At 66.9% G+C, this 112,224-nt stretch carries 112 protein-coding genes and 3 tRNA genes (2 of these 115 running past the window's edge); 59 read left to right on the plus strand and 56 right to left on the minus strand.

The annotated features are described in order from the left end of the window. The 4 genes in view from VF651_04900 to VF651_04915 are tightly spaced (at most 30 nt apart) and all read left to right on the plus strand, a layout consistent with a single transcriptional unit that may run on beyond the window. Positions 1-232, plus strand: the 3' portion of a protein-coding gene (locus VF651_04900; protein HEX7965036.1) for an NfeD family protein. 197 nt of this gene lie to the left of the window's left edge; the window shows 232 of its 429 coding nt (coding positions 198-429); its start codon lies beyond the left edge, outside the window; its stop codon occupies positions 230-232. A gap of 30 nt (positions 233-262) precedes the next feature. Next, on the plus strand, positions 263-1,192 hold the full coding sequence (locus VF651_04905) for an SPFH domain-containing protein (GenBank protein ID HEX7965037.1): 930 nt from the start codon (positions 263-265) through the stop codon (positions 1,190-1,192). 10 nt (positions 1,193-1,202) lie between these two features. Continuing rightward, the gene (locus VF651_04910) at positions 1,203-2,423 is read left to right on the plus strand and encodes a TIGR03862 family flavoprotein (protein HEX7965038.1); all 1,221 of its coding nucleotides are present in this window, start codon (positions 1,203-1,205) and stop codon (positions 2,421-2,423) included. Then, the gene (locus VF651_04915; GenBank protein HEX7965039.1) at positions 2,420-2,869 is read left to right on the plus strand and encodes a YaiI/YqxD family protein; all 450 of its coding nucleotides are present in this window, start codon (positions 2,420-2,422) and stop codon (positions 2,867-2,869) included. The genes VF651_04910 and VF651_04915 overlap by 4 nt, the downstream gene beginning before the upstream one ends. Here VF651_04915 and VF651_04920 read toward each other — a convergent pair. Then, the gene (locus VF651_04920) at positions 2,866-3,354 is read right to left on the minus strand and encodes a hypothetical protein (GenBank protein HEX7965040.1); all 489 of its coding nucleotides are present in this window, start codon (positions 3,352-3,354) and stop codon (positions 2,866-2,868) included. The genes VF651_04915 and VF651_04920 overlap by 4 nt on opposite strands. 81 nt (positions 3,355-3,435) lie before the next feature. Here VF651_04920 and VF651_04925 point away from each other — a divergent pair, with 81 nt between their 5' ends. From VF651_04925 to VF651_04965, 9 genes are all read left to right on the plus strand, one after another. Next, positions 3,436-3,963, plus strand: coding sequence for a DUF1993 domain-containing protein (locus VF651_04925; protein ID HEX7965041.1), 528 nt, complete (start codon positions 3,436-3,438; stop codon positions 3,961-3,963). Between the two features lie 173 nt (positions 3,964-4,136). After that, the gene (otsB, locus tag VF651_04930; GenBank protein ID HEX7965042.1) at positions 4,137-4,880 is read left to right on the plus strand and encodes a trehalose-phosphatase; all 744 of its coding nucleotides are present in this window, start codon (positions 4,137-4,139) and stop codon (positions 4,878-4,880) included. Beyond that, the gene (locus VF651_04935) at positions 4,867-6,648 is read left to right on the plus strand and encodes a glycoside hydrolase family 15 protein (protein HEX7965043.1); all 1,782 of its coding nucleotides are present in this window, start codon (positions 4,867-4,869) and stop codon (positions 6,646-6,648) included. Before otsB ends, VF651_04935 begins: the two co-directional genes overlap by 14 nt. Next, positions 6,645-8,063: a trehalose-6-phosphate synthase gene (locus VF651_04940; GenBank protein HEX7965044.1), complete on the plus strand. Its 1,419-nt coding sequence runs from the start codon at positions 6,645-6,647 to the stop codon at positions 8,061-8,063. Before VF651_04935 ends, VF651_04940 begins: the two co-directional genes overlap by 4 nt. After that, entirely contained in the window at positions 8,060-9,136 is a 1,077-nt protein-coding gene (locus tag VF651_04945) for a mechanosensitive ion channel domain-containing protein (protein HEX7965045.1), read from the plus strand. Before VF651_04940 ends, VF651_04945 begins: the two co-directional genes overlap by 4 nt. A 21-nt stretch (positions 9,137-9,157) precedes the next feature. Beyond that, on the plus strand, positions 9,158-9,976 hold the full coding sequence (locus VF651_04950) for a M48 family metallopeptidase (protein ID HEX7965046.1): 819 nt from the start codon (positions 9,158-9,160) through the stop codon (positions 9,974-9,976). Between the two features lie 106 nt (positions 9,977-10,082). Further along, entirely contained in the window at positions 10,083-13,607 is a 3,525-nt protein-coding gene (locus VF651_04955) for a diguanylate cyclase (GenBank protein ID HEX7965047.1), read from the plus strand. Between the two features lie 22 nt (positions 13,608-13,629). Next, the gene (locus VF651_04960; protein ID HEX7965048.1) at positions 13,630-13,863 is read left to right on the plus strand and encodes a hypothetical protein; all 234 of its coding nucleotides are present in this window, start codon (positions 13,630-13,632) and stop codon (positions 13,861-13,863) included. Then, on the plus strand, positions 13,860-15,329 hold the full coding sequence (locus tag VF651_04965; GenBank protein ID HEX7965049.1) for a sodium:solute symporter family protein: 1,470 nt from the start codon (positions 13,860-13,862) through the stop codon (positions 15,327-15,329). Before VF651_04960 ends, VF651_04965 begins: the two co-directional genes overlap by 4 nt. A gap of 3 nt (positions 15,330-15,332) precedes the next feature. Here VF651_04965 and VF651_04970 read toward each other — a convergent pair whose 3' ends face one another. The 9 genes from VF651_04970 to gspG all read right to left on the minus strand — a co-directional run bounded on the left by VF651_04970 (position 15,333) and on the right by gspG (position 24,296). After that, positions 15,333-18,632 carry an EAL domain-containing protein gene (locus VF651_04970; GenBank protein HEX7965050.1) on the minus strand — a complete coding sequence of 1,100 codons (3,300 nt, stop codon included), beginning with the start codon at positions 18,630-18,632 and terminating at the stop codon, positions 15,333-15,335. Between the two features lie 181 nt (positions 18,633-18,813). Further along, positions 18,814-19,566 (minus strand): type II secretion system protein N, encoded by a 753-nt coding sequence (locus VF651_04975; protein ID HEX7965051.1) that lies wholly within the window; start codon positions 19,564-19,566, stop codon positions 18,814-18,816. After that, positions 19,563-20,063, minus strand: a complete 501-nt coding sequence (locus VF651_04980) for a type II secretion system protein M (protein ID HEX7965052.1) — start codon at positions 20,061-20,063, stop codon at positions 19,563-19,565. The genes VF651_04975 and VF651_04980 overlap by 4 nt, the downstream gene beginning before the upstream one ends. Next, positions 20,060-21,283 carry a type II secretion system protein GspL gene (gene gspL, locus VF651_04985; GenBank protein ID HEX7965053.1) on the minus strand — a complete coding sequence of 408 codons (1,224 nt, stop codon included), beginning with the start codon at positions 21,281-21,283 and terminating at the stop codon, positions 20,060-20,062. The genes VF651_04980 and gspL overlap by 4 nt, the downstream gene beginning before the upstream one ends. 2 nt (positions 21,284-21,285) lie before the next feature. Continuing rightward, positions 21,286-22,215, minus strand: a complete 930-nt coding sequence (gene gspK, locus VF651_04990; protein HEX7965054.1) for a type II secretion system minor pseudopilin GspK — start codon at positions 22,213-22,215, stop codon at positions 21,286-21,288. A 1-nt stretch (position 22,216) separates the two neighbouring features. Next, positions 22,217-22,858 carry a type II secretion system minor pseudopilin GspJ gene (gene gspJ, locus VF651_04995; protein ID HEX7965055.1) on the minus strand — a complete coding sequence of 214 codons (642 nt, stop codon included), beginning with the start codon at positions 22,856-22,858 and terminating at the stop codon, positions 22,217-22,219. Positions 22,859-22,860: 2 nt separating this feature from the next. Continuing rightward, positions 22,861-23,235 (minus strand): type II secretion system minor pseudopilin GspI, encoded by a 375-nt coding sequence (gspI, locus tag VF651_05000; protein ID HEX7965056.1) that lies wholly within the window; start codon positions 23,233-23,235, stop codon positions 22,861-22,863. Beyond that, positions 23,232-23,822 (minus strand): type II secretion system minor pseudopilin GspH, encoded by a 591-nt coding sequence (gene gspH / locus VF651_05005; protein HEX7965057.1) that lies wholly within the window; start codon positions 23,820-23,822, stop codon positions 23,232-23,234. The genes gspI and gspH overlap by 4 nt, the downstream gene beginning before the upstream one ends. A gap of 18 nt (positions 23,823-23,840) precedes the next feature. After that, entirely contained in the window at positions 23,841-24,296 is a 456-nt protein-coding gene (gspG, locus tag VF651_05010) for a type II secretion system major pseudopilin GspG (GenBank protein ID HEX7965058.1), read from the minus strand. Between the two features lie 70 nt (positions 24,297-24,366). Here gspG and rrtA point away from each other — a divergent pair, with 70 nt between their 5' ends. The 12 genes from rrtA to VF651_05070 all read left to right on the plus strand — a co-directional run bounded on the left by rrtA (position 24,367) and on the right by VF651_05070 (position 35,163). Continuing rightward, on the plus strand, positions 24,367-24,996 hold the full coding sequence (rrtA, locus tag VF651_05015) for a rhombosortase (protein ID HEX7965059.1): 630 nt from the start codon (positions 24,367-24,369) through the stop codon (positions 24,994-24,996). Then, complete coding sequence (gene fabD, locus VF651_05020; GenBank protein ID HEX7965060.1) at positions 24,993-25,928, plus strand: ACP S-malonyltransferase; 936 nt, start codon at positions 24,993-24,995, stop codon at positions 25,926-25,928. The genes rrtA and fabD overlap by 4 nt, the downstream gene beginning before the upstream one ends. Positions 25,929-25,930: 2 nt before the next feature. Next, positions 25,931-26,671, plus strand: a complete 741-nt coding sequence (gene fabG, locus VF651_05025; GenBank protein HEX7965061.1) for a 3-oxoacyl-ACP reductase FabG — start codon at positions 25,931-25,933, stop codon at positions 26,669-26,671. 294 nt (positions 26,672-26,965) lie between these two features. After that, on the plus strand, positions 26,966-27,208 hold the full coding sequence (gene acpP / locus VF651_05030; GenBank protein ID HEX7965062.1) for an acyl carrier protein: 243 nt from the start codon (positions 26,966-26,968) through the stop codon (positions 27,206-27,208). Between the two features lie 125 nt (positions 27,209-27,333). Then, entirely contained in the window at positions 27,334-28,575 is a 1,242-nt protein-coding gene (gene fabF / locus VF651_05035; protein HEX7965063.1) for a beta-ketoacyl-ACP synthase II, read from the plus strand. A gap of 23 nt (positions 28,576-28,598) precedes the next feature. Then, positions 28,599-29,948 carry an aminodeoxychorismate synthase component I gene (locus VF651_05040; protein HEX7965064.1) on the plus strand — a complete coding sequence of 450 codons (1,350 nt, stop codon included), beginning with the start codon at positions 28,599-28,601 and terminating at the stop codon, positions 29,946-29,948. Beyond that, a complete protein-coding gene (gene pabC, locus VF651_05045) occupies positions 29,945-30,760 on the plus strand; it encodes an aminodeoxychorismate lyase (protein HEX7965065.1) in 816 nt (271 codons plus the stop codon). The genes VF651_05040 and pabC overlap by 4 nt, the downstream gene beginning before the upstream one ends. 4 nt (positions 30,761-30,764) lie before the next feature. Beyond that, positions 30,765-31,760 carry an endolytic transglycosylase MltG gene (gene mltG / locus VF651_05050; GenBank protein HEX7965066.1) on the plus strand — a complete coding sequence of 332 codons (996 nt, stop codon included), beginning with the start codon at positions 30,765-30,767 and terminating at the stop codon, positions 31,758-31,760. After that, on the plus strand, positions 31,757-32,404 hold the full coding sequence (tmk, locus tag VF651_05055; protein HEX7965067.1) for a dTMP kinase: 648 nt from the start codon (positions 31,757-31,759) through the stop codon (positions 32,402-32,404). Before mltG ends, tmk begins: the two co-directional genes overlap by 4 nt. 2 nt (positions 32,405-32,406) lie before the next feature. Beyond that, a complete protein-coding gene (gene holB / locus VF651_05060; protein ID HEX7965068.1) occupies positions 32,407-33,465 on the plus strand; it encodes a DNA polymerase III subunit delta' in 1,059 nt (352 codons plus the stop codon). Then, entirely contained in the window at positions 33,462-33,809 is a 348-nt protein-coding gene (locus tag VF651_05065; protein ID HEX7965069.1) for a PilZ domain-containing protein, read from the plus strand. Before holB ends, VF651_05065 begins: the two co-directional genes overlap by 4 nt. Positions 33,810-33,858: 49 nt before the next feature. After that, the gene (locus VF651_05070; GenBank protein ID HEX7965070.1) at positions 33,859-35,163 is read left to right on the plus strand and encodes an aspartyl/asparaginyl beta-hydroxylase domain-containing protein; all 1,305 of its coding nucleotides are present in this window, start codon (positions 33,859-33,861) and stop codon (positions 35,161-35,163) included. A gap of 71 nt (positions 35,164-35,234) precedes the next feature. Here VF651_05070 and VF651_05075 read toward each other — a convergent pair whose 3' ends face one another. The 5 genes from VF651_05075 to VF651_05095 all read right to left on the minus strand — a co-directional run bounded on the left by VF651_05075 (position 35,235) and on the right by VF651_05095 (position 40,346). Next, positions 35,235-36,272: a cyclic nucleotide-binding domain-containing protein gene (locus tag VF651_05075; GenBank protein HEX7965071.1), complete on the minus strand. Its 1,038-nt coding sequence runs from the start codon at positions 36,270-36,272 to the stop codon at positions 35,235-35,237. Positions 36,273-36,389: 117 nt separating this feature from the next. Beyond that, positions 36,390-36,788 carry an acyl-CoA thioesterase gene (locus VF651_05080; protein ID HEX7965072.1) on the minus strand — a complete coding sequence of 133 codons (399 nt, stop codon included), beginning with the start codon at positions 36,786-36,788 and terminating at the stop codon, positions 36,390-36,392. Next, entirely contained in the window at positions 36,785-38,827 is a 2,043-nt protein-coding gene (locus VF651_05085) for a 3-hydroxyacyl-CoA dehydrogenase NAD-binding domain-containing protein (protein ID HEX7965073.1), read from the minus strand. Before VF651_05085 ends, VF651_05080 begins: the two co-directional genes overlap by 4 nt. Before the next feature lie 95 nt (positions 38,828-38,922). Then, the gene (locus tag VF651_05090) at positions 38,923-39,603 is read right to left on the minus strand and encodes a hypothetical protein (GenBank protein ID HEX7965074.1); all 681 of its coding nucleotides are present in this window, start codon (positions 39,601-39,603) and stop codon (positions 38,923-38,925) included. Beyond that, positions 39,603-40,346, minus strand: a complete 744-nt coding sequence (locus VF651_05095) for an endonuclease/exonuclease/phosphatase family protein (GenBank protein HEX7965075.1) — start codon at positions 40,344-40,346, stop codon at positions 39,603-39,605. The genes VF651_05090 and VF651_05095 overlap by 1 nt, the downstream gene beginning before the upstream one ends. Before the next feature lie 82 nt (positions 40,347-40,428). On the opposite strand from VF651_05095, the gene VF651_05100 reads away from it, so the two are divergent. The 3 genes from VF651_05100 (at position 40,429) to VF651_05110 (ending at position 44,964) form a co-directional block, all read left to right on the plus strand. Beyond that, a complete protein-coding gene (locus VF651_05100; GenBank protein ID HEX7965076.1) occupies positions 40,429-41,505 on the plus strand; it encodes a phospholipase D-like domain-containing protein in 1,077 nt (358 codons plus the stop codon). 63 nt (positions 41,506-41,568) lie between these two features. Further along, entirely contained in the window at positions 41,569-43,692 is a 2,124-nt protein-coding gene (locus VF651_05105; GenBank protein HEX7965077.1) for an LpqB family beta-propeller domain-containing protein, read from the plus strand. A 9-nt stretch (positions 43,693-43,701) separates the two neighbouring features. After that, entirely contained in the window at positions 43,702-44,964 is a 1,263-nt protein-coding gene (locus VF651_05110; GenBank protein ID HEX7965078.1) for a D-amino acid dehydrogenase, read from the plus strand. 3 nt (positions 44,965-44,967) lie between these two features. Here VF651_05110 and VF651_05115 read toward each other — a convergent pair whose 3' ends face one another. Continuing rightward, positions 44,968-46,500: a serine hydrolase gene (locus VF651_05115; protein HEX7965079.1), complete on the minus strand. Its 1,533-nt coding sequence runs from the start codon at positions 46,498-46,500 to the stop codon at positions 44,968-44,970. A gap of 269 nt (positions 46,501-46,769) precedes the next feature. Here VF651_05115 and VF651_05120 point away from each other — a divergent pair, with 269 nt between their 5' ends. From VF651_05120 to VF651_05155, 8 genes are all read left to right on the plus strand, one after another. After that, complete coding sequence (locus VF651_05120; GenBank protein ID HEX7965080.1) at positions 46,770-47,804, plus strand: HD domain-containing phosphohydrolase; 1,035 nt, start codon at positions 46,770-46,772, stop codon at positions 47,802-47,804. A gap of 168 nt (positions 47,805-47,972) precedes the next feature. Then, positions 47,973-49,196 carry an HD-GYP domain-containing protein gene (locus VF651_05125; GenBank protein ID HEX7965081.1) on the plus strand — a complete coding sequence of 408 codons (1,224 nt, stop codon included), beginning with the start codon at positions 47,973-47,975 and terminating at the stop codon, positions 49,194-49,196. A 170-nt stretch (positions 49,197-49,366) separates the two neighbouring features. Further along, positions 49,367-49,543: a DUF1328 domain-containing protein gene (locus VF651_05130; protein HEX7965082.1), complete on the plus strand. Its 177-nt coding sequence runs from the start codon at positions 49,367-49,369 to the stop codon at positions 49,541-49,543. 55 nt (positions 49,544-49,598) lie between these two features. Further along, positions 49,599-49,934: a DUF883 family protein gene (locus VF651_05135; protein HEX7965083.1), complete on the plus strand. Its 336-nt coding sequence runs from the start codon at positions 49,599-49,601 to the stop codon at positions 49,932-49,934. 2 nt (positions 49,935-49,936) lie between these two features. Next, positions 49,937-50,338, plus strand: coding sequence for a phage holin family protein (locus tag VF651_05140; GenBank protein ID HEX7965084.1), 402 nt, complete (start codon positions 49,937-49,939; stop codon positions 50,336-50,338). Continuing rightward, positions 50,335-50,661: a hypothetical protein gene (locus tag VF651_05145; GenBank protein HEX7965085.1), complete on the plus strand. Its 327-nt coding sequence runs from the start codon at positions 50,335-50,337 to the stop codon at positions 50,659-50,661. Before VF651_05140 ends, VF651_05145 begins: the two co-directional genes overlap by 4 nt. A 179-nt stretch (positions 50,662-50,840) precedes the next feature. Beyond that, positions 50,841-51,266 (plus strand): BON domain-containing protein, encoded by a 426-nt coding sequence (locus tag VF651_05150; GenBank protein ID HEX7965086.1) that lies wholly within the window; start codon positions 50,841-50,843, stop codon positions 51,264-51,266. 144 nt (positions 51,267-51,410) lie between these two features. Next, positions 51,411-51,764, plus strand: coding sequence for a BON domain-containing protein (locus tag VF651_05155; protein ID HEX7965087.1), 354 nt, complete (start codon positions 51,411-51,413; stop codon positions 51,762-51,764). A 69-nt stretch (positions 51,765-51,833) separates the two neighbouring features. On the opposite strand, the gene cfa is transcribed toward VF651_05155, so the two are convergent. Then, the gene (cfa, locus tag VF651_05160; protein HEX7965088.1) at positions 51,834-52,988 is read right to left on the minus strand and encodes a cyclopropane fatty acyl phospholipid synthase; all 1,155 of its coding nucleotides are present in this window, start codon (positions 52,986-52,988) and stop codon (positions 51,834-51,836) included. Between the two features lie 619 nt (positions 52,989-53,607). On the opposite strand from cfa, the gene VF651_05165 reads away from it, so the two are divergent. Together VF651_05165 and VF651_05170 are read left to right on the plus strand one after the other, a co-directional pair. Continuing rightward, positions 53,608-53,982, plus strand: a complete 375-nt coding sequence (locus VF651_05165) for a PilZ domain-containing protein (protein HEX7965089.1) — start codon at positions 53,608-53,610, stop codon at positions 53,980-53,982. Between the two features lie 203 nt (positions 53,983-54,185). After that, positions 54,186-55,853, plus strand: coding sequence for a Zn-dependent hydrolase (locus VF651_05170; GenBank protein HEX7965090.1), 1,668 nt, complete (start codon positions 54,186-54,188; stop codon positions 55,851-55,853). Here VF651_05170 and ccmI read toward each other — a convergent pair whose 3' ends face one another. From ccmI to aceB, 20 genes are all read right to left on the minus strand, one after another. After that, positions 55,854-57,023, minus strand: a complete 1,170-nt coding sequence (gene ccmI / locus VF651_05175; GenBank protein HEX7965091.1) for a c-type cytochrome biogenesis protein CcmI — start codon at positions 57,021-57,023, stop codon at positions 55,854-55,856. Then, complete coding sequence (locus VF651_05180) at positions 57,023-57,427, minus strand: cytochrome c-type biogenesis protein (protein HEX7965092.1); 405 nt, start codon at positions 57,425-57,427, stop codon at positions 57,023-57,025. Before VF651_05180 ends, ccmI begins: the two co-directional genes overlap by 1 nt. Next, positions 57,424-57,972, minus strand: a complete 549-nt coding sequence (locus VF651_05185) for a DsbE family thiol:disulfide interchange protein (protein HEX7965093.1) — start codon at positions 57,970-57,972, stop codon at positions 57,424-57,426. Before VF651_05185 ends, VF651_05180 begins: the two co-directional genes overlap by 4 nt. Beyond that, the gene (locus VF651_05190) at positions 57,969-59,915 is read right to left on the minus strand and encodes a heme lyase CcmF/NrfE family subunit (protein ID HEX7965094.1); all 1,947 of its coding nucleotides are present in this window, start codon (positions 59,913-59,915) and stop codon (positions 57,969-57,971) included. The genes VF651_05185 and VF651_05190 overlap by 4 nt, the downstream gene beginning before the upstream one ends. 71 nt (positions 59,916-59,986) lie before the next feature. Continuing rightward, a complete protein-coding gene (locus VF651_05195; GenBank protein ID HEX7965095.1) occupies positions 59,987-60,328 on the minus strand; it encodes a c-type cytochrome in 342 nt (113 codons plus the stop codon). A gap of 33 nt (positions 60,329-60,361) precedes the next feature. Continuing rightward, a complete protein-coding gene (ccmE, locus tag VF651_05200) occupies positions 60,362-60,820 on the minus strand; it encodes a cytochrome c maturation protein CcmE (GenBank protein ID HEX7965096.1) in 459 nt (152 codons plus the stop codon). Then, positions 60,817-60,978 carry a heme exporter protein CcmD gene (ccmD, locus tag VF651_05205; protein ID HEX7965097.1) on the minus strand — a complete coding sequence of 54 codons (162 nt, stop codon included), beginning with the start codon at positions 60,976-60,978 and terminating at the stop codon, positions 60,817-60,819. The genes ccmE and ccmD overlap by 4 nt, the downstream gene beginning before the upstream one ends. Next, entirely contained in the window at positions 60,975-61,727 is a 753-nt protein-coding gene (locus VF651_05210; GenBank protein HEX7965098.1) for a heme ABC transporter permease, read from the minus strand. Before VF651_05210 ends, ccmD begins: the two co-directional genes overlap by 4 nt. Beyond that, positions 61,727-62,398, minus strand: a complete 672-nt coding sequence (gene ccmB / locus VF651_05215) for a heme exporter protein CcmB (GenBank protein ID HEX7965099.1) — start codon at positions 62,396-62,398, stop codon at positions 61,727-61,729. Before ccmB ends, VF651_05210 begins: the two co-directional genes overlap by 1 nt. Next, positions 62,395-63,024 carry a cytochrome c biogenesis heme-transporting ATPase CcmA gene (gene ccmA / locus VF651_05220; protein HEX7965100.1) on the minus strand — a complete coding sequence of 210 codons (630 nt, stop codon included), beginning with the start codon at positions 63,022-63,024 and terminating at the stop codon, positions 62,395-62,397. The genes ccmB and ccmA overlap by 4 nt, the downstream gene beginning before the upstream one ends. Positions 63,025-63,031: 7 nt before the next feature. After that, positions 63,032-63,115 (minus strand) — tRNA-Leu (locus VF651_05225). Positions 63,116-63,147: 32 nt separating this feature from the next. Beyond that, a tRNA-Cys gene (locus VF651_05230) sits at positions 63,148-63,221 on the minus strand. A gap of 134 nt (positions 63,222-63,355) precedes the next feature. Further along, positions 63,356-63,431, minus strand: a tRNA-Gly gene (locus VF651_05235). Between the two features lie 56 nt (positions 63,432-63,487). After that, entirely contained in the window at positions 63,488-64,045 is a 558-nt protein-coding gene (gene pgsA / locus VF651_05240) for a CDP-diacylglycerol--glycerol-3-phosphate 3-phosphatidyltransferase (GenBank protein ID HEX7965101.1), read from the minus strand. A gap of 9 nt (positions 64,046-64,054) precedes the next feature. After that, positions 64,055-65,836, minus strand: coding sequence for an excinuclease ABC subunit UvrC (uvrC, locus tag VF651_05245; GenBank protein ID HEX7965102.1), 1,782 nt, complete (start codon positions 65,834-65,836; stop codon positions 64,055-64,057). Positions 65,837-65,874: 38 nt separating this feature from the next. After that, positions 65,875-66,516, minus strand: a complete 642-nt coding sequence (locus tag VF651_05250; GenBank protein HEX7965103.1) for a uracil-DNA glycosylase — start codon at positions 66,514-66,516, stop codon at positions 65,875-65,877. Positions 66,517-66,557: 41 nt separating this feature from the next. Continuing rightward, a complete protein-coding gene (uvrY, locus tag VF651_05255) occupies positions 66,558-67,223 on the minus strand; it encodes a UvrY/SirA/GacA family response regulator transcription factor (GenBank protein ID HEX7965104.1) in 666 nt (221 codons plus the stop codon). Between the two features lie 93 nt (positions 67,224-67,316). Then, complete coding sequence (gene icd, locus VF651_05260; GenBank protein ID HEX7965105.1) at positions 67,317-68,648, minus strand: NADP-dependent isocitrate dehydrogenase; 1,332 nt, start codon at positions 68,646-68,648, stop codon at positions 67,317-67,319. A gap of 237 nt (positions 68,649-68,885) precedes the next feature. Beyond that, a complete protein-coding gene (gene aceA / locus VF651_05265) occupies positions 68,886-70,175 on the minus strand; it encodes an isocitrate lyase (protein HEX7965106.1) in 1,290 nt (429 codons plus the stop codon). A gap of 17 nt (positions 70,176-70,192) precedes the next feature. Then, the gene (gene aceB / locus VF651_05270) at positions 70,193-71,782 is read right to left on the minus strand and encodes a malate synthase A (protein HEX7965107.1); all 1,590 of its coding nucleotides are present in this window, start codon (positions 71,780-71,782) and stop codon (positions 70,193-70,195) included. Positions 71,783-71,906: 124 nt separating this feature from the next. Here aceB and VF651_05275 point away from each other — a divergent pair, with 124 nt between their 5' ends. Continuing rightward, positions 71,907-72,827, plus strand: a complete 921-nt coding sequence (locus VF651_05275) for a LysR family transcriptional regulator (GenBank protein ID HEX7965108.1) — start codon at positions 71,907-71,909, stop codon at positions 72,825-72,827. After that, positions 72,824-73,357: a pseudouridine synthase gene (locus tag VF651_05280; GenBank protein HEX7965109.1), complete on the plus strand. Its 534-nt coding sequence runs from the start codon at positions 72,824-72,826 to the stop codon at positions 73,355-73,357. The genes VF651_05275 and VF651_05280 overlap by 4 nt, the downstream gene beginning before the upstream one ends. Positions 73,358-73,495: 138 nt before the next feature. On the opposite strand, the gene VF651_05285 is transcribed toward VF651_05280, so the two are convergent. Further along, entirely contained in the window at positions 73,496-74,848 is a 1,353-nt protein-coding gene (locus VF651_05285; protein ID HEX7965110.1) for a 3-deoxy-7-phosphoheptulonate synthase class II, read from the minus strand. A 194-nt stretch (positions 74,849-75,042) separates the two neighbouring features. On the opposite strand from VF651_05285, the gene VF651_05290 reads away from it, so the two are divergent. The 3 genes from VF651_05290 to VF651_05300 all read left to right on the plus strand — a co-directional run bounded on the left by VF651_05290 (position 75,043) and on the right by VF651_05300 (position 78,669). Further along, positions 75,043-76,206 carry a saccharopine dehydrogenase C-terminal domain-containing protein gene (locus VF651_05290; protein ID HEX7965111.1) on the plus strand — a complete coding sequence of 388 codons (1,164 nt, stop codon included), beginning with the start codon at positions 75,043-75,045 and terminating at the stop codon, positions 76,204-76,206. 18 nt (positions 76,207-76,224) lie between these two features. Continuing rightward, positions 76,225-77,757, plus strand: coding sequence for an aldehyde dehydrogenase family protein (locus VF651_05295; GenBank protein ID HEX7965112.1), 1,533 nt, complete (start codon positions 76,225-76,227; stop codon positions 77,755-77,757). 75 nt (positions 77,758-77,832) lie between these two features. After that, complete coding sequence (locus tag VF651_05300; GenBank protein ID HEX7965113.1) at positions 77,833-78,669, plus strand: undecaprenyl-diphosphate phosphatase; 837 nt, start codon at positions 77,833-77,835, stop codon at positions 78,667-78,669. Positions 78,670-78,803: 134 nt separating this feature from the next. On the opposite strand, the gene VF651_05305 is transcribed toward VF651_05300, so the two are convergent. The 7 genes from VF651_05305 to VF651_05335 form a co-directional block, all read right to left on the minus strand. Continuing rightward, positions 78,804-79,298 carry a DinB family protein gene (locus VF651_05305; GenBank protein HEX7965114.1) on the minus strand — a complete coding sequence of 165 codons (495 nt, stop codon included), beginning with the start codon at positions 79,296-79,298 and terminating at the stop codon, positions 78,804-78,806. After that, on the minus strand, positions 79,298-79,783 hold the full coding sequence (locus VF651_05310) for an asparaginase domain-containing protein (protein HEX7965115.1): 486 nt from the start codon (positions 79,781-79,783) through the stop codon (positions 79,298-79,300). Before VF651_05310 ends, VF651_05305 begins: the two co-directional genes overlap by 1 nt. A gap of 7 nt (positions 79,784-79,790) precedes the next feature. Then, on the minus strand, positions 79,791-82,046 hold the full coding sequence (locus VF651_05315; protein ID HEX7965116.1) for a patatin-like phospholipase family protein: 2,256 nt from the start codon (positions 82,044-82,046) through the stop codon (positions 79,791-79,793). A gap of 122 nt (positions 82,047-82,168) precedes the next feature. Then, positions 82,169-83,110 (minus strand): DegV family protein, encoded by a 942-nt coding sequence (locus tag VF651_05320; protein ID HEX7965117.1) that lies wholly within the window; start codon positions 83,108-83,110, stop codon positions 82,169-82,171. Between the two features lie 146 nt (positions 83,111-83,256). After that, positions 83,257-84,039 carry a nucleoside triphosphate pyrophosphohydrolase gene (mazG, locus tag VF651_05325; protein HEX7965118.1) on the minus strand — a complete coding sequence of 261 codons (783 nt, stop codon included), beginning with the start codon at positions 84,037-84,039 and terminating at the stop codon, positions 83,257-83,259. Beyond that, positions 84,036-84,665 carry a CoA pyrophosphatase gene (locus VF651_05330; GenBank protein ID HEX7965119.1) on the minus strand — a complete coding sequence of 210 codons (630 nt, stop codon included), beginning with the start codon at positions 84,663-84,665 and terminating at the stop codon, positions 84,036-84,038. Before VF651_05330 ends, mazG begins: the two co-directional genes overlap by 4 nt. Positions 84,666-84,703: 38 nt before the next feature. Continuing rightward, positions 84,704-86,098 (minus strand): class II fumarate hydratase, encoded by a 1,395-nt coding sequence (locus tag VF651_05335; GenBank protein HEX7965120.1) that lies wholly within the window; start codon positions 86,096-86,098, stop codon positions 84,704-84,706. A gap of 154 nt (positions 86,099-86,252) precedes the next feature. Here VF651_05335 and purB point away from each other — a divergent pair, with 154 nt between their 5' ends. The 8 genes from purB (at position 86,253) to acnA (ending at position 94,488) form a co-directional block, all read left to right on the plus strand. Continuing rightward, entirely contained in the window at positions 86,253-87,620 is a 1,368-nt protein-coding gene (purB, locus tag VF651_05340) for an adenylosuccinate lyase (GenBank protein HEX7965121.1), read from the plus strand. Positions 87,621-87,622: 2 nt separating this feature from the next. Next, positions 87,623-87,982 (plus strand): hypothetical protein, encoded by a 360-nt coding sequence (locus tag VF651_05345; GenBank protein HEX7965122.1) that lies wholly within the window; start codon positions 87,623-87,625, stop codon positions 87,980-87,982. A 16-nt stretch (positions 87,983-87,998) separates the two neighbouring features. Beyond that, positions 87,999-89,162, plus strand: a complete 1,164-nt coding sequence (locus tag VF651_05350) for a cupin domain-containing protein (GenBank protein HEX7965123.1) — start codon at positions 87,999-88,001, stop codon at positions 89,160-89,162. Then, positions 89,159-89,587 carry a GNAT family N-acetyltransferase gene (locus VF651_05355; GenBank protein ID HEX7965124.1) on the plus strand — a complete coding sequence of 143 codons (429 nt, stop codon included), beginning with the start codon at positions 89,159-89,161 and terminating at the stop codon, positions 89,585-89,587. The genes VF651_05350 and VF651_05355 overlap by 4 nt, the downstream gene beginning before the upstream one ends. 1 nt (position 89,588) lies before the next feature. After that, positions 89,589-90,083, plus strand: coding sequence for an acyltransferase (locus tag VF651_05360; protein ID HEX7965125.1), 495 nt, complete (start codon positions 89,589-89,591; stop codon positions 90,081-90,083). Positions 90,084-90,089: 6 nt separating this feature from the next. Next, a complete protein-coding gene (locus VF651_05365) occupies positions 90,090-90,563 on the plus strand; it encodes an NUDIX hydrolase (protein HEX7965126.1) in 474 nt (157 codons plus the stop codon). Between the two features lie 25 nt (positions 90,564-90,588). Further along, entirely contained in the window at positions 90,589-91,731 is a 1,143-nt protein-coding gene (gene mnmA / locus VF651_05370) for a tRNA 2-thiouridine(34) synthase MnmA (protein HEX7965127.1), read from the plus strand. A gap of 105 nt (positions 91,732-91,836) precedes the next feature. After that, the gene (acnA, locus tag VF651_05375) at positions 91,837-94,488 is read left to right on the plus strand and encodes an aconitate hydratase AcnA (GenBank protein ID HEX7965128.1); all 2,652 of its coding nucleotides are present in this window, start codon (positions 91,837-91,839) and stop codon (positions 94,486-94,488) included. Between the two features lie 65 nt (positions 94,489-94,553). Here acnA and VF651_05380 read toward each other — a convergent pair whose 3' ends face one another. The 5 genes from VF651_05380 to VF651_05400 form a co-directional block, all read right to left on the minus strand. After that, the gene (locus tag VF651_05380) at positions 94,554-95,168 is read right to left on the minus strand and encodes an outer membrane beta-barrel protein (protein ID HEX7965129.1); all 615 of its coding nucleotides are present in this window, start codon (positions 95,166-95,168) and stop codon (positions 94,554-94,556) included. An 88-nt stretch (positions 95,169-95,256) separates the two neighbouring features. Continuing rightward, the gene (locus VF651_05385; protein HEX7965130.1) at positions 95,257-95,694 is read right to left on the minus strand and encodes a hypothetical protein; all 438 of its coding nucleotides are present in this window, start codon (positions 95,692-95,694) and stop codon (positions 95,257-95,259) included. A 153-nt stretch (positions 95,695-95,847) separates the two neighbouring features. Further along, positions 95,848-96,705: a sulfurtransferase gene (locus VF651_05390; GenBank protein HEX7965131.1), complete on the minus strand. Its 858-nt coding sequence runs from the start codon at positions 96,703-96,705 to the stop codon at positions 95,848-95,850. Positions 96,706-96,772: 67 nt separating this feature from the next. Next, on the minus strand, positions 96,773-97,480 hold the full coding sequence (locus VF651_05395; protein HEX7965132.1) for a SprT family zinc-dependent metalloprotease: 708 nt from the start codon (positions 97,478-97,480) through the stop codon (positions 96,773-96,775). A 24-nt stretch (positions 97,481-97,504) separates the two neighbouring features. After that, a complete protein-coding gene (locus VF651_05400) occupies positions 97,505-98,794 on the minus strand; it encodes a VWA domain-containing protein (GenBank protein ID HEX7965133.1) in 1,290 nt (429 codons plus the stop codon). A gap of 308 nt (positions 98,795-99,102) precedes the next feature. Here VF651_05400 and VF651_05405 point away from each other — a divergent pair, with 308 nt between their 5' ends. From VF651_05405 to VF651_05415, 3 genes are read left to right on the plus strand one after another with little or no spacing between them, the layout of a single operon-like run. Next, entirely contained in the window at positions 99,103-99,987 is an 885-nt protein-coding gene (locus tag VF651_05405; GenBank protein ID HEX7965134.1) for an ABC transporter ATP-binding protein, read from the plus strand. Further along, a complete protein-coding gene (locus VF651_05410) occupies positions 99,984-101,006 on the plus strand; it encodes an ABC transporter permease (GenBank protein ID HEX7965135.1) in 1,023 nt (340 codons plus the stop codon). The genes VF651_05405 and VF651_05410 overlap by 4 nt, the downstream gene beginning before the upstream one ends. 42 nt (positions 101,007-101,048) lie before the next feature. After that, a complete protein-coding gene (locus tag VF651_05415) occupies positions 101,049-101,810 on the plus strand; it encodes a M90 family metallopeptidase (GenBank protein HEX7965136.1) in 762 nt (253 codons plus the stop codon). A gap of 1 nt (position 101,811) precedes the next feature. Here VF651_05415 and VF651_05420 read toward each other — a convergent pair whose 3' ends face one another. The 4 genes from VF651_05420 to VF651_05435 are packed head-to-tail and all read right to left on the minus strand — an operon-like array spanning position 101,812 to position 106,126. Next, positions 101,812-102,993, minus strand: coding sequence for an ABC transporter permease (locus VF651_05420; GenBank protein HEX7965137.1), 1,182 nt, complete (start codon positions 102,991-102,993; stop codon positions 101,812-101,814). Between the two features lies 1 nt (position 102,994). After that, entirely contained in the window at positions 102,995-104,137 is a 1,143-nt protein-coding gene (locus VF651_05425; protein ID HEX7965138.1) for an ABC transporter permease, read from the minus strand. After that, positions 104,134-104,856 carry an ABC transporter ATP-binding protein gene (locus VF651_05430; protein HEX7965139.1) on the minus strand — a complete coding sequence of 241 codons (723 nt, stop codon included), beginning with the start codon at positions 104,854-104,856 and terminating at the stop codon, positions 104,134-104,136. Before VF651_05430 ends, VF651_05425 begins: the two co-directional genes overlap by 4 nt. Positions 104,857-104,881: 25 nt before the next feature. After that, a complete protein-coding gene (locus VF651_05435; protein ID HEX7965140.1) occupies positions 104,882-106,126 on the minus strand; it encodes an efflux RND transporter periplasmic adaptor subunit in 1,245 nt (414 codons plus the stop codon). A 135-nt stretch (positions 106,127-106,261) separates the two neighbouring features. On the opposite strand from VF651_05435, the gene VF651_05440 reads away from it, so the two are divergent. From VF651_05440 to cydB, 4 genes are read left to right on the plus strand one after another with little or no spacing between them, the layout of a single operon-like run. Beyond that, complete coding sequence (locus tag VF651_05440) at positions 106,262-107,068, plus strand: TatD family hydrolase (protein HEX7965141.1); 807 nt, start codon at positions 106,262-106,264, stop codon at positions 107,066-107,068. Positions 107,069-107,115: 47 nt separating this feature from the next. Then, positions 107,116-108,525 carry a M20 family metallopeptidase gene (locus tag VF651_05445; protein HEX7965142.1) on the plus strand — a complete coding sequence of 470 codons (1,410 nt, stop codon included), beginning with the start codon at positions 107,116-107,118 and terminating at the stop codon, positions 108,523-108,525. Between the two features lie 15 nt (positions 108,526-108,540). Further along, a complete protein-coding gene (locus tag VF651_05450) occupies positions 108,541-109,917 on the plus strand; it encodes a cytochrome ubiquinol oxidase subunit I (protein HEX7965143.1) in 1,377 nt (458 codons plus the stop codon). After that, positions 109,917-110,918 carry a cytochrome d ubiquinol oxidase subunit II gene (gene cydB, locus VF651_05455; GenBank protein ID HEX7965144.1) on the plus strand — a complete coding sequence of 334 codons (1,002 nt, stop codon included), beginning with the start codon at positions 109,917-109,919 and terminating at the stop codon, positions 110,916-110,918. The genes VF651_05450 and cydB overlap by 1 nt, the downstream gene beginning before the upstream one ends. Positions 110,919-111,020: 102 nt before the next feature. Here the strand turns inward: cydB and VF651_05460 are convergent, their stop codons facing one another. Both VF651_05460 and VF651_05465 read right to left on the minus strand, forming a co-directional pair. After that, positions 111,021-111,635 carry a nuclease-related domain-containing protein gene (locus tag VF651_05460; protein HEX7965145.1) on the minus strand — a complete coding sequence of 205 codons (615 nt, stop codon included), beginning with the start codon at positions 111,633-111,635 and terminating at the stop codon, positions 111,021-111,023. A gap of 86 nt (positions 111,636-111,721) precedes the next feature. Then, positions 111,722-112,027: a DUF962 domain-containing protein gene (locus VF651_05465; protein HEX7965146.1), complete on the minus strand. Its 306-nt coding sequence runs from the start codon at positions 112,025-112,027 to the stop codon at positions 111,722-111,724. A gap of 80 nt (positions 112,028-112,107) precedes the next feature. Here VF651_05465 and VF651_05470 point away from each other — a divergent pair, with 80 nt between their 5' ends. After that, positions 112,108-112,224, plus strand: the 5' end (the start) of a protein-coding gene (locus tag VF651_05470; GenBank protein HEX7965147.1) for an SUF system Fe-S cluster assembly regulator. Its footprint extends 348 nt past the window's final position; only the first 117 of its 465 coding nucleotides appear in the window; it begins with the start codon at positions 112,108-112,110; the stop codon falls past the right edge of the window.

A 112,224-nucleotide genomic window follows, 5' to 3' on the forward strand; every position in this document is an offset into this window, starting at 1 on the left:
GGCGCACCTGCTGCGCCGCCGCCTGCACGGCGACAAGACCGACCCGCTGGAGGACATGGACAAGGGCAACCTGGTCACGGTCGCCCAGGCGGACGGCCACGACATCAAAGTGAAGTACCGCGACTCGCTGTGGGAGGCTGCCTGGGAGGGCAGCGGCCACCCCAGCGTGGGGCAGCGCGCCAAGGTGGTGGCCCGCGACGGCTCGCGCCTGCGCGTGAAGCCGGTCCACTGACAAAACGAACATACCAAAGGGAGCATCTCCATGCAGTTGTCATCCATCATCGGCCTGCTGATCCTGGTCTGGGCCGCGTTCACCATCGTCCGCGCGGTGCGCATCGTGCCGCAGCAGCAGGCCTGGGTCGTCGAGCGCCTGGGGCGCTTCCACGCAGTGCTGGGCTCGGGCATGCAGCTCATCGTGCCGATCCTGGACCGGGTGGCCTACCGCTTCGACATGCGTGAGATCCCGATGGACGTGCCGGAGCAGATCTGCATCACCAAGGACAACACGCGCCTGTCGGTGGACGGCGTGCTCTACTACCAGATCACCAACGCCCAGAACGCCGCCTACGGCACCAACAACGTGATCACCGCCGTGGTACAGCTGGTGCAGACCACCATGCGTGCCGAGGTAGGCAAGCTGGCGCTGGACGAGTGCCTGTCGCAGCGCGAGACCCTCAACCGCGGCGTGGTGGACGTGCTCACCGAGGCCGCCGCAGGCTGGGGCGTAAAGGTGCTGCGCTACGAGATCCGCAACCTCACCCCGCCCGACGAGATCCAGCGCGCCATGGAGCTGCAGCTCACCGCCGAGCGGCAGAAGCGCGCCGCCATCGCCAAGTCCGAGGGCGACCGCCAGCAGGCCATCAACCAGTCGGAAGGCCAGAAGCAGAGCCAGATCAACAATGCCGAGGGCGAACGCCAGTCCGCCATCCTGCGCGCCGACGGCCAGGCCCAGGCAATCGCCGCGGTGGCCAACGCCACCGCCAAGGCCATCGAGACCATCGGCAAGGCCACCGCGGGCCAGGGCGGCGCGGACGCGCTGCACTACCAGCTCGGCCAGCAGTGGGTGCAGCAATGGGGCGAGATCGCCAAGACCTCCACCGTGACCGTGGTGCCCGCGAACATGGGCGACCTCTCAGCCATGGTGGGCACGCTGCTGTCCCAGTCCGGCAACGCCAAGCCAGCGGCCCGCTGACGGGCCGCTAATGAGCCCGCGCACCGCCGCGGTGATCGGCGGCGGTCCCGCGGGTCTCATGGCCGCGGAGACGCTGGCGCAAGCCGGCGTCTCCGTCGCTCTCTACGACGCCATGCCCTCCGTGGGGCGCAAGTTCCTGCAGGCGGGCGTCGGCGGCCTCAACCTGACCCATTCCGAACCGGAAGCGGCCTTCCTCGCGCGCTACGGCGTACGGCGCGAGAGGCTGCGCCCGTGGCTGGAGCGTTTCGGCCCGGATGCACTGCGCACCTGGGCGGCGTCGCTGGGCGTCGAGACCTTCGTCGGCAGCTCAGGCCGCGTGTTTCCCAGGGAGATGAAGGCCGCGCCACTCCTGCGTGCCTGGCTGCGGCGCCTGAAAGAGGATGGCGTGCGCATCCACGTGCGGCATCGCTGGCGTGGCTGGGACGGGCAGGGCGCGCTACTGTTCGACACGCCGGACGGAAGCAGGACCTCCAAGCCGGATATCACCGTGCTCGCCGTGGGCGGCGGCAGCTGGGCGCGCCTCGGGTCCGATGGTGCCTGGGTGGGACTGCTGGAGGCGAAAGGCGTCGAGATACACCCCCTCAAGCCTGCCAACTGCGGCTTCGAGGCCGCCTGGAGCGGACATCTCCGCGAACGCTTCGCCGGCCAGCCGGTGAAGCCCGTGACCGCCTGGCTGGAAGACGGCACGCCGAGACAAGGCGAGTTCATCGTCACCCATCATGGTGTCGAGGGCGGACTCATCTACGCCTTGTCTACATCCCTGCGCGAGGCCATCGAGCGAGACGGCAGTGTGACCTTGCATATCGACCTCGTGCCGAACCGGGATGTGCCGCATCTGGCGCAAGCTCTCGCCAAACCACGCGGCTCCCAGTCCATGGCCAACCATCTGCGCAAGCAGACGGGGCTCGAAGGCGTGAAGGCAGGGCTGCTGCGGGAGGTGGCGGGTGCCGGGGAGCTGCCGGCGCCTGGCGAGCTCGCGGCGCTCATCAAGGATCTTCCCATCAAGCTCACGGCGATGCGTCCGCTGGACGAAGCCATCAGCACAGCCGGCGGTATCGCCTTCGAGACTATGGACGAACACTCGATGTTGCGGGCGCTGCCGGGAGTCTTCTGCGCCGGTGAGATGCTGGACTGGGAAGCGCCCACCGGCGGCTACCTGCTCACGGCCTGTTTCGCCAGCGGCAAGGCCGCGGGCGAGGGCGCACTGCGCAGGCTGGAAGGCAAGCCATGAGGATCTGGGTGGACGCGGATGCCTGCCCCAAGGCCATCAAGGAGATCCTGTTCCGCGCCGCCAAACGCGCCGGCGTGCAGCTCACGCTGGTAGCCAACCAGTCGCTGCGCACTCCGCCTTCGCAGCACATCAAGTCCATGCAGGTGGCATCAGGCTTCGACGTGGCGGACAACGAGATCGTGAGGCAGGTGGCGGCAGGCGATCTGGTGGTCACGGCGGACATACCGCTGGCGGCGCAGGTGGTGGAGAAGGGCGCCCACGCCCTCAACCCACGTGGCGAGCTCTACACGCCCGAGAACATCAAGGCTCGCCTGAGCCTGCGGGACTTCATGGCCAACCTGCGAGACAGCGGCGTACAGACCGGCGGCCCCGCGCCCCTGAGCCAGGCCGACCGGCAGGCCTTCGCCAACCATCTGGACCGTCTGCTGGCGAAGCGGGGTGCCTAAGGTTTGATGCGTTTGACCTGCACCGTGTCGCGCACGCCTTCCACGGACATGTAATAGGAATTGAACAGGCCACGGCTGATGGTGACCTTGGGGTGCATGAGCGCACCCAGCGTCAGTACGGCGTCGTCCATCTGCTCCCAGACCTGGCCGTTGTCGAGATGGAAGGTGGTGCCACCACTCCAGCCGCGGAACTCACCGCTGATGTAGGAACTGATGCTGTCGTCCGCGGCAGGCGCCTGCTCCGCTACCGCCGGAGCCGCGGCCGCCCGCCCTGCCGCGGGATCGCAGCCATGCTGTTTCTGGTAACCGGCAAACCAGGCATCCAGCGCCTTGATCTGGGCGTCCGAGAGCTTGTCCAGGCCGCTGGCGCGAAAATCCGCCACCGACATTGCCCTGAGTACGTCGAAATCCTGCTGGTCTGCCGATGCGATGCCGGTTACACACAGCAGCGCCGCCGCCAGCATCACATGGGTTAACATCTTCATCCGCGGTCCTCCGGTTCAGCCGATTGTCGCACGCCCGCCGTGACCGCATCCATCGCATCACCCGAGACAGGAGTGGAGATCATGCAGTTCTCGATGTATCAGGCGACGGCGCCGGGCTTCATCCACATACTCACTCAGCTGAAGCTCGTCCTGAAGAAGGGCGAGGATCACGCCGCCGCGCACAAGATCGACCCGCTGGTGCTGACCGGCGCGCGCCTGTTCCCGGACATGTTCCCGCTGAATCGCCAGATTCACATCGCCACCGACCAGGTTAAGTTCTGCATGGCGCGCCTCTCCGGCACCGACGCGCCGAAGTTCGACGACACCGAGAAGACTTTCGATGAGCTGCAGGCGCGCCTCGACAAGACCATCGCCTACATCCAGGGTTTCAAACCCGCACAGATCGACGGCAGCGAGAACAAGACCATCGAGGTCAAGCCGGCGAACGGCAACCCGCGCAAGTACCAGGGCACGAACTACGTGTTCGATTCCGTATACCCGAACTTCTTCTTCCATGTGACCACGGCCTACGCGATCCTGCGCCACAACGGTGTCGCGGTGGGCAAGACGGATTTCCTCGGCGACACCGAGCACGTCAAGCGCTCCTAGGCGCGTCCCGCCTACACCCGCTACCCGCGGATGTCCATTCTTCGGGCATCCGCGGGTTTTGCCGGCCGTCCCTTCCCGCCGAAAATGCAGTCCTCGTCACGGTCGCGCGCGCCGTGGACATATAACATCGAACAAAAGCCGGATTTATGTCGCGCCCTGTAGAAAAACCTGCAATGGAGCAGGGCATACCCGAAGCATTTTTCCTGGATGTGGACGGCACCTTGCTCCCGATCGCGGACTCGCCCGAGACGGTGGTCCCGACCGCGGCCGTGTGCGGCCTGCTCAACCGCCTCTCGGCGGCCTGCGATGGAGCGCTCGCGCTGGTAAGCGGCCGTCCCCTGCGGCAGGTGGACCTCATGTTCGCACCCAACCGCTTCGTCGCCGCCGCCCAGCACGGCGCGGAACGGCGTGATCCCGGCGGCATGGTGGTCTGGTCCGAAGCGCACCTGCCGGCGTTGCAGGCAGTGGGGCCGAGGCTGCGCCGGCTCGCGGACTCCGATCCGCACCTCAGGCTCGAGGACAAGGGCCTCGCCATTGCGCTGCACTACCGTCGCGCTCCCCACCTCGGTGACCAGCTTGCCATACGCATGATGACGCTGCTGGCGCCGTATTCGGTGCTGCGCCTGCAGCCCGGCAAGATGGTGCTGGAAGTGTGCGGTGCCGAGACCGGCAAGGGCCGGGCGGTCGAGGCATACCTCAGGCAGCCGCCCTTCGCGGGCCGCCGCCCCATCTACATCGGAGACGACCTCACCGACGAGAGCGCTTTCGAAGCGGTCAACGCGCGCGGCGGCCTCAGCATCAAGGTGGGTCCGGGGCCGAGCGTGGCGCAGGAGCGGCTCACTGATCCCGCCGCGGTGCTCGCCTGGCTCAAATCACGTCTCCAGGGAACGGAGAGTGGGGACCTTGCGCGACCTTGAACTGGGCCTCATCGGCAACTGCGCGTTCGGAGCGCTGGTGGATGCCCGCGCCGAGATCGTGTGGGCCTGCCTGCCGCGCTTCGATGCCGATCCGGTGTTCTGCTCGTTGCTGGAGCCCGCGGAGGAAGGCCGCGGCAGCTTCAGCATCGACCTTGCCGGGTTCGCGAGCTCCAGCCAGCGTTATGAGCGCAACACCGCCATATTGGTGACCACGCTCAATGACGCCCAGGGCGGCGTGGTGGAGGTCGTGGATTTCGCTCCACGCTTCAAGAACTTCGGCCGCATGTTCCGCCCGGCCACGTTGGTGCGCTGCATCCGCCCGCTCAAGGGCCGGCCGCGCATCACGCTGAGGCTGCGGCCAGCGGGGGACTACGGCGCACAGAAGCCAGCCACCACGGCTGGCAGCAACCATGTGCGCTACCTGCTGCCCGGAATGGTGCTGAGACTCACCACCAACGCGCCTGTGACGGCTGTATTGGACGAGACGCCGTTCCAGCTCGACCACGAGGTGGTGATGCTGCTGGGGCCGGACGAAGTGGTGAACGTCTCGTTGGAGGAGATGGTGCGGGAATTCCACCTTGAGACCGCGGCCTATTGGCGCGAGTGGGTGCGCTACCTGGCGCTACCCCTGGAATGGCAGGACGAGGTGATCCGCGCAGCCATCACCCTCAAGCTCTGCACCTTCGAGGACACCGGTGCGGTGATCGCGGCCGTCACCACTTCCATCCCCGAAAGCACCGGCTCCTCCCGCAACTGGGATTACCGCCACTGCTGGTTGCGGGACAGCTACTTCGTAGTGAACGCGCTCAACCGTCTGGGTGCGACCCGTACCATGGAGGACTACATACGGTACGTGGTCAACGTCGGCGCCGACGCTGTGGATGGGCGCCTCAAACCCGTGTACCGCATCAATGGCCGTAGCGACCTGGAAGAGCGGGAAGTCGGGAGCCTAAAGGGGTACCGGAGCTTCGGGCCCGTACGGGTGGGCAACGACGCGCACCGCCAGGAGCAGAACGACGTGTACGGCGCAGTGGTGCTGTCCGCCGCCCACGCCTTCTTCGATGCGCGGCTGGACTCGCCCGGCGACGCGGCGTTGTTCGCCCAGCTGGAGGGGCTGGGAGAGACCGCCCTCGAGCTGCACGACAAACCGGACGCAGGCCTGTGGGAGCTGCGCGGCAACAGCCGCGTGCATACGTTCTCCAGCGTGATGTGCTGGACCGCCTGCGACCGCCTGGCTCGCATCGCCCGGCGCCTGGGCCTCAAGGAGCGCACCTTATATTGGAGCGGGGCGGCGGAACGCGTCCGCACCACCATCCTGGAACGGGCCTGGAGCGCCAAGCTCGGCAGCTTCACCGCCAGCTTCGGTGGTGAGTCGCTTGATGCAGCGCTGCTGCTGCTGGCGGAGCTCGGCATCGTGGAGCCGAAGGACCCGCGTTTCGTCGCGACGGTCGAGGCGATCGGGCGCGAGCTCAAGCGCGGCGACTACGTATTCCGCTACGTGGAGGCAGATGACTTCGGCACGCCTCACAACGCCTTCACTCTCTGCACATTCTGGTACATCGATGCGCTCGCCAAGATAGGCCGGCGCGAGGAGGCACGCACCCTGTTCGAGCACATGCTGGCGCGGCGCACTGCCACCGGCCTCCTGTCGGAACACCTGGATCCCGCCACCGGCGAGTTGTGGGGCAATTTCCCCCAGACCTACAGCATGGTGGGTATCATCCATTCCGCCATGCGCCTCAGCGACCCCTGGGAGGTCGCGTTTTGACACGGCTGGTGGCGGTCTCCAACCGGGTGGCCCTGCCGGACCGGCGCGGGAGCGCCCAAGGCGGCCTCGCCACGGGCCTGCTGGCAGCGATGCGCAAGCAAGGCGGCCTCTGGTTCGGCTGGAACGGCAAGCTCGTCGAGCGGCACGCCGAGAAGCCGGAGGTGATGGAGGAGGAGGGCGTGAGCTTCGCCACGGTGCCGCTGACAGGGCGTGAGTTCGAACGCTACTACGTGGGCTTCGCCAACAGCATGCTGTGGCCGCTGTGCCACTCACGTCTCAACCTGCTGCGCTACCGCGACGCCGACTACCGATGCTACCTGGACGTGAACCGCATGTTCGCGACGCGACTCGCGCCGTTGCTGCAGGAAGACGACTTGGTATGGGTGCACGACTACCACTTCCTGCCCATGGGCCGCATGCTGAGGGAGGCCGGTGTGGGCCAGCCCATCGGTTTCTTCCTGCACATCCCATTTCCCTTCCCCGACACGCTGCGCACGCTGCCGGACTACAAGAACTTGCTGCGGGCGATGCTCGACTACGACGTGCTGGGTTTCCAGACCCCGCTGGACGTGGAGGCGTTCCTGGCGGGGATACGCCACTGCTGCCCGGGTGCCAAGGTGCGCGGTGACTATGTCGAACTGGAGGGCAGGCACGTGAAGGTACAGGCCTTCCCCATCGGTATCGACGTGGACGGCGTGGCGCGCATGGCGCGCAAGGGCCGGCAGGGCAACCACGGCCAGCGCCTCGAAGCCAGCCTCACGGGCCGGCGTCTCATCATCGGCGTGGACCGGCTCGACTACAGCAAGGGCCTGCCGGAACGCTTCCGCGCCTATGGCCGCATGCTGGAGCTCAGTCCCGAGTACCGCCGCCAGGTAGTGCTGCTGCAGATCGCTCCGCTCTCGCGCACCGAGGTGGCCGAGTACGAGGACCTGCGTCAGGAGATCAACGCAATCGCCGGCGACATCCACGCCCGCTTCGCCGAATACGACTGGCTGCCGCTGCGCTACATGACACGCGGCTTCCCGCGCCCAACGGTCATGGGTTTCCTATCCATGGCGCGCATCGGCCTGGTCACACCCATGCGTGACGGCATGAACCTCGTCGCCAAGGAATACTGCGCGGCCCAGCCGCAGGATGATCCAGGCGTGCTGGTGCTATCATCTCTGGCAGGAGCGGCAGATCAGCTCAAGGATGCACTCATAGTGAACCCCTACGACGTGGACGGCATGGCCGCCGCCATTGCCCGCGGGCTCAGCATGCCGGTGGAGGAGAGGCGCGCACGCCACACGCGGCTGCTGGCGGCGCTGCGCGAGAAGGACGTTCACCGCTGGGTGGCGGACTTCACTGACGCGCTGCGGGAGGCCGGCTCAGTCCGCGCGCACGCCGGTGGGCGGCGGGCCGGGGGCAGCGCATGAGCGGCATCACCGAAGACCTCCTGTCCGCGGCGCTATTCGCCGTGCTGCTCTGCGCATCCCTGGCCGTGACTTATCTCGTGCTCTGGCTGCTGCGGCCGGTGGCGCGGCGCATACCCGGTGGCATCGCAGAATGCGTGCTGAAGCGCCTGCGCGAACCGGTGCTGGTGCTGGTGCCGCTCCTGGTGATGCTGGCAGCGCAGCCGCTGGCACGCTTCAGGCCGCGGGTGGACAACTGGGTCTATCACGCGGTCACCATGCTGCTGATCGCCGCCACCGGCTGGGGCTGCATCCGCCTGTTCGATGCCTGGCGCGACAGCCTCACGCTGCACCACCGTCTGGACGTGGCGGATAACCTGCGCGCACGCCAGGTCATCACCCAGGTACTGATCATCCGCCGCATCGCGGTGGTGCTGGTGGTGATCATCACGCTGGCTGCCATGCTGATGACCTTCCCGCAGGTGCGGGCCCTCGGCACGACGCTGTTCGCCTCCGCCGGCGCCGCAGGCCTTCTGATCGGCCTCGCCGCCAAGCCTACTGCCACCAACATCCTGGCGGGTCTGCAGGTGGCCCTGACCGAGCCGATCCGTATCGACGACGTGGTGGTGGTGGAGGGGGAGTGGGGCTGGATCGAGGAGATCCGCACCACCTACGTGGTGGTGCGGGTGTGGGACCAGCGCCGCCTGCTGCTGCCGCTCTCATACTTCATCGAGAAGCCGTTCCAGAACTGGACCCGCCGCACTGCGGACTTGCTCGCCACCGTGACTCTATACGTGGACTACGTGACGCCGGTGGCGGAGGTGCGGGAACGCCTGCACGAGATACTCAAGTCCAGTCGGCTGTGGGACGGCAAGGCCTGGGCGTTGCAGGTGACCGATGCTACCTCTCATACCCTGGAGCTGCGCGCGCTCATGAGCGTGGCCAACAGTGGCAGTGCCTGGGATCTGCGCTGCCTGGTGCGGGAAGAGTTGGTTAGATACCTGCAGGAACGGCGTCCCGACTGCCTGCCGCACACCCGCATCGCCCTCAGCAAGGCCCCCGAGGCTCAGGGCGATACCGATCTCGGAGTGTCCTAATGTCATCTTGAGGAGCCGCCCATGCGCACAAATAAAAACATCTTGCTCATCCCCTTACTGCTCGCCTGCCTCGCTTCGTGCGCCACGTCGCCCACCGGTCGCAAGCAACTCAGCCTGATCTCTGACCAGGATGCCGCCCAGATGGGCACCCAGTCGTTCAGGCAGATCCAGAAGCAAACCCCCTTGGACAAGGACAAGGATGACAACGCCTACGCCGAGTGCATCGTGCATGCGCTGGCAGGTGCCACCGGCAAGCCGCGCGGCGGCGGCAAGTGGGACGTGGCGGTGTTCAAGCAGGACAAGACCGTGAATGCCTTCGCGCTTCCCGGCGGCCATGTCTCGGTGTACACGGGTATCTTCCCCGTCGCCAAGACCCCGGGTGAGCTCGCCGCGGTGCTGGGTCACGAGATGGGCCACGTGCAAGCGGGTCACGGCGCCGAGCGCATCTCCGACCAGACCGCAGCGCAGGTGGGGGTCGGCCTCGCGGCCATCCTCGCCGGCATCGACCAGAGCAGCGGCAAGGGCCAGGCCGCCATGGCAGCGCTCGGCCTCGGGACCCAGGTCGGCGTGCTGCTCCCGTTCAGCCGCGCCCAGGAGAGCGAGGCGGACGTACTAGGCATGCAGTACATGGCCGAGGCGGGCTTCGATCCCCATGAGGCGCTGGATCTCTGGCGCAACATGATGAAGGCCAACACCGGCGCGCCGCCGGAGATCCTTTCCGACCACCCTTCGGATGAGAACCGGCTGCAGGACCTGCAGGCCAGGCTGCCCGAGAACATGCAGCGCTACCAAGCGGCAAAACGCAGGGGACGCACGCCGAACTGTATCCCGCCGGGCTGACCGGCCCCAAGCTTTTTTGGGAGAATTGCTACATAATCCGGGATAGGGAAGCCGCCCGGAGAGGCGGTCTTTTACACCAAAAATAGAGAACAGGGCCTCGCCCCACATGTTCCATCGCCCACGCAAGCAGCGCGACGAGAGAGGCAAGGCCCGCTGGGCCGGGCTCGCGCTCGCGTGTCTCGCCTGCGGTGCAGCCGCGGCCGCCGATATGCCATTTCCGCCCGGCTCGAGCCTGCGCTTCCGTCACATCGGCATCGAGGACGGGCTCGCCCAGAGTTCCGTGCAGGCCATCATCCAGGACGGCCAGGGCTACATGTGGTTCGGCACGCAGGATGGGCTGCAGCGCTACGACGGCTACGAGTTCCTGACGCTGCGCCATGATCCGGCTGACCCGGACTCCCTGGCGGACAACAACGTGAACGTACTGGCGCTGGGCGAGGGCGGTGCGCTCTGGGTAGGCACCACGCTCTCGGGCCTGGACCGGCTTGAGCCGGGCACGCGCCGCTTCACCCACTTCCATCACGATCCCAAGGATCCGGCCAGCATCGCCGACGACCAGATCTCGTCGCTGCTGGTGGACCGCAAGCACCGCATGTGGGTCGGCCATGCCGCCGGTCTCGACCGTTTCGACGGCCACGCCTTCCATCATTACCGACTGCCGTCCAAGACCGCCGACGGCGTGCTCAGCCTCTATGAGGATGCGGGCGGGCGCCTGTGGGTGGGCAGCAACCACGGGGTGTTCTATTTCGACGCCGCGGGTGACCGGCTGCAGCCTCTCGTGCCGCCCGGTATCCGCGATGCGAACGAGCGCGGCCTGTTCACCGAGTCTCCGATCCACGGCTTCATGGAGGCCGGGGGTTTCCTGCTGATCGCGAGCGGGCGAGGCATCGCGGCACTGGACGCGGCCCACGACGAGAAGCACTTCTACAGCCACGCCGCCGCCGCCGACTCCCTCTCCAACGACCACGCACTGGCACTGCTGAAGGACCCAGCTGGCGACGTGTGGGTCGGCACCTACGGCGGCGGCCTCAACCGCTTCGAGGTGGACAGTGGGCGGTTCGAATCCTACCAGCACGACGCCACCGACCCGGGGAGCCTTGGCAGCGACAACATCGATATGCTGTACCAGGACCGCTCGGGACTGGTGTGGATCGGCACCAACGAGAGCGGCGTGGACGTGTACAACCCGCGCACGCGCGCCTTCGGTTACTACCGGCACCGCCAGGGTGATGCCAACAGCCTCGCCAGCAACATGGTGTGGAGCGTATACAAGGATGCCCACGGCGAACTGTGGGTCGGCACCGACCAGGGGCTGACGCGGCTTGATGCGTCGCGGCGGCGCTACCGCCAGTACCACATGGGCAACCGGCCTGCGAACCGGCCCGACGACGACCAGATCAACGCCGTGACCGGCGACGCCCAGGGCGGCATCTGGACCGGCACCGACTACGGGTTGTTCCGCCGCGCCGCCGGCAGCGAGGAGTTCAGGCACTACGACCTCATCGCCCATGACGACGATTCCGAAGGCGACATCGTGAACCTCGTGTACGTGGACGGCCGCGGCCGCATCTGGGCCGGCACCGGCCTCGGACTGGCGCGGGTCGATCCCGCCACCGGCAAGGTGTGGCGCTACCAGCACGACGACCGCCGGCCAGGCAGCCTGCCCGACAACAGCGTGGTGACGATGTGCGAGACCAGCGACGGCAAGCTGTGGCTCGGCACCGGCGGCGGACTCGCCTCCTTCGACGGCGAACACGACCTGTTCACTGCCTACCATAGCGACCCGCGCGATCCCGCGAGCCTGAGCTACGACAGCATCCAGAGCTGCCAGCCGGACGGCGAGGGCGGACTGTGGATCGGCACGGCGGTGGGGTTGGATCACCTCAAGGCCGGCGGGCACGCATTCAAGCGTTACTTCGCCGCCGACGGCCTGCCCAGCGATACCATCTATGCCGTGCTGCGCGACGCCAGCGGCGGCATCTGGTCCAGCACCGGGCATGGCCTGTCCCGACTGGACCCGGCCACCGGTGCGTTCCGCAACTACGTCAAGAGCGACGGCCTGCAGAGCGACGAGTTCAACGGCGGTGCCGCATTCGCGGCGCCGGACGGCGAACTCCTGTTCGGCGGCGTGGACGGCGTCAACGCGTTCTATCCCGAGCAGCTCAGCCGCGACACCGAGCCGCCGGCGGTGGCGATCACCCGTTTCGTGCGCCACGGCGACGATGTTTCACTGGACACGCCGGACGGCCCGCTCAGGCAGGCGGAGGTGCAGTACCGGCAGAACATCCTCAGCTTCGAGTTCACCGCCTTCGACTACGCAGAGCCGGACCTCAACACCTTCAGTTACCGGCTGGACGGCTTCGACAGCGACTGGCATACGCTGCGCGGCCGCCACGCGGCCACCTACACCAACCTGGACCCCGGCAGCTACGTGCTGCGGGTACGCGGCGCCAACAGCGACGGGGTGTGGAACGAGCGCGAGGCCTCCCTGGACATCGAGGTGCTGCCGCCCGCCTGGCGCACCGGCTGGGCCTATCTGCTGTACGTGGCTGCGGCGTTCGTCTCCCTGATGCTGGGACTCGGCCTCTATAAGCGCTTCATCACCCGTGAGCACCAGCTCGAGAACGAACAGCAGCGACGCCAGTGGGCGGAATCGCTGCACAACCTCATCCACTCGGTCACCGCCCAGCGCGACGAGCGCGCCATCGCCGAACAGCTCATCGACACCCTCACTAACTTCATCACCTATGAGCAGGCCCTGTTCTACGTGGAGCGGGACGGGGCACTGCAGCTCGTCGCGTCGCGCGGCATCGGCGCCGGCGAGCAGGATTACCTCGAGCACTGGCCGCAGCAGCAGCCGCGCATCGTGGCACGTCTCAGGCAAGCCAGCCAGGCGCTGCTGCTCGCGCCCGAGGATGCCGCCACCCTGGCGGGCGGCGGCGCGCGGCCCGGCCGCCACCATTACCTGGCGGTGCCGCTGCATTCCGGCAGCGGCGCATTCCGGCTGCTCCTGGTCGGGCGCCCGAATCGGCCGCTGGACCTGCAGCAGATGGAGGTGGCTTCGGCCATGGCCAAGCAGGTGAGCGTGGCGCTGGACAATGCCCAGCTCATCAAGGACCTGGAGAACCTCGCCACCACCGACGGCCTGACCCGTCTCTATAACCGGCGCCACTTCATGGAACGGGCCGAGAGCGAGTTCGAGCGCAGCCATCGCTACCGGCGCGAACTGTCGGTGTTCCTGATCGACGCCGACCACTTCAAGGCCATCAACGACACCCATGGCCACGATGCCGGGGACCGGGTGCTGCGGTTACTGGCCGCCACCTGCCGCCAGGGGCTGCGCCAGCTCGACGTGCTCGGCCGCTACGGCGGCGAAGAACTGGTGGTGTTGCTGCCGGAGACCCCGGCTGGGCTCGCGCTCGAGACCGCCGAACGGCTGCGGCGCAGCATCGAGCAGCTGCGCGTACCGGCCCTGGACGGCGAGATCCACCTCAGCGTGAGCATCGGCGTCGCCACCGCGACCCCGGATACCGAGAGCGTGGCCGCACTCATCAACCAGGCGGACCGCGCCCTGTACGAGGCGAAGCGCGGCGGGCGCAACCGCGTCGTGGCGTCCGGCGTGAAGACTTGACCCGCGCTTGAGAAGGGGGCGTATGGACGGGAAGCGGGGCGCACCCAGGCGCCACAAGCGGCTGCTCGGCGTGGTGCTGGCGGTGCTCGCTGCCAGCATCTGGCCCGGCTATCTCGTGGCCGCGCGCATCGAGCCCTACGTGCTGGGCCTGCCATTCAGCATGGCCTGGCTGGTGGGCGGCATCCTGCTGGTGTTCATCGCGCTTCTGCTGACCTTCCGCGCCGACATGCGCGCGGGCAGGGGAGGCGGGCGATGACCGTCGAACTGGTCCCGTGCCTCGTGTACCTCGGCATCGCGCTGCTGCTCGGCATGCTGCCGGCCAGGTTCAGCTCCCGGAGCGTGGCGGGCTACGTCGCCGGCGACCGCAGCCTCAACACGGTGCTCCTGTACTTCGTGCTGGGCGCGGCGGTGTTCTCCTCGTTCGCGTTCCTGGGCGGGCCCGGCTGGGCCTACTCACGCGGCGCCGCGGCGTTCTACATCCTGTCCTACGGCGCCTTCGGCATGATCCCGTTCTACTTCCTGGGGCCGCGGGCGCGCCGCATCGGCGCCAGGCTCGGCTTCTTCACCCAGGCGGAGATCATCGGCCACCGTTTCGATAGCCGCGCCCTGCAGGTGGCAGTGGCGCTCTTGAGCATCGCAGCGCTGGTGCCCTACCTCACGCTGCAGATCAAGGGTGTCGGTCTCATCCTAGCGGTGGCGAGCCATGGTGAGCTGCCGGAGTGGGCCGGCGCGCTCATCGCCTACGGCATCGTGACGGTATATGTGCTCTACAGCGGCATGCTGGGGGTGAGCTGGACCAGCGTGTTCATGGGCATCGCCATGATGAGCATCGGCTGGTTGTTCGGCCTGTACCTGCCCTGGAAGTTCTACGGCGGAGTGGAAGGCATGTTCCATGCCCTCGCGTCCGGACCCCATGCGGCGATGCTGGTGCCGCCGGGTCTCGCCGCTGACGGCGCGGCCTGGGACTGGTGGGGCTACAGCTCGGCGATCGTGGTCTCGGTGCTGGGCTTCTGCTGCTGGCCGCATTTCTTCATGCGCAGCATGGCGGCGAAGGACGACCGCAGCCTCAAGCTCATGGTGGTGATGTACCCGACCATGCAGGTGTTCATGGTGCCGGTGCTGATCATCGGCTTCTCGGCGGTGCTGATGTTCCCGGGCATCCAGCCTGCCGACACGGTGCTTCCGTTCATGCTGCAGCACGCCGGGCTCTCGCCCTGGCTGGTGGGGCTGGCCTCGGCCGGCACGCTGGCGGCCTCCATGCACACCGGGGATGCCATCATGCATGCCGCCGCCACGGTGGGCGTGCGTGACGGCATCGTGCCGCTCCTCGGTAAGCCGCTGAGCGACAAGCGCGAGCGCCGGCTCATCCAGGTGCTGGTGCTGGTGATCACGGCGGTGGCGTACTACTACGCGATGATGTCCAAGGCCTCGCTGGTGTCGCTGCTGCTGGGTTCCTACGGCGGTGTGGCGCAGATCTTCCCGGTCCTCATCGCCGCGTTCTACTGGCCGCGCGCCACCGCCGCCGGCGTCACCGCCGGCTTGCTCACGGGCATCGGTGTGAACATGCTGTTACTGCTGATGCCGGCCCTGAAGCCGGTACCGCTGCACGAAGGCATCTACGGCCTGCTGGCGAACGTGATCGTGCTGGTGGGCGTGAGCCTGCTGACACGTCCGGCAGACGCCGAACGGCTCAAATACTATGCGGAACCAGGTTGGGATTGAGGCTTATTTGGGCGGGGCGAGGGCAGCCAGATATTTCTCCACTTCGGTTATGGCCATGGGCTTGGAGAAGAAGTAACCCTGGCCTTTGCGGCAGCCCAGGGCGCGGAGCAGTTCCACCTGGCGCGCGTCCTCGATGCCTTCCGCCACCACGTCCATGCCCAGGTCCGCCGCCAGCACCGTGATGGTGCGCACGATGGCGCGGTCGGCACGCGCCTTCTCGATGCCGGTGATGAAGGAACGGTCGATCTTGAGGGTGTCGATCTTGAACCGGCGCAGCGCCGAGAGCGACGAGTAGCCGGTGCCGAAGTCATCCATCTGCAGGTTCACGCCCACCGTGCGCAGGCGCGCGATGGTCTCCACGGCCAGCGCCGGGTTGTCCATGAACACCGTCTCGGTGATCTCCAGGCACAGGTTCTTGGGCTTGAGGCCGGTGATGTCCAGCACCCGCGCCACGCGCTGCGGCAGAACCCAGTGGGCGAACTGGCGGTTGGCGATGTTCACGCTCATGGTGATCTCGTCGCCGAGGTGCTTGTACTTCTTCTTCCAGGCGGCGAACTGGGCGCAGGCGGTCTCCATCACCCACCAGCCGATGGGGATGATGAGGCCGGTCTCCTCGGCCACCGCCAGGAAGTGCTCGGGACCCAGCAGTCCCTGGTTCGGGTGTTCCCAGCGCACCAGCGCCTCGAAGCCCGAGAGCTTGTTGGCCGACAGGTCCATCACCGGCTGGTAGAACACGCGGAACTCGCTGCGCTGCAGGGCCTGGCGCAGGTCCGTCTCGAGCTTGAGGTTGGCCTTGGCGCTCTCGTGCATGGCATCGTCGAACACCACGTAGCCGGCTTTGCCGGCGGCCTTGGCGCGGTACATGGCGGTGTCGGCGTCGCGCAGGATCTCGTCCGGGTGCTTGTAGTGGGGCGCGTTGATGACGATGCCGATGCTGGCGTTGGTGAACACCTCGTGGCCGTCCACGGTGATGGCGCGGGCCAGCTCCTCGTGCACCCTGTCCGCCACCGCGGTGGCGTCATCCAGTCCGGTGATGTTCTCCACCAGGATGGTGAACTCGTCACCGCCGTAGCGGGCGATGAGGTCGGCGGGCCGCAGGCACGTGCGCAGCCGGCGCGCGATCGCCGCCAGCACCCGGTCGCCGAAGGAATGGCCGAGGCCGTCGTTGATGAGCTTGAAGCGGTCGAGGTCGAGGAACAGCACCGCGAAGCGGTCGGAGCTGCGCTTCCCGACGTGCTCGAGGGTCTGCTGCAGCTTCTCCATGAAGAAGCTGCGGTTCGGCAGGTCGGTGAGCGCGTCATGGTAGGCGCCGCGCAGCAGTTCCTGCTCGGAACGCTTCTGGGCGGTCACGTCGCGCACCGTGCCGGTGACAGCGGGAGACCCGCGGTAGGGCACGTGTGCCACTGTCACCGCTGCCACGACACGGGTCTTCTCGTCCCTGTGCATGAAGCGCAGCTCGTGGAGCTCGTGGCTGGCGTGCAGCACGTACTCCTCCTCGAAGGCGCTGCTGGAGTGCCGGTCCTCCGGCGCCAGCAGCGAACTGAACGAAAGGCCGGTCATCTCCTCGGGCTCGTAGCCGAGCATGGTGGCGAAGGCGCGGTTCACGTACACCAAGCCCCCGTGCGAGCTCAGGAACACGCCGTCCTGGCTCATGTCCACCAGCGTGCGGTACTTCTCCTCGGATTGGGCCAAGGCCTCCTCGGCCTGCTTGCGCGCGGTGATGTCGTGCAGCGTACCTTCGTAGTACTCCACCTTGCCGGACTTGTCCCGCACCACCCGTGAGTTGTCCGAGACCCAGATGACGCTGCCGTCCCGGCGCGTGACCTGGATCTCCTCGTCGGTGTACTGGCCATCCTTCTCCAGGCGCGCGAGCAGCTCGGCGCGCTGCTCCGGGTGCAGGTAGGTGCGCTCGGCCACGCTCGGGCCGGCGGCCATCAGTTCCTTGGCGTCGGCGAAGCCCAGGATGCGGGCCAGCGCCTTGTTGGCGCGCAAGATGCGCCCGTCGGCAGTACTCTGGTAGATGCCCTCGACCGCGTTCTGGAAAATGCTGCTGTAGCGCTTCTCCACGTCCTGTAGGGCTTCGCCGCTGCCTGAGTCGGTGCCGACGCTCTGGTCGCGGCGGTCGTGGCAGACCGCCAGCACGGTGTGCATGCCGTCCAGTACCTGGAGGCGCGCGTGCACCCGCACCGGCACGGCGCTCCCGTCCTTGGCGCGCAGGCTGGTGTCGAACAGCAGCGCCTGGTCGGCGAGCAGCGCGGTATTGGTCTCGCGCAGCTTTTCCGCGTCCATGAGGCTGGAGAGGCTGATCTCCAGCAGCTCGTCGCGCGCGTAGCCGAGCAGGGTACAGGCAGTGTCGTTGGCCTCGATGAAGGGACCGCCGATGCGGCCGTCGGTGCCGATGGGGTATACCAGTATCGCGTCGCCGCCGGTGTTGAACAGGGTGCGGTAGCTCACGTCGCGGCGGTGCAGGGCATCCAGGGTGGAGCGGTAGTCGGTGACATCCAGCACCGCGGTCAACACGTAGGGCTTGCCCTCGATCTCCACCATCTCGGCAGAGGTGAGGCCGCGGCGCCTCTCGCCGTCACGGGTCAGGAAGTGGGCCTCACGGTTGGTGAGGCGGCCGCTGAGGCGCAGCTCCTGCAGGAATTCCTCGCGTTCCTCCGGGTACTCCCAGATGCCGAGTTCCACGGCGGTACGGCCGATGATCTCGGCTGGGCTGTGGCCAAGCATGCGCTCGACTGCGGCGTTCACGTCGGTGAACTTCCCGGTGTCGAGCTCGGAGATGGCGATGATGCCTGGCGCGGCGCGGAAGGCGGTGGCGAACTTGGCGGCGGCGAGGCGCTGCACCTCGTCGAAGCGGCGGCGGCGCAACTCCGCTGAACAGCGCGCGGCGAGGAGCCGCAGTGCGTCGAACAGCTCGTCGTTGGCCTGGAACGGCTGCCGCGACATGATGCCGAGGTGGCCGATGGACTGGCCGTCGGGGCCGGCGATGGCCACCGCGCAATAGGCACGTACGCCGTGCTTGCGCAGCCAGCGGTCCTCCGGGAAGGCGGTGGCGGCCTCGTCCTCGATCCACAACCGGCCTTCCGACATCACCCGTTCGGCGGGCGTGCCCGGCACATCGATCTCGCCCATGCCGCCAGCGGCATGGTTCACGTGCCAGCCGGCCACCACCCGCAGGCGGTTGGCGTCCTCTGGCAGGCGGCTGGTGACGAAGGCGTATTCGGTGTCGAGCGCCTCCGCCAGGCTGCGTACCAGCTGGCGGAAGAAGTCCTGCCCGGCGAAGCCCGCAGTCTGTTCCATCAGACTGTAGAGGATCCCCGCTGGCGCGGCGTGGAGGACGCTTTCCGGCTTCATCTTGGGCAGGTTACCTTAGTCAGGCGGGTGCGTGCGGTCCTCTCCCGGAGCCGCAGCGAACGTAAATAATGCTTAAGGAGACGGTTCTAAGTCAATGAAAAACCAAGGGAAGACTAGGTGATTTCGGTCACCATTGTCCTTTGAAGTCGAAGGGATATTGCCCGGTACTGTCGGGGTTACCCAGGCCCGCCAGCAGGGAGCGGGTGGCACTGTCGCCGGGATCCTTGGCCGCCAGGGTACCGGCCAGGTGGTAGGCGCCCCCGGAACTCAAGCTGAGCTTGGCGTTCAGCCGCAGGGGGCTCGCCACGTCGGATACCTCGGCATCCACCCCGTCGGCGGCCGGCGTCAGCAGCATGCGGAAACTGCCCAGGGTGGCGGTGGCGGGCCAACTCAGCACTGCCTCATCCAAGTCCACCTCGCCCTGGGCGGAATGCAGGCTGCCGTCCTTGAAGCTCAGCTGGTCCAGGTGCAGCGTCAATGAGCCGGCCAGCGCGCGGGGCGGCAACGGCAGCCAAGCCACCACAGTCGCGACGGGCAGGCGCCCGTCCATGCCGCGCAGGTAGATGCGGTGACCCAGCCCAACGTCCACACGCGTCGCCAGCTCCTGCGATTCGCCCTCCAGTCGCACGCGATAACCGAAGCTGGCGGAGAACGGCGCGAGCCAGTCGAAATGCCAAGCCAAGCCGCCGAGGGACGCGCCTTGCCAGCGCACGTCAACCGCGGCGCCGGAGAAGACGGAGCCCGTGACGCCGTGGAGCTCGAGCCCGGGCAACTGCTGCATGGCGCGATCGGCGAGATACCGGGCGGGCAGGGTGGCGCCCAGGAACACGAGGTAGGAGACCGCACCCAGCAGCCACCAGCGCAGGACACGCCAGCTCATGAACCAGCGGTCAGGGTGAGGGTGGTGTCCACCGTGCCGGTGCCGCTCGCGCGTTGCGCGGTCATGTCGCGAACGGAGATGCCGTACTGGCGGCGCAGGGTGCCGATCCAGCGGATCACGCTGTCGAAGCCTACCGCCTGCATCTGCACGCGCACGGAGCCATCGGGGTTGGTCTGGGCCTGCTTCACGGCGGCACCGAAGCCGGAATCGTTGGCGCTGCGGCTCACCACCGCGAGCAGCGACTGACCGGCGGGGATGCCGGAGGGCTGCTGCCCGCGCAGGGACTGCAGCCGCGCCGCCATGGGCTGCATCTCGGCGAGCTCGGCCTGGCGCGAGGCGATGTCCGCCGTGAGCCGCGCGCGGCTCGCGAAGTAGGGATGCAGCAAGGCAAGGTAGACGAACATCCCCACCAGGAACGCAGCACCCACCATCAATATGCGCTGTTCGCGCTGCTGCAGGGACAGGTACCAGGCCTTGAACTCGGCGAACTGCTTCATGCACCGCCTCCGCTGAGCACGAGGCGTCCGGTCACCTGGCTGCCGGCGGCGTTCACAGAATCCAGGTCGGCGCGCACGCCGGCCTGCTGGTTGAGTGCGCCCTTGAGTGCGTCCAGGGCGCCGATGTCGCCGGCCTGGACCTGCACCTGCAGGTTGCCGCCCTGGTAGTTGAAGCCGGTGACCTGGATGGAGGCGTTGCCGCCGATGGAGTCGCCGAGGGCGGCCAGCAGCGCCAGCAGGGAGCCGGCGGAACTGCCGCCCTGCAGCGCTCCGAGCTTGCTCTTCATCGCCGTGAGCGCATCGGTGCCTTCCGGCACCGGGCTTCCGGTGGCCTGGGTGTAGAACTCGGCCACCTGGGAATCCAGCGCCGTCGCCTGGTGACGCAGGCGCACGTAGGAGGTGATCTGCTCGGCGAAACCGAGCAACAGGCAGAGCGCGAGCAATATCGCCGCGACGCGCCACGTGTGCCAGTGCTCCTGCAGCGGCGTCTGCAGGCGGAAGTCACCCTGCAGCAGGTCGAGCCCGCGTTGGCTGCGCAGCGCCGCCGCGAGGGCCGGCAGCGCGCCGTCCGCGTTCGGGTGCTTCACGCGCTCCAGCGATGCATCGCCCAGTTCGCCGTCGAAAGTCTCTATATCGGATTCGGTGCCGTACAGAGCCACGCGGGTGAGGGAACCGCCGCTCTCCGAGGCGCGGCGCTTGAGCAGCGGCGCGCCCAGCGTGCGGTCGGTGGCGAAGCCGCCGCCCTCGGCGAAGCGTACCAGCGCGGCATCGCCGTCCAGCGCGACGGCGGCAGTGCCGGGTTCCGGCGCCAGGGCGCAGACGTCCGGTATCAGCTGGCGCGGCGCGATGCCGGCCGCGGCGAGCGTGTCGAGACAGGATTGCATGCGAGCGCGGCTCACCACCGCCACCAGCTGGCCGGCCTCGGTACGGGCGCCGAGCGCGAAGTGCAGTGACTCCACGTCCTCAGCCAGCTTGTCCTCGAGCATGAAGGGCACGGCCTGCAGCACTTTCTGCGGATTGCGGCTCGGCACTTCCACGTGCAGCAGCGTGACCTGCTCGCCGGGCATGAGCACGGTGACACGCCGGCCCTTGGCGAACGGCAAGGCATCCTCGAGGGGGCCCTGCTGCACGTGGCCGATGCGGTTGCCCAGGCCGTCCACCAGCAGCCAGCGGGCGGGCCCGGCGGCGCGCGGCAGGTGCAGGTAGAGGGATTCGGCCATGCTCAAAGGGTCCCGAGGGTTCGGCGCACGGTGGTCACGTTGACGCCGTTGCGCAGCAGCAGACTGTACAGGGTGACGTGGGTGGTGCCAATCTCCGCGTCCACCGTCACCAGGAAGTACTGGCTGTCGTAGCCGATGCCCTTGGGCGCGAGGTTCCCCGCGGTGAACGCCTGAGGCGGGTTGCCGGTGTTGAACACCACGCTGCCACGCTCGCCGATCACCTGGGAGGCTACGTCGGGTGTGATGTGCGGGTCCAGGGATTCCAGCACCGGCCCCGAGGCGGTGTTCACGTTCACGGTCGTGGCGCCGCCGCCCAGGGACGGAGGCAGTGCCGAGAGGTAGGGCGCGAGCCGGGCATACACCTGCGGCGTCACGCCCTTGACCAGCAGCATCTCGCTGATGCTGCTCATGGGCACGCCGGAGGTGAGGTAGGCTGGCTGCAGGCGCGAGTAGTAGTCGTCCTTGGCGCCGCCCTGGCTCGCGCCGGTGCCGGGGCTCATCCAGTCGGCGGCGGCGTCGGCGATGGCGGGGTCGAGTTCGAGCGCCTGCAAGAGGCGGCGGAACTGCTCCACCACCGGCGCCTGGATCACGCCCTGGGCATTCACCAGGTTGTTGACGTTGAAGCGGCCCTGCAGATCCTCGATGCGGCCCTGGATCTGGCCGCCGTCCACCGGCAGCGGCGGCAGCTGCTGCGCCCAGTCCTGGCTCAAGGCGGTGACGCCCTGGTTCTTGCGCGCGGCGCGCGAGAGGATCTGGCCCGCCCAGGCCTCGGCGCCGAGCGCGTACTCCATGGCCTGGTCGCCCTGCACCAGCGTCGCGGTGCGCCGTTCGTCGAGCCCCGTCTGCCAGATCATGGCGGCGGACATGCCGGCGGCGATGGCCAGCACCACCAGCGCGGTGATGAGCGCGACGCCGCGTTGGCGTGCGCTCACGTCAGGGACCGCAGTTCGAGGCACAGCTCGCCACCTCCACTATGCGGGTCAGCTCCCCCAGGTCCTTGAGCGTGACTGTGATGCTGACGGCGACCGGCAGCACGTCGCCCGCAGGTTTCACGCCGGTGGGCGGACGCACGGCAGTGGCGGTCCACACGTCCTGGAAGCTCTTGGAGACGGGGTCCATGTACTGGAACTTGATGGAGCTCACATCGTCCAGCAGCGGCTGCTTGGCGGGTGTGAGCTGCGCCATGCCGTCCAGCTCCGGCCACCAGGAGCGCATGAGCTTGCCGTCCTCCAGGCTGTAAGCCACGCGCTGCTGGGTGCTGCGCACCGTGCCGAGCGGGTTGCTCCAGCCGCCGCGGGTGAACACGATGGGCGGCACATTGTCGGGACCCGCCACCAAGGCGGGCACGCTGCCGCCCAGGCCGTCGCGCACCGGGCGCGGCTCGAGCTGAGCGAAGTCTCGCGCCATGATGTCCATGGCGAGTTGCACCTGGCGCAGGCGCTTCATGGTGTCGCGGTTGCCTTCCGACTGCTTGGTCACGGCGCCGAGGCCGCCGTAGGCGATGGCCATGATCAGCGCGGTGATGCTCAAGGCCACCAGCAACTCGATCAGCGTGAAGCCGCGCGCGCGATCCACGTTCAACCTCGCTGCAGCGGCCGGCCCATGAAGCCGGTGACGGTGGTGATGACCTCGTCGCTGTCGGGCAGGCTCACGTCGATGTCCACCCGCAGGAGATCCGGATCCGCGGTCTTGGTCATGGTGGCCTTCCAGTGCCACTTCTGGCCGCCCATGTCGGCGTCGCCGTTCAGCGAGTCGTCGCTGGGCCAGCTCTGGGCCACCCGCAGCATGGTGAGCTCGTTCATGCCCACCCAGCCGGCGAAGGTCTTGTCCCGCAGGTGCGCGCCCAGGCGCGAACTGGAGCCGGCGGTGCCGATCACCGCCAGCATGCCGAGCGCCAGCACCGCGAGCGCGATCAGCACCTCGAGCAGCGTGAAGCCGCGCGCGCGCTTCATGGCCTGGCCTTGCCGGCGTCGGCAGCTGGTTCCACCACCGTGATGCCGTCCGTGAGGGAGCCCTTGACGGTGTATGCCGCGCCGGAGACACCGGCCACCTCGATCTCGAAGGGCAGGAGCTCGCCACTGGACAGGAGCAGCACCTGGGGCAGTTCGGTCTGGTCCGTATCACCTTCATGCCCGGCGGGCGTCGCGCTGGTGGCGGCAGCCGGTTCCTCTACCGTGGCGGGCGGCGGCGCCAACGCCGCAGTGGTGCCGTCCATGTGCAGTGTGAGCGTCACGTCATCGCCAAGGTCGCGGCGATAGAAGAGGTTATCGGCCTGCAGCGGCGCCCACTTGCGGCCATCGTAGGTATAGAAGGAGTAGCCGTGGGCCTCGATGCGCAGGCCGTACACACGACCCTGCATCACCGCCTGCTCGGAAGCGAGGCCCGCGAGGTCCGCCAGTTCATGCGCGGCTTTCTGCGCCGGCGGGTCGCGGCCGAGGGCGCCGGTGGATATAACGGCGACGCTGGCGATCACCGCGATGATCACCATCACCACCAGGAGTTCGAGGAGCGTGAAGCCCTTTGTCCGTTGCGGGCTCACCGTGGGCGTCCTTGCCGGTCAGTGTCCGCCGTTCGCGGCGTTCCCGTTCATGTTCCAGTTGCCCATGTCGCCGTTCACCCCCTCGCCGCCGGGCGTGCCGTCGGCGCCGTTGGACCAGATGTCCACCGCAGTGCCATGGGTGCCCGGGTTCAGGTACTGGTAGGGGTGGCCCCAGGGGTCCACCGGCAGCTGGTCCAGGTACTGCTTCCAGTGGGCCGGCTCAGGGTTGGCCGAGGGCTTCTGCACCAGCGCTTGCAGGCCCTGCTCGGTGCTCGGGTAGACATAGTTGTCGAGGCGGTACATCTCCAGGGTGGACTGGATCTGCTGGATATCGGCCTTGACCTTCACCAGGCGGGCCTCGTCGGGCTTGTCCATGATCTTGGGGACGATGACCGCGGCCAGGATGCCGAGGATGACCACCACCACCATCACTTCGATGAGGGTGAAACCGGATTGCTGCTTGCGGGTCTGCATGGCTGTTTTGGCTGATAAAATCAGGGTTGGCGCGCATCCTCGCGCAGGCCCAATCATACACTAGCCTCCCATGCCCCCGGTGTCCCAACGCATCCTCGGCCTCGCGCGGCGTCACTGGCCGCTGCTCGCGCTGCTGCTGCCGTGCCTGCTCCTTGCGCTGGGCGGCGAACCCGTGCGCGTGGCCCTGCGCTACGAGCGCGCCGCCATCCTGCACGGGGAAGCGTGGCGGCTCTTCACCGGAAACTTCGTGCACCTCGGCTTGGGGCATCTGCTCGAGGACATGGCGGGCCTCCTGCTGCTGTGGCTCCTGTTCGAGGATGCGCTGCCGGGCTGGCGGACGCCGGCAGTGGTCTGCGCCGGTGCGCTGGCCGTAGGCCTCGGCCTGCTGGCGGGCGACCCGCAGGTGGACTGGTATGTGGGCATCTCCGGTGCCCTCGACACCCTGTGGGCCGCCGGCAGCCTCGGGCTGATCCGGCGCCGCGACCGCTTCGGCTGGGTGCTGGCGGCACTGCTGGTGGCGAAGCTCGCCTACGAACAGTGTTTCGGCGCGCTGCCGTTCTCCAGCGTGTCCACCGGCGGCGCCGTGATCGTGGACGCACACCTCTACGGCGCCTTCGCCGGCGCGCTCATCGGCTTTGGCGGCGGCCTGCCATGGCACCGTATAATGCGCGGTCCTAAACGGAGTGGAGACGGAGCATGAGTTTCGCCGCGGTGTTCCCGGGACAGGGTTCCCAGTCGCTCGGCATGCTGGGCACGCTCGCGGCCGAGCGGCCCGAGGTGCAGCAGACCTTCGCCGAGGCTTCCGCGGCGCTCGGCTACGACCTGTGGGCACTCTGCCAGCAGGGGCCCGAGGAGCGGCTCAACGCCACCCAGCAGACCCAGCCTGCGCTTCTCGCCGCCGGCGTCGCCGCCTGGCGCACGTGGAAGGCCGCGGGCGGCGCCGATCCTTCCGCCATGGCGGGCCATAGCCTGGGTGAGTACACGGCACTGGTCTGTGCGGGCGCTCTCGACTTCAAGGACGCCATCAAGCTCGTGGAGTTCCGCGGACAGGCCATGCAGGAGGCCGTGCCTGCCGGTACCGGCGCCATGTTCGTCATCATCGGCCTGGATGACGGCGCGGTGCGTGCTGCCTGCGCCGAGGCGGCGCAGAGCGAAGTGGTGGAGGCCGTGAACTTCAACGCGCCTGGCCAGGTGGTCATAGCCGGTTCCAAGGCCGCGGTGGAGCGCGCCGGCGAGCTGTGCAAGGCCAAGGGCGCCAAGCGCGCGCTGCCCTTGCCGGTGAGTGCGCCCTCCCACTGCGCGCTGATGAAGCCCGCCGCCGAGCGGCTCGCGCAGAAGCTCGCCGCCCTCGACATCAAGCCGCCGCGCATCCCCGTGATCCACAACGTGGACGTGAGCAGGCATCCCGATGCGGATGAGATCCGTGCGGCGCTCAAGGCGCAGCTCCACAGCCCGGTGCGCTGGGTCGAGACGGTGCAGAAGCTCGCGCACGACGGCATGGCGAAGCAGGTGGAGTTCGGCCCCGGCAAGGTGCTGGCCGGCCTCGGCAAGCGCATCGACAAGGCCGTGGAGACCCACCCCGTGTACGACCCCTCGACGCTGCAGGCCGCCCTGGCCGCGGCAGGAGCCTGAACATGCTGAACCAGGACATCGCCCTCGTCACCGGCGCCACCCGCGGCATCGGCAAGGCCATCGCGGTCGCGCTCGGCAAGGCCGGCGCCACCGTGGTGGGTACCGCCACCAAGCCCGAGGGCGCTCAGCAGATCAGCGGCTACCTCAAGGCCGAGGGCATCAAGGGCAAGGGCGTGGTGCTCGACGTCTCGGATTCCGCCCAGGTGGACGGGACGCTCAAGGCGCTGGTGGCTGAGTTCGGCGATCCCACGGTGCTCGTGAACAACGCCGGCATCACCCGCGACACGCTGCTCCTGCGCATGAAGGAGGAGGACTGGAACGCGGTGCTCGACACCGACCTCACCTCGGTGTTCCGCCTGTCCAAGGCCTGCCTGCGAGGCATGATGAAGGCGCGGCGTGGCCGCATCATCAGCATCGCCTCGGTGGTGGGCGCATCCGGCAACCCTGGCCAGGCCAACTATTGTGCCGCCAAGGCCGGCATCATGGGCTTCACACGCTCACTGGCCCAGGAAGTGGGTTCGCGCAACGTCACCGTGAACACGGTGGCACCGGGCTTCATCGACACCGACATGACCCGCGCGCTCACCGATGAGCAGCGGGCCGCGCTCATGCAGAAGATCCCGCTGGAGCGCCTCGGCGCGCCGGAGGACATCGCCGCCACGGTGCTGTTCCTCGCCTCGCCGGGCGCAAGCTACATCACCGGTGAGACGATCCACGTCAACGGCGGCATGTATATGGCCTAGCCCAAGCCGCCACGAGGCGGGCTGCGGCTGCGTTGCCCGTCGGCTCGGAACCCTCATGTACTGCTTGTACACTCGGGATTCCTCGCCGCCGGGCGCCTTGCCTCGCTCCACCTCATGGCGGCTTTGGCGAGTTTGGCTTGGTTTTTGAGGGGTTTAGAGGGCTTATCGGCCTATTTGGAAAGGGTATAAAGGGCAAGTGGCGCAGACAGGGGGTTTTCTCTACAATACCGCCCCCAGTTTGGTCGGTTATGCCGATGCCGAACTGTTTTGTCACACTGGGAGGTCCCAACAGTCATGAGCAGCATTGAAGAACGCGTCAAGAAGATCGTCGTCGAACAACTGGGCGTGAAGGAAGACCAGGTCTCCCCGCAGGCCTCCTTCGTGGACGATCTGGGCGCTGACTCGCTGGATACCGTGGAGCTCGTGATGGCGCTCGAGGAAGAGTTCGAGTGCGAGATCCCCGACGAAGAGGCCGAGAAGATCACCACCGTCGGCCAGGCCATCAGCTACATCAAGGAACACCTGCCCAACGCCTGAGTGGCGGGATTCCGCAGAACAAGCGCCGTTGTCATCGCGAGGTGACAACGGCCTTGTCATTTATGAGATGACGCGGCTATCCGCGTATACTCGGTGAATATGCGAGCGAGAAGAGGGCAGTCCAAGTGAGCAAGCGTCGGGTCGTCGTCACCGGCATGGGGATAATCTCCCCGGTCGGCAACAGCATCGAGGAATCCTGGGCCAACATCCTCGCCGGCAAGAGCGGCGTAGGGCAGGTGACCCATTTCGACGTCACCAACTACCCGACCAAGATCGCGGCCGAGGTTAAGAACTTCGACCCGGCCCAGTACATCACGCCGAAGGACATCAAGAAGATGGATCCCTTCGTGCACTACGGCATCGCGGCGTCGGTGCAGGCCTTCAAGGACTCCGGCATCCAGGTGACCCCGGAGAACGCGGCGCGCATCGGCGTCGCCGTGGGTGCAGGTATCGGCGGCCTCACCAACATCGAGAAGGCCCATTCCTCCATCATCGACAACAATGGCCCGAAGCGCGTGTCGCCGTTCTTCGTGCCCTCCAGCATCATCAACATGATCTCAGGGCATCTGTCGATCATGTACGGCCTCAAGGGCCCGAACTACGCCGTGGTCACGGCCTGCACCACCGCCAACCACAACATCGGCCTGGCGATGCGCAACATCCAGTACGGCGAGGCCGACGTGATGGTGGCGGGCGGCGCCGAGATGGCGGTGACGCCGCTCGGCCTCGGCGGCTTCTGCGCCGCGCGCGCCCTCTCGGAGCGCAACGATGCGCCGGAGAAGGCCAGCCGTCCCTGGGACAAGGACCGCGACGGCTTCGTGCTGGGCGAGGGCGCCGGGGTGCTGGTGCTGGAGGAGTACGAGCACGCGAAGAAGCGCGGCGCCAAGATCTATTGCGAGCTCATCGGCTTCGGCATGAGCGGCGACGCCTACCACATGACTTCCCCGCCGGACGACGGCGAGGGCGCGCGCCTGTGCATGACGAACTCGCTGAACGATGCCGGCATCAAGCCGGAGCAGGTGGACTACATCAACGCCCACGGGACCTCCACACCGGTGGGCGACAAGGGCGAGACCATCGCCATCAAGCGTGCTTTCGGCGACTACGCGAAGAAGGTCGCCATCAGCTCCACCAAGTCCATGACGGGGCACCTGCTGGGCGCCGCCGGCGGCGTGGAAGCGGTGTTCAGCATCCTGGCGATGCGCGACCAGGTGGCACCGCCCACCATCAACCTGGAGAATCCGGACCCCGAGTGCGATCTCGACTACGTGCCGAACAAGGCGCGCAAGATGAAGATCGACGTGGTGCTGTCCAACTCCTTCGGGTTCGGCGGCACCAACGGCACGCTGGTGTTCCGCCGCATCTGAGCGGCGGAATCCCGCGGCCGGCCATGGGCGCGGCCCACATCTCCTACGACGTAGACTTCCTGGCCGCGTGCCGGCATGCGCCCGATCTTTTCCCGTTCCTGCTGGAGAGCGCTGCCCGTGGCGGCGCCCAGGGCCGTTACGATTTCCTGTTCGCCCGCCCCGATCCCGAGATGCTGGTGCTGCACGCGGACGGCCGTCTCACCGGTCCTCACGCGGAAGAGGCCGGCGGCGACTTCCTGACGGCGCTCGATGGCTGGTGGCGCACGGAACGCACGCGCGCGAAGGGTGCCGAGGGCAGCGCATTCCGCGGCGGCTTCTTCCTGTATCTCGGCTACGAGCTCGTGGGGCAGGTCGAGCAGAACCTCAGGCTTACGCCGGGCCGCGACCTGCCGGTGGCATTCGCCGCGCGCGCACCGGCAGCTCTGGTGCGGGATCACTTGGCCGGCACCGTGAATTGGGTGGCGGAGCCCGGCAGCGAAGCCCTGCTCGAGCGGTTGGCGGTGATCCTGGGGCAGGGGCCGGTGCCGGAGACCGCGGTACTGGCGGGCGGTCTCGCGGAAGAAGAGCCGGGGCGCTACCTGGACCAGGTGACGCGCGCGCGACGATATATATATGAAGGAGACATCTTCCAGGCGAACCTGAGCCGGCACTGGTCAGCGGCGCTGGCGCCGGAAGCGACGCCCACCGGCCTCTACGCCAGGCTGCGCCGCGCCAACCCGGCGCCCTTCGCAGGGCTTGCTCTCTATGGCGACGCGGCCATCATCAGTTCCTCGCCGGAGCGTCTCGTCAGCGTCACCGGACGGCGGGTGGATACCCGGCCCATCGCCGGCACCCGGCCGCGGGGCCCCGATCCGGCGCGTGATGCAGCCCTCATCCGCGAGCTCATCGAGAACCCCAAGGAGCGGGCCGAGCACGTGATGCTCCTGGACATGGAGCGCAACGACTTGGGAAGGCTGGCGGAACCGGGCAGCGTCAGGGTGGATGAGCTCATGGTGGTGGAGTCCTACACCCACGTGCACCACATCGTCTCCAACGTCTGCGCCCGGCTGCGCGAGGGCACCACCCCGGCGCAGGTCATCCGCGCGGTATTTCCGGGCGGCACCATCACCGGCTGTCCCAAGGTGCGTTGCATGCAGATCATCGCCGAACTGGAGCAGGCGAGCCGCGAGGCCTACACCGGCGCCATGGGCTGGCTGAACCTGGACGGCGACATGGACCTCAACATCCTCATCCGCACCTTGGTGCAGAAGGGACGCCGCCTCACGTTCCGCGCCGGCGCCGGCATCGTGGCGGACTCGGTGCCGGAACGGGAGCTGGAGGAGACGCGCGCCAAGGCCCGCGGCCTCGCCCGCGCCCTGGGAGGGGATGCATGAAGCCCGCTGCCTGGATCGACGGCCAGCCGGCCGACGTGCTGCCGCTCACTGACCGGGGCCTGCACTACGGCGATGGCCTGTTCGAGACCATGGCGGTGCGGGACGGCCGTATCCAGAGGCTGGGACTGCACCTGGATCGCCTGCAAGAGGGCTGTAGCAGGCTCAGGCTCGCTGCGCCGGACCGTGCGCCGCTCGAACGGGAGCTGCAGCAGGTCGCCCAGGGACAGGCGCGGGCCGTGCTCAAGCTCATGTTCACCCGCGGCAGCGGCGGACGCGGTTACCGTCCGACCGAAGATGCAGCTGCCCTCCGCATCCTCCTGCGTTATCCCTGGCCCGATTATCCCGCCGCCTGGAGCGAGCAGGGCATCGAGTTGCGTCTGTGCACGACACGTCTAGCCTGCAATCCCGCTCTGGCAGGTTTGAAGCACCTCAACCGCCTGGAGCAGGTGCTGGCGCGGGCGGAATGGAGCGAGGGCGCACCGGAGGGCCTGATGCTGGACACCGGCGGCCGCGCGGTGGAAGGTACAATGACAAACCTGTTCGCATCGCCGGCGGAGGATAGGCTGGTGACGCCGGACCTGAGCCAGGCGGGTGTCGCCGGCGTGACGCGCCGCCATATCCTGGCGCGGGCGGAGCAAGCGGGGATCAAGACCGAAGTGCGGCACATGGGCCTGGATGAACTGCTGGACCAGCGGGAGATATTCGTGTGCAATTCCATCGCCGGGGTGTGGCCGGTGACGCGCATCGGCGCGCGCAGCTACCCGATCGGCTCCCTGACACGGCTGGCCGCGGCCTGGGCCGCGGAAACCTGAACTCATGAGACTGCGCGTCATCCTGCCCCTGTTGCTGCTGCTCCTGGCCGGTGGAGCAAGCTACATCTATTGGAGCTGGAACAACCGGCCGTTGCCGCTGGCCGAGGCGCGGGATGTGGAGATCCGGCCCGGCGAGTCCCTGCGCCAGGTGGCGCAGGAGTTCGCGAAGCAGGGCATCGTCGCGCATGCCTACGACCTCGTCTGGTTCGCACGCCTGCACCGCGCCTCCGGCGGCCTGCGTGCCGGCGAGTACCACGTGGAACCGGGCCTCACCGTGGCGCAGCTGCTCAAGCTCATGCGCAGCGGCAAGGTGGTGATGCATTCCCTCACCCTGGTGGACGGCTGGACCTTCCAGCAGGTGCTGGCGGCGGTGGAGCAGGAACCAAACCTCGCGCACGAGCTCAAGGGCCTGAACGGCACGGCGCTGATGGAGAAGCTCGGCTTCGACGCCGAGAGTCCCGAGGGTCTGGTGATGCCGGACACCTACCAGTTCCCGCGCGGCACCAGCGACGTGGCTTTCCTGCGCCGCGCCCACGAGGCTGAGCAGCAGGAGCTGGCGGCGGCGTGGGATGCGCGCGCGCCGGGACTGCCCTACAAGGATCCCTACGAAGCGCTGATCATGGCCTCCATCGTGGAGAAGGAGACCGGCCAGGCCACCGAGCGGCCTCAGATCGCGGGCGTGTTCGTGCGGCGCCTGCAGAAAGGCATGAAGCTGCAGACAGATCCGACCGTCATCTACGGCTTGGGCGACCGCTATTTCGGCAACATCACTCTCAAGGACCTGCGCACCGACACGCCCTACAACACCTATACCCGCCACGGGTTGCCGCCTACGCCCATCTGCATGCCGGGCCGGCCCGCCATCGACGCGGCGCTGCACCCGGCGGGGGGCAACGCGCTCTACTTCGTGGCGAGGGGTGATGGCACCCACGTGTTCTCCGCCACCCTCAAGGAGCAGAATGCGGCGGTGGCGAAGTATCAATTGAAGCACGGCAAATGAAGAAGACACGGACCAGACGCGGGCGCTTCATCACCCTGGAAGGAGTGGAGGGCGTCGGCAAGTCCACGCACATGCGGTTCGTGTGCAACGAGCTGCGCGCCCGCGGCCTCACGGTGTTGGAGACCCGCGAGCCCGGCGGCACGCCGGAGGCGGACGAGGTACGCGCCACGCTGCTCAAGGTCAGGGGCGACGGCTTCGATCCCACCGCGGAGCTGCTCATGATGTTCGCCGCCCGCGCGCTGCACGTGCACAAGCTCATCCGTCCCGCGCTCGCGGCGGGCACCTGGGTGGTATGCGACCGCTTCACCGACGCGAGCTATGCCTACCAGGGAGGCGGCCGCGGCATCCGCGTGGCGGAGATCGCCAAGCTCGAGCGCATGGTGCTGAAGGGACTCAAGCCTGACCTCACTCTGCTCTTGGACGTGAAGGTGGCGGTGGGCATGGCCCGTGCCCGCGGGCGGGGTGAGCTGGACCGCTTCGAGCGGGAGAAAGACGCTTTCTTCGAGAGGGTGCGGCGTGTGTACCTCGCCCGTGCCCGCAAGGAGCCGCGCCGCATCAAGGTGGTGGACGCGGGACAAGACATACCCAGCGTGCAGCGGGATCTCGCTGCGGTGCTGGACGAGCGCCTGGAGCGCTGGACGTGAGCATGCTGCTGACGCTCGCCGCCGTGCCGCTGCCCTGGCAGCGTGAGCTGTGGGAGATGCTCGCCGCCCGGCTCAAGGAAGGACGGCTCGCCCATGGCCTGCTCATCAGCGGGCAGCCGGGCCTGGGCAAGGGCCTGTTCGCCGCCGCCTTCGCCAAGTTCGCGCTCTGCCGCGAGCCCAAGGGCGGCCATGCCTGCGGCCACTGCAGCTCCTGCAGCCAGTTCGCTGCCGGCGTGCATCCGGACTACAACCATGTGACGTTCGAGGAGCGCGAGGGGAAGGCGGGAGAGGAAGGCGCGCTCAAGATGAACATCAGCATCGAACAGGTCCGAGAGCTCGTCGGGCGTGTGCAGCTCTCGAGCCAATACGGCGGACGCAAGCTGGCGGTCATCGAGCCGGCGGAGGGCATGAGCCACGCCGCCATGAACAGCCTGCTCAAGACCCTGGAGGAACCGCCGGCGGACACGCTGCTGCTGCTGGTGAGCTCGGCGCCGGGACGGCTGCCGGCCACCATCCGCAGCCGCTGCCAGCTGCTGGCGGTGCCGACGCCGGATCCCGCCGTGGCGCGCGGCTGGCTGGAGGCGCGTGAGCGCCGGGAGGACTGGGGCGTGCTGCTCGGCCTCACCGGCGGTGCGCCGCTGGCGGCGCTGGAGCTGGCCGCCTCCGACATCGGCCCGCGCCGCAAGGCGTTCTTCGAAGCCCTGGCCCGTCTGCGCGCCGGCCAGGCCAATCCGGTGATGCTGGCGGCGCACCCGAAGGAACGTTATCCCGAGTTGCTGCGGCTCCTGTGGAGCATGGTCTCGGACCTGATCCTGGTGAAGAGCGGCGCAGCGGACGCCGTGGTGAACCGCGACCAGCTCCCGCTATTGCAAAAGACCGCGGAGGGCATACACTTGCGTAGCCTCCACGCGTTCCTGGACCGCATCCAGGCCGCGATCCAGGCGCTGGATTCCAGCGCGAACCGGGAGCTCGCCTTCACGGTGCTGCTGTCGGACTGGGCGGAGGGACTCAACGACATGAAGGGGTCGCCGCTGGCGGCGAACGAATGGGGTAACCGATGAGCGCACCGCGTCAACAGGGCATCCTGAACCTCGCCATCAAGGACAAGAGCGCGCTCTACAGCGCTTACATGCCGTTCATCAAGAACGGCGGCCTGTTCATCCCCACCGCCAAGCCCTACCAGCTCGGCGACGAGGTCTTCATCCTGCTGCAACTAATGGAATCCGCCGAGCGCCTGCCGGTGGCCGCCAAGGTCATCTGGGTGACGCCGCGCGGAGCCCAAGGCAAGCGCGCGGCCGGCATCGGCGTGCAGTTCAGCGAGCAGGACGGCGGCAACACCTCCAAGAAGATCGAAAGCTACCTCGGCGGCGCCCTCCAGGCCGACCGTCCCACCCACACCATGTAGCATGGCGAGCGGCGGCACACAGGCCGGGCAGTCTGGTCCGGAAGAGCGTGTGCGCCTGCTCGCGGAGCGCGCCAGCCAGCACGCCCAGCGCGGCGAGCTGGCGGCGGCCCGCGGCCTGTACGAGGACATCCTTAGCCTCGAGCCTGCCAACCCCGAGGCGCTGAGCTTCATCGCCATGAGCGTCCTGCAGGCAGGCGACCTGCGCGGCGGCGTGCAGCGCCTGGAGCGGGCGGTGGAGCTCAACCCCGTCAATGCGAACCTGCTCAAGAACCTGGGCATCGCCTACCGCGCCGCCGGCAACCGTGAGGGCGCGCTCAAGGCCTTCGAGCGGGCCGCGGAGCTCAAACCGGACCTGGTGGCGGCGCTGTTCAACCACGGCGCGCTGCTGGAAGAGCTCGGCCGCCGGGACGAGGCGCTGGCCCGGTACATGCGCGGCTTCGAGGCGGCGGAGGCGGGCGGCCTTTTCCTGGACGTGGCGGCGATCCCCGCCGGCATCCGGATGCTGGCTGAGAAGGCCATGTCCGCGCTACGCGACGCGCGCATGGAGGTGTTCCACACCGCGCTGGCGCCGGTGGAACGGGAACATGGACGCGCGGCCCTCAGCCGCGTCTGGCACTGCCTCGAGTCCTACCTGGGGCTGCGCCCGCCCATCCCGCTGCCGGAGCTGCAGCGGCCCACGTTCATGAGCTTCCCGGGGCTGCCGGCCCGCGCCTGGTACGAACGCTCCGAGTTCCCCTGGATGGCGGAGCTGGAAAGCCACACCGGCGAGATCCGCGAGGAGCTCCTGGCGGTGCTGTCGCGGGAGGAAGGCTTCCGCCCGTTCGTGGAGATGCCGCGGGAGCATCCGGGCGCCGCCTACTGGCGGGAGCTCAACCACTCGCCCAACTGGAACGCGTTCTTCTTCTACCGGGACGGCATGGCCTTCACGGACAACCACGCGCGCTGCCCCCGCACCATCGCGGCGCTGGACGCGGCGCCCCTGAACCGGGTGGCGGACCACTCGCCGGAGGCGCTCTATTCGGTGCTGACTCCCGGCGCCCATATCCCGCCCCATACCGGCGTCATCAACGTGCGCCTGGTGGTGCACCTGCCGTTGATCGTGCCATCCGCCACCGAGTGCGGCATCCGCGTGGGGACGGAGACCCGCCACTGGACGGAAGGGCAGTGCATCGCCTTCGACGACACCTTCGAGCATGAGGCCTGGAACCGGAGCGGCAAGACCCGGGTGGTGATGATCTTCGACATCTGGAACCCGGCCCTGACGCCGGCGGAACGTGAAGGCATGCGGGTCGCCATCGAGGAGTTGGGGCGCTTCAACCGCGCCCACGGCGGGAAGCACCAGTCCCTGGCTTGACCGTCGGCATTCAGCGGCGATAAAAAAGCCACCTTCAAGGTGGCTTTTTCATAGGAAGCCGCGCAGGGGCATCAGGCCGGGGCGCCGCCCTTGAGCACGTAAACGTCGAAGCCACGCTCGCTGAGAATGTACGCGCCCGCCGAGCTGCGGCGCCCGGTGTCGCAGTACACCACGTACTTCTTCTTGGGGTCGAGCGTGTCGAGCTTCAGGCGGATGAAGTAGAGCGGGATGTTGATGGCGCCTTCCTGGTGCTTGTTCTCGAACTCGCTGGGCAGGCGCACGTCCAGCCACTGGCCGCCGGCGTCGACGATCTTCTGGGCTTCCTCGATGGGGATCCACTTCTGGCTGGGCTCGTTCAGGAGCTTCTTGAAGTCGTCCTTGGCGAGGCGCACCAGCGAGCCGTCGGTGAGCATGGTGATGGTGGCGTTGCGCTTTGCGTCGGAGATCAAGGCCTCCTCGCCGAAGCCGTCGCCCGTCACCAGCTCGGCCAGCTTGATGCCGGCCTTGTTGGTGGGGGTCTCGCGGGTCACCACGCACTTGCCGGAGGTGACGATGTAGAAGTAGTCGCCCTCATCACCCTGCTTGATGATGACGTCGCCGGCCTTGCGCGCGATGTTCTCCATGCGCATCAACACCGCCTGGATGTTGGCGGGCGGGATGCGGTGGAAGGCCTTGGTCTGGAGGATGGTGGTCATCCAGTCGTCAGCGGGAGCTTCTTCCTGGGCCTGCAACTCGCCGACCTCGAAGGCGCCGGTCTGGTCCCAGGTGAGCATGATGTCCAAGAGGTCACTGTCCACGCCGAACCACTCGACGTTGGTCTTGGCGCGCGCCGAGAGGTGGCGCGGGATCTGAGGGGCGAGGGGATGGCGGGCTTCCTCGCTGCCGCCGGTGATGACGCGCACCACCTTGTCGCCAGCACGCAGTTCCACCTCACCCTTGACCAGGTACACGGTGCGCTTGTCGGCATCGCCCTGGCGGAACACGTAACGCCCGGCCTCGGTGTCCTGCACCTGGCTCTTGCTGGCGAGGTCCGCCTGGTTCTCCGGCTTGAGGCCACTCAGGGGCGAGAATTGCTTGATGAGTTCGCGTTCGAGCGGTCGGGGTGCCATCGCTTCCAGCCCTACAACTTGTTGTTCTGACGGGGAAATCCCCACCCCGGGAACCGGGGAAAGCCATTCTACCATACCCCCATCGGGCGCCGGCCAAGGCCGGACCGGACCCTTCCCTCAGCCCTTGTGTGCCACCGGCACCGGCCTGCGGTTCGCCCCGACCCGCACGTACGTGACTTGGGCGGTGGCGACCCGCACCGTGGCTTCCCGCTCGCCGTCGCTGCGCTGGGAGAACACGGTGACGTCGATGGCGATGGAAGTGTTCCCGACCCGCGCCACGTCGGTATAGAAGCTCACCACGTCGCCCACGTAGACCGGGCTCTCGAATACGAAGTCGTTGACCGCCACCGTGACCACGCGGCCGCCAGCGCGGCGGAACGCGAGGATGGCGCCGGCCACGTCGGCGTGGGACATGATCCAGCCGCCGAAGATGTCGCCCAGGCCGTTGGTGTCCTTCGGCATGGCGAGGGTACGGACCTCGGCTGAACGGTCCGCGGGCAGGCTGTCGAACTTCATGCCTTGGGCTCCCGCAGGGTCGCCGCATTCCAGCCGGTGTCCGGCTTGAAGCGGTCGCCATGGGCCTGGGCGAGCTGCTGCAGGCGCGTCTGCAGCTTGTCGGCGCCGGTGGCGCGGATATAGTTGACCGGGCCGCCGCGGAACGGCGCGAAGCCCGTGCCGAAGATCACTCCGGCGTCCAGGAGCTCCGCATCGGCCACGATGCCCTCGCGCAGCACCGCCACTGCCTCGTTGAGCATGGGCATGATCAGGCGGTCCTGCAGGTCTTGGGTGGCGCCCTCGACGCGCGACTTGTCCTTCACCGGCTTGCCATCCACATATCTGTAGAAGCCCGCGCCGGTCTTGCGGCCGAGCTGCTTGGCCTCGACCCGCTTCACCAGGCTCTCCGGGATCTTCTTGTTGAACTCCTTGGCGAACACCTTCGCCACCGAGAGGCTCACATCCAGGCCCACCGTGTCGGCGAGCTCAGCCGGACCCATGGGCATGCCGAAGTCCAGCGCCGCCTGGTCGATGGCCTCCAGCGCCATGCCGTCGTCCGCCGCCAGCATCGCTTCCATCATGTAGGGCATGAGGATGCGGTTCACCAGGAAGCCCGGCGCGCTCTTCACCGGCACCGCCAGCTTGTCGATGTGGCGGGTGAAGGCGAGCGCTTTCGCCACCACCTCCTTGGGGGTGTCCTCGGCGTGGATCACCTCCACCAACGGCATCTTCGCCACGGGATTGAAGAAGTGCAGGCCCACGAGACGCGTCGGCTCCTTGAGCACGGTGCGCAGGGTCTCGAGCCTGATGCTCGAGGTGTTGGTGGCCAGCACCTCACCGGGCGCCATCACCGCATCGAGCTTCTTATACAACGCCTGCTTGGCGTCAACGTCCTCGAATATGGCCTCTATGGCCACCTGCGCGTCCTTCGCGCCGTCGCCAGCCACGTCCATCTTGAGACGCGCCGTCGCGGCGTCCACCTCGGCGCCCCGGAGCTTCTTCTCGAAGAGCTTGCGGGCGCGGACCAGCGCCGGCTGCACGTATTTCTCCTCCCGGTCCTGCAACGTCACCTCGTAGCCGCGCAGGGCGCACCAGGCGGCGATGTCGCCGCCCATAGTGCCGGCGCCCACCACGTGCACGTGCTTCAAGGCGAGATCGGATTTCTTGCCCAGGGACTTGAGGCGATCCTGCAGCAGGAACACGCGCATGAGGTTATGGGAGACATCCAGCGTCAGCATGTGGCCGAAGGACTGGGCCTCGGCTTCGTACTGGGCCTCGCCGGCAGCGTACTTCTTCCACAGGTCGATCACCGCGTAGGGCGCGGGGTAGTGGTCGCGGCGCACCTTGGCGGCCTTCACCTGCTTCGCCAACACGCTTGCGATGATGGGGCGCAACGGCGTCATGCCTAGCAGCTTCTGCATGAACGGCGGGGCTTTCTTGGGGCCGTTCTTGAGGATGAGGCGCGCAGCCGTCGGCCGCGCCATGTCCTCCGTCACCAGCTTGTCGATGAGGCCGATCTTGAGCGCTTCCTTGCCGCGCACGTTGCGGCCGCTAAGCATGAAGCTCATGGCCGGCAGCACGCCCACCAGGCGCACGGAACGCACGGAACCGCCGAAGCCAGGGTGCACGCCGATCTTCACTTCCGGCAGGCCGAGCGCCAGCTTGTCATCGTCCACAGCCACCCGGTAGGTACAGGCCAGGGACAGCTCCAGGCCGCCGCCCAGGCAGAAGCCGTTGATGAGCGCCACGGAGGGGCAGGGCAGCTTCTCGATCTGCTCGAAGATAAGCTGGCCGCCGCGGGCCATGCGGAAGGCTTCCTCCTGGGCGCGCAGGTCCTTGATCTCCTTGATGTCGGCGCCGGCGATGAAGCCGTTCTTCTTGGCCGAGTAGATGACGAGGCCCTTCGGTCGCATGGCAGCCACCTGCTTCAGGACCTCACTGAGTTCCAGCATCACCGACGTCGAGAGCACGTTGGTGCTGGCCCCGACCTTGTCGAAGCACAGCCAGGCGATGCCGTCCGCGTCCTGCTCGATGCGCCAGTTGGTTTTGCTCTCGGCCATGGGGTGACTCCGGATATTCGTTTAGTTATGGAAGGCGACGGATGCCGCTTGGCGGCCCATCATCATAGGAACCGGACCGGAGGGCCGCAAGGCGGCTATTCGGGGGCGAACTTGCCCTCGTCCAGCCCCGTGAAGCGGGTGCCGGCCGGAACCTTGAGCAGGCGGGTGCGGAGCTCCCGGTCCACCCGGGTCATGCTCTGGTAGCGGGCATCGTCCTCACCGGTCTGGGTGCCGTTCAGGGTGCGCTGGATGAAGTTGCGGGTGCCGCGCCGGCGCAGGCGCGAGGCTCTTTCGTACACGTCGAACCAGTCGCCGGGCACACGGTCGCCGAAGCGCAGGCCGGCATACTCCCGCAGCACCGCCAGGCGGGCCTCGTTGGCGGCGATGTACGTCCGGGCCTCGGCGTCGCTCTGCAGGAGCTCGCTGCTCTGCTCACGGAGCTTCTTCCTCACCTCGGGCGGCAGCTCCAGGATCTCCATGTTGAGGAGCCGCCGGTCCACGCTGTCCATGAGCTCGCGCCGGAGCGCCTGCAGCGGGTCCTCATCCCGCCGCAACGCCGCCTCGAACTCGAGCAGGTTGCCGTGCACGGACTCGCGCACCTCCACTGTGAGTTCGGCCAGCAGCGCATCGCGCAACTCCCGCAGGCGATCGTCACCGGGACCGTCGACCGACCAGCTGCGCCAAGCCTGCTCCATGGTGGCGCGGCGCCGCCGCACCAGCAGCACTGTGGCGCTGGCGAACGCCGCGGCGGTCAGTCCCGCCAGCAGCCAGTGCATCAGCGCGCGCTCCGCACGTGGAAGTCGCACACCAGCGGCAGGTGATCCGAGAGCGTGGTGCGTGGGATGTCGAAGCGCGCGACTTCGATGCCGGGGCCGTGCAGGATGAAATCGAGCTGGCGGAACGGGCGGTTGCTGGGCCAGGACGGGAGGTTGCCGAGGTTGGCGTTGGCGAGCCCGCTGCCGTCGATGAACTTGGCGATCTCATGATCGCCCCACAGGGTGTTGAAGTCGCCGGCGACGATCACCGGCTTGGTGGCGCTGCGCACGAGTGAGGCGAGATGGTGCATCTGCTGGTGCCGGTGGCTGCGCTTGAGGGAGAGGTGCACCAGGAACAGGCAGACCTGGTCCAGCTCCAGCTCCATGATAAGCCGCTTCACCCCCAGTTCAAAGTAGTGCAGGCGCTGCACGGCGTCAGGGTAGTGGGTCAGGAAGGCGTTGCCCTGCTTGTTCAGGATGGGCAGGCGACGGTTGATGGAATTCACGCCGTACTTGTTCTGGAAGTGGGGAGAATGGCCGATGGCGGAAGCGATGGCCTCGGCCTGGTTCACCGCCGCGGCGCGGCGCGAGCCCATGTCCACCTCCACCAGGCCGACGATGTCCGGCGCCTGGTCCCGGATGAACTCGGTGATGCGGGCCAGGTTCTTGCTGGTGTTGCGCAGGTAGCCGGCCCCGGGCAGCGGCAGGTGGAACCCCGGGCCGGTGCCCGTGGCGTACCGCATGTTGTAGAGGAGCAGGCGCAAGTGGCTGGGTGGCAGTTTAGAATCCCAGGGACACTATAGCAGCCGGGCCCCGCAGATGTCGGCGCAAGACAGCAGCCGTAAAATGGCCGAGACCCCCATCCGCGTCTTCACGGAGGGCGACGAGCTCTACGAGGCCATGCTCGACGCGATCCATGGCGCCCGCCGCACCATCAAGTTCGAGAGCTACATATTCGCCGACGACGAGGTCGGCCGGCGCTTCATCGGGGCACTGGTGGAGCGGGCCAGGACCGGCGTGCAGGTACTGGTCTACATAGACGCGGTAGGCTCGCTGTTCTCCGGCAAGACGGTGGAGCAGGTGCTGCGGGAGGGCGGCGTGAAGGTGCGCTGGTTCAGGCGCTGGAGCTGGCGCGATCCGGCCCGCTACAACCGCCGCAATCACCGCAAGCTCCTGGTGGTGGACGGGCACATCGGATTCTTCGGCGGCTTCAATGTGCACCGGGAGAACTCCCGCGGCGTGTTCGGCGAACAGCGCTGGCGCGACACACAGCTGCAGGTGGGCGGCAAGCTGGCGCGAACGCTGCAGCGCTTGTTCGATGCATTCTGGCGCGGACGCATGCTGCCGCACCCGGCGCTGGAGCTGCCTGGCGGGCACCTGTTCGTCACCAACCATTCGCGCGGCGGGCGCCGCTACCTGCACCGGCTGTACCGCCGCAAGTTCGCCGAGGCGAAGCGCAGCATACATCTCACCACGCCGTACTTCGTGCCGGACCGGCGCACCCGCCGTGCGCTGAGGCAGGCCGCGCAGCGAGGCGTGGAGGTGAAGCTCCTGGTGCCGCACCGCATCGATGAGCCCATCGAGCGCGTGGTGCAGTGGGCGGCGCACGCCATGTACGCGAGCCTGCTGGAGGCGGGCGTGCAGATCCACGAGTACCTGCCGCGCATGCTGCACGCCAAGACCCTGGTCATCGACGGGGAGTGGTGCAGCGTCGGTACCGCAAACCTCGACTACCGCAGTTTCTTCCTGAACTATGAGCTCACCCTCACCAGCACCGACGCTGCGCTGGTGCAGCGCCTGGAGGCGGATTTCCAGCAGGACCTCACCCAGTCCGTGCGCATCCAGCCCCGCCGTTGGGCGAACCGCCGCTGGTGGATGCGCACCCTCGAGTCCCTGGGCTGGTCCATCCGCCACTGGCTGTGAACCGGGCCGGGCGGTGCTAGAGTGCCCGCCTGATCCCGTCCGATGCAGCCACCGGAGGTCCGCATGTCCCGTCTGGTCCTGATCCTGAGCGCTTTCGCCGCGAGCTTCGCGGGCACGGCCGCCCACGCCGCCGATTTCACCCTGCAGCAGGCCCTGAGCTATCCGTTCCCCTCCGAGCTCACCGCCGCCCCCAAGGGCAGCGCCGTGGCCTGGGTGCAGGACATCGAGGGCGCGCGCAACGTGTGGATCGCCGAGAGCCCCGGTGCCGCGCCGCGCCAGCTCACGCATTTCGCCGGCGACGAGGGCATCGAGATCAGCCACCTGGATCTGTCGGCGGATGGCCGCTACCTGGTGTTCGTGCGCGGCGGCGATCACGATGCGAACTGGCCCGAGGCGCTGGAGCCGGAGCCGAGTTCCATGCCGGTGCAACCCACCATGCAGGTATGGAGCGTCGCGCTCAAGACCGGGGAGCTGCAGCTCGTAGGCGACGGCGATGCGCCGGCCATCGCGCCGGACGGCTCGCGCGTGGCTTTCATCCACCTGCCCGAGCGTGCGGTATGGTCGGCGGCCCTCGGCGGCGGCAAGGCCGCGCTGCTCTTGTTCGACCGCGGCAAGGCCTCGGACCTGCAGTGGTCGCCGGACGGCAAGGCGCTGGCCTTCGTGTCCGGGCGCGGCGACCACAGCTTCATAGGCGTGTACCGCAACGGTGAGACGCCCATCGAGTACCTGGCGCCGTCCACCGGCAGCGACTTCATGCCGCGCTGGTCGCCGGACAGCACCCGCATCGCCTACGTGCGCGTCCCGGGCCAGGGCGGAGTGCCCAAGCCGATCCTGAAGCAGGTGCCGGATCCCTGGGCGCTGTGGGTGGGCGAGGTCGCGAGCGGCAAAGCCGCGCGCGCCTGGCAGAGTCCCAACACGCTGCGCGGCTCCTATCCGCAGACCCAGGGCGAGGCGAACCTGCACTGGCTCCCGGGCGACCGCCTGCTGTTCCTCGCCGACATGGATAACTGGCCGCATCTCTATGCGGTGCCGGCCAAGGGCGGCGAGCCGAAGCTGCTCACCCCCGGCAAGTTCATGGTGGAGTACGTGAGCGCGAGCGCCGACGGCAGCCGCGTGGTGTACAGCGCCAACGTCGGCGCCACCGTGGGCGACCAGGACCGCCGCCACCTCTACCTCATCAGCACCGACGGCTCGCCCGAGCGCGTACTCACCGCGGGCGATGAGATCGAGTGGACGCCGGCTTTGAGCGGCGACGGCAAGAGCCTGGGGTTCATCCAGGCCGGTGTGCAGCTGCCGCCGCTGGTGGTGGCTGGCGGCGTGGACAAGAGCGACTGGCATACCCTGAACCGCGACAGCATCCCGGCCGCGTTCCCGGCCCAGGGCTTCGTCACGCCGCGCTCCGTGAGCTTCGAGGCCGCCGACGGCACCGAGCTGCACGGCCAGCTCTATGCCACGGACGATGGCATGCGCAAGCCTGCCATCGTGTTCGTGCACGGCGGGCCGCCGCGCCAGATGCTGCTCGGCTGGCACTACATGAACTACTACGCGAACGCCTACGCGGTGGACCAGTACCTGGCCGCCCACGGCTTCGTGGTATTGGCGCTGAACTACCGCCTCGGCATCGGCTACGGACATGATTTCCACCACCCGGCACACTGGGGACCGACAGGTGCGGCCGAGTACCAGGACGTGTTCGCGGCCGCCAAGTTCCTGATGCGGGACGCGCGGGTGGATGCCAAGCGCATCGGCATCTGGGGCGGTTCCTACGGCGGCTATCTCACCGCCATGGCGCTGGCCAGGAACTCCAACATCTTCAAGGCCGGCGTGGATCTCAACGGCGTACACGACTGGTCCTACGACCTCTCGGACTGGTTCAACGGCGGCAAGCCGCGCTACGAGGAGGGTGACCGCAAGCAGGCCATGAAGGTGGCCTGGCAGTCCTCGCCGGTGGCCGCGGTGAAGGGCTGGCGCTCGCCGGTGCTCCTGATCCAGGGCGACGACGACCGCAACGTCTACTTCAACGAGATGATCGACATGGTGAACCGGCTGCAGGACCAGGGCGTGCACTACGAGGAGCTGGTGATCCCCAACGAGATCCACGGCTTCCTGCGCCGCGCCTCTTGGCGCCGGGCCGACGAGGCCACGGTGGAGTTCTTCCAGCGCGAGCTCAAGCCCCAGGGGAAGTGAGCCGGCGCGATGGCACGCACGGCGCTGGTGATCGGCGGCGGGCTGCTGGGCGTGACCAGCGCCTGGTACCTGGCCGAGCGCGGTTTCAAGGTCACTCTGCTGGAGCGGCGGTCCGGAACGGGTCTCGAGACCAGCTACGCGAACGGCGGGTTGGTGACGCCGAGCCAGTCGGATCCCTGGAACGCGCCGGGCACCTTCGGCCACCTGCTGCGGTGGTTGTGGCGGGAGGACTCGCCGCTGTTGTTGCGTCCGCGCGCGCTGCCCGGCATGTGGCGCTGGGGCCTCAAGTTCCTGCTGGCCTCCCGCGCCGCGCCCTGGTGGGCGGCGACGGAGGCGAACGTGCGCCTCGGGCTCTACAGCGCCAACTGCCTGCGGCAACTGCGCGGACAGCTCGGCTTGCAATACCAGGCCATGAGCGTGGGCACGCTCAAGGTGTTCCGTGACGCGGAGTTCCTGGAGCGGTCCGATACGCTGGCCCGCTCCCTCGCGCCCCTAGGCCTGAGGCATCGCGTCCTGAGTCGCGCCGAGGCAGTGGCGCTGGAACCGATGCTGGAAGCGGCGCCAGGACTCACGGGCGCGATCCACTACTCCGAAGACGAGAGCGGCGATGCTCACGCATTCACTCGCGCAGTGGAACAGCAGGCCCGCGCCGTCGGCGTGGATTTCCTCACGGATACGGCGGTGACGGGCTTCGCATCGCAGGCTGGCAAGGTCACGTCCGTGCGCACGGCACGCGGCGAGTTCCAGGCGGACGCCTATGTGCTCGCCGCCGGCTCTTACACTCCGGCGCTGGCGGCGCCGCTGGGACTCGACCTTCCGATCTATCCCGTGAAGGGTTACTCGGTGACGCTGAACCTGCGCGACCCGAAGCGCCGGCTGGGGATGCCGCTGGTGGACTTCGAGCGCAAGATCGTCGTGACGCCCCTGGGCCAGCGGCTCCGGATCGCAGGCACCGCCGAGTTCACCGGCTTCGACACTTCGCTAAACCCGCGGCGCGGTGCAGCCGTGCTGAAGCATGCCTTGCAACTCCTGCCGGAAGTGGCGGAGCAGCTGGAGGGGGTGGAACATTGGGCAGGTTTGCGGCCCATGAGTTGCGACGGGCCGCCGCTCGTGGGCGCCACCCGCTATCCGAACCTCTACATCAACTCCGGACACGGTCCGCTGGGGCTGACCCTCGCTGCGGGCTCGAGCCGCGCGCTTGCGGACCTCATGGCCGGCCGTGCGCCGGCGCTGGATCTCGCCTGCTATTCGCCCAGCCGCTTCTCGCGCTGAATGCTACTCGCCGCTCCTGGCGGCATCGGCGCGGGTGTAGGTAGCGACACCGGGCATGTCCAGGCTCGCGGGCTTGCCGAATGCGTCCAGCCCGAAGGTGACGTAGCTCTTTCCGAAGTAGGCATAGTCCCATTGCACCTGGAAGGTGTCGTGGTGCCAGTGTTTGAGTTCGCCCGTGAGGCGCTTGCTGGCGCGCAGGCGCAGCCTGCCGTTTTCCAGCGTGACGCGCACGTCGCCGTAGAGCTCGTTGCTGTAGCGCCCGGCGTACTCCGCCAGCGGTAGCGGCGCCGCGCCGGGCTGGCGGGTCTTCTCCAGCGCAGCCTGGGCGGCGCGGTCCGCCGCGTAGGCGGGAGCCACCGCCTTCAGCACCCTCGTGCTCCAGTCCTTGTCCGGCCTCCCGTCGTAGGCATCCACCACGCGCCACACCAGCGCCATGGGCAGCCAGCTCTGGTCCATGTTGCTCAGCACCACTACGCCCAGGTGCCGGGAGGGCACCATGCCGAGCCCCGCGCTCATGCCGTCGATATGCCCGGAGTGCCACACCACCTTGGTGCCGGCATAGTCCTGCAGGAAGAACCCGAGGCCGTAGGCGTAGAAGCGGCTTTCCGGGTTGAGGGCGCTCAGGAACTTCGCCTCGCCGTCCTTGCCGCCGATCAGCATCTGCGGCGTCTCCATCTCCTCCACCGTCTCCGGACTCAGCAGTTGCTTGCCCTCGTACCGTCCGTCCGCCAGCAGCATGCGCAGCCACTCCGACATCTCGCGCACGCTGGAGTTGATGGCCCCGGCGGGATCGATGTTGTCGGTGTTGTCCCAGGCGATGGGCTGCAGGCGCCCGTCGATCTCCGCGTGGGGCGCAGCCACGTCGGCGCCGGGCTTGAAGGCCCGGATGCTGGTGTTGCTGGTGTCCATGTGCAGCGGAGCGAAGAAGCGCGCACGCACGTAGTCGCCCCACGCCGTGCCGGTCAATGCGGGCACCACCTCGCCTGCGGCCATGTAGAGGCTGTTGCTGTAACAGAACTGGGAACGGAAACCGTAGGCGGGCTTCTGGTAGCGCAGGCGCGCGATGATCTCCTCGGAACTGAAGTCGGTGCCGTACCAGACGCCATCCTCGCCGCAGGTGCCGCTGCGATGGCTGAGGAGGTCGCGCAACGTCACCTCACGTGTCACGTAGGGGTCGTACATCTGGAAGCCCGGCATGAGGGAGGCTACCGGATCGTCCCAGTCGAGCTTGCCGGCATCCACCAGAGTGCCGAGCGCTGCGACGGTGAAGGCCTTGGTGTTTGAGCCGATGCCGAACAGCGTGTCGCCATCCACCTTGTCCGGCGCCTCCAGGTTGCGCCGGCCGAAGCCCTGCACCCACACCACCTTGTCGTCCTTCACCACGGCGATGGCGAGGCCCGGCACTTTCCAATCCGCCATGGCGTGCTGGATATAGGTGTCCAAGCCCTTGAGCTCGGGTGGCGGCTCGTCCGCGGCCAGGGCAGCCGGGAGGGACAGCAGGCAGGCGAGGGCGACAAGGATGCGTGCGAGACCCATGCGACGACTCCCTTCGATCTTTAGTTAGAGTGCGAACGTTCGTGTAATCAGCCCAGTGCCGCTGAAGCTACGCGGTTTTTGGGGTATAAACTAGCTCAAGGAAGCATCCGGTGGGGGCACCGGACGTGCTTTGAGGGATCAGAGGGAGCGCCGAGCGGCCGGAAGGGTCGGTCGCCGGTGTGGGACGATGAGTCCGTTTCCAGTTCAGGGAAGATCCACGCCGACCAGCCTCGACGCCGCTGCGCGTGCCGCAACAGTGGGGGAGAGGCATGGCCAAGACCGCATTCAGGCCGGACGACACGACCACCGATATCCGCAATGCGCTCCAGCAGGAGCGCAGGATCAAGTCCGACTTCACCTCCAACATCCGCGACGGCGCCAGGCTCTACGGCCGCGCACGTGCCTGTCTGCAGTGGCTGTTCGAGGACGTGCAGGCCAAGCGCCCACTCGACCTCGACATCGCCAAGGAGGTCGTGCAGGCCATCTTCGACAGCCTGGCCAAGAACCCCAATGTGCTGCTGTGGATCACCAACCTGCAGTTTCCGCAGGAGGCCAATGCCTGCCACAACTTCAACGTGGCGGTGCTGTCCATGGTGTTCGGCCGGCATCGCGGCATGAGCCGCAGTGATGTCATGGCGCTCGGCCTCGGCGGCATGCTGCATGACCTCGGCAAAGCCCACCTGCCGTCTTCCATACTGGAACGACCCTCGCGACTCACGCCGGATGAGATGCAGGTCGTCCGGCGCCATGCGGAGCAGGGCCACGACATGCTCGATGCCGGCCAGCTCACCAAGCCGGTGCTGGACATCGTCCGTTACCACCACGAGCGCGCCGACGGCAGCGGCTACCCCGAAGGCCTGTTCGGAGGCAGCCTGCCGGACCTGCCGCGCATGGTTGCCATCGCCGACGCCTACGACAGCATGACCGGCGGCTACTACCGCCGTCCCATGACGCCTACCGGCGCATTGCGGGTGCTCAAGAACCAGGCCGGCGAGGAGTACGGCGTGGAACTGGTGGAGGAATTCATCCGCTGCCTGGGCACCTACCCCGTGGGCAGCCTGGTGGAGCTGAACTCCGGCTCGGTGGTGATGGTGGTGGGCTCCAACCCCAGCGCGCGGCTCAAGCCCCTGATCATGTTCGTGCGCAACGAGGAAGGGCGGCTGGAGCGTCCCCGCATGCTCAACGACCTGTCCAAGTACTCCGATGAGGAGCTGGCGGAACGCTGGGGCATCCAGCGGCTGGTGGACCCGCTCGATTATGGGATCGACATGTGGCAGGTCATCCTGGAAGAGATCCAGTTCTAGTCCACGACTCGCCATGCCCCGCGGTGCCGCCGGGTGCCGATGGGCGGCCTTGGGCCTGACCGGCCAAATTAGGTAAAATCCCCCCGACCGATATCCCATTCGCCACGGCTCCGGCCCTGGCCGGCTCGGAGCCGGCCTGAGCCCCGCCTGCAGTTCCAAGGACCGACGATGCGCCGCAAGGTAAACGTGTCTGAACTCGTGATCGGCATGTACGTGGCCGAGCTGGACAAGCCCTGGGACAAGAGCTCGTTCCTGTTCCAGGGCTTCGGCATCGAGACCGACGAGGACCTGGCGAAGCTGCGCGAGGAGTGCCAGTTCGTCTACATCGACGAGGTGCAGTCCACGCCGGCCTCCCTCAAGGCGCCTGCGCCGCGCCCGGTCACGGGCGGCGGCGTGAGCACCACCATCACCAGCCGCGGGCCGGCAGACGCGACTCCCTTCAAGCGCGAGATGAAGGAGGTGGTGCAGGCCCAGCAGATGGCCCGTACCAACATCAGCCGGGTACTGGACGAAGCGCGCCTCGGCAAGACGCTGGACACCAAGGAGACCAAGGGCGCCGTCACTCAGATGGTGAGCGCGGTCACCGCCAACCCGAACTCCATGCTCTGGCTTGCGAACCTGCGCCTCAAGCACGAGCGCACCGCCAGCCACTGCCTCAACTCCGCGATCCTGTGCATCGCCTTCGGCAAGCATATCGGCCTCTCCGAGGTGGACCTCAACATACTGGGGCAGGGCGCCATGCTGCATGACATCGGCAAGGTGCGCGTGCCTCCGGCCATCCTCGACAAGGCCGGCGGGCTCACCGAGGCCGAGCAGCAGGTGGTGCGCAAGCATCCCGTCGATGGCGAGGCGGTCCTTAAGCTCACCCGCCAGCTGCCCGACAAGGTGCTGGAGATCGTGCGTCACCACCACGAGCGCATAGACGGCAAGGGCTATCCCGACGGCCTCGCCGGCGACGCGGTACCGCTGGGCGCGCGCATCGTCGGCATGGTGGATACCTACGACAGCCTCACCAGCGAGACCCCATATCACGCGGCACTCACGCCGGCGGATGCACTCGCCGTGCTGCGCACGGAAGGCGCCGATGCCTATGGCAAGGATCTGGTGCAGGAGTTCATCCGCTGTCTCGGCATCTACCCGATCGGCAGCTTGGTGCAGTGCAACAACGGCGCGCTGGCGGTGGTGGTGTCCTCCACGCCGGCCTCACGCCTCAAGCCCGTGATCATGGTGGTGCGCGACGAGCGCGGCAAGGAGACGCGGCCGCGCATGCTGCTCAGCCTCGCCACGATGGATGCCAGCCTGGTGACGCGGTGGGGCCTCAAGGGCAACGTGGATCCCAAGGCGCACAACGTGGACCTCTCCGCCATCATCGCGGAAGAGACCGGCACCTGATCGTCCCGGCGGCAACCCGCCGCCGGCATGCACGAGCATCGGGTGATCACCCGATGCCTCCGACCTGAAACACCGCGCTCCAGACGGCTCTGTGCACGGCAGCACAGAAACAGCCGGCAGCACCCTGTAGTTTCGCTTTCGAGCACACAAGAAATACAGGAGTGCCGCACATGCTTTACTGGACTGGAGTGTTCCTCGTAATCGCCATCATCGCCGCCATCTTCGGTTTCGGCGGGATCGCCTCGGGCGCGGTGGGCGTCGCGAAGGTGTTGTTCTTCATCTTCGTCGTGTTGTTCCTGCTGTCCCTCGTGTTCGGCATCTCGCGCCGTGGCCGGCCCAAGATCTGACGGCCGGATCCGGCGGACAGGCATCATCAACCATGCAAACGACAGGAGAAATGAGATGAGTGCTAACAACGGCCTGATACCGCAGGCGAGCAAGGAGAAGCTGCTTGCCGACTTCGAGGCCCTCATCGCGGACACGGAAGAGCTGCTGGGTGCCACAGCGAACCAGGGCGGCGAGAGGCTGGCGGCGCTGCGCAACAAGATGACCAACCGCCTGGAGGAGGCCAAGACCCGCATCACCGATGCGGAGCAGCGGGTGATGGAACGCACGCGCGCTGCTGCCAAGGCCACCGATACCTACGTGCAGGAGAACCCCTGGCAATCGGCGTTCATCGCCGGCGGCGTAGGCTTCGTGCTCGGCTTCCTGCTGACCCGGGGTTCGTCGTCGAGATGACGATGGAAGCGGGGCAGCTGGGAGTAGGCGCTGCGGCGCCGCGGCCAGGCGTGCTGGCCTCGGCCAAGACCTTCCTCGCGACCCTCGTCGCGATCGTCGGCACGCGCCTGGAGATTCTCGCCACCGAGCTGGAGGAGGAGCGGCTGCGTCTGGGCTCGATCGTGGCTTGGGCCGCCTGCACCTTGCTATTCGCTGCATTGGCACTGATCTTCCTGTCGTTGCTGGTGGTCGTGGTGTTCTGGGACGACCACCGCGTGGCGGCACTGGTGTGTGTCTCGCTCGCGTACCTGCTGCTCGGCGGCGTGTCGGCCACCCAGCTCTACAAGCGGCTGATGCGCCGCTCGCCGCTGTTCGCCGCCACCCTGGATGAACTGCGCAAGGACCAGGTGGGGCTGCAGCCGTGAAATCCCCGCGGGATGGCCGGCTGGCGGCCCTGCGGCGCCGGCGAGCGATGCTGGTGGACCGTGCCGCGGACGAGCGGGCCACCTTGGCGGCGGCGCGGGAACGGCTGGAACATCCCCTCCACTGGTTCGACGTCGGTATGGACCTCGCGGGTTCCTTGCGTACCGGCCCCAAGGTCATGGGCATCCCCGCCTTCGCTGGCATGCTGGCACTAAGCTCCCGCTTGCCGCGGTTGAGGACTTGGCTCGCGCGCGGTCTGATGGTCTACCAGGTCGGGCGTTTCCTGCACTCACATCTCGGCCAGAGGACGCAGGCGCTGCACTGAGCGGCGGTGAGGCGTGGGACTCAGGTGATCACCTGACGATATGTCCCGCGTCCTTGTGAGTTACTGCACGGAAATTATCTTCCCGCACGCACATGATGTCCCATAGGTACCCGGACACCGTGTACCCGCCCACCCGCCGATGAACCTGAAATAACGGATAAAGCTGCAAGGAGCACATGATGAAAACCCTGATCAAGATCACCACCGCCACGGCCGCCGCTGCGATGCTGGCCGCCGCCATCGGCTGCGCGGACCATGCCACCCGCGACAACGCCGGCTACGGCGCCACGGACCAGTCGACGACTTCCTCTGACCAGTCAGTCGCGTCCACCGGTACTTCCGACCAGTCGTCGGCCACCAGCACGAACAGTGCGGTGGTGGACGATGTGACCCTCACCAACAACGTGCAGGCCACCCTGGCGAACACCCCGGGCGTGAAAGCCAACCAGATCACCGTGCAGTCCAGTGACGGCGTGGTGACGCTGCGCGGCGACGTGGACAGCCAGGATGCCGCCAACGCGGCCGTACAGGCCGCCCAGGGCGTGAACGGCGTGTCTTCGGTGCAGAACCAGCTCAACGTCTCCGGCTCCCAGCCTCCGCGCTGACTTCCGTCACCGCCGGGAGCCTACGCTTCCGGCGGTGACTGTCCGGACGGGCGGGGGACGTGTGTACCCTGCTGCGGCCCGGCACGACTCATCCCAAACCTATAAGGAGCATCTTCAATGAAGCCCATAAGAACGTTTTCCGTCATGTTGGTAGCCTCGACCATGCTGCTCAGCCTTGCGGGCTGCGCCACCGACCATGAGGACATGAACCGCCGCGTCACCACCACGACCACCACCACGACCACCGGTCCCAACGCCACGGCCCAGGCCGGCGACGTGGATGACCTCACCCTCGCCAACAACGTGCGCGCCACGCTCGCGAGCACGCCTGGCGTGGACTCCCACTACATCAACGTGGATGCCGACGAAGGCGTGGTGACCCTGAGTGGCGACGTGCCGAGCTCTGCCATGGCCACCGCGGCGATCTCCGCGACCCAGAGCGTGGCCGGCGTGCGATCGGTCCACAGCGATCTCAACATCAACAACCCGCCGCGCTAATACGCAGCTAGACATGAAAGAGGCCGCCGCCGGTGATGCCGGCGGCGGCCTCATGCTTTTCGAGGATCCTCAGCGGGGCGCCACGTAGCCGCCTGCGACACCATGGGGCGACAGCACGACCTGCCAGAGCTGGTTCTTGCGGGCCCGGAACGAGGCGGCGCAGGAGCTGAGGTAGAACATCCACATGCGGCGGAAGGTCTCGTCGAAGCGCTCCTGCAGGATGCCCCAACTGCGCAGGAAGTTCTCGCGCCAGGCGAGGAGGGTGCGATCGTAGTGCACGCCGAAGTTGTGCCAGTCTTCCATCACGAACAGGCCCTCGGTGGCCTCGCCGATCTGGCGGATGGAAGGCAGCATGCCGTTCGGGAAGATGTACTTGGCGATCCAGGGGTCGGTCTCATGCACGCTGAGGTTGCTGCCGATGCTGTGAAGCAGGAACAGGCCGTCGTCCGTCAGGCAACGCCGCGCCACTTCCATGTAGGTGCGGTAGTTCTTGTAGCCCACATGCTCGAACATGCCGATCGAGAACACACGGTCGAAGCGCTCGTCCAGCTCGCGGTAGTCCATGAGCCGGAACTCCAGCGGCAAGCCGCGACAGAGCGCGCGCGCATAGACCGCCTGCTCCTGGGACACCGTGACGCCGACGCCGCTGATGCCGTAGCGTTCGGCTGCCAGCCGCAGGGCTTCGCCCCAGCCGCAGCCGATGTCCAGCACCCGCATGCCGGGTTCAAGGCCGAGCTTGCGGAACACGAGCTCGAGCTTGGCCTCCTGGGCTGCATCCAAGTCGCGGGCCTCGGCCCAATAGCCGCAGCTGTACACCAGGCGCCGGCCCAGCATGCGCCGGTACAGCTCCGTATCCAGGTCGTAATGGCGCCGGCCCACCTCGAAGGCCCTCGATCGGCTCTGCTGGTTAAAGAGCCGTGCCCGCAGTGCGGCCAGCTTGAGGTCCCAGGTGGGATGGTCATCGAGCCTGGCCATGAGCAGCCGGTAGACCATCCCGTCCAGGTCTTCAGAGTCCCACCAGCCCTCCATGTAGGACTCGCCCATGCCCACGGAACCATGGGCCAAGACCCGCTGGTAGAAGCCGGAGTGGTGGACCTGGATGTCCCAGGGGTTGGGGCCGTCTATCTCGACGCCGACACCGGCCAGCAGCTTCTCGAATTCCCTCCGGTAAAGGGATCCCTGGGCATTGCCCGCGTGGCCGCGAGCACCGATCTGCATGTCCATTGCGCGAGACATCCTCGTGGGAAGAGTGACGATGGCTCACGATTGACCATTCCTGGGCTGGATGCTCGGTGCTCGGTCACAGATTGCCAGGGAGGGGTGACCGGATGGACGAGATGGGAATCAGATTGAGGGCGCTTTAGCCGCCTAAAGCACCTCCTGGACGTATCCCTATAATGCGCATAATGTATATTATGTAAGATTAATGAGGTATGGAGATGGGCAAGCGGCGGCTATGCGGGCGACACGCTGCCCTGTTCCACACATTGCAAGTTGATTAGAGAAATGAAACTCATCTGTTTGATATTTAATACTATTTATAACTCGCCACCGCTACCGTGACCCAAACAGAGTGATTAGGATTACTGATGAGATGGCGGGGAACTGCCCTGCTCCTGATTTGGCCTGAGAGCAGTGGAGGCGGGTGTGGACATACCGAAGCGAGGGCCTCTGCAAGTCGTCCTATAAAGCTTTAGGGAGCCGGCGCTTAGATGCGAAAGCTGAGCGAGTTTGGATGTGCATGTCAGACCGGCCTGGCGCATTCCTGCTCACACTGTGCGGAGCGGAGCCAAGCCTCTACAATGGGCGCCCGCATCGACGCGGCACGGTCCTCGGGCGACTGATGTCAGAAGAAAAACGCACCTTCGACCGCATCGAGACCGAACACTCGATCCGCATCCTCTGCGAGGACGGCAGCAGCTTCCCGGCCATCGCCGCCAACATCTCCCTGACAGGGCTCCAGATCCTCTGCGACCAGCCCACCATGGACCGGATCAGCCCCCATGGCCTGGAGACCAAGGCCGCCCATGACGTGCCCATTCGGGTCCGGGTTACGGTCCCGGACATGCCCGAGAACCAGTCCAAGCTGGGCCTGTTCGGCCGGGTGGTCTCGGTCCGGGCAGGGGGCCAGGATGAGTTCCGGATCGGTGTCCAATTCACGGATTTCGAGCCGGGCAGCTACAACGCCCTCGAGCATTATCTCGACACGCATCTATAGAAAAGCGTAGCTTCCACAAACAGGTCCGGGAGGCTCCTTCAGGGGGAGCAAGCCCGGCACGGATGAGGGGGCCGGACGCCGTCGCGTTCCGGCTGTCATCGGATTGCCCGTCCCCGCGTCCCATCCCAAGGTTTCCCCTGCGGAGCATGACGATGACGACTGCCGGCAAGCGGACTGCACTCTTCCTCCTGGTGGCCACGGCGATGGCCAGCTGCGGCAAGGCCCCTGCCCCCGCCCCGGCGGCCGTGACCACGGCGGCGCCCGCCGCCAAGCCGGCGCCCTCCTACGCCGCCCAACACCTGGACGACTACGCGCGCGTGCAGCTCACCGCAGACCTCTCCGGCTTCGATGCCCAGCAGAAGCAGATGCTGCTCAAGCTCATCGAGGCGGGCGACGTGATGGACCGCATCTTCTGGCAGCAGACCTATGGCGACAAGGACACGCTGCTGGCCGGCATCAAGGATCCGGCCACCCGCACCCTGGTCGAGTACAACTACGGCCCCTGGGACCGCCTCAATGGCGATCATCCTTTCGTCGCCGGCGTCGGCAAGAAGCCGCTGGGCGCGAACTTCTATCCAGCGGACATGACCGAGGAGGAGTTCAAGCAGGCCAAGTTGCCGGGCAAGGACGGTCTCTACACGCTGCTGCGGCGCGATGCCAAGGGCGGGCTCATGGTGGTGCCGTACCACGAAGCCTACAAGGATGACCTGGCGCATGCCTCGGACCTCCTCAACCAGGCCTCAGCGCTCTCCTCAAATCCCGGCCTGCGCAAGTACCTCTCGCTGCGCGCCCAGTCGCTGCGCACCGACCAGTACCAGGAGAGCGACTTCGCCTGGCTGGACATGAAAGACAACGCGGTGGACACCATCATCGGGCCCATCGAGACCTACCAGGACGCCCTGTTCGGCTACAAGACCTCCTATGAGTGCTTCGTGCTGCTGAAGGACACGGAATGGTCCGCCAAGCTCGCGCGCTTCACCGCCCTGCTGCCGCAACTGCAGAAGGACCTGCCGGTGCCACCGAAGTACAAGCAGGAGAAGCCCGGCAGCGATTCCGACCTCGGCGCCTACAACGCGATCTATTACGCGGGCGATGCCAACACCGGCGCCAAGACCATTGCCGACAACCTGCCGAACGACGAGGAAGTGCAGCTCAAGAAGGGCACGCGCCGCCTGCAGATGGAGAACGTGATCCATGCCAAGTTCGACAAGATCATGGTGCCGATCGCCAAGGAGCTGATCGTGCCGGAGCAGCTCAACCATGTGACCTTCGAGGCATTCTTCCAGAACACCATGTTCCACGAGGTGGCGCACGGCATCGGCATCAAGAACACCGTCAACAAGAAGGGCACGGTGCGCCTGGCGCTCAAGGACTACGCCGGAAGCTTCGAGGAAGGCAAGGCCGACGTGCTGGGCCTCTACCTCGTGGAATGGCTTGCTGACCACGGCGAGCTGGACAAGGCCAAGCTCGAGGACAACTACGTGACCTTCCTGGCCGGCATCCTGCGCTCGGTGCGCTTCGGCGCCAGCGACGCCCACGGCAAGGCGAACATGGTGCGCTTCAACTTCTTCAGCCAGATGGGCGCGTTCAGCCGCGACCCGGCGAGCGGCCGCTACAAGGTGGACCCGGAGAAGATGCACGCGGCGGTTAAGGCGCTCGCCGCCAAACTCCTCACGATCCAGGGCGACGGCGACTACGCCGCCGCCAAGAAGCTGACTGATGAGCAGGGCGTGATCCAGCCGGAACTGCAGGCGGACCTGGATAGGCTATCCAAGGCCAACATCCCCGTGGATGTCGTGTTCGAACAGGGGCCAGCGGTACTAGGCCTCAGCGAGAATGCGGCACCGGCTCCAGCGACAGCCGGCCACTGATTACCTCACGACCGTATCAATGACAATGGCGAGCGGCTCATCGCTCGCCTTCTTCCATTCGCCCTGCCCCATCAAGTCGCCGGCATGGGGTTCGGCGGTGCCGGTCTTCGAGACTCGCGCGCTCACGACCACGTCTCCGTAGGCCGAGAGCACGCGGCCGGGCATGACCGAGTCCTGATCGCTCAGGCTGATGTCCGCCGGCAGTTCCGAGAGCTTAAGGCGCCGCGCCGCCAGCGGCGGGCCGCCCGCCTGCCCTTTCGGCCGCGCATACACGAACACCGCGGCATCGGGCGAAAGCTTCGCCGCCAGCGCCGCGGCAAGGCTCAGGCGTAGCCGGATGCCCGTGGCGGCTGCCGTCGTGGGCGTGCCGCCCGCTTCGGTGATCATGCGCGAGATGTAGGCGCGGTAGTCCGCGGGTGGATCCTGGGCCAGGATGCCGTTCCAGCGCTTCACCGCCAGCGCCTTGTCGCCCCGCTGCTCGGCGGCGAGACCGCCGTACCAGAGCGCCTGCACGTTGGCGGGCTGCAAGGTGAGCACCTTCTCGAAGAGCGGCGCTGCCTTGTCCATGAACAGGTCCGGCTCTGCGAGGGTCACCGCTTCCGCATACGCCGCCAGGACCTCAGGGTCGGCATCGCGGGTGAGCTCGCGCGCATGCGAGAAGGCCTGCAACGCATCGCCGTAGCGGCCCATGATCATGTACGAATGGCCGAGCATCTCCCAGCCCTTGAGGTCGTCTTTGCCTTCCGGTGTCTGCAACCGCGTGGCCAGGTCCGCCACCATCTGCAGCACCGCTTCGCGGGACGCCACGTCCACGCCTTCGGCCCCTACGCGCCAATTGCCATAGAACCAGTAGAGAGAACCCGCCAGCGCCAATAGGCCCGCGAAGATGATGCCCGCGGTGACCCGCCGCGGCTGGACGCCGCGCGAAGCGGGTTCATCCGCGCCGGCGGCAGCCAGGTCCGCTTCCAGGTCGCGCTGCGCGGCCGCGTGATCTTCCGTCGAGAGGCGGCCGGTTTCCAGGTCCTGCTCGAGTTCGGCGATACGTGCTGCATGCACCTCGCGGTTCGCTGCGGCGGCGCCTGCCATGGGCTTCACGCCTGCCCGCCACAGCGGCAGTGCCAGCGCGAGGCCGGCGGCGAGGATCATGGCTCCGGCGACGGCGAAGAACATCACGACGAACCTTCCTCCGCACTGGCGCGGCGGCGCACTACCCGCGCCACGACGGTGAGCGCCAGCAACAGCAGGATGAAAGGGCCTGCCCACAAGAGCGCAGTGCTGCCCCGCACCGGCGGCTTGTAGAGCACGAAGTTGCCGTAGCGGCTCACCATGTACTGCCGGATCTCGGCCTCGGATCTGCCCGCTTCCACCATCCCATGGATCTGGCGCCGGAAGTCCGCCGCTAATTCCGCGTTGGAATCCGCCACGGTCTCGTCCTGGCACACCAGGCAGCGGAACTCGTGGGTGAGCTGCTCGTAGCGCGCCTGCAGCGCGGGATCGGCGAAGGGAGGCTCGCTGTCGATGGCGAGGGCCAAGCCCGCGTACAGAAGTGCGAGGATGGCGAACGCAGCCCTCACGGCTCCGCCTGCAGCTGCTTGAGCATGGGGACGAGCCGCGTCTCGATGATCTCAGGCGTGATCGGGCCGATGTACTTGTCTCGGATCATGCCGTGCTTGTCCACCAGGAAGCTCTCGGGCGCACCGTACACGCCCCAGTCGATGGCCACGTCGCCGCTGGCATCGAACAATACTGCGGTGTAGGGGTCGCCGTCCTTCTCCAGCATGGCCAAGGCCGCCTGGGGGTCGTCGTGGTAATCCAAGCCGTAGATCGGCAGCAGCTTGCGCGCCGCCAGCTCCACCAGCACCGGATGTTCCTCGTGGCAGGCCACGCACCAGGCGCCCCATACGTTGAGCAGCGTCACCTGGCCCTGGAACAGGCCCTGGTCGAGCCGCTTGTCCGGTTGCTTGAGTTCCGGCAAGGAGAAGGCCGGGGCCGGCTTGCCGATGAGGGGGGATTCCACCTTGCTGGGATCCAGGAACAGGCCCCGGGCGAACAGGCCGATGAGGAACAGGAGCACCAGTCCCGGCAGGATGAAGGGCGTGTATTGGGCGAGCTTTTTCATGCGTACTCTGCGCGTGCGGGGGTCTCGCGCGTGCGGCGGTAACGGCGGTCGCTGGCGGCGAGGATGCCCCCGAGCATCATCAACAGGCCGCCCAACCAGATGAAACGCACCAGGGGCTTGTACTGGATGCGCACGCTCCAGGTACCCTGGTCCAGGGGATTGCCCAACGCTATATAGAAGTCGCGGAACAATCCCGGCTCGATGGCCGCCTCGGTGGTCTCGGTGGTGGTGAAGGCGCGTTTCTCGGGACGCATCTCCGCCACCGCACGGCCTTTGTGGCTCACCCGGAAGATGCCCTGGCGGGCTTCATAGTTAGGCCCGGTCTCGGGATGCACGCCTTCGAAGCTGAAGTCGTAGCCCGCGACGCTTGCAGTCTCACCCGGACGCATCACCCGGTCCTGCTCGATGCCCAGCAGGCTGGTGACGCTGATGCCCAGCACCAACGCCGCAGCACCCAGGTGCGCCACACACATGCCGAGGGTCGCACGGGACAGGGTCGCGTGACGGCCCTGCCGGCGGCGGCGCAAGTACGCGAGCGGCTCGATGAACGCGCTGCCGCCGATCCACACCGCCAGCAGCGCTCCTGCCCCCAGCATCAACGCGCCTTCCCCATGCATGAAGACGAGCGAGACGACGCCGGCCAGGAGCGCGGCGATGCCGGCGATGCGCAGGGTCCGGGCCGTGGCAGCGGGATCACCATGTTTCCAGCGTACGTAGGGGCCGATGCCGAGCAGGATCAGGAACGGCAGCATCACCGGCACGAACACTGCGTCGAAGTACGGCGGACCCACCGAGAGCTGGCCCAGGCCGAAGGCATCCATGAATAGCGGGTAGAGCGTGCCTAGCAGCACCGAGGCGGCCGCCACCACCAGGAAGATGTTGTTGAGCAGTAGCAGCGTCTCGCGGGAGAAGGCCTCGAAGCCGCCGCCGCGCGCGAGCGTCGGCGCACGCCAGGCATAGAGCGTCAGTGCCGCGCCCACGAACACTCCGATCATGGCCAGGATGAAGATGCCGCGCTTGGGGTCGCTGGCGAAGGAATGCACCGAGATCAGCACGCCGGAGCGGACCAGGAAAGTGCCGAGCAGGCTGAGGGAGAACGCGGCGATGGCGAGCAGCGCGGTCCAGTTCTTGAACGCCCCGCGTTTCTCCGTCACCGCCAGGGAGTGCACCAACGCGGTACCCACCAGCCAGGGCATGAAGGAGGCATTCTCGACGGGGTCCCAGAACCACCAGCCGCCCCAGCCGAGCTCATAGTAGGACCACCAGCTGCCGAGGGTTATGCCGAAGGTGAGGAACAGCCAGGCGATGAGCGTCCATGGCCGCGACCAGCGCGCCCACACGGGATCCATGCGGCCACCCAGCAAGGCTGCCACCGCGAATGCGAAAGCCACCGAGAACCCCACGTAGCCCATGTAGAGCATCGGCGGGTGGATGGCCATGGCCGGGTCCTGCAGGATGGGGTTGAGGTCCCGCCCCTGCTCCGCCGCCGGCAGTAGGCGCGTAAAGGGATCTGAGGTTGTGAGCATGAACAGGCAGAAGCCCAGGGTGACGAGGCCCATCACGCCGAGCACGCGGCCCGCGAACTCCTGGGGCAGGTGCCGGCTGAAGCGCGCCACCGCCAGGGTCCACAGTGCCAGCACAGTTACCCACAGGAGCAGCGAGCCCTCGTGGGCGCCCCACACCGCGGTGATGCGGTAGGGCCAGGGCAGCGCCACGTTGGAGTTCTCCGCCACGTACGCGACGGAGAAGTCGCTCGTGAGGAAGCTGTAGACCAGCGCCGCGAACGCGCCCAGCACGAATGATGCCTGGGCCACCGCCGCCGGCCGGACAACGGCGAGCCACACGCCGTCACGGCGCTGGGCGCCGGCGAGGCCGAACCAAGCCTGGGCCGCAGCAAGGCCGAGCGCAAGGATCAGGGCGAGGTGGCCGAGTTCGGGGATCATCGGAGATCTTTCAATGGAACAGCGGCGGCCATTCTAACCCGGCCGCCGCCGTCTTCTCTCGATGAGCGTTCTTACTTGTGCTTCTGGAGGTCGCCGCGGATGTAGTCCACCACAGCCTGCAGGTCCGCATCCGAGAGCGTGCCTTTCCAGGCGGGCATCGGCATCTGCAGCTCCTTGAAGTGCTTGTCCGCGCCGCTGCGGCCGTCGCGCACCGTGGCGAGCACGTCATCGCGCTTGCCCGACAGGAACTTGTCCCCCTTGAGCGCCGGTGCGAGTCCCGTGGTGCCCTGCCCTTCGCTGCCATGGCAGCTCGCACAGTTCGCCTTGAACACCGCTTCGCCGCCGTTGGCATGGGCCACGGTCACCTGGAACAGGGCCGCGAGCATCAGGGCACCGGCCATCGATCCTTGCATGCGCATATCGTCTTCCTCCTCACTTGTCTGACTTCAGGGTTTGCTCTCGTCCTCGGCTGCGGCCTGCTGCTTCGCCTTGCGGATCGCGGCAGCCACCTCCGGCGGCATGTACTTCTCGTCGTGCTTGGCCAGCACCTCGTCGGCGGTGAAACGGCCATCGGCGCCGAGGCTGCCGTGCACCACGATGCCCTGTCCCTCGCGGAACAGGTCCGGCAGGATGCCAGTGTAGGTGATGGGCACCGATTTCTGCATGTCAGTGAGGGCGAAGTGCACGGTCATGGTGCCAGACTCGCGCTGCACGCTGCCCATGGCCACGAGACCGCCCATGCGGAACGGCCGGCCGGCGGTGGCTGCGCCCGCGGCCACCTGGGTGGGCGTGTAGTAATAGAGGATGTTCTTGCGGAAGGCCGTGAGCCCGAACGCGACGGCGGTGCCGATGCCCAGCAGCAGCACGATCACGATGACGAGGCGGCGGCGGCGCGCGGGCGTCATGCGGCCCCCTTGCGGCGGCGGATGCCGTCCTTGACGCGCTTCAGGCGCCGGCCCGGTGCGAGCAGGTTCAACAGCACCACCGCTGCGGCGAGGGCGTAGGCCGGCCACACGTAGGCGGCGTAGCCACCCATGGTGAGGAACTCATGGAAGGAGCTCATGCGACCTCCGCCGCCCAGGCGGCGCCGCGCTCGCGTTCCAGCACTTCCGCCTGCACGCTGCGGGCGAGGCAGGCGGCGAACAGCAGGGTGAAGCCGAAGATCATGCAGAGCAGCGGCCACAGCATGCCGGGCGCGATGTCGGATCCCCGGCCCACGAACACCGTAGCGCCCTGGTGCAACGAGTTCCACCACACCACCGAGTAATGGATGATCGGCAGGTTCACAACACCGACCAGCGCCAGCACCGCCGCCGCGCGGTCGCCGCTGCGCGAGTCCTCGTAAGCGCGCTGCAGCGCGATGAACCCGAAGTACAGGAACAACAGGATCAATTCCGACGTGAGCCGCGCATCCCAGACCCAGTACGTGCCCCACATGGGCTTGCCCCAGAGCGCGCCGGTGACGAGCGCGAGGAAGGTGAAGGAGGCGCCGAGCGGGGCAGCGGCGGCGGCCACCGCATGGGCGAGCTTCATGCGCCAGACCAGTCCCACCGCCGAGGCGACGGCCAGGATGGCGTAACCCATCATAGACAGATAGGCGCTCGGCACGTGGATATAGATGATGCGGAAGCCGTCGCCCTGCTGGTAATCCGGTGGCGAGCTCCACAGCCCACCATAGAGTCCCGCCGCGATCAGCACTGCCGCGGGCCAGGCGAACCACGGTATGAGAAAGCCTGCCACGCGGTACAGGTAGGGTGGCGAAGCGAAACGGTGGAACCAGGCCCAGCCGTATTTGTTATTCAGCGCGGCCATCAGGACTCCAGGCTGACGCGCACCGCCGCGGCGATGGCGAAAGGTATCAGGGTGAGGCCGAGCGCCAGCAGCGCGGCCATGAGGTACAGCGCGCCTGCGGGGTCCTCACCATGTGCCGCCTGCGCCGCCGCCTGGGCGCCGAAGATCAGCACGGGTACCGCGAGCGGCAGCACCAGGATCGGCAGCAACATGCCGCTCTGGCGCAGGCCCACGGTGAGAGCGGCACCCACGGCACCCAGCAGGCTCAAGATAGAGGTGCCGAGCAGGAGACTCAAGACCAGCGTGCCCATCGCCTGCACGGGATAGTCGAGCATGAGACCCAGCAGCGGCGCGAGGATCACCAGCGGCAGTCCCGTGGTGAGCCAATGTGTCGCGACCCGCGCCAGCGCCGTGAGCTCGAGGGGCAGCGGCGCGAGCGCGAGCTGTTCGAGGCTGCCGTCCTCGAAGTCCCCTTTGAGCAGGCTCTCCTGTCCGATCAGACCCGCCAAGAGCGCCGCCGTCCATAGCACCCCAGGGGCGATGCTGCGCAGGAGCTCCGGCTGGGGCGAGAGCCCAAGCGGGAACAGTATCGTGACCAGGATGAAGAACATGGCCGGCGTCAGCACCTCGCCGCGCCGCCGGTAGGCGAGCTTGAGGTCCCGGACCAGGAGCGCGCTGACTGCGCGGCTCATGCGGCGGCCCTAAGTTCGAGGCGTTGCAGCGGCACGCCTTCCGGCGCGAGGGGCTGGTGGGTGGCGATGATGGCCATGCCACCCTGCCGGGCATGCCCGGCCAGCAGGCCGGTCACCAGGGCGGCGCCGTCCACATCCAGGCCGGTCAGGGGCTCGTCCAGGATCCAGATCCGGGTGCGTGCTCCCAGCAAACGGGCTAAGGCTGCGCGACGGCGCTGGCCCATGGACAGCTGAATCACCGGACGCCCCTGAGCCTCTTCCGGAAGGCCAAGACGGCTCAGGGCTTCCTGTGCTCCAATTTCTGAAGGATTACTTTTAATCGATTGATAAAAAACATAATTTTCTATCGAAGAAAGGTGGGATTTGAGCCCATTATGATGGCCAAGATAGGCCAAGCTACTCCGGTATTCCTCACTTCGCTGGATCGGTGTGCCGTTCCAGATCACCGTCCCCTCGTCAAGGCGTCCTACCCCCGCCACCGCCCGCATGAGGCTGGTCTTGCCGGAGCCATTTGGGCCGGCGAACTGCATGAGGGAACCGTCCGCGAGGCTGAAGGAGATGCCACGGCACAGGCAGCGCTCGCCGCGCCAGAGGCCGAGGTCTTGGGCTGCGAGCTCTTGGTTCATGGAGGTGTGCCCGGGGCCGGACTCGAACCGGCATGACCTTTCAGTCGAGGGATTTTAAGTCCCTTGCGTCTACCAATTCCGCCACCCAGGCAAAAGGGGCGCCAAGGGTACTGAGTGATTATTTGGAGGCTAGGGTCGGAATTGAACCGGCGTACACGGCTTTGCAGGCCGCTGCATGACCACTCTGCCACCTAGCCGTCTGGAACCTGAAAACCCCGGAAATCTACCACATAGAAGGGGTAATTTCAGGGTCTTGCGCTGAACATGAAGCCCTCGCCGGGGCTCCAACAAGCAAAAACCCCGGCGTGGCGGCCGAGGTTCTTGGTGGATCTGGAGCGGGAAACGAGGCTCGAACTCGCGACCTCAACCTTGGCAAGGTTGCGCTCTACCAACTGAGCTATTCCCGCATAAGGGCGACTATTCTAGGGCCCCCGGCGGGGGTGTCAAGGCGCAGGGGCGGGTTTCAGGCCCGTTTCAGCTCCGGCCAGGCTGCCAGCAGGTACATGCACATGGACCAGAGGGTGAGGCCCGCCGCCAGCACCAGCATGGCCACGCCAGCGCCGTACACGTCGAACTGCCCCAACGGGTTGCGGAACAGCATGAAGCCGATGGCCAGCATCTGCATGGTGGTCTTGACCTTGCCGACGAAGGACACCGCCACGTGCTTGGCCCGCCCCATCTCCGCCATCCACTCCCGGAGCGCCGAGATGGTGATCTCGCGGCCGACGATGATGATGACCGCCAGCGTCATCCACGTGGTGGTCTCGCGGGAGAGCAGCAACAGCAGCGAGGTGGCCACGATCAGCTTGTCCGCCACCGGATCCAGGAAGCGGCCGAAAGCGGAGCTCTCGTTGAAGCGCCGCGCGATGTAGCCGTCGAACCAGTCCGTCACGCCTGCCAGCGCGAAGATCGCGCAGCTCGCGAGGGGCGACCAGGTCCGCTCCATCATGAACACCGCCACCAGCACCGGGATGAGCGCGATGCGCAGCAACGTCAGCAGGTTCGCCCAGGTGAGTATCACGCCGTCTCCCTACTCTTCCGCGTGGAACAGTCCGTAGATGCGCTTGGCCAGCTCGCGGCTGATGCCGGGCACGCTGGCCAGGTCCTCGATGCCGGCGCGGGTCACGCCCTGCAGGCCGCCGAAGTGCTTGAGCAAGGCCTGCCGGCGCTTCGGCCCCAGCCCCCCGATCTCCTCCAGCGGCGAGGTGTTGCGCGCCTTGGCGCGCCGCTGCCGGTGACCGGTGATGGCGAAACGATGCGCCTCGTCACGGATCTGCTGGATGAGGTGCAAAGCCGGTGAGTCCGGAGGGAGTATAAGCGGGGCCTCCCGGCCGGACAAGAAAAGCTGCTCGAAGCCGGGCTTGCGGGTCGGGCCCTTGGCGATGGACGCCAGGAACACCCCCTCCACCTGCAGTTCCTCCAGCACCTTCTCCGCCTCGTGCAGCTGGCCCTTGCCACCGTCGATGAACAGCACATCCGGCACCAGGCCCTCGCCCTTCTTGAGGCGGGTGTAGCGGCGCGTCAGGGCCTGGCGCATGGCGCCGTAGTCGTCTCCGCCCTCCACGCCCTCGATGTTGAAGCGCCGGTAGTCGGACTTGCGTGCACCCTCGGTGTCGAACACCACGCAGGAGGTGACGGTCCCCTCGCCCATGGTGTGGCTGACGTCGAAGCACTCCAGGCGGGTCGGCATCTGCTCCAGCTCGAGCGCCTCCTGCAGCGCTTCGAAGCGCCGGCGCATGCCGGCGTCCATGGCCAGGCGCAGCGACAGCGCCTGCTCTGCGTTGACCCGCGCCATCTCCACCTGGCGGCGGCGCTCGCCACGCACGCTGTCGCGGATCTCCACGGAGTGGCCCGATTGACCCGTGAGAGCCTCGGCGACGACTTCCGCATCCTCGATGGGTTCGGCCACCACTATCACCGCCGGGATGTCGCGGCCCAGGTAGTACTGGGGCAGGAAAGCATCCAGCACGGCGGCGGTGCTCTCCTCGCCACTGACGCGGGGGTGGAAGACCTGGTTGCCGAGCTGGCGCCCGGAGCGCACGAACATCACGGTCACCGCAGCCACGCCGGCGCGCGCGGCGGCGGCCACCACGTCATAGTCGCCGCCCTCGCCGGAGATGTGCTGGTGCTCCGCGGTGCGGCGCAGGCTCGCGATCTGGTCGCGATAGCGGGCGGCGAGCTCGAACTCGGTGCGGGCCGAGGCCTGCTCCATGCGCTCGACCATCGCTTCCACCACCTCACCGGTCTTGCCCTGCAGGAACATCACCGCATTCTCGGTGTCCCGGGCGTAGTCCTCCTGGGACACGAGACCCACGCAGGGGGCCGAACAGCGCTTGATCTGGTACTGCAGGCAGGGCCGGCTGCGGTTGCGGAAGAAGCCGTCGTTGCACTGGCGCAGCAAGAACAGCTTCTGCAGCAGCACCACGGTCTCGCGGGCGGAGTAAGCGCTGGGATACGGTCCGAAGTAGCGCCCGCCCTCCCTGCGCCGGCCGCGGTACAGCATCAGCCGGGGAAACGGATGCGAATCGTCGAGCCGGATGTAGGGGTAGGTCTTGTCGTCCCGCAGCACCACGTTGTAGCGCGGCCGGTGCTGCTTGATGAGGTTGTTCTCCAGCAGCAGGGCCTCGGTCTCGGTGTGGGTTACCGTGACCTGCACATCCGTGATCTGGTTGCGCATCACCAGGGTCTTGGGATTCGACTCGCTGGCGCGGAAGTAACTGGCCAGGCGCTTCTTGAGGTTGCGCGCCTTGCCGACATAGAGGATCTCACCGCCGCCTCCGTACATGCGGTACACGCCCGGCGCGCCAGTCATCGACTCCAGGAAGCGGGCGCTGTCGAAGGTCGGCGTGCTCACGGCACGAGCTTGCGGGCCCGTGCCACCACCTTGTGGAACATGGCGGTGGTGAGGCGGCCGGTCTGGGTGTTGTAGCGGCTGCAGTGGTAGGAATCCAGAAGGATGCGGCCGCCCGGCAGCGCGTACTCGGCTCCGTGCTTGAACTTAAACTGCGACTGCTTCAGCTCGTAGACCCGCAGCACCGCCTCATGGGCGACGCGGCCCAGGGCCAGGATCACCGTGCCCTCCGCGGTGTGGTGCAGATCCGCGATGAGGTAGCGGTTGCAGTTGCGGATCTCCTCCGGCTTGGGCTTGTTGGCCGGCGGCACGCATTTCACCGCGTTGTTGACCCGGCAATCCTTGAGCTTCAGGCCGTCATCCGGCGAGGCGCCTTCGGGCTGGTTGGCGAAGCCATACTTGTGCAGGGTCGAATAGAGAAGGATGCCGGCGTAATCGCCGGTGAAGGGCCGCCCGGTGCGGTTGGCCCCATGCATCCCCGGCGCGAGCCCTACCACCACGAGGCCTGCCTTCGGGTCGCCGAAGGGCGGCACAGGGTGGGCGTAATAGCCGGGATGTTCCTTGCGCACGTCCTTGAGGAACCCAGCCAGGCGCGGGCAGATCGTGCAGTGCTTATTGAATATGGTGTCTGATTTCTTCATGCACGGGACCCCGGCGGGTCCCATGAGTATGCGGTGCAGGCTCAGCCCGCGCCAGTACCGCCCCCGGTCTTCTCCTCGATCATGCCGTAGCGCAGAGCCAGGCGCGTGAGTTCGACGTCGTTGGAGACGCCCAGCTTCTCGAAGAGTCGCGAGCGGTAGGTGCTCACGGTCTTGGGACTGAGGTGCAGCTTGTCGGAGATGTCCTGCACCGAGTGGCCGCCGGTGGCCATGATCATGACCTGCATCTCGCGGGCCGAGAGCTGGTCGAAAGGCGAGCCGCCTGCGGTGCGGTTCACCGCCTGGAGCGCCAGCTGGCGCGCGATCTCGGCCGAGATATAGCGCTCGCCGGCATGCACGCGGCGGATGGCGGTGACGATCTCGTCCTCCGCGGAATCCTTGGTGATGTAGCCGGAGGCACCCGCCTCCATCAGCTTCATGGGGAAGGGCTCGGCGGTCTGGGCCGAGAGCACGATGATGCGGGTCTCGGGCAGGCTCATGGCGAGCTTGCGGGTGGCCTCGAGGCCGCCGATACCGGGCATGGACACGTCCATGAGGATGACCTGGGGCTTGAGGGCGCGGGCGCGCTCTACCGCCTCCTCCCCCGAGGAAGCCTCACCGAGGACGCGGATGTCCGTAGTCTGATCCAGGATGAGCTTGATGCCCGTCCGGATCAGCTTGTGATCGTCCACCAACAGGACGCCGATCATCCTTACCCCTTGTGCCGCCTCAGCGGCAGTTCATCCGCACAGCTTAATCCAAACACTCCCTTGGGACATCCTGTCCCCGCATCCCATGCGTCCTCAGTCCATGTGCTCGATGATGGCATCGCCGAAGCCGGAGGTCCCCACGAGCTCGGCGCCGGGGATCAGGCTTTGCATCTTCTCCTCGACATTCTTGCGCGCCGCGATCTCGCGCTTGGGCACGCGGATGGCCTCGCGTAGCCGCGCCAGGTCATAGGTCATGATCTTGGCGGCGATGGTGCGGGCCATGCCGTGCATGATGCGGTCGGCCGCCTCGTTCCAGCCGAGGTAGCGCAGCATCATCTCGGCGGACAGGATCAGCGAGCCGGGGTTCACCCGGTCCTTGCCGGCGAAGCCCGGCGCGGTGCCGTGGGTGGCCTCGAAGACCGCGTAACCGTCGCCGATGTTGCCGCCCGGGGCGATGCCGATGCCGCCGACCTGGGCCGCCAGCGCATCGGAGATGTAGTCGCCGTTCAGGTTGAGGGTGGCGATCACGTCGTAATCCTCCGGCCGCATCAGGATCTGCTGCAGGAAGTTATCGGCGATCACGTCCTTGACCACGATATCGTTGCCGGTCTTGGGGTTCTTGAAGCTGCACCAGGGGCCGCCGTCGATGTCCACGGCGCCGAACTCCTCCTTCGCCACCAGGTATCCCCAGTTGCGGAAGGCGCCTTCCGTGAACTTCATGATGTTGCCCTTGTGCACCAGCGTCACCGACACGCGGTCGTTGTCGATGGCGTAGCGGATGGCCTTGCGCACCAGCCGCTGGGAACCTTCCTTCGAGACCGGCTTGATGCCGATGCCGGAACTGGAGGGGAAGCGGATGCCGCTCACGCCCATCTCGCGCTGCAGGAAGTCGATGACCTTATGCACCTCGGGTGTGCCGGCGGCCCACTCGATGCCGGCATAGATGTCCTCGGTGTTCTCGCGGAACACCACCATGTCGGTGAGCTCCGAGTCCTTCATGGGGGTGGACACGCCCGGGAAGTAGCGGATGGGGCGCACGCAGGCGTACAGGTCCATGGTCTGGCGCATCGCCACGTTGAGGGAGCGGAGGCCGCCGCCCACCGGCGTGCCGAGCGGGCCCTTGATGGACACGATGTACTCGCGCAGCGCCAGCAGGGTCTCGTCCGGCAGGTACTGGTCCTTGCCGTAGAGCTGCACCGCCTTCTCGCCGGCGTAGACCTCCATCCACTCGACCCGGCGCTTGCCGGCGTAGGACTTCCTGACCGCCGCATCCACCACCTTCTTCATCACCGGCGTCACGTCGATGCCGATGCCGTCACCCTCGATGAACGGGATGATGGGCTGGTCGGGGACGCTGGTGCTGGAATCCGGGTTGACGCGGATCGGCTCGCCGCCCGCGGGCGGCTTGATCTTGTCGAATTTCATGGCTGGGCCGTAGCCGGTACGCGGGAGCGCGTGGCAGGCAGTTTAGCACGCGGGTAACCGGCCTTATGACAAGGCACTGCTCAGAAAATACGCAAGCGACCGTGTGACACAGCAGTGGAAACGGGTGATGCAGGGATGCATCGCCAGGTTTAGGACCCCTACTTCACTGGAGAGCCGGCGAGTCCGGGCATGTACCGGACTCGCCGTTCCTGCGGACGCCCAGGATGGGCGTCCGCGTCAACCAGCCGCTTTGAACTGGGCTTCCTCGGTGGATCCGGTGAGGGCCGCCAGGGACGACTGCCCGTTGGCGATGGCCTGGGTCACAGCGTCGAAATAGCCGGTGCCCACCTCACGCTGGTGGCGCGTGGCGCTGTAGCCCTGGGCCTCGGCGGCGAACTCCGCCTGCTGCAGCTCCACGTACGCCGCCATCTGGCGTTCCCGGTAGTCGGCGGCGAGCTCGAACATGCCGTGGTTGAGGGAGTGGAAGCCCGCGAGGGTGATGAACTGGAACTTGTAGCCCATGGCGCCGAGCTCGCGCTGGAACTTCGCGATGGTGGCGTCGTCCAGATGCTTGCGCCAGTTGAAGGACGGCGAGCAGTTGTAGGCCAGGAGCTTGCCGGGATGGGCCTGATGCAGCGCCTCGGCGAAGCGCCGCGCCTGATCGAGATCCGGCTTGGAGGTCTCGCACCAGACCAAGTCCGCGTAGGGCGCGTAGGCGATGCCGCGGGCGATGGCCTGGTCCAGGCCGGGCTTGACGCCGAAGTAGCCCTCCACCGTGCGCTCCCCCGTCAGGAAATCCTTGTCGCGCGGGTCCACGTCGGAGGTGAGCAGTGCCGCCGCATCCGCGTCGGTGCGCGCCACGATCAGGGTGGGCACGTCCATGACGTCCGCCGCGAGGCGCGCCGCCACCAGCTTGCTCACCGCTTCCTGAGTCGGTACCAGCACCTTGCCGCCCATGTGGCCGCACTTCTTGGCGGCGGCGAGCTGGTCCTCGAAATGCACGCCGGCGGCGCCGGCCTCGATCATGGCCTTCATGAGCTCGAAGGCGTTCAGCACGCCGCCGAAGCCCGCCTCCGCGTCCGCCACGATGGGCGCGTACACGTCGTCGTGTTCCTGCCCTTCCGAGGTGAGGATCTGGTCCAGGCGCTGGAAGGCGTTGTTGATGCGACGCACCAGCGCCGGCACCGCGTCGGCGGGATACAGCGACTGGTCGGGGTACATCTGGCCGGCGGTGTTGGAGTCCGCCGCCACCTGCCAGCCGGAGCAGTAGATGGCCTTGAGGCCGGCCTTCACCTGCTGCATGGCCTGGTTCCCGGTGAGCGCGCCCAGCGCGTTCACGAAGTCCTCGGTGTGCAGGAGCCGCCACAGCTTCTCGGCGCCTCGGCGAGCCAGGGTGTGCTCGATGGCGATGCTGCCGCGCAGCTTCACCACCTCGGCGCCGCCGTAGCCGCGCTCCACGCTCTTCCAGCGCGGGTTGTCGCGCCAGTCACGTTCCAGTTGTTCTGACGTCTTGAGTGCGCTGGCCATGATGAATCCCTCCGGGTTCAGTCCAGATCGTGATATGCCACGCTGGTGAGGAACGGCTCCAGCCGCTCCGCGTGGGTCAGGTCCTTGAGCAGTCCCACCGCGCGGCGCAGGTGTGCGTGCTGCGCGGGAGGAGCCGAGTTGAGCAGGCGATCGCACTGCCGCTCGATGGTGTCGTCGATGAGCTTCGCGTCGAGAGCACTGCCGTCGTCGAGGCGCGTGTCGCCCCGGTGCAGCCATTGCCAGAGCTGCGTGCGGGATATCTCCGCTGTCGCGGCATCCTCCATGAGGTTATGGATGGGCACGCAGCCGTTGCCGCCGAGCCAGGCAGCCAGATAGAGGATGGAGACCTCCACGTTGTTGTCGAGGCCCTGACGGGTGATGCTGCCTTCCGGCACCGCGAGCAGGTCAGCTGCGCTGACCTGCACGTCCTCGCGCTTCCTGTCGAGCTGGTTCGGCCCCTTGAAGTGCTTGTCGAAGATCTGCAGGGCGATGGGCACCAGCGCCGGATGCGCGACCCAGGTACCGTCGTGGCCGTCTCCCGCCTCGCGTTCCTTGTCGGCACGTACCTTGGCGAGGGCCGCCTGGTTGGCCGCATCATCGTTCTTGATGGGGATCTGGGCCGCCATGCCACCCATGGCGAAGGCACCGCGCCGGTGGCAGGTCTTGATGAGCAGCTGCGAATAGGCGCGCATGCAGGGCGCGGTCATGGTCACCTGGCCGCGTTCCGGCAGCACCCGCGCCTTGCGTGCGTGCAGCTTCTTGATGAAGCTGAAGATGTAGTCCCAGCGTCCGCAGTTCAGCCCGACGATATGCTCGCGCAGGGCATAGAGGATCTCATCCATCTCGAAAGCCGCCGGCAGGGTCTCGATGAGCACGGTGACCTTGACGGTGCCGTAGGGCAGCTTGAGCGCCGCCTCGGCGCGGGTGATCACATCCTCCCAGAGGCCCGCCTCTTCCGAGGACTCCATCTTGGGCAGGTAGTAATAAGGACCTGTGCCGCGCGCCTTGAGAGCAGCCGCGTTGTTGAACAGGTACAGGCCGAAATCGAAGAGCGCCGCAGGCACGGGCTCGCCGTCCAGGAGTGCGTGCTTCTCCAGGAGATGCCAGCCGCGGGGCCGCACCACCAGCACCGCCGGCGTGCCGTTCACCTGGTACTGCTTGCCCTCCGGCGAGGTATACCCGATGGTGCCGCGTACCGCGTCCTTGAGGTTGACCTGCCCTTCCACAACGTTGCGCCAGGTGGGCGCGAGGGAATCCTCGAAGTCCGCCATGAACACCTTGGCGCCGGAGTTGAGCGCGTTGATGATCATCTTGCGCTCGGTGGGGCCGGTGATCTCCACGCGCCGGTCCGTGAGGTCCGCGGGCACGGGGCCCACGTGCCAGTCGGACTCGCGGACGGAGCGGGTGTCGGCCCGGAAATCCGGCAATTCGCCGGCATCGAAGCGCGCCTGGCGCGCCACGCGGGCGGCCAGCAGCTCCTTGAGGCGAGGATGGAAGCGGCGGCAGAGATCGGCGACGAAGGCCAGGGCTTCCGGGCTGAGGATCTCCGCGTCCCGAGTACCCCCACTACCCCTGATTTCGAGGCTGGCGGCGGGCTCTACGGGCATTTTACGGATGGCTGAATCCACTGTTTTACCCGGTGATTCGTGGCTTTTCATGACCTTATCCCCTCGCTTGCACATAAAGAAGACAATTGTTTCAATTTAATCCATTGGAAATCGCAATGATCCCATGACCGCACTGACCCGCCAGTACCAGCATAACCGTCACGCCCAACTGCGGGCTTTCTGCCTCGCCGTGCAACAAGGCAGCATCTCCAAGGCGGCGGAGAAGCTGGACCTCGCACAACCCACCGTCTCGCTGCAGATACAGGCACTGGAACAGGAGCTGGGTGAACTCCTGCTGGAGCGGCGCGGCCCCAAGATATCTCCGACTCCCGCGGGGCTCGCTTTATTCGAGTTGGCATTGCCCTTGGTGCAGGGGCTCGACACCCTGCCCCAGGCGCTCGCCGACAAGTTCGGCAAGCTGGACAGCGGCGAGATCAACATCGCCTGCGGCGAGTCGACATTACTGCATCTCCTGCCGCCATACGTTAGGGAATTCGCCCAGTCTTACCCCGGGATACACCTGAGACTGCACAACGTCACCGGCCGCAACGGTCTCGCCATGCTGCGGGCCGACGAGGTGGACTTCGCCGTGGGCTCCATGCTCGAAGTGCCGGATGACGTGATCTACCAGCCGCTGTTCAACTATGAGCCCATGCTCATCACCGCCATGGACCACCCGCTGGTGAAGCTGCCGAAGGTGACGCTGGCGGACATCGCGCCCTATGGCCTGATCCTGCCGCCACAGTTCCTCTCCACGCTGCGCCGGGTGAGCGAGGTGTTCCGCAAGCACGGCCTCGAGTACAAGGTGCGCCTGGAGGTGGGCGGCTGGGAGGTGATCAAGCGCTACGTGGAGGAAGGCCTCGGCATCTCCATCGTCACCAGCATCTGCCTGCGCCAGAGCTACCGACTGCGCGCGATCCCCATGAAGCAGTACTTCCCGGAGCGTACTTACGGTGTGGTGCAACGCCGCGGCAAGTTCATGACTCCCCAGGCCAAGCGCTTCATAGAGTCCCTGGAGAACCCGGCGGCACGGGCCGGCGCGTGATCGTGCTCTTCAACAAGCCCTATGGTGTGCTCTGCCAGTTCACGGGAGACCGCGCCACCCTGGCCGACTATATAGATGTGAAGGGCGTGTACCCGGCAGGCCGCCTGGATACGGACAGCGAGGGTCTCTTGGTGCTCACGGACGACGGCCGCCTGCAGAACCGCATCAGCCATCCGCATCACAAGCTCCCCAAGACCTATCTTGCCCAGGTGGAAGGTATCCCCGACGCGCAAGCACTGGACCGCCTGGCGAAAGGCGTGAAGCTCAACGATGGCCCCACCCTGCCTGCCCGCGCCCGGGCGGTGCCGCCGCCGGACTGGCTCTGGGAACGCACGCCGCCGATCCGTTTCCGCAAGCGCGTGGCGGATTCCTGGATCGAACTCACGCTCCGGGAAGGCCGCAACCGGCAAGTGCGGCGCATGACTGCCGTGGTAGGCCACCCGACTCTGCGGCTGATCCGCTGGTCGGTAGGAGACTGGAACCTGGAAGGACTCAAGCCCGGTGAGTACCGGCTCTTAGGCAAAAGCTGAAAGAAGTCTCAAAGCGTCGCGAGCGAAGGCAGGACTAGGCGCGCGAGGCGAGCAGGAGGGAGTGCGCTCTTGGTGTGCATGACCGACTGCGAGCCGAAGCGCAACAACGTCCTGCCGAGCGCAGCAGCTTTGAGACCGTCACTTCCGTTTGGTACGAGCCACGATGCGCATGGCCATCTCGAGAGCCTGTTCATAGTTGAGGCGCGGGTCCACCTGGGACTTATAGGCCCGCTCCAGGTCCGTCTCCGTGAGGCCACGGGCACCGCCGGTGCACTCGGTCACGTCGTCCCCAGTCAGCTCGAAGTGCACTCCGCCCAGGTGCGTGCCGCACTCCTCGTGCAGCGCGAAGGCGCTCTCGAGTTCCGCGAGGATGTTCTCGAAGCGGCGGGTCTTGAGCCCGTTCTTCGTTCCCTCGGTGTTGCCGTGCATGGGATCGCAGATCCACAGCACCTGGCGGCCGCTCCCGCGCACCGCCTCCAGGAGCGGCGGCAGCTTCTCGGCGATGTGCTTGGCGCCGAAGCGGTGGATGAAGGTGAGCCGGCCAGGCTCGTCATCCGGGTTCAGGGCATCCATGAGCTCCAGCAGGCCTTCGCCGGTCATGCCGGGACCCACCTTCACCGCCACAGGATTGGCGATGCCGCGGAAGTACTCCACGTGGGCGCCGCCGAGCTCTGCGGTGCGCATGCCGATCCAGGGGAAGTGGGTCGCGAGGTTGTACCAGCGGCCGGTCTCAGCCACGAACTGGGTCTGGGCCTGCTCGTACAGGAGGTGCAGGCCCTCGTGGCTGGTGAACAGGTCGATGCGGCCGCTCTCCGCCAGGGTCTGCCCGGAGATGGTCTCCATGAAGGTGAGCGAGTCCACGATGGCCTGCACGATGCGCCGGTACTCCGCCTCGAGGGGCGAGTTGCGCACGAAGTCCAGGTCCCAGTACTCCGGGTGGTGCAGGTCGGCGAAGCCGCCATCCACCATGGCGCGCACGTAGTTGAGGGTGAGCGCGGCGTGCTCGTAGCCCCTCAGCATGAGCTGCGGGTCCGGGGTGCGCTCCCTGAGGCTGAAGCCGGCGCGGTTGATGAGGTCGCCGCGGTAGCTCGGCAGCGTCAGGCCGTCGCGGGTCTCGGTATCGGTGGAGCGCGGCTTGGCGTACTGGCCGGCCAGGCGCCCTACGCGGATCACCCGCTTCTTGAGGCCGTGCACCAGCACCAGGCTCATCTGCAGGAGGATCTTTAATTTATTGGCGATAGGCTCGGCGGTGCAGTCGTCGAAGCTCTCGGCGCAGTCCCCGCCCTGCAGCATGAAGCGCTCGCCGCGCTGGGCCTCGGCCAGCTGCGCGCGCAGCTTGTCCACCTCGCCCCAGGTCACCAGCGGCGGCAGCCGGCGGATCTCCGCCAGCACGCGCTCGGCGGCCTCGGCGTCCGGGTACAGCGGCTGCTGGCCGGCGACGCGGTTGCGCCAACTGTCGGGCTGCCAGGGGTGGAGGAACTTGCGGTCCATATCGGGCCCGCCATGCTACACGCCGCCCGTGGCACGGGAAAGCGCGGGGTACGAAGGGCGCGCCGTTTGTGGCAAAATTACGCGCTTTTTAGCTGCCGTTCCCGTCCCTGCGCCCGCAGCGCGCGCCCAGGACCGCCGCGTAGGGTCGGCGTCCCGGGTTTTTCCGCAGAAAATCAGTTTAGGAGATTCGTCCCATGCATCGCGTGCTCGTCCTCGGCGCCGGCAAGATCGGTTCCCTGCTCTCCGGCCTCCTGGCCTCCTCCGGCGACTATGAGATCAGCCTCGCCGATGCCAACGGCAAGGCCGCCGAGTCCGTGGCTGCCAGCCACAAGCAGGCCGGCATCGCCATCAAGGCCTTCCAGGTGGATGCCTCCAACAAGGCCGCCCTCGAAGCCCACCTCAAGTCCCATCCGGCGGACGCGGTGATCTCCAGCCTGCCCTACTTCTGCAACCCGCCGGTGGCAGAGGTCGCGCGCAAGCTCGACATGCACTACTTCGACCTCACCGAGGACGTCGAAGTGACCCGTGCCGTGACCAAGACCGCCCAGGGCGCCAAGACCACCTTCGCTCCGCAGTGCGGCCTCGCCCCCGGCTTCATCAGCATCGCCGCCAACGAGCTCATGCGCCACTTCGACGAGATCCACGACGTGAAGCTGCGCGTCGGCGCGCTGCCCCAGAACCCGGGCAACATGACCAAGTATTCGCTGACTTGGTCATCCGATGGCGTCATCAACGAGTACGGCAACACCTGCTACGGCATCGTCAACGGCAAGGAAGCGGCGCTGATGCCGCTCGAGGGGCTGGAGACCATCCAGCTCGAGGGCAAGCTGTACGAGGCCTTCAACACCTCCGGCGGTCTGGGCTCCCTGGCCGAGACCTACGCCGGCAAGGTGCGCAACATGACCTACAAGACCATGCGCTACCCCGGCCACTGCGAGGTGATGCGCCTCTTGATGAACGACCTGGGGATGAACCAGGACCGCGACACCCTGAAGCGCATCCTGGAGCGCGCGGTGCCGCGCACTGTGCAGGACGTGGTGCTCATCTACGTGTCCGTGAGCGGACTGCAACACGGCAAGTTCATGGAGGAGAGCTACTCGAACGCGGTTTACCCGCAGGAGATCGCCGGCCACCTGTGGTCCGCGATCCAGGTGACCACCAGCGCCGGCATCGCCGCGGTGGTCGACTTGGTGCTGAAGGAGCCGGCCAAGTACCAGGGCCTGGTGATGCAGGAGCGATTCAGCCTCACCGATGTGCTCAACAACCGCTTCGGCAAGGCTTACGCCCAGGCCGAGACCGCGGAACTCTCGGCGCGCAAGGTGCGCACCGGCGAAGCCGCCAAGCAGTTCGTGGCCTGAGCCAGGAGTCAGATACACATGGCCGACATCAGCAAGATCCTTTCCAACCTGGGGCTGACCCAGGACAACGTGGGCACCTGGACTTCTACCGGCGGCTGGCGCAAGAGCGCCGGTGGCAAGGTGATCGAGTCCATCAACCCGGCGACCGGCTTGGGTCTAGCCAAGGTGCACTGCGCTACCGAGGCGGACTATGAGCAGGTGATCAAGGACTCGGAGGCCGCCTACAAGCTCTGGCGCGAAGTGCCGGCGCCGAAGCGTGGCGAAGCCGTACGCCTCATGGGCGAGGAGCTGCGCAAGCACAAGGACGACCTGGGCAGCTTGGTGTCCCTGGAGATGGGCAAGATCAAAGCCGAGGGCGACGGTGAAGTGCAGGAGATGATCGACATCGCCGACTTCGCCGTAGGCCAGTCGCGCATGCTCTACGGCCGCACCATGCACTCCGAGCGGGTGCGTCACCGCATGTCCGAGCAATGGCATCCCATCGGCGTAGTGGGCGTGATCTCGGCCTTCAACTTCCCGGTGGCGGTGTGGTCCTGGAACGCCTTCATCGCCGCCATCTGCGGCGACACCACGGTGTGGAAGCCTTCGCCCCGCACCCCGCTCTGCGCCATCGCGGTGCAGAACATCTGCAACAAGGTGCTGGAGAAGCACGGCCTGCCGGCCATCTTCAGCATGTTCATAGACGGCGACAACCGCTTGGCGGAACGCTTCGTGAAGGACGAGCGCGTGGCGCTGGTGTCCTTCACCGGTTCCACCGCCATCGGCCGCAAGGTTGGCGAGATGGTCGCCAACCGCATGGGCAAGTCCCTGCTGGAACTGGGCGGCAACAACGCCATCGTGGTGGACGAGACCGCCGACCTGAAGCTGGTGATTCCGGCGGTGGTGTTCGGCTCGGTCGGCACCGCCGGCCAGCGCTGCACCACCACCCGCCGGCTCATCGTGCACGAGTCGCTGGTGGAGGCCCTCACCCAGAAACTGGTGGCGGCCTACAAGCAGGTGCGCATCGGCGACCCGCTGGACCCCCAAACCCTGATGGGCCCCCTCTGCAGCCAGGACGCGGTGAACCGCTACCAGGCGGCGATCGAAGCCGTTGGCAAGGCCGGTGGCCAGGTGCTGACCGGCGGCAAGAAGCTCGACCGCCCCGGCTTCTTCGTGGAGCCCACCATCGTGCGCGCCGACAACGCGTGGGACATCGTCAAGAGCGAGACCTTCGCGCCCATCCTCTACGTCATGTCCTTCAAGACGCTGGACGAGGCCATCCGCATGCATAACGACGTGCCGCAGGGCCTGTCCTCGGCGATCTTCACCACCAGCGTGAAGAACGCCGAGTACTTCCTGTCCGCGGTGGGCAGCGATTGCGGCATCGCCAACGTCAACATCGGCACCTCCGGCGCCGAGATCGGCGGCGCCTTCGGCGGCGAGAAGGAGACCGGCGGCGGCCGCGAATCCGGCTCCGACGCCTGGAAGCAGTACATGCGCCGCCAGACCAACACCCTGAACTGGTCCGACTCCCTGCCGCTGGCGCAGGGGATTAAGTTCGATATCGGTTGATACCGGTCACGCCGGGTGGTATGAATTGGACGCCGCGCAACGCGCGGCGTCTTTTTATATGTAAAGGATGCCCGCGTGCTCTACCTGGACCTGCTGCTGCTCGCCATCCTGCAGGGCATCAGCGAGCTCTTCCCCATCAGCAGCCTCGGCCACAGCGTGCTGGTGCCGGCCATGCTGCACTGGCCCATCGACCGCGATGCGCCCTGGTTCCTGCCTTACATCGTCGTGCTGCACCTCGGCACTGCGGCCGCGCTGTTCCTGTACTTCTGGAAGGACTGGTTCGCGCTGCTGGGAGGCACGCTGAAGGCCCGCGGCCACGTCCGCGACCCGCAGGCGCGGCTGTTCTGGCTGCTGGTATGCGGCACCCTGCCCGCCGGCATCCTGGGCCTGCTGCTGGAGCACAAGGTGCGGGAGTTCTTCGGCGGCTTCGCCGTCGCCGCCGCCTTCCTCGTGGTCAATGGCGTGATCCTGCTGCTGGGTGACCGCCTCAAGCACCGCGGCGGCTCCTCCACGCCCGAGTCCCTGAGCTGGGGCAAGGCGGTGTTCGTGGGCTGCGCCCAGGCGCTGGCGCTCATCCCCGGCATCTCACGCTCCGGCGCCACGCTGGTGGCGGGCATCCTGTCGGGGCTCGACTACGCCGCCTCGGCCCGCTTCTCGTTCCTGCTGGCGACACCCATCATCGGCGCCGCCGGTCTCTTGGAGATCCCCAAACTGTTGCACCAGCATGAGACCCTGCCGGAAGGCCTGCTGCTGGTGATCCTGTTTGGCGGCCTGCTCTCGGGCGTGTTCGCGTGGCTCAGCACGTGGTTTCTCATGCGGTGGTTCAGATCGCATGAATTGATGGCATTGCGGCCGTTTGGAATCTATTGCTTGGTGGCTGGCGGTCTAGCGTTGCTGACGCTGTTCATCTGAATCCACCGCATCCATCCCTGGCGCCGTCCAGTCTCGGCATCCTGCCTCGCCGTGCGGCGCATGCGCCGCACCCCTTCGGAATCTATTGCCTGATAGCAGGCGGTTTAGCGCTGCTGACGTTGGCATTCTGAAGCTCAAGCCGTCAGGTAATAAGGCAGATCGAGCACCGGGCTCTCGAGCCCCAGGCGGGTGATGACTGCCGTCACCTGGCCCCGGTGGTGAGTGGCGTGGTTGAAGGCATGGGCGAGCTGCAGGCAGAGGGGGTACTCGCGCCGGTGGCCTTCCGTGTCGAGATAGGCGTTCGGCGATTCCAGCCGGGTATCGTCCAGCTTCTCCACCAGCCCCTTCAGCGTCTCGGCTGCCTGGCGCATCTCCTCTGCCAGGCGTCCCCGCTCCTTCACCAGCTCCTGGTCCAGGCTGCTGATGGCGAAGGGCTGGCCCGTGAGGCGGCCTTTCCAGAGCAGGTCCACCAACAGCAGGTGGTTGAGCGTGCGGTGCACGCTGCGGAAGAACAGCCCCTGGTCGCCGTGGTAGTCGGCATCGCTCATGGGCTGCAAGGACTCCAGCAGGCGGCTGCCGGCCCAGATGTGGTAACCCGCCAGGACCCGGAAATACTCGTGCTGCTTCATCAAGTCTCCTCGAAACGGTTCTTGTCGCGGTTCTTGCGCACTTTGCGCGCATCGAACACCCGGCCGCTCATGAAGAGATAGACGCCGGGAGGCAGCGCCTGGGCCGCTGCCACCGCGCCGCCGATGTTGAAGATCGCGTCGCTGCCGCGGAAGCGCGCGGGGTTCAGGGAACCGGTGAGCACGATGGTCTTGCCCGGTATGCCCTGCAGTGCCGCCGCGGTCTCGGTCATGGTGTCGGTGCCGTGGGTGATGAGCACGCGCGTGGCCTCGTCACCCAGTACCGCCTTGCGGATGAGTTCGCGGTCCGCGTCGGTGAGGTCGAGGCTGTCCTTGCGCATCAACGACGTCATCTCGAAGGGGAAGGTCACGCCCATCTCACGCAGGATCTCGCCGATCTGCGGCTCGCCCACCTCGTACTCGCTCTTGGCGTCGAAATAGATCTTGTCGATCGTGCCGCCGGTGGTGAAGATGCGCAGCTTTTCCATGGTGGACTCAGTTGCCGAACGAGGGCGCCAGGGTGGTGCCGTTGATGGGGATACCAAGATACAGGAAGAAGACGCGCTGCCCCGACTCGCCGGCACCGACGCCGAAATACAGGGGACCCGCCACGGTGTCGGCGCCGAGCATCACCGCCGCGCCGTAACGCATGCCGGCCTCGCCGACGACGTTGGTGTGGCCCCAGACGTTACCCGCATCCACCCCGAACCCGAGGTAGAAACCGCGGCCGAGGCCCGTAGGGAGCTGGCCGGCTCGCCAGGCGTAGATGGCGTGGGCGTCGAACACCCGGTCGCCCCGCAGTTGTCCCTGCCGCTCGCCCGCCAGCGACAGGAAGCCGCCGAGCTGGAACTGGGCGTACAGCGGCATCGCGCTGCCGAGGTTGCTGCCCGCCTCCGCCATGAGCAGCAGCGAGCCGTCCCGGAGGCCGTAGGCATGGCCCAGGGTTGCACCCACCTTGCTGTAGCTGACCTCTCCACCCAGCGAGCGGCGCGGCAGGTAGCCCGTCACCAGCGCATATGAACCGCTGGAGGGGAAGCTCGCATTGTCGAAGCTGTCGTAGCTGGCGCTGAAGTGCGGGCCCACCAGGGTCTCGTGGAAGTCGGGCAGCGCGGCACGGTCGCCGATGCGTGGCTGTGAGGTCACCCGGCCGTAGATCAGCCCTACCCGCGCCTCGCCCAGGTCCGCGGCATTGAGGCCGAGATCGAGGCCGGCACGCGGGAACACGGTGCTGTATTCAGCGATACGGTCTTGCCCCTGGAACAGGTCGAAGGTCTCGTTCAGGTATTGGGCATTGGGCGCCACGAACACGCGGCCACGGTAGTCCATGGGCTGGTAGAGCTCGGTGTAGTAGAGCCGGGTCTTGCCCACCTCGAACTGGTTGCGCCACTCGGCGCCCAGGCTGTCTATCTCTGAGACGGTATAGCTCGCCAGGAGCTGATACGTGCTGTCACCCTCGAAGTCATCCGCGATGTGGATGCCGAACTGCAGGTAGTTGGGACGCCACTCCTTGGGCTCCACCAGGAGCCGAATGCCGGTGCGGCCGTCGTGGTGCTGCAGTACCGCGTCCACCCGCTGGAAATAACCCAGGTCATAGAGCCGGCGCAGGCCGTTGTTGATGGCCTGCTGGTTCCAGTCGTCGCCCGGACGCACGCCGAAGCGGGCGCGGATCAGCTCCGGCGAGATGGAACCGTTGCCGCTCACTTCCACGAAGTCCACCTTCTGCGGCTGTTCCGGCGACTTGCGGTACTGCTTGCGGTACTCCGCATAGTCCGCGTCCGGGAGCATGAGGTCGGTACGTTGCGACAGCGCCGCGTAGGCCTGCTTCTGCCCCAGCTTGATCGCCTCACCCATGCGTTGGAAGTCGGTGGGCCCGATGTCGCCCAGGTCCGGCTCGATCAACATGTCCTGGGTGCCGAGCGTGGCGATGGAATCCTTCACGTTCTGGTTGCCGTACAGCTTGAGCACCTGCAGCGACACGGTGAACACGTCGGTCAGCTCGTCGCCCTTGGAGAGCTGGGTGATGATGTCCACGGCGATCACCACGTCCGCGCCCATCTTGCGCGCCACGTCCACCGGCAGGTTGCGCGAGAGGCCGCCGTCCACCAATGGATGGTCGTCGATGCGCACCGGCGGGTACAGGCCCGGCACCGACATGCTGGCGTGGACCGCATCGGCCAGGCTGCCGTGGTCCAGCACCACCATGTTGCCGTTGGTGATGTCGGTGGCCACGGCGCGGAACGGGATCGGCAGCTTATCGAAGTCCATGTCCGGCTTGAGCGCGAGCGTGAGCACGTTGAGGATCCGGCCCGGCGCGTTGCCGTTGACGATGCCCTGCGGGAAGAAGTACTTGTCCGCTGCGTAGCCGAACTCGACCCTGAGCAGGTACTTGAGCTCGTCCTGCTTGTCCTTGTAGCTCAGGCGGCTGCGCGGCGGGGCGTTCGCCATGTCCGCCTGCAAGGCAGGCCGGTTCATCTGCGACTCCAGGTCCTGGGACGACATGCCGGCGGCATAGAGGCCGCCGATGATGCCGCCCATGCTGGTGCCGGCGATGCAGTCGATGGGGATGTGCAGCTTCTCCATCGCCTCGATCACGCCCACATGCGCGGCGCCGCGGGCGCCCCCGCCGCTCAACACCAGGCAGATCTTGGGACGATGGGCGGAAGCGTTGGGGGCATCGGCCTCATCGGCGCGGGCCTGGGCCATGCCGATGAGCAGCGGCAGCATGAGCGCTGAGATCAGGAGTGCCCGCATGTGAGGACCGCCGTTGAGATGCAGGCATTTTACCGAACGACACGGGGCCGGTGTAGCGAACGCTGTGTTAAATGAAAAGGCCGCTCGATGAGCGGCCTTTAAATGCGGACGAGAGGCGATGCTTACTTGGCGGCGTACGCCAAGCTGAACGCCCCCGGCCCGACATGGATGCCCGCCACGGTGCTCATCACGGACAGCAGCGTCTCCACCTTGTGGGCGTGGGCGACCTTCACGAACTCGTCGTAACCCGGGAAGGCCTTCACGTCCTCGGGGTTGCCGGCGTAGCTCATGCACACCACCTTGGTGAGCAGGCCCTTCTCGATGGCCTGGGTGGCGATGGCGAACAGGCGCTTCATGGCACCGTCGAAGCCGCGCACCGTCTCCACCGCCTCGGTCTCGCCGCGGTAGGCCTTGAGGATGGGTTTGATGTCCAGCATGGTGCCCATCTGGTACTTGAACCAGCCCACGCTTTTGTCACCCTTCTGGTGGGCGCGGGAACGCACGTAATAGAGGTCTTGGGGCACGAGGTAGGCGTGCACGTCCTGGGAGAAGCTCTCCACGTGCTGGCGCAGGCGGTCGAAGGCCACCTCGGCCTGGCCGCCCTGCAGGAGGCGCAGGGCCTCGTACACCACCACGCCTTGGCCGGTGAACAGGGTCTTGCTGTCCAGCACGCGCAAGGCGAACTGTTCCTCCATGCCGGCAGCGCGGCGGCGCTCCTTGTAGCCGGACAGGATCATGAAGGAAGCCTTGGTGGCGTTCTCGAACACCGGGCTGCGGCTGCTGGAGACCGTGATCACCAGCACGCGGTCGTACTTGAGCACCAACTGGTCCAGGAACCAGTCCTTGATCGCCTTCACCGAGAGCGGTGCGGTGGTGATCTCGAGTTCCTTCTCCGCCACGTAGCGGCGGTAGAACTCCATGGTCTGGTCGGGGTCACGCACGTCCTTGAAGGTCATGGTGCCGAACTGCATGTTGATGGGCATGATCTCGAGGCCGTTCTGCTCGATGAAGCTGCGCGGCAAGTCGCAGGCGGCGTCGACGACGATTCCGATCTTCTGAGGCATTGTTATGGCTCCCAATCGTCCTGGTGGTCCCGCCCGCCCATGCTTGGGCCCCGTCACCCTCGGGAAGGACCATTTAACTTATATATCACCCAACGATAGCACAGGCAGGCCCGCTTTTCCCAACAGCCATGCGGGGTTGCAGGGCTCTAGAGTCCTTCGCGCTTGGCTTCGTCCCAATAATGGTCCATCTCCTCCAGGCTCACTTCCTCCGGGTGCTTGCCCTGCTCCGCGAGCCGAGCCTCCATGTGGCGGAAGCGCCGCTCGAACTTGCGGTTGGTGCCGCGCAGGGCCTGCTCCGGGTCCACGCCGAGCTTGCGCGCCATGTTCGCCACCGCGAACAGCACGTCACCCAGCTCATCCTCGAGCCGCGCCTTGGGCGCCTGTTGGACCAGCTCCTGTTCCAGTTCCGTGAGCTCCTCCCGCACCTTGGCGAACACGGGGCCAAGCTCGCCCCAGTCGAAGCCCACCCGTGCGGCCCGCTTCTGCAGCTTCTCGGCCCGGGTCAGGGCCGGCATGCCGGCGGGCACGCCATCAAGCACGCCGGTCTGCTGCTTGGCGGCCCGCTCGTGGACCTTGCGCGCCTCCCAGTCCCGGGTCTGGGCCTCAGCGTCAGCGACCTGCGCCGTCCCGAAGACATGCGGATGTCGCTGCGTGAGCTTATCGCCGACACCGGCGGCCACATCCTCGAAACTGAACAGGCCCGCCTCCTCCGCCATGCGCGCGTGGTACACCACCTGCAGCAAGAGGTCTCCCAGCTCTTCATGGAGCGCCGTGAGGTCCTGCCGTTCGATGGCATCCGCCACCTCGTAAGCCTCTTCCACGGTGTAGGGCGCGATGGTCTTGAAGGTCTGCTGGCGGTCCCAGGGGCATCCCGTCTCAGGGTCCCGCAGCCGCGCCATGATCTCGAGCAGGCGCTGCGTCTGTTTCATGCGTCCTCCGTCTTGAGCGTATCCAGGAAGTTCACCAGCATGGCGGCGGTGGCGCCCCAGATGGTGTGCTGCCCGTATTCGAAGAGATAGAAACCTACCTGCTCGCCCCCCACCTCCCGGGTCTGCACCTGGCGGTTGCCGATGTCTGCCAGGAACGCGAGGGGCACCTCGAACACTTCCGCCACCTCCAGGGGATCCGGTGCCAGGGTGAAGCCGGGCCGCACCAAGCCCACCACTGGGGTCACCGCGTAACCACTGATGGTGAGGTAGCCCCGGAGGTAACCCACCACCTCCACATACTCATGACCCAATCCGATCTCTTCGCGGGTCTCCCGCAGGGCGGTGGCCACCGGGTCCAGGTCCTGGGGTTCCCGGCCACCCCCGGGGAAGCTCACTTGGCCGCCGTGATCCTGGAGACGATCGGTGCGGCGTGTGAGGAGGACGGTAGGCCCTTCCGGGTGGATGACTAAAGGCAGGAGCACCGAGGCGGGCCGCCAGGGCTGCTTGGGCAGGAAACCGGGCGGCAGGTCCCCGAGTACCCGCCGTGGCGAGAAGTCTTCGGGGACCAGGCTGCCGGCGAAACGGCGGCGGATGAATTCGGGGAAATTTCCGCCTTTTAATTCCATTTTATCAATGAGTTAAAGATAGTCTTAAAAGTAAATTCTTATTCCTTGATGCCGCCCTTGGTGAGTTCTGCCGGATCCAGGAGCTCCTTCAAGCGGGCTTCCGGGAGGTCCGTCATCTCCTTGGCCACATCGAGGATGGGACGGCGCTGCTTATAGGCCTGCTTGGCGATGGCGGCGCCCTTCTCGTAGCCGATGACCATGTTGAGGGCGGTCACCAGGATGGGATTCTTGTCCAGAGCCTCCTGCAGGCGCTCCTGGTTCACGGTGAAGCCCTTGATGGAATCGTCCGCCAGGGCCCGGGCCACGTTCGCAAGGAGTTCGATGCTCTCCAGGAGGTTGCGGGCGATGACCGGCAGCATCACGTTGAGCTGGAAGTTGCCGGACTGCCCGGCCACGGTGATGCAGGCGTCGTTGCCGATGACCTGGGCCGCCACCATGGCGGTGGCCTCCGGGATCACCGGATTCACCTTGCCGGGCATGATGCTGGAGCCCGGCTGCAGTGCCGGCAGCGCGACCTCACCCAGGCCCGCTAGGGGACCGCTGTTCATCCAGCGCAGGTCGTTGGCGATCTTCATGAGGCTCACGGCTACGGTCTTGAGCTGGCCCGAGAGCTCCACGGCCGCGTCCTGGGAGCTCAGGGACTCGAAATAGTTGGGGCTGGGCTTGAACGCGACACCGGTGCGCTTGGCGAGCTCGGTGGCGATGCGCTGGCCGAACTCCGGATGGGCGTTGATTCCGGTGCCGACCGCCGTGCCGCCCTGGGCGAGTGCGGTCAGGCGCGGCGCCGCGGCCTCCACGCGCGCCATGCCGTTGCGGACCTGCATGGCCCAGCCGGAGAGTTCCTGCCCCAGAGTCACGGGCATCGCATCCATGAGGTGGGTGCGGCCGGTCTTCACGACCTTGGCGGTCTCCCTGGACTTGGCTTCGATGGTCTCGGCCAGGTACTTGAGCGCCGGCAGCAGCTTCTCCTTCACCTCCAGCGCCGCGCTCACGTGGATGGCGGTCGGGATCACGTCGTTGCTGCTCTGGCCCATGTTCACGTGGTCGTTCGGGTGCACCTTGGTGGATTCGCCGGACTTGGCGCTGGCGAGGTGGGCGATGACCTCGTTGGCGTTCATGTTGGTGCTGGTCCCGGAGCCGGTCTGGAACACGTCGAGGGGGAAGTGGCGGTCATGCCTGCCTTCCGCCACTTCTTGCGCGGCGGCCTCGATGGCCTGGCCCCGGGCTTTGTCGAGCACGCCGAGTGCCAGGTTCACCGTGGCAGCAGAGCCTTTGATGAGTCCCAGTGCGCGGATGAAGGCGCGCGGCATGGGCCGGCCGCTGATGGTGAAGTTGTCCACGGCCCGCTGGGTCTGGGCGCCCCACAGGGCGTCAGCCGGGACCTTGATCTCGCCCATGCTGTCGCGTTCGATCCGGAAGGACTTGTCAGACATCTCCGCTCCTCAAGAATCCAAATAAGGAAAGCTTAATAAGCTACTGATTTGATGATATAATCTGTGGTGAAAAAATGGACGGAATCGGCGCTCCACGGGCCCCGGAGCGATTACGTTATTATCCGCCATAACACCTGGGGATGCACGAAAGCCGATGGAATCCTCACCCCTTACCGCCCTTTCGCCGCTCGACGGCCGCTACGCCGCCAAGACAGAGGCCCTGCGCAGCCTGTTCAGCGAATACGGCCTGATGCACCAGCGGGTCACGGTGGAGCTCGGCTGGTTCACGGTGCTGTCCGACGAGGAAGGCATCCCCGAGGTGCCGGCCCTCTCCGACGAGGACACCGACTACCTGGTGGACCTGATCCGCGAATTCGGCCCCAAGGATGCGGAGCGCATCAAGGAGATCGAATCCACCACCAACCACGACATGAAGGCGGTGGAGTACTACCTCAAGGAGAAGATGGCGGAGCGTCCCGCCCTCAAGGGCGTGAGCGAGTTCGTCCACTTCGGCTGCACCTCCGAGGACATCAACAACCTGGCCTACGCGCTGATGCTGAAGCACGGCCGCGAGCGCGTTTTGCTGCCGATGATGGAGCGCATGATCGAGCGGCTGCGGGCCCAGGCCCGGCGCTATGCCGAGCAGCCGATGCTGTCCCGCACCCACGGCCAGCCCGCCTCGCCCACCACCCTCGGCAAGGAGCTCGCCAACGTGGTGTACCGCCTGCGCCGCCAGTGCGACCAGCTCAAGGCGGTCGAGCTCCTGGGCAAGATGAACGGCGCGGTGGGCAACTACAACGCGCATCTCGCCGCCTACCCGGACGTGAACTGGGAGGCGCTCAGCATCAAGCTCGTGGAGTCCCTCGGCCTCACCTGGACCCCCTACACGATCCAGATCGAGCCCCACGACTACATGGCGGAGTACTTCGACGCGCTGGCGCGCTTCAACACCGTGCTGCTGGACTCTTGCCGTGACATCTGGGGGTACATCTCCGTCGGCTACTTCAAGCAGAAGCCGGTGGCCGGCGAGGTGGGCTCCTCCACCATGCCGCACAAGGTGAACCCCATCGACTTCGAGAACGCCGAGGGCAACCTGGGCGTCGCCAACGCGCTGCTGCGCCACTTCGCCGAGAAGCTGCCGGTATCACGCTGGCAGCGCGACCTCACCGACTCCACGGTGCTGCGCAACATCGGCGTCGCGGTCGGCCACAGCGTGCTCGCCTACGAGTCCTTCCTCAAGGGCCTCACCAAGCTCGAGTCCGATCCCCAGCGCATGCATGACGAGCTGGAGGCGAACTGGGAAGTGCTGGCCGAGGCGGTGCAGACCGTGATGCGGCGTCACGGCGTGGCCGAACCCTACGAGAAACTCAAGGCCCTGACCCGGGGGCGGCGCGTGGACGAGGACGCCATGCGCGACTTCATCAAGGAACTGGAGATCCCCAACGACGCCAAGGCGAGGCTGCTCGCCCTGACGCCGCAAACCTACGTCGGCCTTGCCGCCAAGCTCGCCAAGGAAATATGAACATGCGTATTCCCGCCCTCGCCGCATCCCTCCTCCTGCTCGGCGCCTGCGCCCACGCGCCCGTGACCGGCATCGAGGCCGCCATGCACCCCGAAGGCACACAGCAGGTGGGCTGGCAGCAGGTCACCACCGGCGACGGTGATCCGTTGTTCGTGGTGCGCAGCGCCGGAGGCGGCGACTACGCCGAGATGGTGCGGGTCGCCACCAGCCATGCCGCCGAGCTCTGCCCGGACGGTTACCGCGTGCTCGACCTGGAAGGCAACGATCAGCCGCAGGTGGATACCCTGAGTCCGCGCTTCGTGCTTGCCTCCGAGGTGCGCTTCAAGGTGCACTGCTACGACAAGGATGCGGACAAGCCCTGATCGCGGCCGGCCTTCCGTGGCCGAGGTCTCCACGCTGCTCGGCGGCCTGACGCCGCGCGAGTTCCTGCAGCAGCACTGGCAGCGCAAGCCGCTGCTGGTGCGCGGTGCCTTCCCGGACATCGTCTCCCCGCTCACGCCCGCCGAGCTCGCCGGCCTCGCCTGCGAGGAAGGCGTCGAGTCGCGCCTGGTGGAGCAGACCAGGAAGGCGCCGGGCTGGAAGCTGAGGCATGGCCCGTTCCTGCACAAGGATTTCAGGAAACTCCCCAAGACGCGCTGGACCCTGCTGGTGCAGGACGTGGACAAGCACGTGCCGGCGGTGGCGGCTCTGCTAGAGCCCTTCCGCTTCATCCCCGACTGGCGCATCGACGACATCATGGTGAGCTACGCCGCCGACGGGGGCTCGGTGGGCCCACATGTGGACGCCTATGACGTGTTCCTGCTGCAGGCGGAGGGCATGCGCCGCTGGGACATCCATACCGCTCCGCAGCCGGAGCATACCGCTCCCGGGCTCGAGCTCAGGCAGGTGCAAGCTTTCCAGCCGGAGGAGAGCTGGCTGCTGATGCCGGGTGACATGCTGTACCTGCCGCCGGGCGTCGCACACCACGGCGTCGCCTTCGGCGAGTGCCTGACTTACTCCGTCGGTTTCCGCGCGCCGGCTCAGACGGAGCTGCTGGCGGACTTCGCGGCGGACCTGATGCAGGGCGCCGATGCGAACGTCCGCTACACCGATCCTGATCTCGTGCCGGCGGCAAACCCGGGCGAGCTCACGCTCGAGGCGCGCGCCCGCGCCCGCCAGATGCTGCGCGCGCACCTGCGGCCCACCGACGACCAGCTCGATGTGTGGTTCGGGCGCTTCATCACAGAGCCCAAACCCTGGCTCAAGCCCGTGCCGGCCGCGCGCCGCACCAACCTCGCCAAGCTCAAGGCCGGCCTCACGCGTCGCAACCTCGCTTGGCACCCGGCGGTGCGGGTGGCCTGGTTCGGCGTGCGCCAGTCCTGCCACCTGTTCGTTGACGGTAAGCACTATCCCCTGCCCGAGAAGCTCACGGCCTTCGCCGAGTTCCTGGGTGAAACTCGCAGCCTCGATGGCGATAAGCTGCTGCGGCTCGTGGACCATCCTGAGATCGCGCCGCTGCTGCTGGAGTGGCTGGACGCGGGCCAGCTCGAGTGGAACCCATGAACGCAGACTTCCGCATCCGCGTCGCCGACTGGGAACGGGAGCGCGAGGCCATGCGTGCCGTGCGCACTGAAGTGTTCATCCAGGAGCAGCACATCCCGCCCCAGGACGAGTGGGACGAGCTCGACCCCCTGTGCGTGCACTTGCTGGCGTTGGATGCCGAGGGTGCACCGGTCGGCACCGGCCGCCTCACCCCCGACGGACAGATCGGCAGGATGGCGGTGCTCAAGGCACGGCGCGGACGGGGCATCGGCACCGCCCTGCTGCGGACCTTGCTGGACTCGGCGCAGCAGCGCGGCCTCAAGGCCTGCCGCCTGAACGCTCAGGAGCATGCCATGGGCTTCTATGCACGTCACGGCTTCACCGCTTACGATGAGGGCTTCCTGGAAGGCGGCATCCCGCACCGCCGCATGCGCAAGGATCTTTAAGATGGAGACGCCGCGCGAAGACAATTACCGCAGGCTCGAGACCCTGGCGGACAACCGCGCGGCCTCGGTGGCCGTGGCCGCGATCGCGAAGCGCGAGCTCGTTCTGTTCAGCCACGACCTGGAGCCCATGCTCTATGACAAGGAGGAGTTCATCGCCGCGGTGCAGGCACTCGCCACCCGTTCACGCATGAGCCGCATCCGGGTGGTGACCATCGACCCCGGCCCAGCCATCCGCGCGGGACACAGGCTCGTGGCCCTGGCCCAGCGCTTCAGTTCCTACATAGAAGTGCGGCGCGCCTCCCACGACCACGCCGGCCTCGCGGAGACCTACCTCGTGGCAGACTCGACGGCGTTGCTGCTGCGTCCCGTCGCCACACGCTACGAGGGCTATGCCGACCTGCACGCACCCTTCGAAGCCCGCCAGCAGCTCAAGGGGTTCGAGGAGATATGGGAGAAGGCCGAGCCAGACCCCGAATTCCGTCGGCTGGGTATCTAGGTAGCCATGGTCTGGAAACCACATGTCACGGTTGCAGCGATAGCGGAACAGGATGGCCGCTTCCTCGTTGTTGAGGAAGAAGTGCGTGGCCGTCGCGTCTTCAACAACCCCGCCGGCCATCTCGAACCGGGCGAAAGCTTCCTGGAGGCTGTCCAGCGCGAAGCCCTGGAAGAGACCGGCTGGGAGTTCACGCCGGATGCCGTCACCGGCATCTACCTGTGGAAGAACCCGGAGCTGGACGCGACCTTCGTGCGGGTGGCCTTCCACGGCCGTTGCGCGCGGCATCACGCGGACCGCGCGCTGGACAAGGGTATCGTCGGCCCGCACTGGCTGAGCCGGGCCGAGCTCGCGGATGGCACGCGGCCACTGCGCAGCCCCATGGTACTGCATTGCATCGACGACGCACTGGCCGGCCGGCGCTACCCGCTGGACCTCCTGAGCCACGTCACCGACCTGGACTCGATCCTCGAAGACGCCTGAAGCGCCCGGCGCTAGACTATCGCGCATGGCTTCACCCTCCTCCACCCGCGTCATCGTCGGCCTCTCAGGCGGCGTGGACTCCGCCGTGGCCGCGCTGCTCCTGAAGCGCGAAGGCTACGCGGTGGAAGGCCTGTTCATGGACAACTGGGAGGACGGCGAAGACGAGAGCTACTGCACCGCCGCCGAGGACTTCCAGGACGCGCGCCAGGTATGCGAGACCCTCGGCATCCCGCTGCACAAGGTGAACTTCGCAGCCGAGTACCGGGAGCGGGTGTTCAAGCACTTCCTGGAGGGTTACGCCGCAGGCTGGACACCCAACCCTGACGTGCTCTGCAACAGCGAGATCAAGTTCAAGGCCTTCCTCGACCATGCGTTGCGTCTCGGCGCCGGGCGCATCGCCACCGGCCACTACGCACGCCTCGCGCCGGGACCGGAGGGCGTGAAGCTCCTGAAGGCGCTGGACGGCGCCAAGGACCAGAGCTACTTCCTGCATGCGGTGCCCCAGGCGGCGCTGCAGCGGGCTCTCTTCCCCCTGGGCGGGCTGCTCAAGACCGACACCCGCGCCCTGGCGAAGGAAGCCGGATTCGCGAACCACGCCAAGAAGGACAGCACCGGCATCTGCTTCATCGGCGAGCGGCGCTTCGCGGAGTTCCTGGGAAAGTACCTGCCGGCGCAGCCGGGCGAGATCGTCACCCCCGATGGCAAGGTGCTGGGCCGGCACAACGGCCTCATGTTCTACACCCTCGGCCAGCGCTCCGGCATCGGCATCGGAGGGCGGCGGGAAGGCACGGACGAGCCGTGGTATGTGGCTGGCAAGGACATGGCGCGCAACCGTCTGTTGGTGGTGCAGGGCCACGACCATCCGCTGCTCCTGAGCGACGGGCTCACGGCCGGACGGCTGCACTGGATCGCCGGGGCGGCACCGGCCTTGCCGCTGCACTGCGCCGCCAAGACCCGCTATCGGCAGGCGGACCAGCCCTGCATGCTCCTGCGCATCGCCGACGGCCGTGTCCGGGCGGAATTCGAGCAGCCGCAGCGCGCCGTGACCCCCGGGCAATATGCGGTGTTCTACCTGGAGGATGAGTGCCTGGGTGGCGGCGTGATCGAGGCCCTGCCGGAGCCGGCGGATGCGCAGCACGTGGCCGCGGCCGAACTGTCTCGGGCCTGATGCTTACCTTATAATAAGCGGCTCAAGTCATCCCTTCCCGACGGCACGTCCGCGTCTCTCCCGAAACCGGCCCCGGCGGGGAATCCATCCCTAACCGGAGGCGTCATGCAGGATAGCTTCAAGTCGCGCGCCACGCTCAACGTCGGCGGCAAGGACTACGAGATCTTCAAGCTCAGCGCGCTGGAGGCCAAGTACAAGGTCTCGCGCCTGCCCTATTCCCTGAAGATCCTGCTGGAGAACATGCTGCGCCTGGAAGACGGCGTGAGCGTGACCCACGCCGACATCGACGCGCTCGCCTCCTGCGACCTCAAGAAGCTGCCGCCCAGGGAGATCGCCTTCACCCCGGCCCGCGTCATCCTGCAGGACTTCACCGGCGTGCCGGCGGTGGTGGACCTCGCCGCCATGCGCGATGCCATGAAGAAGCTGGGCGGGGACCCGAAGAAGATCAACCCGCTGTGCCCGGCCGAGCTCGTCATCGACCACTCGGTGATGGTGGACCACTACGGCAACGCGCAAGCCTTCGACCTCAACGCCAAGCTCGAGTTCGACCGCAACAAGGAGCGCTACGCGTTCCTGCGTTGGGGCCAGAACGCATTCCGCAGCTTCAAGGTGGTGCCGCCCGACACCGGCATCGTGCACCAGGTGAACCTCGAGTTCCTGGCGCGCGTGGTCTTCGTGAACGAGCAAGGCCAAGCTTACCCCGACACGGTCGTCGGCACCGACTCCCACACCACCATGATCAACGGCGTGGGCGTGCTGGGCTGGGGCGTGGGCGGCATCGAGGCGGAGGCCGCCATGCTGGGCCAGCCCTCCACCATGCTCATCCCCGAAGTCATCGGCGTGAAGCTCACCGGCAGGCTGGCCGAAGGCGCCACCGCCACCGACCTCGTGCTCACCGTCACCGAGATGCTGCGCAAGCGCGGCGTCGTCGAGAAGTTCGTGGAGTTCTTCGGCGACGGCCTTAAGCACCTGCCGCTGGCGGACCGCGCCACCATCGCCAACATGGCGCCGGAGTACGGCGCCACCTGCGGCATCTTCCCCATCGACGACGAGACCCTGGCCTACCTGCGCCTCACCGGCCGCGGCGAGGACGAGGTGAAGCTGGTGGAGGCCTATGCCAAGGCCCAGGGCATGTGGCGACACGACGGCCAGGAGGCGGAGTACAGCGACGTGCTGCAGCTCGACCTCGGCAGCATCCAGCCCTCGCTCGCCGGCCCCAAGCGCCCGCAGGACCGCGTGCTCCTGGGCGACATGCCCAAGAACTTCAAGACGGCCTTCGACAAGGATCAGGCCACCCGCAAGTCCGCCGGCCCCGCACAGGTGGACAATGACGGCAGCAAGTTCGAGCTCGCCGACAGCGCGGTGGTGATCGCCGCCATCACGAGCTGCACCAACACCTCCAATCCTGCGGTGCTGGTGGCGGCAGGCCTCTTGGCGCGCAAGGCGCGCGAGCGCGGCCTCACTTCCAAGCCCTGGGTGAAGACCTCTCTCGCCCCCGGCTCCAAGGTGGTGACTGAGTACCTCAAGAAGGCGAACCTGCTCTCGGACCTGGAAGCCGTGGGTTTCTTCCTGGCGGGTTACGGCTGCACCACCTGCATCGGCAACTCCGGCCCGCTGCCGGACGCCATCGGCAAGGCCGTGAACGACAACAAGCTGTCGGTGGCGGCGGTGCTCTCCGGCAACCGCAACTTCGAGGGCCGCGTGCACCAGGATGTGCGCATGAACTACCTGGCTTCGCCGCCGCTGGTGGTGGCCTACGCCCTGGCCGGCCGCGTGGACGTGGACGTGGCCCATGAGCCGCTCGGCACCGGCAAGGACGGCAAGCCCGTCTACCTCAAGGACATCTGGCCCTCCCAGAAGGAGATCCAGTCCACCATCGCCCAGTGCCTGGATGCCGGCATGTTCAAGAAGTCCTACGGCGACGTGTTCCAGGGCGACGCGCGCTGGCAGGGCATGCAGGTGGGCACCGGCGACATCTACCAGTGGAGTGATGCCTCCACCTACGTGCAGAACCCGCCTTACTTCGACGGCATGGGCAAGCAGGCTCCCGGCATCCATACCATCAAGGGCGCGCGCTGCCTGGCGCTGTTCGGCGATTCCATCACCACCGACCACATCTCCCCGGCCGGCGCCATCAAGAAGGATTCGCCCGCCGGCAAATACCTCATCGCCCACGGCGTGCAGCCGGTGGACTTCAACTCCTACGGCTCGCGCCGCGGCAACCACGAGGTGATGATGCGCGGCACCTTCGCCAACACCCGCATCAAGAACGCGATGGTGCCGGGCGTGGAAGGCGGCGTCACCAAGCACCTGCCGGACGGCGCGCAGATGCCCATCTACGACGCCGCCATGCAGTACAAGCAGGAGAGCGTGCCGCTGGTGGTGATCGCCGGCAAGGAATACGGCACTGGGTCCTCCCGCGACTGGGCTGCCAAGGGCACCATCCTGCTGGGCGTCAAGGCGGTGATCGCCGAGTCCTTCGAGCGCATCCACCGCTCCAACCTGGTGGGCATGGGCGTGCTGCCCCTAACCTTCACGGGCGGCAAGAACGCCGCCGCCCTGGGCCTGGACGGCAGCGAAGTGTTCAGCATCGAGGACCTGCGCGACGGTGCCAAGGAAGTCACGGTCACCGCCCGCAAGGCCGACGGCAAGGAGATGAGCTTCACCGCCAAGGTCCGGATCGACACCCCCAAGGAATGGGAGTACTACAAGAACGGTGGGATCCTGCATTACGTGCTGCGCCAACTGGCAGCTTGAACAAGGCATGATGAAAACGAAAAGCCCCGCTCACGCGGGGCTTTTATTTTGACCATGGGCGTCGCTCAGAATGAGTAGCGCAACCCTATACGAGTCTCTTCAGTGGTGAACTGGGAGCGCTCGTAGGTGACGTCCACGCTGAATCCGTAATCGAGTTTCTTCATCACCCGCAGGCCGTAGAGGAAGACTTCACCCTGGTCCTCCTTGAGGAGCACCTTGCCCGGGTCGCCCGCTTTCCAGGCCATCTCTCCTGCCAGCACCGCGAGGTAGAGCTGCGGCGCCACTTCGTAGCGCGCCACCATCACCGCGGAATAGCCTTGGAGGCTCGGGCAGGAGAAGCGCGTGGCATTGTCCGGGCAGTAGTGGATGCCGCTGCAGGCGAAAGGCGGCTGCCCCGGCGCGCAGCTGCCGCTGGTGTTCTGGTAGAACGCGGTGGGTGCGCCGTAGTCGTGGTAAGCGCCCTCGATGCTGAAGATGTCGCTGAGGTCGTAGCCCAGGAACAGCGTCTTGGCCGTCTGGGTGCCGTCGATGCCGCCCTGCTGCCCGCCGGCAAGGGAGAGACTGCCGCGGTTGAGGGAGGCGTGGCCGATGCCGACACCGATGTAGGAGGGACCATCGGCATGGGCCGCATTCGCCGCTACGAGCAGCACGGCGGCCAGGAGCACGTTTGCAAGTTTCATCGGGGACCCCATTCGGCAGATGGACGCCATTCTACAAAAAGAATACCCCGCAATGCGGGGTATTCAATTAACGAGCAAACGAAGCAGCTTATTTGTCGTCTTCCGTCTTCCAGACCACTGGCGTCCACTTGCCCGAGGCCTCGAACTTGGCGCCCACGTAGTAGGCCTTGCCCTGCTCCACCGTAAGCTTGAGGTCGTGGGTCTCCTGGCCGTAGCTGGCATGGCGCTGCAGGCCGGGGATGTCCGCCAGGTTCACGCTGCGGGCGAGCTTGATGCCGAGGGTGTAGTCACCTGGCTTTACCCACAGTACACCCTGGTCGCTGCGGTTGGTGAGCTTGCCATCCACCGTCCAGACCTCCACCGGGTAGGTCTGCTTGGCGGTCTGGTCCACGTTGAGGTGCAATGTGCCGTGCGGCTCGCTCTTGGAGCCCAGGAACGGCGAGTCCGAAGCCGCCAGGCCCGCCACGCTCACCAGCGCGAACAGGGCGGCGGTCAACACCGCGAATCGAGTCTTGGAAAATTTCATGGCGTCCTCCTGATGCTTGAATCTGGCCTTACATACGCATGACCGTCCCGCGCCCGCGGGAATTCCCTCTGCAGTTAACGTCCGGTCGGCGCCGCCGGATGACATGGCGGCCTGTCCACGCTACACCCGGCCGACGGACCCGTCTCGCCGGATTCAGACGCCGTCGGCCTCCCGCGCCACCGGCCGGCCGGCGTCACGGATCCATTCGCTCCAGGAACCGGCATAGAGCCGCCCTCCCTTGAGTCCCGCCACCTCCATGGCCAGCAGCCCCTGGCAGGCGGTGACACCGGAGCCGCACATGCACACCACCTGCTCGGGCTTGGTGCCGGCCAGCACGGTCTCGAAACGCTGGCGCAGCACTGCAGGACAGTGGAAGCGCCCGTCCTCCGCCACGTTACCGGCGAACGCCAGGTTCGCCGCCCCCGGCACGTGCCCCGCCACCGGGTCGATGGGTTCCTCCTCGCCGCGGAAACGCTTGGGTCCGCGCACGTCCAGCAGGCCGCGCTTGCGGTCGCGTACCATCTCCAGCACCTCGTCGGTACTCAGCCACATGTCGCGGCGCGGCTCGTGCAGGTCGAAGCGGCGCGCTTCGACGCGGGGCGGTTCGGTACTCACCGGCCGTTCCTCCTTGAGCCATTGCTGCCAGCCGCCGTTAAGCACGGCCGCTTCGGTATGCCCGAGCCAGCGTAGCAACCACCACAGGCGCGCCGCATAGGCGCCGCCCGCATCGTCGTAAGCCACCACCTGGGTGCCAGCACCGATGCCGGCGCGTCCGAACACCTCGGCGAGCTGGGCCGGGTCCGGCAGGGGATGGCGTCCCGTCTCTGGCGTCAGCGGACCCGAGAGATCGCGTTCCAGGTGCAGATGGCGCGCGCCGGGGATGTGGCCGGCGGCATAGCGGCGCGGCCCCTCCTCCGGGTCGGTGATGGACGAGCGGCAGTCCGCCACCACCCAGGCCGGATCAGCCAGGTGCGCGGCCAGGACCTCGGTCTCCACCAGCGCGTCGAACATGCGGATGATTATACGTGCGGACCGCGGGACCGCCGATTGGACCGGACGGTGCGTTATGACAGGCGTGTCAGGCGATCTCGACCCAGGCGGGTACGTCGCGCCAGGACTCGCCCAGCTCCTGGTCGAGCTCGCGACACCTGGGCTCGAACTCCTCCACCAGCTTCCAGAAGCGGGGCGAGTGATCGAGGTGCTTGGTATGCGCGAGTTCGTGGATGACGAGGTAGCGCACCAACTCAGGCTCCAGGAACAGGAGCTTGTAGTTGAGGCTGAGGGTGCCGCTGGAGGAGCAGCTGCCCCAGCGGCTGGTTTGGCCGCGGATCTGCAGCTTCTTGAAGCTGAAGCCGGTGCTGTGGCAGAGCCGCGGCAGATAACTGCCGAAATGCCCGCGGGCGCGCTCCATGAGCCAGCGGCGCAGCGCCTGGCGCGCGGCGCGCTCGTCATGCCCGTCGTAGTGCACGGTGAGCACGCCGCCGCGGGCGGTGACGCGGGCGCGGTTGCCGCCGCGGCTGCGGTAACGCACCTCCCAGTGCTCATCGATGCCGCGCAACTCCAGGACCGTGGGCAGCGTGAGGTCCGCGTCCACGATCTGCTCGCGCATGCGCTGCCATGTGTCGCGGATCCACTGCCGGTGCCGCAGCACGAAGGCGCGGGCGCGCTCGCGACTCACATGCCGGGGGATCACCACTTCGATCCCGTTCCAGGGCGTGATGTGCACCTGCAGCGACTTGGCCCGCGGGCTGCGCCGCCAATGGTAGGCGAGATGGCTCTGCATCATGGAAGCGACTCCACGCGGAGAGGTCTAGGCTTGCCGCTTCTCCGCGTAACCGTATTCTTCGCGCGCCGCCAGCACCGTGGACTCTGACTCGAACAGTTCCGGCAGCACGAACTCGAACTCATGGCGGTGCACTGCGACGATGTCGCCGTGCTTGAGGGCATGGTCACCGGCCACCCGCTCGCCGTTGACGAAGGTGCCGTTGATGCTGCCCTGGTCGGTGATCCAGAAGGAATGACCGCGCCGTTCGATGAGCGCGTGGCAGCGGCCCACGGTGGGCTCGGCCGCCAGCACGTACTGCACCTCCGGGTCATAGCCGGCCACGCGGCCGATGACGGTGGCCTTCTCGCCAAGCTCGTAGCGCTTGATGTCGTTGGGGTTGCTGATGTCGTACAGCACCGCCTGCAGGCCGTCGGGCTGCCCCGCCGGCGCCTGCGGCTTGGGCAGCACGTTCTTAAGCCCGCCCTTCTTCCAGACGTAGAACCCGCCGCCGCCGAACACCGCCAGCAACACCAGTGCCACCACCACCGTGAGCAGAAGCCGGCGCGAATCGTCCTCCTCCTGCTGCATGTGGGTGAGAGGCGTGTTGAAGCTGAACCCCCCGGATCCTGCCGCGGGCTGCTGCTGCGGGGCGGCAGGTGCCATCCCGGCGTCGGCCGGCTGCGGCACCGGCTTGCCGGAGAGCAGCGTGTCGCTGATCTGGCGGTAGATGCCGGCTAGGTCGCCCGCCTGGTAAGCGCGGTAGTAGCCTGCGCCGGTCTTCTGCGCCAGCTGCTGCAGGAGCTCGTAGTCGGCCTGGTCGGTGAAGGCCACGCCGAAGATGCGCACCCGCCTGGATACGGCCTCCGGGATCAGCGACTGCACGATCCAGTGGATCTTGTCGCTGTCGCGGGAAGCGTTGCCCACGTCCACGTAGCCGTCGGTCATGAGCACGATGCAGCGCAGCGAGTCGGCACGGCCGTGGCTGTCCAGCTCGTAGAGCGCGCGCTCCAGGGCGGCGCCGGTGTCGGTCCATTGGCCCCGGTAGTCGAGCTGCTGCACCGCGGCCTGCGCCTGGATGCGGGTACCCTCGTCCAGCGGCGTGAGCGGCATCAGGACCTTGGGGCTGTTGGCGAACTGGATGATGGAGAGGCGGACGTCGCCCTTGAGGCCGTCCACGAAGCTGGTGACCGCCTGGCCGGCGAGCCGGTTGGGGTCATTCGCGCGCATGCTGCCGGAGTTGTCCAGCACCAGCACCACGTCCTGGGCTGCGGACGCGGGCAGGACCAGCGCCAGCCACAGGCCCAATACCCCCATGAGACGTGCTGCAGACTTCACGCAAACCCCCTGCTTGTCTTTCTTCATTGTAGCGGGCGCCGGCCTGAACCGGCAGCCAAAATTCCATTTAACGCAAACGGTTATGAGCGGTTCTTAAAGGGGATTTTCCAAGCCCCTTCAATGAGATACCCCTGGAACGTCTAAAAATGCACCAATCCCCTGCCGTCTGCAAGGAGGACATCCATGCCCCCTCCCAGGACCTGCGGCAGCATACCCGTGAGGCCGGCTCGAGGGTGTGACGCCTGTCACTCGACAGGCTCCGGCGGGCCTGCGGATAATGCCGGCCCTGTCCTTCCCCACGGCCCGCCATGCCCGCCATCCTCGAAGTCCGTGATCTCGTGAAGCGCTACCCCGGCGTGACCGCCGTGGACGGCATCCGCTTCGCGGTGGAGGGGGGCGAGTGCTTCGGCCTGCTGGGGCCCAACGGCGCCGGCAAGACCACCACCGTGGAGATGATGGAGGGCATCATCTCTCCCAGCGCCGGTGAGGTGCTGTACCGGGGCATGCCAGTCGACGCGCACTTCCGCCAGGAGGTGGGCATCCAGTTCCAGTCCACCGCGCTGCAGGACTTCCTCACGGTGCGCGAGACGCTGCAGATGTTCCGCAGCCTCTACAACCGCGGCCTGGACGTGGACGAACTGGTGCGCATGTGCACCCTGCAGGAATACGTGGACCGGGACGCGCGCAAGCTCTCCGGCGGGCAGCGCCAGCGCCTGCTGCTGGCCCTCGCCCTGGTCAATGACCCCGAAGTGCTGTTCCTGGACGAGCCCACCACCGGCCTCGACCCCCAGGCGCGCCGCAACTTCTGGGACCTGATCCGCGCCATCAAGTCCCGCAACAAGACCGTGATCCTCACCACCCACTACATGGAAGAGGCGTTCCTGCTCTGCGACCGCATCGCGATCATGGACCATGGCCACATCATCGCCGAGGGCCCGCCCGCCACGCTCTTGGCCAAGCACTTCCACGACGTCATCCTGCAGCTGCCTAAGCAGGACTTCCCCGCTGCCGCGGCCCAGCTGGGACTGGACGTGCATGACGCCGGCGAGAGCGTGGAGATACAGACCGCCGACGTGGACGCCACCCTGCAGAAGCTGATGGAAGGCAAGGTGCCGCTGGCGCGCCTACGCATCCGCGAACGCACCCTCGAGGACCTGTTCCTCGAGCTCACCGGAAAGGAACTGCGGGCATGACGCACCGCTTCCTCGCGATCCTGAAGGCCCGCAACCTCGAGTTCCTGCGCGACCGTGCCGCGCTCGGCTGGAACATCGTGCTGCCGGTGCTGATCGTGATCGGCATGTGGTTCATCTTCTCGGGCGGCCAGAAGCCGCTGTTCAAGGTGGCAGTGCTGAACGGCGGCGTGCCCATCGAGCAGATCGACGAAGCCTTCCTCAAGACCCGCTACGTGGATTTCTACCCGGTCGCCGACGAGCGGCAGGCCGAGTCCAAGGTCGCCCACAACCAGATCGACATGCTGCTGGATCCGCGGGACCCCAAGGCGCCGCGCTACTGGGTGAACGAGACCTCGCCCAAGGGCTACGTGCTGGAGAAGATCCTGGCGGGCGAGACGGACGTGCGCTACACCCGCGCCACCGTGACCGGCAGGGCCATCAACTACGTGGACTGGCTCATCCCCGGCGTGCTGGGCATGAACATGATGTTCTCCTGCCTGTTCGGCGTGGGCTACGTGATCGTGCGCTACCGCAAGAACGGCTTCCTGAAGCGCCTCAACGCCACGCCGCTCATGGCCTTCGAGTTCATCGCCGCCCAGGTCTCGTCGCGGCTGCTGCTCATCATGAGCATCACCCTGGCGGTGTTCATCGGCACGCACCTCCTGATCGACTTCTACATGGCCGGCAGCTACTGGCTGCTGCTCCTGGACGCGGTGCTGGGGGCGGCGTGCATGATCTCCCTCGGCCTGCTGGTGGCGGCACGGGTAGCGAGCGAGGAGTTCGCCGGCGGCCTGCTCAACCTCGCCTCCTGGCCCATGATGTTCCTCTCGGGCGTATGGTTCTCCCTGGAAGGCGCGCCCTGGTGGATACAGGACTTCTCCAGCATCTTCCCCCTCACGCAGATGCTGATCGGCGCCCGCAAGATCATGCTGGACGGCGCCGGCGTCGCCGAGATCTGGCCGCAGCTCGTCTCCATGGGCGCCATGACCGCCCTGTTCCTGGGCCTGGGTTCCTTCGGCTTCAAGTGGAAGAATGAGTGACCCCCGGCTTGGCCTGAGACTATCCGGCCCCATCTCTCAGTGATGCTGTCCTTCTTCGACCGCTGGCGTGAACGGCGCATCCTGAAGCGCCACCCCATAGCCGAAGCGGACTGGCGCACGGCTCTCAAGCGATCCGCGCCTCTGGCGCGCCTCGATGCTTCCGATCAGGCCCGCCTGCGGGTGATGGCGACCCTGCTCCTGCACGACAAGAGCATCGAGCCGGTGCGGGGCTTGGAACTGGCCTCCGCCGATCGCGCCTGGCTCGCCGCCCTCGCCTGCCTGCCTGTGCTCAAGCTCGGGTTGCGCTGGTACCGGGAATGGCATTCCATCGTGGTCTACCCCGATGCCTTCGTGCCGGAGCGCGAGCACGTGGATGAGGCCGGCGTGGTGCACCGGCACCGCACGCCCCTGTCGGGAGAAGCCTGGGAACAGGGTCCGGTGATCCTGGCCTGGGAAGAAGTGGCGGGGGCCGGCGCGACGCCGGGCCACAACGTCGTGATCCACGAGATGGCCCACAAGCTGGACATGCTGAACGGCGACGCCAACGGCTTCCCGCCGCTGCATGCGCGCATGAGCCGGCGCATCTGGGTACAGGTCCTGGGCGGCGCCTTCCGCCAACTCGAGCAGCGCGTGGATGCGGGATACCCGCCGCCGTTGGACCCCTACGGCCTCGAGAGTCCCGGCGAGTTCTTCGCCGTGGCGAGCGAAGCCTTCTTCGAGACACCGCGCAGGCTCAGGAACTTCTCACCCGAGCTCTACCAGCAGCTCGCCCTCTTCTACCGGCAGCGTCCGCTGCCGGAATGACTCAAAGCTGACGAAGGCTCGTAGCTATAGGCATCCTGACGGCACGTGCAGCCGGCAAGAGCCCACCCAGCAGACCCATGAGCAGTGCATAGACCGCACCTTCCATCAGCAGGCCCGGCGTGACCCGGAACGAGAACGCGAGCTGCGCGAAGTTGGAACCCATGGTGCTGGTCTCGATGCCGTTGAAGAGGAAATAGGCCAGCACGCCGCCCACCACGCCGCCGGCGAGGCCCAGCAGCATGCCCTCCACCAGCACCGACAGCAGCACTGGCGAGCGGCCGAACCCGAGGGCCCGCAGCGTCGCTATCTCGGCGGCACGGCTCGACACCGAGTTGTACATGGTGTTCACCGCGCCGAACACCGCCCCGATGCCCATCAGGAACGCGATGAAGGCGCCGATGCCGGTGATGAACGCGTTCATGTTCTTGGACTGCTCCGCGTAGAAATCCGTCTCCCGGTCCACGCTCACGTTGAGCTGGGGATTGGTGGTGAGGTAGTCCTTGAACTGCTGGAAGTCGCCGGGCGAGGCCAGCTTCACGTACACCGACTCCATGGAGCTGCCGCGGTTGTAGGCCGCCTGCATCACCGTGAGGTCGCCCCACACCTCCGAGGAGTACACGCCGCCGTCGTCGAAGAAGCCTACGATGTGCCACGTGTAGGGTCCGGACTGGATCACGCCGCCCAGGCTCAGGCCCTTGTACTCGTGCGACGCGTGCAGGCCCACGATGACCTCGTTGAGGCCCGGCTGGAAGCTGCGGCCGGCGGTGAGGCGCACCTTGTCGTGCACCTGGAATGCCGTGCCGCTGACCCCGCGGAACGGCACGTTCGCGTCGAGGCCGGTGTCCGTCTTCTGCAGGCTGAGCTGCACCAGGAGTTCCTCCGAGGCCAGGGGACCCGCCTCGCCGCTGCGGATGCCGGGCGCGCCGGCCACCACCTTGGCATCCTTGTCGCCTAACACGCTGTTGATCTCGGCGCCTGCGCCGCCACGCAGCACCACCGCCACGTCCGGCGAGCCGGAACCGCGCAGCGTGGCATTGAACCCGTCCCGGATGGCGAACACTGCGACGAACACCATGATGACGCCCGTGAAGCCGATCACCGCCACCAGGGAGGAATCCAGGCGCGCCTTGAGGTTGCCGAGGTTGAGCACGCAGACGGTGTAGAGCTGATGCAGCCAGCGCATGTCAGGCCCTCCTCAGGGCGGTGGCCACCTGCAGGCGCATGGCCTGCACCGCGGGCAGCAGGCCCGCCAGCAGGCCGAGCAGCAGCATCAGCAGGATGCCGAGCGCGATGCCGGCGGGCGGCGTGTGGAAGTTCTGCAGGAACGGCAGCTTGGAGCCGATACCGCTGGCGAAGCCGGAACCCAGGAACAGGCCGAGCGCGCCGCCCAGCACCGTCACCAGCAGCGACTCGCCCAGCACCATCAGGCCCACGCCGCGGCGGCTGAAGCCCAGGGCTTTCAGCACCGCGAGCTCGCTCACCCGCTCGCGGATGGACTGGGCCATGGTGTTGGCGGTGACCAGCAGCATGCTGAACAGCACCGCGCTCACGATGCCGGTGACGATCTTGCCGATGTTGCCCAGCATGGCGGCGAAGCTCTGCAGGAAGGCCTTCTCGGTCTGGGTCTTGCTCTCGGCGGCGGAGTTCGCGAACAGCTGGTCCACGTCCCGGGCGATGGCGCCGGAGCGCGCGGGGTCCGCCACCTTGAGCACGAACATGTTGGCCTGGTTGTTGCGGAACGCGCGGGCCTCATCCAGGTACTTGTAATGCATCAGCAGGAGGTCTTCCTGGCCGCCGCTGTAGACGCCGTCCACGGTCACGTCCCACGTGCTCTTGCCGTCCTTGTCGCGCCAGATGTTGGAACGCAGCGGGAAATGGTCGCCGGCCTTCCAGCCGTAGCGCTTGGCGAGGATCTGGCCCACGATCACGCCCGTGCGGTCCGCGAGCCAGGCCTGGGCCTGGCCCGGCGGAAGCTGCATGTCCGAATGCACCTCCAGAAAGCTCGGCGCGTCCACCGCGAAGCCGGTGATGGGCTGGCGCGGGTCCTGGTAGTAGGCGCCGACCCAGTCCTGCAGCGTCACCGCCGCCACACCCGGCACCTTGGCGATGCGGTCGACGTAGTTCACGGGCATGGAGTTGATGAGGCCGGTCTTGTTCATGACCATGAGGCGGTCGGCGCCGGCCAGCTCCACGCCGCCGGTGAAAGCCTGGTCCACGGCGCCCAGCACCGCGAACAGCATGAAGGCGATGAACACCGACAGCAGCGTGAACACCGTGCGCACCTTGCGCCGCATCAGGTTCGCCCAGATGAGAGGAAGGTATTTCACTTCTCGGGCTCCGCGGCCAGCTTGCCCTTGTTCATGTAGAGGATGCGGCGCGCGCGGGCGGCGGCGTGCGGGTCGTGGGTGACCATCACGATGGTCTTGCCCTGCTCGCGGTTGAGCGCCTGCAGGAGGTCCAGGATCTCGTCGCCGGATTTGCGGTCCAGGTCGCCGGTGGGCTCGTCGCAGAGCAACAGCAGCGGGTCCGCCACGATGGCACGGGCGATGCCCACGCGCTGCTCCTGGCCGCCGGAGAGTTCCGAGGGCCTATGCTTGGCGCGGTCGGCGATGTTGGTGAGCTGCATGGCAGCCTGCACGCGCCGCTTGCGGTCGGAAGCCGAAAGCCCCGTCAGCAGGAGCGGCAGCTCCACGTTGCGCTCGGCGGAGAGCACCGGCAGCAGGTGGTAGAGCTGGAAGACGAATCCCACGTTGCGGGCGCGCCAGCGCGCGAGTTCCGACTCGCCAAAGCTGGCGATGTCGGTGCCTTCCACCTTGAGGCTGCCGGAGGTGGGCCGGTCGATACCGCCCAGCAGGTTCAGCAGCGTGGTCTTGCCTGAACCTGAGGGGCCCATGAGCGCGAGGAAGTCACCCCGCGGGATGCTGAGGGTGAGGTCCTGCAGCACGTGTACGGTCTCGCCGCCGCGCGGGTATTCCTTGGTGATGCCCTGCAGCTCCACCAACGGTGTGCCGGCGTCGGCACGCGGGACGGGATTGGGCCTGCTCATGTCATGCTCCTGATGTCGGATATCTTCAAGGGTTGTTGTTCTCGCGCACACGCATGCCGTCGGCGAGCGGCTTCTCGGAAGCGGTGATCACCTTCTCCTCGCCAGCCACGCCCGCCAGGACTTCCACGTCCGAACCCGTGGCGGCGCCGAGCTTGATGGCACGGCGCTCCACGCGGCCATCGGCGTAGATGAAGACGTAGGGGGTGGCGCCGTCCTTGTGCACCGCGGCCTGCGGGACCTGCACGCGCGCGGCCGGCGCGGAAGCCTCGCCGCTCCCCTCGCCCAGGAACCACACCTGGATCGCCATCTGCGGCAGGATGCGCGGGTCGAGTTGGTCGAAGCCCACGCGCACCTTCACGGTGGCCTTGTCGCGGTCTGCGGTGGGGATGATGCTCACAACGTGTGACGGGATGTGCCAGTCCGGATAGGCGTCCAGCACCGCGTCCACCTTCTGCCCGCCGTGGACGCGGCCGATGTAGGCCTCGTTCACGTCCACCTCGATCTCGAGAGAGCTCATGTCCACCACGGTGGCGATGCCGGTGCGGGTGTTGCCGCCGCCGGCGGAGTTCGGGGAGATCATCTCGCCGGGCTGCGCATCCTTCGACACCACCACGCCGGCGAAGGGCGCGCGGATCACGGTGTCATCCAGGAACTGCTGGTCCAGTGCCAGGCTGTTTTCGGCCACGCTGGCCTGCTGGCGCGCGCTGTCCAGGGAAGCCTGCAGGCTCGCCTCACGGGTAGTCGCGGCGTCCATGTCGGCCTGGCTCACCAGGTGGCGGGCATAGAGCGTGCGGGTGCGGGCGAGGTCGCGCTCGGCATTGGCGTGCTCCACCTCGGTCTGCACCGCGAGCGCACGGGCGGCGGCGAACTGGCTCTTGGCCACGTTCACCTGGTCGCGGGCGGTGGCATCGTCCAGGCGCGCCAGCACCTGGCCTGCCTTCACGTGCATGCCCTCCTCCACGTGCACTTCGCTCACCTTGCCGGTGACTTTGGAGGAGACCACCGCCTGCAGGCGCGGCACCACGTAACCGGAGGCATTGAGCAGGCGAGCACCTGCCCCCGCGGCAGGGCTGTCCTGCACCACGCGGGCGGAGGCGGTCTGCACTGATATATAGGTGGGCTTGAACAGCAGCCAGGCCACCAGGGCTGTGACCGTCAGGAGCAGCAGCGCGGCGCCGGCCAGCAGCGGACGGCTGCGGCGCTTCAGGGCCGCGTCGTCGGCGCCGCGGTCCATGCGCAGGGCATCCAAGGCATCCCGGTCCAGTGGCATGAGGCTCCCCGTAGAGTTCGGCGTCGGACACGCGGCGGGGCATAGTTTACACTTGCGCCGCCCGCGGCCTTCCGACGCGAGGCATTCTGGCCATGTGGGTACCCCGGCGGCAGTCCCATCCATCAGGAATCCGTGATGACAGATGTCATGCCCTCCGCGCTGGTGGACATCGGCGCCAACCTCACCCACGACAGCTTCGACGCGGACCGGACCGAGGTCATCGCGCGGGCACAGACCGCCGGCGTGGAGCGTTTCGTGGTCACCGGCAGCGACGCGGCCCATAGCCGCAAGGCGCTGGAGCTCAGCGCCGCATGGCCTGGAATCCTCTACGCCACCGCCGGCGTGCACCCGCACCATGCCAAGGACTGCACTCCGGGCACCCGCGACGAACTCCGGGAACTGCACCGGCACAAGGAGGTGGTAGCGGTCGGTGAATGCGGCCTGGACTATTTCCGCAACTTCTCACCGCCGGAGAGACAGCGGGAGGTGTTCGGCATGCAGCTCGAGCTCGCCGCCGAGTGCGGCAAGCCCGTGTTCCTGCACCAGCGGGACGCCCATGACGACTTCATGCGCATATTCACCGACCACCGGCCACGGCTGTCGAAGGCCGTGGTGCACTGCTTCACCGGCGACGCGGCGGAGCTCAAGGACTACCTGGCGCTGGACTGCCACATCGGCATCACCGGCTGGATCTGCGACGAGCGCCGCGGCCTGCACCTGCGGGAATGCGTCGGGCTCATCCCCGCCGACAGGCTCATGCTTGAGACCGATGCACCCTACCTCATCCCGCGGGACTTGAAGCCGCGGCCTGCCTCCAACCGCAACGAGCCCATGTACCTGCCCCATATCGCGCGCGTAGTGGCCGCGTGCCTCAGCAAGGACGTCGCGCAGCTGGTCGCAGAGACCGCGCGCAACTCGGAAGCTTTCTTCGGCCTGGGGTAAAATACCGCTCCCTCAAGACGCCCCCTCTATTTCGCACGGAGATACTGATGGACCTCAACCGGCTGAAGAGCTTCACCAACCAGGCCTGGGACCAGTCCATCATCCCGCAGTTGAAGACGTATATCGGCATCCCCAACAAGTCGCCGAACTTCGACGCCGATTGGCAGGCCCATGGCCACATGGACAAGGCGGTGGAACTCGCCGCCGACTGGTGCCGTCAGCAGCCCATCAAGGGCATGACGGTGGAGGTGATGCGCCTGCCGGGCCGCACGCCGGTGCTGTTCGCCGAGATCCCCGGCGAGCGCAAGGACACGGTGCTGCTCTACGGCCACCTGGACAAGCAGCCGGAGTTCACCGGCTGGCTGGAGGGCCTGGAACCCTGGAAGCCGGTGATGCGCGGCGACAAGCTCTACGGCCGCGGCGGCGCGGACGACGGCTACGCCACCTTCGCTTCCCTCACCGCCATCCGCGCGCTGCAGGAGCAAGGCATCCCCCACGCCCGCTGCGTCATGATCATCGAGTGCTGCGAGGAGTCCGGCAGCTTCGACCTGCCCCACTACATCCAGACGCTCGGCAAGCGCCTCGGCGACGTGAGTCTGGTGGTATGCCTGGACGCGGAGTGCGGCAACTACGACCAGCTCTGGACCACCACCTCGCTGCGCGGCAACCTCGTCGGCACGCTCACGGTGGAGGTGCTCACCGAGGGCGTGCACTCCGGCGCCGCCTCAGGGATAGTGCCCTCCAGCTTCCGCGTGCTGCGTACGCTGCTGGACCGGGTGGAGGACTCCGCCACCGGCACCTCCAAGGTGAAGAGCCTCAAGCCCAAGATCCCGGCCCAGCGCATGCAGCAGATCCGGCGCGTGGCCAAGGTGCTGAAGAACACCGTGTTCACCAAGATGCCCTTCGCCAAGGGCGTGCAGCCCATCGCCAAGGACGTGGTGAAGCTCATCGTCAACAACACCTGGGGCCCGACCCTGTCGGTCACCGGCGTGGAGGGCATCCCCACGCTCGGCAACGCCGGCAACGTGCTGCGCCCCAAGACCACGGTCAAGCTCTCCTTCCGCCTGCCGCCCACCGCCGACGCACGCAAGGTCGGCGCCGAGGTGAAGAAGCTCCTGGAAGCCAAGCCGCCCTACGGCGCGCGCGTGAAGTTCGACATCGACTCCGCCATGGGCGGCTGGAACGCGGCGCCGGTGGCGCCGTGGTTGGAGAAGTCCATGCAGCGCGCCTCCAAGGCTCACTTCGGCAAGGACGCGGTGTACATGGGCACCGGCGGCAGCATCCCGTTCATGGGCATGCTGGGCGAGCGCTTCCCCAAGGCGCAGTTCCTGGTGACGGGCCTGCTCGGCCCCCACTCCAACGCCCACGGGCCCAACGAGTTCCTGCACGTGCCCACCGGCAAGAAGCTCACCGCGTGCGTGTCGCAGGTGATCGCGGACCACTGCGCGCGCAAATAGGAGCGATGCAAGGAAATGGATGCGGTGCTGCTATCGCGGGTGCAGATGGCGTTCACGCTCAGCTTCCACATCCTGTTCCCCACGCTCACCATCGGCCTCGCGGTATTCCTCGCCATCCTCGAGAGCCTGTGGCTTAAGACCGGCGACGACTTCTACCGGCGCCACTATCACTTCTGGGTGAAGCTCTTCGCCCTCACCTTCGGCGTGGGCGTGGTATCGGGGGTGGTGCTGTCCTACGAGTTCGGCACCAACTTCGGCCGCTTCTCCGCCATCGCAGGCAGCGTGGTGGGGCCGCTCATGAGCTACGAGGTGCTCACCGCGTTCTTCATGGAGGCGGGTTTCCTCGGCATCATGCTGTTCGGATGGAACCGGGTGGGCAGGAAGCTGCACTACACGGCGACCCTGCTGGTGGCTGCCGGCACCGTGACCTCGGCGTTCTGGATCCTATCCGCCAACTCCTGGATGCAGACGCCGGTGGGCGCCGAGTTGCGGGACGGCGTGTTCTACCCCCTGGACTGGTGGCAGATCGTCTTCAACCCGTCCTTCCCGTACCGCTTGGCGCACATGCTGCTGGCAGCGCTCCTGAGCTCCAGCGTGTTCGTGGCGGGCGTCTCCGCTTTCCTGTGGTCCAAGGGTCCTGAACCGCGTTTCGGCCGTTTCAGCTTCCGTTTCGCCATCGCGGCCGCAGCCATCCTCGCTCCGCTGCAGATCCTGGCGGGTGACCAGCAGGGGTTGATCGCGGAGCGCTACCAGCCCATCAAGGTCGCCGCCATCGAGGGCCATTGGCAGACCGGCGGCCACGCCCCCCTGGTGCTGTTCGGCTGGCCTGACGTGGAAACCCGCAGCAACAAGTACGCTGTCGAGTTGCCGGAAGCCGGCAGTCTCATCATCAAGCATTCCCGGGACGGCGTGGTGGTCGGCCTCGATGCGGTTGATCCCAAGGACTGGCCCTCGGTGCCGGTGGTGTTCTGGGCTTTCCGCATCATGGTGGGCCTGGGATTCCTGATGCTGGCCTATGCCTGGCTCGGCGCCTGGTACGCAAAACGCCACAAGGACGATATGCCGCGCTGGTTCCTCAGCGCCGCGGTGTGGATGGTACCGGCGGGTTTCATCGCCACCGTGGCCGGCTGGTGGGTGGCGGAGACGGGCCGCCAGCCCTGGGTGGTGTACGGCATCCTGCGCACTGCGGATGTCGCCACCGATGTCCCGGCGGCACAGGTGCTCTGGTCGCTGCTCACCTTCATCGCGGCCTACATCGTGGTCATGGCCGCCTATCTCTATTACATGCTCAAGGTGATCCGCGGCGGGCCGGCTGCCGCCAAGCCGCCCGAGCCCGCCACCGGCAAGGCTCCGCCGGCACGGCCCGCCTTCGGCGGCGTGGAGGACAAGTGATGCACGCACTGCCGCTGGTGTGGGCCGGGATCATCGCGCTGGGCGTCGCGATCTACGTGGTGATGGACGGCTTCGACCTCGGCATCGGCATCCTGTTCCCTTTTGCCAAGGACCACGGACACCGCGACGTCATGATGAACACCGTGGCGCCGGTGTGGGACGGCAACGAGACCTGGCTGGTGATGGGCGGTGTGGGGCTGTTCGCGGCCTTCCCCCGCGCTTATGCCATCCTGCTGCACGCCCTCTACATACCGTTGATCCTGATGCTGGTGGCGCTCATCTTCCGGGGCATCTCCTTCGAGTTCCGCTTCAAGGCCCACAAGAGCCGTGTACTTTGGGATATCGCCTTCAGCGCGGGCTCGATGCTCACGGCCCTCTGCCAGGGCATCACCCTCGGCGCCGTGGTGCAAGGCATCTCGGTGATAGACGGCCGCTACACCGGCGGCAGCTTCGACTGGCTCACGCCCTTCAGCCTGTTCACGGGCCTCAGCGTGGTGGCGGGATACGCCCTGCTGGGCTCGAGCTGGCTCATCATGAAGACCGAGGAGGACCTGCTGGACTGGTGCTACAGGATGGCCCGCCGCAGCCTGCTGCTGCTGCTCATCGCCATCGCCGTGGTGAGCCTCTGGACGCCCATCATGTCGCCGGCCATCCGCGAACGCTGGTTCTCCATCCCTAACTTTTATTATCTCTCCCAGGTGCCGCTCGCCACGCTGCTGCTGGCGGCCGGCCTCTGGTATTCCCTGAAGCGCCGCCACACCTATCCACCGTTCTACTGCAGCGTGGGCCTGTTCATGCTGGCGTACCTAGGGCTCATCATCAGTATCTGGCCTTACATCGTGCCGCGCGCCGTCACCTTCGAGCAAGCCGCCGCGCCGGAGTCGAGCCAGGTGTTCGAGCTGGTGGGCTTCCTGATCGTCATCCCCATCATCCTGACCTACACCGTCGCCGGCTACTACATCTTCCACGGCAAGGTGAAAGCCGGCGAGCACTACCATTGAGCCGGCGCATGAGCCCCAAGCTCAGGTCCTGGCTCTGGTTCGCGGGGATCTATCTCTTGTCGCTGGCGGCATTCGCCGCGGTGATGGGACTCTTGCGCCTCTTCATCCGCGCCTGACGGGGAGCGGACGTTCCTTGCCGGGCGGCACGTTCGCCGCCTCGCAGACCTTGTCCCACACCGCCTGCAGCTCCGCGTCCAGGGTCACGGGCTCCTTGGCGGGAGCGCGCAACAGCGGCTGGGCGAACTCCTCCAGGAGCTGCACGCCGTCGGGGCGGCCCTTGGGGAAGTGGCCGCGGGAAGTGAACAGGATGCGCGGCAGCACCTCGATGCCCGGCACCAGGTACTTAACCGCCGCCACCCGGTCGTGCATTGGGCGGATGGGGTTGTTGAACTGGTAGCGCCGGCGCTTGCCCATGGCGGTCCAGATGTCCATCTTCTCCGAGCCGAACACCGCGCCTTCCACGTCGCGAACGTCCAGCACGTAGAGACGGCGCTCACGCAGTATCAGCGCGTCCACCGGCACGAAGCCGCCGATACCGTCGGGGATCACCACGTCGCGGATGAGCCGGTCGGCGACGATGCGCAGGGTGCGGTTCACGTCGCGGCGCACCGCGGTCATGCGCAGCCACACGGCCAGCGCCACGATCGCGAGCAGCACGGCGAGCGCCGCGCCCGCCAGCGTCCAGACCTGCCAGTTGTCGTACCAGGCGTGAGCCATCCGCATCCCTCTCCGTCTCGTGCGTCCACCGGACCCCTCCGGCGGCGCGTATTGTAGCGGAACGGGTCGCCGACTTTATATGTCGTTCAGAACGGCAGCTTGCGGAAGAGTATGTCGCGGAACATGACCCAATCCCCCAGGAAACTGTAGATGGGATGGGTGAAGGTGGCGGGGCGGTTCTTCTCGAAGAAGAAATGTCCGATCCAGGCGAAGCCGTAGCCGAACAGCGGCAGCAGGAACCACCACTGCCAACGGCCCGTGACGAGGAGCCCCGCGAAGGTCAGCAGCACCAGGGAGCTGCCGATGAAGTGCAAGCGGCGGCAGGTGCGGTCGCTATGCTCCCCCAGGTAGAAGGGGTAGAACGCGCGAAAACTGGGGAAATCCCGGCTCATGCACCCACTATACAGCCGGGCTTTATCCGGGCGCCTAATAGGACTAAAATAGTCCTCTTTATGCAGTCTACGGTAACCCCATGCTGCGCCTGAGCAAATTGACCGACTACGGCACCGTGGTGCTGGCGGAGATGGCCCGGGAGCCCAAGCGGCTCTACGCCGCGGCCGAGCTCGCCGCCGCCCTGCATCTCGCCGCT

It is taken from the genome of Gammaproteobacteria bacterium (assembly GCA_036383255.1).
GTDB lineage: Bacteria > Pseudomonadota > Gammaproteobacteria > Natronospirales > REEB76 > DASUBN01.

What these genes read in the sequence shown, in the direction of transcription:
- VF651_04905 (HEX7965037.1), top strand. Translation starts at nt 263, where the DNA reads ATGCAGTTGTCATCCATCATCGGCCTGCTGATCCTGGTCTGGGCCGCG.
- VF651_04910 (HEX7965038.1), top strand. Translation starts at nt 1,203, where the DNA reads ATGAGCCCGCGCACCGCCGCGGTGATCGGCGGCGGTCCCGCGGGTCTC.
- VF651_04915 (HEX7965039.1), top strand. Translation starts at nt 2,420, where the DNA reads ATGAGGATCTGGGTGGACGCGGATGCCTGCCCCAAGGCCATCAAGGAG.
- VF651_04920 (HEX7965040.1), bottom strand. Translation starts at nt 3,354, where the DNA reads ATGAAGATGTTAACCCATGTGATGCTGGCGGCGGCGCTGCTGTGTGTA.
- VF651_04925 (HEX7965041.1), top strand. Translation starts at nt 3,436, where the DNA reads ATGCAGTTCTCGATGTATCAGGCGACGGCGCCGGGCTTCATCCACATA.
- otsB (HEX7965042.1), top strand. Translation starts at nt 4,137, where the DNA reads ATGGAGCAGGGCATACCCGAAGCATTTTTCCTGGATGTGGACGGCACC.
- VF651_04945 (HEX7965045.1), top strand. Translation starts at nt 8,060, where the DNA reads ATGAGCGGCATCACCGAAGACCTCCTGTCCGCGGCGCTATTCGCCGTG.
- VF651_04950 (HEX7965046.1), top strand. Translation starts at nt 9,158, where the DNA reads ATGCGCACAAATAAAAACATCTTGCTCATCCCCTTACTGCTCGCCTGC.
- VF651_04955 (HEX7965047.1), top strand. Translation starts at nt 10,083, where the DNA reads ATGTTCCATCGCCCACGCAAGCAGCGCGACGAGAGAGGCAAGGCCCGC.
- VF651_04960 (HEX7965048.1), top strand. Translation starts at nt 13,630, where the DNA reads ATGGACGGGAAGCGGGGCGCACCCAGGCGCCACAAGCGGCTGCTCGGC.
- VF651_04965 (HEX7965049.1), top strand. Translation starts at nt 13,860, where the DNA reads ATGACCGTCGAACTGGTCCCGTGCCTCGTGTACCTCGGCATCGCGCTG.
- VF651_04970 (HEX7965050.1), bottom strand. Translation starts at nt 18,632, where the DNA reads ATGGAACAGACTGCGGGCTTCGCCGGGCAGGACTTCTTCCGCCAGCTG.
- VF651_04975 (HEX7965051.1), bottom strand. Translation starts at nt 19,566, where the DNA reads ATGAGCTGGCGTGTCCTGCGCTGGTGGCTGCTGGGTGCGGTCTCCTAC.
- VF651_04980 (HEX7965052.1), bottom strand. Translation starts at nt 20,063, where the DNA reads ATGAAGCAGTTCGCCGAGTTCAAGGCCTGGTACCTGTCCCTGCAGCAG.
- gspL (HEX7965053.1), bottom strand. Translation starts at nt 21,283, where the DNA reads ATGGCCGAATCCCTCTACCTGCACCTGCCGCGCGCCGCCGGGCCCGCC.
- gspI (HEX7965056.1), bottom strand. Translation starts at nt 23,235, where the DNA reads ATGAAGCGCGCGCGCGGCTTCACGCTGCTCGAGGTGCTGATCGCGCTC.
- gspG (HEX7965058.1), bottom strand. Translation starts at nt 24,296, where the DNA reads ATGCAGACCCGCAAGCAGCAATCCGGTTTCACCCTCATCGAAGTGATG.
- rrtA (HEX7965059.1), top strand. Translation starts at nt 24,367, where the DNA reads ATGCCCCCGGTGTCCCAACGCATCCTCGGCCTCGCGCGGCGTCACTGG.
- fabD (HEX7965060.1), top strand. Translation starts at nt 24,993, where the DNA reads ATGAGTTTCGCCGCGGTGTTCCCGGGACAGGGTTCCCAGTCGCTCGGC.
- fabG (HEX7965061.1), top strand. Translation starts at nt 25,931, where the DNA reads ATGCTGAACCAGGACATCGCCCTCGTCACCGGCGCCACCCGCGGCATC.
- acpP (HEX7965062.1), top strand. Translation starts at nt 26,966, where the DNA reads ATGAGCAGCATTGAAGAACGCGTCAAGAAGATCGTCGTCGAACAACTG.
- VF651_05040 (HEX7965064.1), top strand. Translation starts at nt 28,599, where the DNA reads ATGGGCGCGGCCCACATCTCCTACGACGTAGACTTCCTGGCCGCGTGC.
- pabC (HEX7965065.1), top strand. Translation starts at nt 29,945, where the DNA reads ATGAAGCCCGCTGCCTGGATCGACGGCCAGCCGGCCGACGTGCTGCCG.
- mltG (HEX7965066.1), top strand. Translation starts at nt 30,765, where the DNA reads ATGAGACTGCGCGTCATCCTGCCCCTGTTGCTGCTGCTCCTGGCCGGT.
- tmk (HEX7965067.1), top strand. Translation starts at nt 31,757, where the DNA reads ATGAAGAAGACACGGACCAGACGCGGGCGCTTCATCACCCTGGAAGGA.
- holB (HEX7965068.1), top strand. Translation starts at nt 32,407, where the DNA reads ATGCTGCTGACGCTCGCCGCCGTGCCGCTGCCCTGGCAGCGTGAGCTG.
- VF651_05065 (HEX7965069.1), top strand. Translation starts at nt 33,462, where the DNA reads ATGAGCGCACCGCGTCAACAGGGCATCCTGAACCTCGCCATCAAGGAC.
- VF651_05075 (HEX7965071.1), bottom strand. Translation starts at nt 36,272, where the DNA reads ATGGCACCCCGACCGCTCGAACGCGAACTCATCAAGCAATTCTCGCCC.
- VF651_05080 (HEX7965072.1), bottom strand. Translation starts at nt 36,788, where the DNA reads ATGAAGTTCGACAGCCTGCCCGCGGACCGTTCAGCCGAGGTCCGTACC.
- VF651_05085 (HEX7965073.1), bottom strand. Translation starts at nt 38,827, where the DNA reads ATGGCCGAGAGCAAAACCAACTGGCGCATCGAGCAGGACGCGGACGGC.
- VF651_05090 (HEX7965074.1), bottom strand. Translation starts at nt 39,603, where the DNA reads ATGCACTGGCTGCTGGCGGGACTGACCGCCGCGGCGTTCGCCAGCGCC.
- VF651_05100 (HEX7965076.1), top strand. Translation starts at nt 40,429, where the DNA reads ATGGCCGAGACCCCCATCCGCGTCTTCACGGAGGGCGACGAGCTCTAC.
- VF651_05105 (HEX7965077.1), top strand. Translation starts at nt 41,569, where the DNA reads ATGTCCCGTCTGGTCCTGATCCTGAGCGCTTTCGCCGCGAGCTTCGCG.
- VF651_05110 (HEX7965078.1), top strand. Translation starts at nt 43,702, where the DNA reads ATGGCACGCACGGCGCTGGTGATCGGCGGCGGGCTGCTGGGCGTGACC.
- VF651_05115 (HEX7965079.1), bottom strand. Translation starts at nt 46,500, where the DNA reads ATGGGTCTCGCACGCATCCTTGTCGCCCTCGCCTGCCTGCTGTCCCTC.
- VF651_05120 (HEX7965080.1), top strand. Translation starts at nt 46,770, where the DNA reads ATGGCCAAGACCGCATTCAGGCCGGACGACACGACCACCGATATCCGC.
- VF651_05125 (HEX7965081.1), top strand. Translation starts at nt 47,973, where the DNA reads ATGCGCCGCAAGGTAAACGTGTCTGAACTCGTGATCGGCATGTACGTG.
- VF651_05130 (HEX7965082.1), top strand. Translation starts at nt 49,367, where the DNA reads ATGCTTTACTGGACTGGAGTGTTCCTCGTAATCGCCATCATCGCCGCC.
- VF651_05135 (HEX7965083.1), top strand. Translation starts at nt 49,599, where the DNA reads ATGAGTGCTAACAACGGCCTGATACCGCAGGCGAGCAAGGAGAAGCTG.
- VF651_05140 (HEX7965084.1), top strand. Translation starts at nt 49,937, where the DNA reads ATGGAAGCGGGGCAGCTGGGAGTAGGCGCTGCGGCGCCGCGGCCAGGC.
- VF651_05150 (HEX7965086.1), top strand. Translation starts at nt 50,841, where the DNA reads ATGAAAACCCTGATCAAGATCACCACCGCCACGGCCGCCGCTGCGATG.
- VF651_05155 (HEX7965087.1), top strand. Translation starts at nt 51,411, where the DNA reads ATGTTGGTAGCCTCGACCATGCTGCTCAGCCTTGCGGGCTGCGCCACC.
- cfa (HEX7965088.1), bottom strand. Translation starts at nt 52,988, where the DNA reads ATGGACATGCAGATCGGTGCTCGCGGCCACGCGGGCAATGCCCAGGGA.
- VF651_05165 (HEX7965089.1), top strand. Translation starts at nt 53,608, where the DNA reads ATGTCAGAAGAAAAACGCACCTTCGACCGCATCGAGACCGAACACTCG.
- VF651_05170 (HEX7965090.1), top strand. Translation starts at nt 54,186, where the DNA reads ATGGCCAGCTGCGGCAAGGCCCCTGCCCCCGCCCCGGCGGCCGTGACC.
- ccmI (HEX7965091.1), bottom strand. Translation starts at nt 57,023, where the DNA reads ATGTTCTTCGCCGTCGCCGGAGCCATGATCCTCGCCGCCGGCCTCGCG.
- VF651_05185 (HEX7965093.1), bottom strand. Translation starts at nt 57,972, where the DNA reads ATGAAAAAGCTCGCCCAATACACGCCCTTCATCCTGCCGGGACTGGTG.
- VF651_05190 (HEX7965094.1), bottom strand. Translation starts at nt 59,915, where the DNA reads ATGATCCCCGAACTCGGCCACCTCGCCCTGATCCTTGCGCTCGGCCTT.
- VF651_05195 (HEX7965095.1), bottom strand. Translation starts at nt 60,328, where the DNA reads ATGCAAGGATCGATGGCCGGTGCCCTGATGCTCGCGGCCCTGTTCCAG.
- ccmE (HEX7965096.1), bottom strand. Translation starts at nt 60,820, where the DNA reads ATGACGCCCGCGCGCCGCCGCCGCCTCGTCATCGTGATCGTGCTGCTG.
- ccmD (HEX7965097.1), bottom strand. Translation starts at nt 60,978, where the DNA reads ATGAGCTCCTTCCATGAGTTCCTCACCATGGGTGGCTACGCCGCCTAC.
- VF651_05210 (HEX7965098.1), bottom strand. Translation starts at nt 61,727, where the DNA reads ATGGCCGCGCTGAATAACAAATACGGCTGGGCCTGGTTCCACCGTTTC.
- ccmB (HEX7965099.1), bottom strand. Translation starts at nt 62,398, where the DNA reads ATGAGCCGCGCAGTCAGCGCGCTCCTGGTCCGGGACCTCAAGCTCGCC.
- ccmA (HEX7965100.1), bottom strand. Translation starts at nt 63,024, where the DNA reads ATGAACCAAGAGCTCGCAGCCCAAGACCTCGGCCTCTGGCGCGGCGAG.
- uvrC (HEX7965102.1), bottom strand. Translation starts at nt 65,836, where the DNA reads ATGACTGGCGCGCCGGGCGTGTACCGCATGTACGGAGGCGGCGGTGAG.
- VF651_05250 (HEX7965103.1), bottom strand. Translation starts at nt 66,516, where the DNA reads ATGAAGAAATCAGACACCATATTCAATAAGCACTGCACGATCTGCCCG.
- uvrY (HEX7965104.1), bottom strand. Translation starts at nt 67,223, where the DNA reads ATGATCGGCGTCCTGTTGGTGGACGATCACAAGCTGATCCGGACGGGC.
- icd (HEX7965105.1), bottom strand. Translation starts at nt 68,648, where the DNA reads ATGAAATTCGACAAGATCAAGCCGCCCGCGGGCGGCGAGCCGATCCGC.
- aceA (HEX7965106.1), bottom strand. Translation starts at nt 70,175, where the DNA reads ATGGCCAGCGCACTCAAGACGTCAGAACAACTGGAACGTGACTGGCGC.
- aceB (HEX7965107.1), bottom strand. Translation starts at nt 71,782, where the DNA reads ATGCCCGTAGAGCCCGCCGCCAGCCTCGAAATCAGGGGTAGTGGGGGT.
- VF651_05275 (HEX7965108.1), top strand. Translation starts at nt 71,907, where the DNA reads ATGACCGCACTGACCCGCCAGTACCAGCATAACCGTCACGCCCAACTG.
- VF651_05285 (HEX7965110.1), bottom strand. Translation starts at nt 74,848, where the DNA reads ATGGACCGCAAGTTCCTCCACCCCTGGCAGCCCGACAGTTGGCGCAAC.
- VF651_05290 (HEX7965111.1), top strand. Translation starts at nt 75,043, where the DNA reads ATGCATCGCGTGCTCGTCCTCGGCGCCGGCAAGATCGGTTCCCTGCTC.
- VF651_05295 (HEX7965112.1), top strand. Translation starts at nt 76,225, where the DNA reads ATGGCCGACATCAGCAAGATCCTTTCCAACCTGGGGCTGACCCAGGAC.
- VF651_05305 (HEX7965114.1), bottom strand. Translation starts at nt 79,298, where the DNA reads ATGAAGCAGCACGAGTATTTCCGGGTCCTGGCGGGTTACCACATCTGG.
- VF651_05310 (HEX7965115.1), bottom strand. Translation starts at nt 79,783, where the DNA reads ATGGAAAAGCTGCGCATCTTCACCACCGGCGGCACGATCGACAAGATC.
- VF651_05315 (HEX7965116.1), bottom strand. Translation starts at nt 82,046, where the DNA reads ATGCGGGCACTCCTGATCTCAGCGCTCATGCTGCCGCTGCTCATCGGC.
- VF651_05320 (HEX7965117.1), bottom strand. Translation starts at nt 83,110, where the DNA reads ATGCCTCAGAAGATCGGAATCGTCGTCGACGCCGCCTGCGACTTGCCG.
- mazG (HEX7965118.1), bottom strand. Translation starts at nt 84,039, where the DNA reads ATGAAACAGACGCAGCGCCTGCTCGAGATCATGGCGCGGCTGCGGGAC.
- VF651_05330 (HEX7965119.1), bottom strand. Translation starts at nt 84,665, where the DNA reads ATGGAATTAAAAGGCGGAAATTTCCCCGAATTCATCCGCCGCCGTTTC.
- VF651_05335 (HEX7965120.1), bottom strand. Translation starts at nt 86,098, where the DNA reads ATGTCTGACAAGTCCTTCCGGATCGAACGCGACAGCATGGGCGAGATC.
- purB (HEX7965121.1), top strand. Translation starts at nt 86,253, where the DNA reads ATGGAATCCTCACCCCTTACCGCCCTTTCGCCGCTCGACGGCCGCTAC.
- VF651_05345 (HEX7965122.1), top strand. Translation starts at nt 87,623, where the DNA reads ATGCGTATTCCCGCCCTCGCCGCATCCCTCCTCCTGCTCGGCGCCTGC.
- VF651_05355 (HEX7965124.1), top strand. Translation starts at nt 89,159, where the DNA reads ATGAACGCAGACTTCCGCATCCGCGTCGCCGACTGGGAACGGGAGCGC.
- VF651_05360 (HEX7965125.1), top strand. Translation starts at nt 89,589, where the DNA reads ATGGAGACGCCGCGCGAAGACAATTACCGCAGGCTCGAGACCCTGGCG.
- VF651_05365 (HEX7965126.1), top strand. Translation starts at nt 90,090, where the DNA reads ATGGTCTGGAAACCACATGTCACGGTTGCAGCGATAGCGGAACAGGAT.
- mnmA (HEX7965127.1), top strand. Translation starts at nt 90,589, where the DNA reads ATGGCTTCACCCTCCTCCACCCGCGTCATCGTCGGCCTCTCAGGCGGC.
- acnA (HEX7965128.1), top strand. Translation starts at nt 91,837, where the DNA reads ATGCAGGATAGCTTCAAGTCGCGCGCCACGCTCAACGTCGGCGGCAAG.
- VF651_05380 (HEX7965129.1), bottom strand. Translation starts at nt 95,168, where the DNA reads ATGAAACTTGCAAACGTGCTCCTGGCCGCCGTGCTGCTCGTAGCGGCG.
- VF651_05385 (HEX7965130.1), bottom strand. Translation starts at nt 95,694, where the DNA reads ATGAAATTTTCCAAGACTCGATTCGCGGTGTTGACCGCCGCCCTGTTC.
- VF651_05390 (HEX7965131.1), bottom strand. Translation starts at nt 96,705, where the DNA reads ATGTTCGACGCGCTGGTGGAGACCGAGGTCCTGGCCGCGCACCTGGCT.
- VF651_05395 (HEX7965132.1), bottom strand. Translation starts at nt 97,480, where the DNA reads ATGATGCAGAGCCATCTCGCCTACCATTGGCGGCGCAGCCCGCGGGCC.
- VF651_05405 (HEX7965134.1), top strand. Translation starts at nt 99,103, where the DNA reads ATGCCCGCCATCCTCGAAGTCCGTGATCTCGTGAAGCGCTACCCCGGC.
- VF651_05410 (HEX7965135.1), top strand. Translation starts at nt 99,984, where the DNA reads ATGACGCACCGCTTCCTCGCGATCCTGAAGGCCCGCAACCTCGAGTTC.
- VF651_05415 (HEX7965136.1), top strand. Translation starts at nt 101,049, where the DNA reads ATGCTGTCCTTCTTCGACCGCTGGCGTGAACGGCGCATCCTGAAGCGC.
- VF651_05420 (HEX7965137.1), bottom strand. Translation starts at nt 102,993, where the DNA reads ATGCGCTGGCTGCATCAGCTCTACACCGTCTGCGTGCTCAACCTCGGC.
- VF651_05430 (HEX7965139.1), bottom strand. Translation starts at nt 104,856, where the DNA reads ATGAGCAGGCCCAATCCCGTCCCGCGTGCCGACGCCGGCACACCGTTG.
- VF651_05435 (HEX7965140.1), bottom strand. Translation starts at nt 106,126, where the DNA reads ATGCCACTGGACCGGGATGCCTTGGATGCCCTGCGCATGGACCGCGGC.
- VF651_05440 (HEX7965141.1), top strand. Translation starts at nt 106,262, where the DNA reads ATGACAGATGTCATGCCCTCCGCGCTGGTGGACATCGGCGCCAACCTC.
- VF651_05445 (HEX7965142.1), top strand. Translation starts at nt 107,116, where the DNA reads ATGGACCTCAACCGGCTGAAGAGCTTCACCAACCAGGCCTGGGACCAG.
- VF651_05450 (HEX7965143.1), top strand. Translation starts at nt 108,541, where the DNA reads ATGGATGCGGTGCTGCTATCGCGGGTGCAGATGGCGTTCACGCTCAGC.
- cydB (HEX7965144.1), top strand. Translation starts at nt 109,917, where the DNA reads ATGCACGCACTGCCGCTGGTGTGGGCCGGGATCATCGCGCTGGGCGTC.
- VF651_05460 (HEX7965145.1), bottom strand. Translation starts at nt 111,635, where the DNA reads ATGGCTCACGCCTGGTACGACAACTGGCAGGTCTGGACGCTGGCGGGC.
- VF651_05465 (HEX7965146.1), bottom strand. Translation starts at nt 112,027, where the DNA reads ATGAGCCGGGATTTCCCCAGTTTTCGCGCGTTCTACCCCTTCTACCTG.